Source organism: Psychroflexus lacisalsi, assembly GCF_020164495.1.
In the GTDB taxonomy this organism is placed as follows: domain Bacteria; phylum Bacteroidota; class Bacteroidia; order Flavobacteriales; family Flavobacteriaceae; genus Psychroflexus; species Psychroflexus lacisalsi.
Genome location: NZ_JAIQYZ010000002.1, coordinates 288,357 through 403,699 on the forward strand (window position 1 = coordinate 288,357; position 115,343 = coordinate 403,699).

Genomic DNA, 115,343 nt, shown 5'->3' on the forward strand with positions numbered 1-115,343 from the left:
AAATAGTTGAAACATGATCGTTTCTCTAAATTAACCCACAATAACCTCACTTAAATAAAATTAAATGTTGATTTTTGCACGTATTTTGAAAAATCAAGTTTCACAATAGTTATAGTCAATGGAAGAAAAAAAGACGTTTGATAAGAACTCTATTATAGGATTTACACTAGTTGCACTTATCCTGATCTGGATGATGTATATGAATCCAACCGAAGATATAGTTCCTGAGGAAACTAAAACAGAACAAGTTGAATCTACACCCCAAGAAAAACCTTCTCTCGATAAGGTTAAAAACACACCAGAAATCGCCCAAGGATCTAATTCCAGCCTTCAGGACTCCGTAAAAAACGAGCTTGCGAGGAGAGAATATGGAGCATTTGCTTACTCAGCCATCAAGGATTTCGCCATAGAGGATGCTACTACAAATATTGAAAATGAAGTAATTGAACTTGAGGTCAGCAATAAAGGAGGGCAAATTGTTGAAGCCAAAATGAAGCAACATGACACTTATAAAGGCGAACCTATTTTCTTAATTAAAGATGGTAATGCCAGTTTTAATATTTCCTTTGAAGCCAGTGATGGCAGAACTTACAATACCAGAGATCTTTATTTTGAACCAAGCCTAAGTTCAGAAAATGGAAACCAAACTTTAAGCATGAAAGCTAAAGTTTCTGAAGTTGAATTTCTTGAGTTCTTTTATGAGTTAAAGCCTGACGACTATATGATGAATTTCAGGATTCGTTCTCAGGGCTTAAGTAATATCATTTCTTCAGAAACAGCTGATCTAAAGTGGGAAGTAAAAGCGCTGCGGAAGGCCAAAAGTATTTCTTATGAAAATAGATACACTGAAATCGTTTATCTATACGAAAACGACAAAGATGATTATACAGGGCAAGGTGACGAAGCAGTTGAGGAAGATGAGCAAATAGAATGGGTAGCCTTTAAACAACACTTTTTTACTTCAGTCTTACTTACAGATACTCCTTTTTCTAGTGGAAAAATGACGTCAAGAAATTTGGTTCAGGATGAACAAGTAGATACGTTATACACCAAGAATTTTCTTGCAGAAGTCCCATTAAAATTAAATAATGGTGAATTTTCAGAAAGTATGAATTGGTATCATGGACCTTCTGATTTCAAAATTTTAAGCGATTACGAGAGGAGTTTAGATGAAATAGTGCCACTCGGCTGGGGACTTTTTGGGTGGATAAACAGGTATATTTTTATACCCTTCTTTACATTTTTAAGCAGTTCGCTGCCAAGTTATGGATTAGCAATTATTGTCATGACTATTGTTGTGAGAATTGTGCTCTCTCCTATTACGTATAAATCCTATTTATCTCAGGCCAAAATGAAGGTTTTGAAGCCAGAGATCAATGAGATCAATGAGAAGTACAAAGACAATGCGATGAAAAAGCAGCAGGAAACTATGAAGCTGTACAGTAAAACAGGTGTAAGTCCGCTGGCAGGCTGTATTCCAGCACTTCTACAGATCCCTGTGTTTTATGCGCTTTTCCAATTCTTCCCGAGTGCTTTCGATTTAAGACAGAAAGGATTTTTATGGGCAGACGATTTATCGAGTTATGATGTTATATTTGAATGGGACACGTATATTCCACTAGTGTCATGGGCATATGGAAACCACGTGAGTTTGTTCCCAATTCTTGCTTCGGTAGCGATATTCTTTTATACTCAAATGACTGCTGGACAAAACATGCAGCAAAGCTCACAACCAGGAATGCCAAACATGAAAGTAATCATGTATTTTGCTCCTTTCGTCATGCTTATTTTCTTCAATAATTACGCAAGTGGATTATCGCTATATTATTTCATATCTAATTTAATTACAATTGGTATCATGCTTGTCATTAAGCACGTGATCATAGATGATAAAAAGATTCTGGCGAAGATTGAGGAGAAAAAGAAAAAACCTAAGAAGAAGAAAGGTAAGCTGGGCAGAAAGTTTCAAGAAATTATGGAACAAGCAGCAGAGCAACAGAAAAAGAAACAAAATGAGAAAGAAGATAATAGTAAAGGCGGCAACAAAAAAATTGATAAGAAATAATTAGTCGATTTTACAGAATTAAAAAAGGAGTCCAAATTGGACTCCTTTTTTGTTGGTGCTAATTAATTATTTTTATTCTCAAATTGTAATGTCACCTCTCATACCGCTATGTATAGTGCAAATGTAATCTGCAATTTCTGCAGTTAATTCTGCAGTGAGTGTAAAATCAAACTGTGAACTATTGGTTATAAAATTGACATCAGCATCATTTTCAAAAGAACCGTCGATATTTTGGCTGAGCAAAGCATCGCCATTAGCATCTCTTAATTCAAAAGGGTGAGCGCTTGCTCCTATTACAGATAATGTATAACGAGTACCGACTGTTAAATTCCACGTGCTATTTTAGTGTCTAAAGGAGTTACATCCTCCCCACCAGTAATTTGACTTACAAAATAAGCAGAAGCTCCACTATTTTCAACCGTCATTGCAACTGTATTCCCTTCCATAGGAGGCTCAATACCTAAGTTTGGAGAGACCACCATGTTGACAGCGTGAATAACACCATTACCAGCTTGAACATCGGTCACTATAATTTCAATTTCTCGACCATCCTGATCGGTGATGGTGGTTCCGTTAAGCTCAAAAGTTTCGCCCAAAGTTGTAACTGCTCCTGTCGGAAGATTGGAAGATGTAATGTTAGCTTCACCTATCACATGGGTATTTAAAACTGAAGTTAGAGTTGTTCCATCAATTTCTGCTAAGCTGTCAAAACCAAGCTCAGCAAGTAAACCTGTGAATGCATCGTTGGTTGGAGCGAACACTGTAAAAGGTGCAGGATTTTCATACGAACTTAATATACCAACGAAATCGGGTTGATCATCTCTTGTCAATGCCTGGACTAAAGTTTCAAAAGTTGGATCGGCTGTTGCAAAAGTAGTCACATCTGGAATTGTAATAAACTCGTTTACAATGTGCACAACACCATTGGATGCAATGTTATCGGCTCCAGTGACTGTCGAAGTTCCGTTTAAAGTAATATCGGATCCAACATTGACATAAAGACTTAGGTTGTTTTCCTCACCTGAAACCTGTTCGGTTGCTAAAGTATTTAGGTAAGTTGTTGATAATTCAGAAGATTCTGCAGAACCTTCTAAAACATGGTTCAAAAGGATATTGGTGACTTGTTCACTCGTAAGACCTGAGGTGTCAACAGCCTCAAAGGCATTGTCAGTAGGTGCAAAAATCGTAAAAGTACCTTCATTGAGCACTTGCTCTAAACCATTAGAAACCAGTAAATCCTCCAAAATCGTGTGATCCAGACTATTTGCGATAATTTCAAAAGTAGTTGGATTATTGTTGATCGGCTCACCAGCACCGTAACCGTCTTCATCGCTACTACAAGAACTTACGCCAATAATTAATGACACCATTAGAACTAAATTTTTTACTCCATTTTTCATTTTCATAAAATTTATTTTAAAATATAACAACTCCCCTATTCACCTTTGTTTAAATATGTTAAAGATTATTAAACAAAATAGAAATGCTCATCATGACAACTCTACTTTAATCAAACTCTATCCAAGTTTTCGTATTTTTGTATTTCAATATTACAAAAATGAAAAGAGTTGTTGTAGGACTAAGTGGTGGTGTGGATTCTAGTGTGACTGCCTATTTATGCAAGGAACAGGGATATGAAGTGATAGGCCTTTTTATGAAGAACTGGCACGATGACTCTGTTACCATAAGCGATGAATGTCCTTGGCTGGAAGATAGTAATGATGCTATGTTAGTAGCAGAAAAATTGGGTATACCTTTCCAAACGGTTGATCTGAGCAAGCAATATAAAGAACGTATTGTAGATTACATGTTTGCTGAATATGAAAAAGGCAGAACCCCAAACCCGGATGTACTTTGCAATAGAGAAATCAAGTTTGATGTCTTTATGGATATTGCTACTTCACTAGGTGCTGACTACGTGGCAACAGGTCATTACTGCAGAAAAGACAGTATTGAAAAGGACGGTAAAACTATATACAGATTGTTAGCGGGTAAGGACCAAAACAAAGATCAATCTTATTTTTTATGTCAGGTTTCTCAACAACAATTGGAAAAAACTCTTTTCCCTGTTGGTGAGCTTCAAAAATCTGAAGTGAGACAAATTGCAAAAGAACAGGATTTGATTACTGCCGACAAAAAGGATTCGCAGGGACTTTGTTTTATAGGTAAAGTAAAGCTTCCAGATTTTCTTCAGCAAAAACTCCAGCCCAAAAAGGGTCGAGTTATTGAAATTGATTCCTCACATGAAATTTTCTCAAATATTGGTGAAGTAAAGGCAAATTCAGAATTGATAACTCAGCTGAAAAAAGATAGTAAAAAACTGGATTTAAAACCAGAATTCGGGAAAGTTCTTGGCTCTCATGATGGTGCACATTTTTTCACCAAAGGACAAAGAAAAGGACTGGCCATCGGCGGAACTAAAGAGCCTCTTTTTGTCATTGACACAGATGTTGAAAACAACATTTTATATACTGGTCAAGGGAAAAATCATCCCGGACTTCATAAAAAAGGCCTGTGGGTTGACAATTCTGAAGTGCATTGGATACGACCTGACCTGAGCTTAAGTGAAGGGGAAACTATGGATGTGAAAGCTAGAATACGATACAGACAGACCTTAGAAAAAGCTAAACTATACCAAATGGCAAATGAACTTTATGTCATTTTCGAAAATGAACAAACAGCCATTTCCGAAGGTCAATTTGTAGCCTGGTATCAGGAAGATGAACTCATCGGTTCAGGTGTAATCGCATAATAATATTTGATGAAAACAAACAGAATTACAGAGTTATTCGGTATAAAATATCCTATCATCCAGGCAGGAATGATTTGGGCTAGCGGATGGAAACTAGCAAGTGAAGTTAGCGAAGCCGGCGGGCTTGGTATTATTGGTGCTGGTTCTATGTATCCAGATGTTTTACGTGAGCACATTCAAAAATGCAAAAAAACAACTTCAAAACCATTTGCAGTAAATGTTCCTATGCTCTATCCAGATTTGGATAAAATCATGGAAATCATCATTGAGGAAAAAGTACCGATTGTGTTTACCTCTGCTGGAAATCCCAAAACCTGGACACCTCATCTCAAATCCCACGATATAAAAGTGGTTCATGTGGTAAGTAGTGTAAAATTTGCTTTGAAATCTCAGGAAGCTGGAGTAGATGCAATTGTTGCGGAAGGATTTGAAGCTGGTGGACACAACGGTCGCGAAGAAACTACCACATTCACACTTATCCCGATGGTCAAGAAGGAGCTGTCCATCCCTCTTATAGCTGCTGGCGGCATTGCCTCGGGTTCTGGAATTCTTGCCGCTATGATTCTTGGAGCAGATGCTGCACAGATAGGGACTCGTTTTGTGGCTTGTGAAGAGGCTTCCTCGCATATAAATTTTAAGAAAGAAGTCATCAAAGCTCAGGAAGGTGATACCAGACTTACTTTGAAGGAGTTGGCTCCAGTACGGATGCTGAAAAACAAATTCTACCAAGACATTGAAAAATTGTACTCCACTTCACCTACTAAAGGAGATCTTCAGGATTTGCTGGGTAGAGCAAGAGCCAAAAAAGGAATGTTTGAAGGCGACCTTGAAGAAGGCGAATTAGAAATAGGTCAGATCTCTGGATTGATAAATGAAATCCTACCCGCTAAAAAAATTGTAGAGAATCTTATTGCTGAATTTGAAGCTGCAAAAATTGAAGCCTGTGCCATTGAATTTTAAATCTATTCAAGGCTTAGTTTGCATCCAGAGTTAGAAAATCTACTAAATTTAATGACTTTATCTCAAGACCTTTCTGATATTGTAGAAGATAAATAGCATCGTTTTCATATCCTTTTGTAAATTCCTTTTTTCTGTAACTAAATTTATTCTCAGCGTACTCCGTAAAGCCTTTTATTTCTGTAGAAGCTTGAAGAGTTTTGGCATAAGACAACCTCAAAAGTAAATCCATCATAACGTCATAACCTCTTATCACGTACTTATTGGGATAGACTCCATGTTTTTCAAGAAAGCTGTTATTATGCTTTTGGTCACCTGTAATGAGTTGTGTTTTGGAAATAGAAGGAAATGTGAACTTGAGGTCGCTCAGATAATAATTTGAAATCTCATCATCGTAAAAGGCTCCTCTTTTAGAGGTGAATAATCTAATGTCAAAACCATCTCTTTGAAAAGATTTTAAAAACGAAACAGTAGATTCTGCAATTCCTATATTTTGTGCTTCTAAAATGAACCAATTGGTGCCAAGAGAATCTAAATGTGGACGCAAGTCAGATTTTTTTAAGTAACCATTACTTCCCTCTTGACTAGCAATATTAATATCTGGAAAGGTGTAAGTGTATTTTCTTTGCACTGGTTTTGAAATACTATCTGAAAGAATAACTAAATTTTCATCAGTATGAATCTTTTGCAAATAAGTAATAAGCACTTCTTGCATCTCCTCATCTTTGGGCAAAGTGTTGAAAAGATTTTCAAATTCAAAATTTGGGTTGACAAGTGGTGAAATAACGGGCACACTATCTCGCTCAAGATAATTTGCAACAACTTTGAGACTTGGATCTAAAAGTGGTCCAACTACAGCTTGGTAATTTTTAAAATTTTCATTCAGCAGTTGATTCACATGATACGGATCATTTCTAGTATCGTATACATCTAGGTTCACAGTGATACCTTTAGCTTGAGCAGAATCAATTGCCATCTGAATTCCTTCATAAAAGTCAAGAGAAATTCTAAGCAAGCCACTATTCTTGATTAAAGATTTCGTTGTAATTGTATCTATTTCTGTGCGTTCCAAATTTAGTGGGAGCATCACAGCAATTTTTTTTGTATCGAAATATTTAAGCTTGTCTTCCAAAGTAAAAGCTTCATATTTTGAATAATCTATTTCTTCTGCTTGTGGAATTTTCAAAACAAGTCCTTCACTTATTCCCTCAAATTTTAAGGAAGGATTCGATTGGATCAACTGTTGTTCTGTAACATCATAATTTTCAGAAATAGATTCAATTGAATTTTTAGAATCTATTTTGAGGAAAGCATAGTTTTGATTTTTCGGAATTCGGGAAGTTGATGTCGTATCAACTGGCCGCTTAATTTTTAAAAATTGACCGGGTTGTATCTCTTTTTCATTTATCCCTGAATTTAAATCCTCCAGTTCTTTAATTGTCAGCCCATATTTTTTTGAAATCCCGTATTTAGTTTCCTTTGGTAGCACCAGGTGCATCAAAGTACTAAACTCTGAGTTTTTTATACTTTGATTGATATCCAAGTCTTTATCCTTAAGCTCATAAGTTGGTATTCTTATAACATCATTGTAATCCAGTTCTCGTTCATTAAGAAAAGGATTGTACTTTCTAAGGTCTTTTACCTTGAGGTTATAAGATTTAGAAATACTGTAAAGAGTTTCTTTGGGACTTACTTCATAAGCTATAAGCTGAATTCTTGGATTCAGCTCAAAATTAGGTTGCGAGGGAACTACCAAAAGCTCACCAGATACATCTCTGATATTTTTTACGTTGGGGTTTAATCTCTTTAAAGTAGTAATATCTACTTGAAATCTGGAAGCAACATCCTCCAAACTCTCATTTGTCCCTGCTTGGTAGCTTTTAAGGTCTTGAGCACTGAGACTAAAAACAAAGAGTAGTAAAACTGTACTTAAAAAAAACTTTTTCATTATTCCCATTCTATTGTTGCTGGTGGCTTAGAGCTGATATCATATACTACTCTATTAACGCCTTTAACTCGATTTATTATTTGATTAGAGACTTTTTGTAAAAACTTATGTGGCAAGTCCACCCAATCTGCCGTCATACCATCCGTAGATTCTACAGCTCTTAAAGCTACAACTTTTTCATAAGTTCGCTCATCTCCCATGACACCGACGGAATCTACAGGAAGAAGTATAGCTCCAGCCTGCCATACTTTATCATATAGGTGCCATTCTCTCAAGGCATCTATGAATATCGCATCTACTTCTTGTAAAACCCTCACTTTTTCTAAAGTAATATCACCAAGGATTCTAATGGCTAAGCCTGGACCTGGAAATGGATGTCTACCAAGAAGTTTTTGATCAATCCCCATCTCAGCGCCTACTCGCCTCACCTCATCTTTGAAAAGCATCCTTAAAGGCTCTACAACTTTTAGTTTCATGAAATCTGGTAAGCCACCAACATTGTGGTGAGATTTTATGGTAGCAGAAGGACCGTTAACAGAGATGGATTCAATAACATCTGGATAAATGGTACCTTGAGCTAGGAAGGTGGCATCTTCTACCAAAGAAGACTCATCATCAAACACTTCAATAAAAGAGTTACCGATTACTTTACGTTTTTTCTCAGGGTCCGAAATACCTTTTAAAGCATCCATAAACCGATCTGTAGCATCAACACCTTTCACGTTGAGCCCCATATCTTTGTATTGATCCAGAACAGAATCAAATTCATTTTTCCTCAACAAACCGTTGTTGACGAAAATACAGTGAAGGTTTTTTCCAATAGCTTTATGAAGAAGAGTCGCTGCAACCGTGGAATCAACTCCGCCACTAAGACCTAAAATCACTTTATCTGTTCCAATTTTTTCCTTCAATTCTGAAACCGTCATATCTACAAAAGCTGACGGCGTCCAGGATTGAGGTACTTTTGCAATCTTAACAAGGAAATTTTCCAGCAATTGTGCACCGTCAGTTGAATGATAAACTTCAGGATGGAACTGAATTCCATAGGTGTCTTCACCTTCAATTTTATAAGCCGCATTTAAAACATCAGCAGTGCTGGCAATTCTTGTAAAATGTTCTGGAAGATCTTTGATGCTGTCACTATGAGACATCCAGACCTGTGATTGTTCCAAAATATTTTCAAAGAACAGTTCACCGTCTTTTATAAATGAAAGATTTGCTCTACCAAATTCACGTGTGTTTGAGCTATCCACTTTCCCACCGTAATTGTGAGCCATAAACTGAGCTCCGAAACAAACTCCTAAAAGAGGAATTTTACCTTTAATCTTACTAAGATCTGGTTTTGGAGCTTCTGGATTTCTGCAGGAGAATGGACTTCCTGAGAGAATTGCTGCTTTGAAAACAGATAAATCTTCTGGTATTTTATTGAAGGGATGGATTTCACAGTAAATATTTAGTTCACGAACTCGTCTGGCGATGAGTTGCGTGTACTGTGATCCAAAATCGAGAATAAGAACATTTTTTTGCATGAGCAAAAGTATAAATTTGCGATAAAACAGGCTTCTGTTTAGCCCCTCTTTTTTTATTTTTAAACAAAAATGCTCGATCAAATTTTAAAAGATTTAAAAAACGAAGTAAAGTTCGGTTACCTTAAAAAAAAACACGCTTTCCGCTACCCGAGTCTAGCAAGTATTGAAGATAACGTTCCTGTTCAAAGAACTGTTGTATTAAGAGACACAACAGCAGACTTTGATTTGATTATGTATACAGATGAGAGAAGCGATAAAATAAGTCATTTCGAAAACAATCCAAATTGCAGTCTTTTATTTTACAACCACAAAAAACTACTTCAAGTCAAAGTTGAGGGAAAAATAGAAATGATAAAATCTGGTGAAGAATACGATTACCACTGGAGCAGGGTTCAAGGCCACTCTCAAAAAGACTTTATCACCAAAAATCCACCTGGAACGCCAATTGATAATCCGGATCATGTAGACTACAACGAGGATGAGCACCACTTTTGCCTTCTGAAACTGGTGCCCGAACACATGGAATATCTTGAACTCAAAAGACCAAACCACATTAGAGCCCGATTTGACGGGTCTAACAATTGGAAAGGTCAATTTCTCAATCCATAAAAAAAGCGACCCGAGGGTCGCTTTTAAATTCCAACATTAAAATTAATAGTCTTATTCATTAGCACCTATGTCGCCTTGGGCTACAATGGTTGCTAATTCTGCTGCGCTTAGGTGAACATTAACGTAACCGTTAACTTCTAAAACATCAGCATATCCGAATTCTGTATCATCATCTAAAGCTGCAACGTTAGACATACTCATACCTGTTGTTCCATTTACAGGAGTAAAGGTATAAATAATGCCACCACCTTCAGATGCTGAATTAGCGTGAATGTGTGCTGGGTGCTCGCCACCATCTGGAGTTCCTACCAGACTAATTGTGGCTAAAGCTTCACCATTCAAACGTTCTTCAAAAAGAACAGTTCCATTAATTCCTGTAACATCCTTTTCTTCTAAAACATAACTTTTAAATTCACCAGTCAATTCGTTTTGACCAATATCACCCTGAGCTACAATAGTTCCTAAATCACCTGCACTTAAATGTACATTTACATAGCCGTCAACATCTAAAACATCAGCATAACTAAATTCTGTATCATCATCTAAAGCAGCTACATTGGATTGACTCATTCCTGTTGTTCCGTTTACTGGATTAAAAGTATAAAGTATACCTCCACCCTCTACTGCGGTGTTCATATGAATATGAGCTGGGTGCTCACCGCCATCAGGAGTTCCTTCCAGACTAATTGTAGCTAAAGCTTCACCGTTCAAACGTTCCTCGAAAAGGACAGAACCACTTATACCTGCTACTGCTCTTTCTTCAAGTTCATAGCTTTTAGATTCACCAGTCAATTCATTTTGACCGATATCTCCTTGAGCCACAATAGTTCCTAAATCATCAGCACTTAAATGTATATTTACATAACCATCTACTTCTAAAACATCAGCATACACAAAAGCAGTTCCATCATCCAAAGTTGCTACATTGGATTGACTCATTCCTGTAGTTCCATTTACTGGATTAAAACTATAAAGTATACTTCCACCTTCTACTGCAGTATTCATATGAATGTGAGCTGGATGCTGACCTCCGTCTGGAGTTCCATCTAGACTTATTGTAGCAAGTGCTTCACCGCTCAATCGTTCTTCAAAAAGCACAGAACCACTTATTCCAGGTACTGCTCTTTCTTCAAGATCATAACTTTTAAACTCACCTGTCAATTCATTTTGACCGATATCACTCTGAGCTACAATGGTTCCTAAATCATCTGCACTTAAATGTACATTGACATAACCGTCTACCTCTAATATGTCAGCATAAACAAACTCAGAACCACCATCCAAAGTTGCTACATTGGATTGACTCATTCCTGTTGTTCCATTAACTGGATTAAAAGTATAGAGTATAGCTCCACCTTCAACAGCTGAATTCATATGAATATGGGCTGGATGCATTCCTCCGTCTGGCGTTCCATCTAGACTTATTGTAGCAAGTGCTTCACCGCTCAATCGTTCTTCAAAAAGGACAGAACCACTTATTCCAGGTACTGCTCTTTCTTCAAGATCATAACTTTTGGATTCACCAGTCAATTCATTTTGACCAATATCACCCTGTGCTACAATTGTACCTAAATCATTAGCACTTAAATGTACGTTGATATAAGCATCAAGTTCAGAAATATCTTCATAACTTAAAGGCGTACCATCATCCAACGATGTAAATGTTGTTATACTCAAACCAGTTTCTCCGTCAACAGGCTCCAGGGATACAATTATGCTTCCACCCTCTACAGCAGAATTCATGTGAATATGAGCTGGGTGCATATTTCCAGCCGAAGTACCTTCAACTTCAAGAATAAGTTGGACAGAGCCATCAGCTTGCTCATTGAAAACTGCATCACCACGGACACCAGATTCTGATCTTTCATCCAGATCATATCTAATGTTATCTAAGACAGGATCTGTAACAGGGTTTAAACTATCATCATTGTCACATGACACTACTAGTAAACCTAGAATGAATAATAGTGTAAAATTTTTAATTCTTTTCATAAGTATGTATTTATTTGTTTAACATAGATACGGAAAGAAGAAAGCTACGGTTTGAAAATTTATGTTATAAAAGTTTATTATTAACATTTATTAACTAAAGTAGCTATGCTTTAAGGTATATTTAAGTATTTATGCGTTTGAAGAGAAATACGCCATTTAGGATATTTCATCACATATTCAACAATTTGAGGCGTCATTTTTTCTCTAACACTCCACTCAGGCTGTAAGAATAATTCACAATCTTCTGAAACCTGTGCTGCTTGTTCTTCAGCGAATTTAAAATCACTTTTATTGTAGATAATTACTTTGAGTTCGTCCACTCGTGGATAAATCCCAGGTTTTGGCAGTTTTATTTTTTTTGGTGATAAACAAATCCAATCCCAAACGCCAGTCATATCATAAGCTCCGGAGGTTTCTATATGAATGTTCAATCCATTAGCTTTTAAACCTTCCGTAAGTAGAGACATGTCCCAGGTCAAGGGCTCACCACCTGTAATAACAATCGTATTGCTATATTTTTTAGCATTTTCTATGATAGAACCAATTTGGGTAGGTGGATGTTTTTCTGGATCCCAGCTTTCTTTTACATCGCACCAGTGGCAACCTACATCACATCCTCCAATCCTAATAAAATAGGCTGCTGTTCCTGTATGATATCCCTCGCCCTGTATAGTGTAAAATTCTTCCATAAGGGGAAGCATTACACCTTTATGTACAAGTTTTTCTATATTTTCATTTTGCATATTGCAAAGATACTGAAAGCATAATTTGATTTAAAACATAATTCTAAACTTATATAGCAGAAAGCATGCTTTCATGTTAGCGACTTTATTTATTTTTGAAAAAAATTATCATGAAGCTTATACCTGTTACTTCCATTTTCTTGTTGATCCTCTCAACAAGCTGTAATACTTCAGATTCTGAAACGATCATTGCAAAAAATAAGCTGGGCCTTCTATCTCCTTCAACCAAAGTAAACGAGGTCAGTACGATTTTGGTTAACGATTCTATTGCTGAATTTGATTTGGAATCAAAATTCAATAAAGTCAGTGAAATAGAAGTATTTAATAAAGAGGGAAACATATCCTTAGTGATTGAACCAAATTATCAAAACGACTCTTTAGTTACGATTAATGAAGTTCAAATTCTAGATCCGAAATACAGAACCAAAAAAGGCTTAAGTATTGATAGTAATTTCAAAACGATCTACGAAAATTATAAAATTGATAATATCCAAAATAGTATCAATAGTGTCATATTAAGTATAAATGAAATAGGCGCTTACATTGTAATTGATAAAAAACATTTGCCGAGCAAGCTAAAGTTTGACTCAGAAATTAAAATTGAGGCTAATCAAATTCCAGACGAGGCTCCTTTTAAATATTTCTGGATAAGGTTTGAAGAGCCAAACTTGTAGTGCCTTTTATTCCTATTATCCTGTAATTTCTTTTTAATATGAAAGCTTCAAAAAAAATCGTTAATAAGTACTTACCGAAAATTATAGGCTTGAGGTTGAATTCACTTTTCAGGATAAATCCTGAAAAAGCTGTTTTAAAGGCTTATAAATTATTCTCTTCTCCAAGAAAAGGAAAAGTGAAGCCTGAGCAAGAGACTTTTCTGAACAAAGCTAAAACAACATCTATTGAATTAGAATCCAATAAAGTTCAGATTTATCACTGGAAAGGGGAAGGTAAAACAGTGGTTTTAATTCACGGCTGGGACAGTAATTCTTATAGGTGGAAGGACTTGATCCAGCGCTTGCAAAAAGAAAGTTACAACATCATTGCCTTCGATGGTCCTGCTCATGGATATTCTGATGGAAAAGTTTTAAGTGTTCCAATGTATTCCAGATGTCTTGACCGCCTATTGAAGTTATATCGACCAGAGTTTATTATAGGCCATAGCGTTGGAGCCATGACGATAGTTTACAACCAATATCTAAAGCAAAGTCCTTTTCTGGAAAAGATGGTTTTACTGGGAGCCCCCTCAGAAATGACAGAAATAATGAGTGATTACAAGCGAATACTTCGATTGAATGACAAATTCATGCTTGCACTAGATGATTTTTTTAAAAAGAAATTTGATTATCACTTTGATGAGTTTTCAATCGCTGACTTTTCGAAGAACATTGAAAAGGAAGCCTTGATCATTCATGATGAATATGACAAGGTTGCTCCAGTTTCAGCAGCTAAGGCGATACATGAAAACCTAAAACATTCTGTACTTAAAATAACAGAAGGCGCTGGTCATTCTCTAAATAAAGTGAGTATTCATGAAGAAATTTTAAAGTTCTTAAAGCAATAGAAATGAGTGAAAACGGGATTCGCATAAATAAGTACTTAAGTCAGGCTGGATTTTGCTCCAGAAGAGAAGCCGATAAACTTCTTGAACAAGGCAGAGTCACCATCAATGGAAACTATATTGAAATGGGTACTAAGGTAAGTCCTGGCGATCAGGTCTTTGTTGATGGGAATCTGGTGAAATTTGAAACTGAAGAAAAAGTTTATTTGGCAGTCAATAAGCCAAAGGGCGTTGTTTGTACTACAAACTCTAAGGTTGAAAAGAACAATATTGTCGATTTTGTCAATTATCCAACTCGACTTTTTCCAATAGGACGTTTAGATAAAATGAGTGAAGGCCTTATACTTATGACAAACGATGGTGAAATTGTCAACCAAATCCTCAGAGCCCGACATTACCACGACAAAGAATATCTAGTAACTGTAGATAAGCAGATTACAGATGAGTTTATTACCAAAATGAGAAATGGAGTTCCAATCCTGGACACGATTTCCAGAAAGTGTGAGGTTGAAAAATTAGGTGACCGAAGCTTCAAAATAATTTTGACACAAGGCCTAAACCGCCAAATACGCAGAATGTGTGAAGCTTTAGATTATAGAGTAAGAACATTGAAACGCACTAGAATAAAAAATATTAATTTAGACGTGGATAAAGGGAAGTACAGACATCTTACAATAGACGAAGTGAAAGATCTTTATAAAAATAACAACTCATAAAATACATAGATATGTCCTCACTAAACCCGTTTCACTTAGCAGTTCCAGTTAATAATCTAGAAAAAGCCAGGGCGTTTTATACAAATACGTTAAACTTCAAAGAAGGGCGTAGCGACACTCATTGGGTTGATTACGATTTTTTCGGACATCAATTTGTGATTCATGAAGACAAAAACCATCAGCCAAACCCAGACGCTTTTAGTCTTGTTGACGGCCATGAAGTACCTGTACCACACTTCGGAGTTGTGCTAGAATGGGAAGCTTTTCACGAATTCGCTGATCGGTTAAAACAAAATAAGATTGAATTTGTAATCAAACCTTACATCAGGTTTGAAGGAAAACCAGGAGAACAAGCAACTATGTTCTTTAAAGATCCCAGTGGCAATGCCCTTGAGTTCAAAAGCTTTAAAGATACGAGCCAAATTTTTGCTAAGTAAAAATGGAAAAACTTACGCCAAGACTAGTAAGGCAACTCTTTATCCTCTTGATTATTGTATCCTTGGGATGGCTTATTTTTAGTGAAATTCTGCCCTACATCTCCGGAGTTTTAGGAGCAATCACTTTTTATGTATTACTGAAAGGCTTAATGCAGAAAATGCTAAAAAAGGGCTGGAATGCTACATTAAGCGTAAGTGTTTTGATGCTAGGCTCATTTATTTTGATTTTAGTCCCTGTGCTCAGTATCATTCTTATGCTCTCTTCAAAAGTGAGCAAAGCCATAAAGAATTCTGAAAAAGTGGTAGAAGCGGCAAAAGCGCAGCTTGTCCAACTTGAAGAAATTAGCGGTTATAAAATCAGCGATAAAATAGATAGCTCAGCGGTAACAGATTGGCTTTCCAGTAATCTTCAAGGTCTTGCTGGAGGCACCTTTGAAATTTTTATTGCCGTAAGTATAATGTACTTCCTTTTGTATTACATGCTTCTGAATGAAAAAAAACTAACCATCTCTATGGAAACTTATATTCCCATAGATGTAGAAAACCTGAAGCTAATAGGCTCCGAATCTGCGAAAAAAGTGAAAGCCAATGCTATTGGTATTCCTATGGTAGCCCTGTTTCAAGGAATAATTTCATTGATCGGTTATTGGATATTTGGAGTTCCAGAAGCTATGTTTTGGTTTGTAATTACAACCATTGGCTCCATGATTCCATTTATAGGAACTGCGATAGGATTTATACCTGTCACCTTGTTGATGTATTATCAAGGTGATACCTTTGGAGCTATAGGTGTATTGGCTTATGGACTAATTGTAGTGGGGTCTTCAGATAATATTGTAAGACTTCTCGTTCTTAAGAAAATGGCAAATGAACACCCTCTTATTACCTTAATTGGAGTTATTATTGGAGTTCCATTATTTGGATTTATAGGTCTTATTTTTGGACCATTGTTATTATCCTTATTTTTATTGGTAGTTATGATTTATAAAAAAGAATATGGAGAGTTTGAATCTGAAGCTGAAAAAAAATTAAATGAAAGTATTAGGGAAGAAAACACAGAATAAAGTTGATGAAAACTTTGTAAAGGATGGCATCAAATCTGTTTCAGAAACTGATTTTGATGTTGTACTCGACAAAAAAGATCAACTATTTGCAAAAATAAATCATCCGGATTGGAAGAAATATAAGGATAAGATTATTCTGATGTTTCAATTTTTAAAAGATGTCAAGCAGAAGAATTACCCTGAAACACCCTGGAAAACTCTGGCAGCGATGATTTTTACTGCTCTTTATATTATCAATCCACTAGATCTTATTCCAGATTTTATCCCTTTTGTGGGTTACCTGGATGATTTGACTGTTTTTGGTTTTGTAATTAGACTCGTTGACAAAGATTTAACCAGTTACCAAGAGTGGAAAATAGAACAAGAATCTACTGAGGAACAATAGATTCTTGCAAACATTAAATTGTGAAAAATTTCTTTTACTGAAGATTTTTCATCATTTGCATCATCTTCTTTCCACCACCACCTTGCATCATTTTCATCATCTTGCTCATTTGGGTAAATTGCTTCAAAAGTTGATTGACTTCCTGGACTGTTGTACCAGAACCTTTACTTATTCTTTTTTTACGGCTAGCATTAATGCTGGTAGGATTTTTCCTTTCTAGCGGAGTCATAGAATGAATCATGGCTTCTATGTGCTTGAAGGCATCATCATCAATATCCATGTTTTTCATCATTTTTCCAGCACCAGGAATCATACCCATCAAATCTTTCATGCTACCCATTTTTTTGACTTGCTGAATTTGTTTCAGAAAATCATCAAAACCGAATTTATCTTTAGCAATCTTCTTCTGAATCTTTCTGGCTTCCTCTTCATCATATTGCTCCTGAGCTCTTTCAACAAGAGACACAACATCACCCATACCCAGAATACGATCTGCCATCCTTGAAGGATAGAACACATCAATAGCATCCATTTTTTCACCGGTACCTATGAACTTAATAGGTTTATTGACTACAGATTTAATAGAAATAGCAGCACCACCCCTGGTATCACCATCAAGTTTGGTCAAAATAACACCATCAAAGTCAAGGACATTGTTAAAGGCTTTTGCAGTATTCACTGCATCCTGACCTGTCATGGCATCTACAACAAACAAAGTTTCCTGTGGCTGAACAGCTTTGTAGATGTCGGATATTTCGTTCATCATCACTTCATCAACAGCCAAGCGACCAGCCGTATCCAAAATCACAACATTATGCCCGTTTTGCTTGGCGTGAGCTATAGCAGCTTCTGCAATTGCAACTGGGTTCTTCTCTTCTTTGTTAGAAAACACCTCGACCCCTATTTGCTCACCAACCACATGCAATTGATCTATTGCAGCTGGTCTGTATACATCACAGGCAACAAGTAAAGGCTTTTTGGTTTTTTTAGTTTTAAGAAAATTAGCAAGCTTACCAGAAAAAGTGGTTTTACCAGACCCCTGAAGACCTGACATTAAGATAACACTTGGATTTCCAGACAGGTCAATACCTTCTGCATCACCACCCATCATCTCGGTTAATTCGTCCTTGACGATCTTAACCATAAGCTGATTAGGCTTAAGACTTTTAAGTACGTTTTGACCTAAAGCCTTTTCTTTAACTATGTTGGTAAATTCTTTGGCAGTTTTAAAGTTGACGTCGGCATCCACAAGTGCTCTTCGCACTTCTTTAAGTGTCTCTGCTACATTTACCTCTGTTATCTGACCGTGCCCCTTTAAAACATGAAAGGCCTTATCTAACTTATCACTTAAACTATCGAACATAATTTCTTCTGAATTTCAGCAAAAATAAGAATTTGAAATCTATTTTTGAATGTTTTGTAATCTAAAAAAACCACTTCAATAAAGTGGCTTTTTGTTTAGGTTAAGCGTTGTTACTATAAACTAAAGTTGTGAGTAACCGTATCGCTTTCTTTATATCTAGCAATAGCTTTATCCACTAGTTCTTGGGCTTCTTTTTCATCTCCCCAGTTCCCAATGATAACTTCTTTGTTCTCCAAGTCTTTATAAGTTCTGAAGAAATGCTCAATTTCCTTAATAGTATGAGGATTCAAATCTGAAAATTTATGAACCTCGTCTCCCATTGGATCTGCAACAGGCACGCATATAATTTTTTCATCAGGTCCTTTTTCATCAGACATGTTCAAAACGCCCACAGGTCTTACTTTGGCAACACACCCAGGAACTACTGGGTTTGTGAACAATACTAAAACATCTATAGGATCATTATCCAGCGCCAAGGTTTCTGGTACAAAACCATAATCTGCTGGGTACATCATAGATGTATGTAACATTCTATCAAAACGAATCTGCTTTAAATCGAAATCGTACTCATATTTATTTCTACTTCCTCTTGGAATTTCTATCAACACATCAAATGTCATAATCACTTTTTTATATAAAATTTAAGGAGGGCAAAAATAGGAAAAACTTTGACTATTCTAACAACAAAAAACAAATAAAAACCTGATGCTGAAGTCTTTCTTCATCAGGCTTTACTCAGGAAAATGGATTGATGTTTAAATCTTCAATTTTACTGCTTTATTTTTATCATCAAATTGAAAGCTTACTTCTTCCCAGATTGGAGCAGCCATAGGGTTTGGAGTTCCAGACATTGCCCATGGCTCCGTTGGCATTCCGTTGCTCTGTGCATCCATTGTTCCGTTGCCATTCAGATCCTGAAAAACAGAAACAGCATAAACTCCGTGATCCAAATCTTTAAACTCAATCTTATGAGATGAGTTTTTTACATCAATACTTTTACTAAAAATTGGTTTCTTGAGAAAATTTTCTTTCTCGAAAACTCCGATATACAGAGTTCCAGATACATTTTCAATGTTTTCAAACTCTACGATGAGTGTTGTTTTTTCTTGAGCAGTTAGATTTTGATAACTAAACATTACAAGCATTAGAGCTAATCTTACTAAATTTTTCATGACTTTTAGGTTTTAAGTTCAATCCAAAAGTAAAGTGGAAGTCTAGTTTTATTCTGAAGTTTTTGATGAGTCGTAGAATGTTTAAGATGAACGGTAACAAATTCAGAAGAAAGTGAAAAACACAATCAAGTTTTAAAATTGAATTGAAATAAAGGCATTTGGCGTCAGCTCCAGGCTTTGGATTCTTACATTTTCCACAGAGGAATTGGAGTCGTTGAGCCTGAAGAATTGTTGCGTAAGGTTATTGCTGTTGAACAGGTTCAAAATGCTAAACCCAGTTCTGATCGAAGACTTCGAAAGCTGAAATTGATAAGTAGCCGTAAAATTGATTTGAAGGTAATCTTCAAGATTACTCTCGTTAGGGCTTAAAAAGTTTAGTCTTGGGTTGGTTTCTGGAGTTAAAATAGGATTTTGAAAATCTATCTCTGTAGTGGGTCTTCCAGCAAAATAACGACCTCCGAGTGATAACTTCAATTGATCTGTAGTAAAACTCACGCCAAAAGCTGAGCTCTGGGTAATTTCAAAATTATTGGCGAATTGCTGAGGCGAAAAGTTATTGAAATCATAGGTGTTTTCCATCACAGAAAAGTTTACCCAAAAGTTGAAATCATGGATGCGTTTTTGAACTAACACTTCAAAGCCTGTCACTTCATAATCTCCGCTGATTTGTAAAAATTCCAACTGATTTTGGAATCCCTGACTACCAGATGAAATGCTTTCGACTATTTTGTGATATAGGCTACCCTGAAACAACCAGCCTTTTTTATTAAAATTGAAACCAACCTCGATTTGCTTGTTGTTGATAATTGGGAAATTTTCTTCATCGGCAAGTATCCAGCGCCTTTTCTCTACTCCAAGAAAATCCTGTTGCTGATCGATGACTTGCGTAAGTGTCTGATTTTTGATCTCTCCAAGCAGATTCCATCGCCAATAGCGATTAGCCTGATAACTAAAATTGAATCTTGGCTCCCACCTTACATCATCAAAACCAGTGTAATAATTGGCTCTTACTCCTACGCGAGTCATTACCTTTTCGTCTTTGGAAATGTAGGTCAACTCACCAACCCCAGAATGTGTTCTGAGCACTTCTTTCGCTCTTAGGATGACCTCTGGAGAAGTAACTGCACTGTTGTTTGTAACTCCAACTTCGCTAAATTGATATCCACTATTTAAAGTAAAATGTTCTGAAAATCGGTAAGAATCCCTAAGACTAAATTTAAGATCAACCACTTGGTTGGTTTGCAACAATTCCTGATTAGACAGGACGGATTGATTGAAAGCTTCGAGTTCGTAAAACGAGGCATTAAAAGCAATGGAACTGGAGTGCTTATCACTCCAATCCGTTTTATAAGTCAGGTTGGCTAGAAAATTTCCTTGTTTAAAATCGTTTCGCTTTTGCTCTTGGGTAGTTTCTAAAACTTCATCGAAGGTGAGTTCATTTTGGATGGCCAGAACATCAAAATTTAATTTATCTCCAGAGTCAAATTCATAATCGTACTGGAGTGATACATCAAAAAACTGCAATTCTTGATGTGTTGTGGTCCTGTTGTTATCGCCCTGTAGAAGATCCTGAATTTCGGTATTCTGGAAAACTTTATCTGTAAATCCATTGTAGGTTGGAGATTCCCAGACATCTGTCAAGGATCGTCTTAAAGCCACCTGTAGATTGGATTTTCTATTTAGCTCCAGCAAAGCATAAGCGTTGGCGCTTAAAAAATCCAGCTGTAAGTTACGATCAAATTCTTGTGAGTGTTCTCGCGAAGAAATATCAATGACGGAAGAAACTCCCTCATTGTAAAAGGCTGAACTTCCATTTTTGATGACTTTTATTTTATGGTTGATCAACGGGTTTATCGCCGATATCATACCAAAGAAATGACCAGTTTGGTACATTCTTGAGCCATTCCATAATACCAGGTTTTGATCATGAGTTCCACCGCGGACATTTATTTGAGCGATAGTTTCATCCATATTTACAATTCCTGAAACATATTGCAGACTATGCAAAACATCGGCATTGATAAGCCCCGGAAGAACCCCAAATTCCTGAGGTATTATTTTCAAACTATTGTCAGGATTGAGAGAAATCCCTTTCGTGAGGTATTCCCTGATCAGTACCTCATCGAGTTCGATTTCTGGAAATAAATAGAACGTTTTGCAGGAGTCTATATTTTGAATTGAAGAATTTACCCCAGTATCGTAATAGTTGGGATGAGCAAACTGAAGTTTAATAGCATTTATAGATTCATCGATAAAGATTCTACCCATTGGGTTGGAATAGCCTAAAGTTTGATTATCATAGATAACTTCAACACCAGGTATCGATTTTCTCGTTCTGGCATTATAAAAACTAAGGCAGTGAACTGTTTTATTGTAATTGACAGAAATGCTACTTTCTGAAATATAGGTGAATTTTAATGGGAATTGATTACTTATAAAACCTAAAGCTTCTGCAAGAGAATTAGTTCTTGGAGGTCTTATCACTTCAGTATTTACTAAATCATCGTATAAATAGTTAAAGCTTACCGCATATTCATCTTCAAATTCACTGAGCAATACAACAAGCTCAATCTTTTCTTGAGATTGAGCTTCCATATTGTAGCTAATTAAAATCAGAATAACTACAAAAAAAGAGTTGAGTCTAAATTTATTCTTGATCATCATCAACAAAAATAAATTTATTTTCGTTGATGACTGAGAAATTCATTTGATAAGTTTTACTCAAAATGTCCAAAGCAAGAGACAAACTATCTGAGGGCAATGTACCTGAAAATCTTTTGTCTTCAGTAACTTGAGTTATATCTACTTCAATTTGATAATCTTGCGCAAGCTGCTGCATGACTTCCGAGAGACTTACACCTTTAAATTGATGAGTTTTGGAAACCCATTCTGGTTTTTCATTGTAAATATTACTCTGCTCTAATTTTTTTCCATTTTGATAGGTAATGAACTGACCTTTCTTAAGTATGTTTTCTTCATTTTTAAAAATCACTTTAACAGAACCTTCGTAGCAAACTACTTTAAAAATCGAATCTATTGATTTTACATCAAAGCGAGTTCCTAAAACTTTTACTTTTCCAGAATTGGTCTTCACAGTAAATGTTTCTCCTTTAGCAACTTCGAAGTAGGCTTGTCCGTTGAGTTTTGTTGTTCTGTCAAAATTCCAGAACCAATTATTAAACTGGAACTTACTGTTTTGAGCTAAAATAACTTTTGAATCATCTGGTAATAAGACCGTTTCTTGAGAATTGATCTGTGAAGTAAAATCTTTCACAGATAATATAAAGATAAGCGAAGAAATCCCTAAAATGATTAAAATAGAAGCGGCAATAGACCAATTGAATTTTTTCTTTTTAGTTGTTCTTGTACTTTTTAAATTTTCAAGAACTTTATCTTTATTGAAATCTGGCTTTTCTAACCAGCCTGAATAATATTTAATCTTTTTAAGGGTGTCAAACCCACTCACATCTTCTATGGACTGATCGTCTATTTTGTTATCAAGCCAGTCGGCTAAATTGTATTTTTTTTTCATCGGATTTGATTCTATAACTATAACACTTCAATTGCTTCCTACCCTACTTAAAAGCTTCTATTTTTTCTCTGAGCCTTTCTAGAGCCTTTTGCATTCTCTTCTCCACAGCTTTCACACTTATATTTAAGATTTCTGCAATTTCCTTGTAAGATTTTTCATCGATACGGTGAAGTAAAAAGGCCGTTCGTTGTTTTTCCGATAGGTCTTGAATGGCCTTCTCTAGTTTAACTTTAAACTCCTCCTCCTCCATTTTATAGTCTGGACTTTGTTTATCCTCTGTATGCTGAGGAACAGTCTTAGCATACTTCAAAACAACTTTTTTATGCTTATATCTGTTTAAAGACAAATTATTGGCAACAGTGTATAGATAAGATTTAGCTTTTGCAAAGGGTACTTTTTTACAATTTTCCCATAACTTAATAAAAGCCTCTTGCACAGATTCTTCAGCTATTTCTTGGTTGCCAAATTTGTAATAAAAATAATTATTTATGACCTCTGAATAAGTGTTGTAAACACGTTCATATACTTTTTCATCGCAGACATTATCGACTAGATTTTTTTCCATGGGCTAAATATGCAATACTCTGTACAGTAATAAAACAATTTAATATAATTTTACCCTACCACATACTTAGGGTAAAATGAATCATATTTGTTATATATGAAAGGGTTTTTATAAATTTACAAACAATGAAGCAACTTTATTTCATTTTGATTATAGTTCTACTTGCTAGTTGCCAGGATGAAGAATTTTTTGAACAAGTTGAAGACACTACAAGTTTATCCAGCCAAAGTGAGCTGAGTAATCTTATCTCAAGACTTACGCAAAACCCTACAGCTTTTGATGATTTTATAGACAATACAAATAGTCTTAGACTTGAGTTCCCTTTTGAAGTGATTTTGAATTCTGAAACCACATTTATTATTACTGAATTTGACGATTACCGAATTTTGATTGACGAGCTAACCGACATTCCAAATGACTATGAAATTGATATCACGTTCCCTGTTGATATTTCTTTACCAAATTACGAATTGATCTCAGTTGAAAACCAAGCTGAATTTGAAACTGTAAATGCAGGTGTAGAAGGAAGCACTGAAATTAATTGCCTGGAATATAATTACCCTCTTAATATTAATATTTTTGATGCCAATAATGGATTTACCAACAGTAGAGCCGTTCAAAACCGAGCTCAGCTTTATAACTTAACACAAAGTTTAAAACTAAATAATAGTTTTTATCAAATCATTTATCCCATTAATATTTTCATTGAGGGGCAAAACGAATCTATAACCTCCAATCTAGAGCTCAACGCTGCAATTCAAAATCTTGATTCAGAGTGTTTTAATCCAAGTATTTTTGATGATAATGACTCTTCAAGATTACAACAATTTATTACTTTCATAACCTCAGGGGAGTTCAGAATTATAACTTACATCAATGATGATGCAGAAGATCAAACACTAGTTTATGAAGACTATAGATTCACATTCAATACTGATAATACTATTTTCGTAGAAAATTTAGCTTCTGGTGATACGTTTACAGGGGATTGGCTGGCTGAAATTGATGACGATGAGCTGGTGTTTGAAATCGATATTGAAGAAAGTGATGTGTTGGAGGAACTAGACGAAGATTGGTTTGTTGAAGCTTTTGCTAATCCAAGCAAAATTGAATTAATAGATGAAGACGATGATTCTGGAGAACAGAGTTTATTAACTTTCGAGAAAATCTAAATGACATAATATGGATGAAAACCAAAAGCCTTCACAACAAGATTTAAAGAAAAAGCTTAATATTTTGAGTATAATTTTTTACATCATTTTTTTCATTTGGGTAGTCTTTTTAGGTCTTATCATTTTCAAACTTATTAACGGAGAGGAAACCTCTTCACTTTTCATTGGAACCATTCCTATTATTGCCGTTCTTATCATTTTAAGCCAGATTAAATCTAAAATTAGAAAGGAGATAAAATCCTAAAAAAGATTTGAAGAGAGAGGAAAAAAATGTCTTAGCGTATTTAAAATCGATAGAGTATACAGATTTCATCTATGAGCCAAGCGGAAACAGAACACCAGATTTTTCTATTGATAATGACATAGCTGTTGAAGTTCGCAGACTCAATCAATTTCACCACAAAAAAACCATTAGAAAAAGTGCATTTTAACTTGGTAGCTCATTTTAGTAGGTCATATTGGTTATGGTTTGGAAGAAAAGGAGTTGGAACAATTGAGGTTAAAAATAGATTTTGATGTAATCTTCGATAAAGTCTTTATCCTATCAAGTTTCAACAATACCCTAGGAGACGAATTATAAAACTGTTCCTATAAAGTTTCCTTTAGTTACAATAGGTAGCAACAATAAGCCTTGATAAGATTAGCTGGGTTCAAATCAAAACCTTCAGTTTTAACACAAGCCCAAACCCCTGTTTTAAGTTTGCAAGATCTTAAAGAAAGCTTCTACATTAAATAAATGGGAGCAAATTCAGAAAAAGCTAATATTAGCCAACAAAAAAATCCCTGCTACTTGCGTAACAGGGATTCTAAATTTAAAACCAAACATTAATTAATCATCTAAAAGATCTACATATTGCTTAATGGCATTTTTGATTCTATTCGCCAACTGTCTGTTTCCATCTTCATCTTCAGGACTTATTTCTATAGTACCGTTTTCATTGCCATCTGTTGCATTAGAAAGATCTACATGATTGAATACTGAAACGAGATCGAATTCAAATACTATTGAATTACTATTATCTTCTGTGATCACAAGATTTTGTCCTGCATCCTCATAATCTACTTCGAAATCTTCTTCCAGAGTATGGAAAAATTCAAATGGTGTTCCTGAAATTGTTCCTCTGATTAAGATAGACTTCTGGTAAAGGTCGCTTGTAGAATTATTACTCCTTTCCATCTCAAATTCGACTTCTTCATACTCTCCCACTGGAATATCTACTTGCACTACAGTCACTTCGCCAGAGTTCAAACTAAGCTCAAATGGACCGTTCAATTCAAATTCATCTTCAGAATCAAACCGATCATCATCGTCATCGTTATCATTTATTTCACATCCGTCATCATCGGGATCGATAGCATAAACGCTGAAGTCTTCTGTAAAATAAATTTCGGTTCCGCTTTGTAATTCGATCTCATATCTGTAGGGATCATCGTCCTCGTCATCATCTTCTAACTCTCCTTTACAGAAAGGATCGTTTGCATAATTTTCATCTAAATAAGCAACGATCTCATCTGGTAATTCTTCAAAGTTGATATTATCGTCATCATCATCTGAGCTTCCGGATCCATTTTCTGGAATTCCGAATCCGTCTGCAAATTCGAACTCAATGTTTTTGATGTTGATAAGAAATTCTGAAACTTCTACGTCAGATGCTGATTTTGCCCCACTTGCTGTATTAGCATTAGTAGTTGCCATAGCTCTGATTTCGAGATTTGATTTTGGAACATTGGCCAGGTTTGGGTCTGTACTTGAGTCGTCTGAAGAACAAGAAAATAGAAGTGCTAATCCTAAAATTCCTGGTATCGTTTTTAAGGTTTTCATTGTGTTTTTGTTTTATAGTTCACTTATAGAACAACACTAAAGAGAGCAACCCTAACTCCGAATTATTTTATTTGAAAATTTTTTAGAAACTGAATCCAAAACCTCCTGTGACCCCAAATTTTCGGGCTCCAGGAATATCGTTATAATTTCCTCTGAAGTGAAAATCTATCCTGAGAATTCTGAATATATTATCCACTCCGATACTATATGACCAATAAGGCTCCTGGTCTGGAGCTCTCAATACCGAATTTGTGAAAGAAGCGTTCAGCAATTGATTTTCTTCTGAAATACTTCCAGAAACTGCTCTTACAGAAATAATCTCTCTCAAATCCAATTCTCTTAAAAAGGGAATTCTTGAGAAAAATCTTCCATTAAAATTATGCTCAAAATTCACGCTGGCATAAGTATCTGTAACAAAATCATAAAAATCCAAAAGAGGGAATGTTCCTTGTATGGAAAATAAAGTCTGATTTCCAGGAACGATATCCAGCAGACTTAATGGTACTTGCCCAAAGGTTTTACCTACTTCAATATTTGAGACAAATTTACCGAATCCACCTATTTGTATAGGCTGTCTGTAATAGAATTGGATTTTTTCATAATCAAAGTCTGAAGTGGTTATATTTCCAAGACCTTTAGTATAATTGAGTAGAAATTCTGGATAATCATCATCGTTTACTATGACGCGCTCCACACCATACCCTGTAGTTTTACGGCCTGGCGAAAATTGAGCAACAGTAGAAATTTCAACTTGTTCTGTTACACCTTTAGTTTCTGTACGTTCTGGATTTGAGAAATAATCAAGACTAAATTGATCTGAAGCAGATTCTAGACGCTTAAAGTTACTTTCAAATCTCATGTTGAAATTCTTAAACGCCTCAAAGCTTAATGATAAACTAGTCAGATTAATATTGGTAAGACTCGTATTGGAACCAACTGTAAGTACAGATGAAGATGCCAGATTTCTTCCCAATACATCTGTAGTGTTTGTAAGACTAGCTCCTAATTGTTCAACATCTCTGCGATTTCCTCCACTAATAATAAGCCTCATCTTTGGGTCTATCAGCCATTTTCCGGAAAGGCCATATTTAAACTTATCATCTCCAAAACCATAAGCCAAAAAACCCTGTAGTCTCCATTTATCGTTTTGAGAAAAATAAGTCCTTCCTCCAACTCTTAAACGAATTCCCTCTACTTCATTATATCCAAACGTAGAAAATACCGGTCCAAAATCCCAACCTTTTTGTTCCCAATAGCCAGTTGCCAATATAGTACCTACATTATAAAGCCTCTTAAAAGCATCGACTGTTTGCAACGTATCAAGCATATTGTATACTTGACGTTCATCTTTATTCAGTTCCTCTTGTCTGTTTTGAGCCCAAAATTTATCATCTCTGTTATAAGCTTGTTCATTAAAAACTTCTGGTTGATACTTGTAAAATGCATTTCCCTTAGGATTATCAAAAGTATAATTATCATAAAGCGTAGTCCGTTTGCCATAGACACCTCGCGATTCTTCTTTTTTGTTTATGGAAAAATCAGTCATAAACAAATCTTTGGTAATTAAAAAAACTGAGTCGTTAAGGACATCGAATTCTTGCTCTATATACACATCTTTCACCCAATTAATATTTGCTCCTTTGGACATGGAAAGATTAATTTTCTTAATAGCCCAGGTCGTATCATTTACCCAGAAATCTCCCTTAAAATTCAATTCCCCCTTACGTCTTGGGTAGAATACAATATTGTAACACCACTTATCTTCAATAAAGGTGCTATCGGTTAAAACGTAATTATAATTATCAACTCCAGTTGTTGACAAAGGACTTACGAAGCTTTTACTGAAAAATTTCAGGTAATTATCATAAATATTATAATCTGCATAGAGATCTTTTATAAATGCAATAAGGTTTTGGTTGTTACTAAAGCCAGAGTTTTTGTTACCCAATAGGATTTCCTTTTCAGCATCAAGGACATTGCTACCATATACTTTGGAGGCAGCTTCGTTAAGAAAAATTGGCAGATATGTTTTACCAGTAACATTGTTGGTATCCAAATCGTCAAAAATGAATTCCATTCCATTAAAAATCCTTGAATTTATAAGTGAACTGTCTATTGTATTAAGATCGAATTCAAGTTTTTCGTATTTATCATACTGGTATTGATCAAACTTTTTAATTCCGTTTTCGCGTTTATTTTTCCAAATCTTCTCAAGAATATCTATTGCTGGATTATTTTTTTTTGAAGTTTTTCCTGAATAAACTATAACTTCGCTTAGTTCTGAAGAATTCTCTTCAAGTTTAACTTCTATATTATAAGTGATTTTTTTCTCCAGAGGTAATTTTAAATTATTAAAGCCCATGAAAGAAAACTCCAACACTGAATAGGATTTATTAGACTCAAGGTAAAATTTTCCATTTTCATCAGAAATAGTCCCTTCAGATGAGTTTGAAAAAAACACATTGACGTAAGGTATTGGATTTCCAAACGTGTCTTTGACGTAACCACTCACTTTAGTTTGAGCAAATGATGACAGTGTCAAAAAAAGAAATAATAAGGACAGGATGTTTTTCATTAAATAAAAAAAAGCTTCAAATGTAATTTTGTACAAATGAAGCTAGTTATTTGAGTTGATTAAAATTAAATATATAATACTTTCTTAACCGCTTTTACAACATCTTTGCTGTTCGGCAGCCATTCTTCCAAAAGCACCGGAGAATATGGAGCTGGAGTATCCGCTGTATTTAATTTAATAATAGGTGCGTCAAGGTAATCAAAAGCTTCATTTTGAATTTTGTAAGTGATATCTGTGGATATATTTCCAAAAGGCCATGATTCTTCAAGTATCACAAGTCTATTTGTTTTCTTTACAGATTTCAAAATAGCATCATAATCTAAAGGTCTGACCGTTCTTAAATCTATAATTTCGCAAGAGACATCTTCTTTTTCAAGTTCTTCAGCCGCTTTATAGGCTTCCTTTATAATTTTTCCAAAAGACACGATCGTAACATCCGTTCCTTCTCTTTTTACGTCTGCAACACCCAACGGAATAGTGTATTCTTCTTCAGGCACTTCTCCTTTATCGCCGTACATTTGCTCGCTTTCCATAAAAATGACAGGATCATTATCACGTATAGCTGACTTCAGTAAACCTTTGGCATCGTAAGGATTTGATGGAATGACAACTTTAAGGCCTGGAGTATTAGCAAACCAGCTTTCAAAAGCCTGAGAATGTGTTGCTCCCAACTGACCAGCAGAACCTGTTGGACCTCTAAAGACAATAGGAATATTAAATTGACCGCCAGACATTTGTCGCATCTTAGCAGCGTTATTTATAATTTGATCAATACCAACTAAAGAAAAATTAAAAGTCATGAATTCAATGATGGGACGGTTACCATTCATGGCAGATCCAATCCCTATTCCAGTAAAACCTAGCTCGGAAATTGGCGTATCAATAACTCTTTTCTCTCCAAACTCGTCCAACATTCCTTTGGATGCTTTGTATGCCCCATTGTATTCTGCAACCTCTTCTCCCATCAAGTAGATAGTTTCATCAGCACGCATTTCTTCACTCATTGCTTCTACAATAGCTTCTCTAAATTGAATTGTCCTCATTTAAATGTATTTACCTTTATTAAAAAGAAAAAACAAAAATAGTAATTCAAATTTCTATATACCATAAGAATCTTATAAAAATTTTATTATGCATGCATAGTATTTTTGAAAGGAAACTACTATATTTGTATCATTCAAGAAAAAATTCAAAATCATGAAAATATTAGTATGTATTAGTCACGTTCCTGATACGACTTCGAAGATCAATTTTACAGAAAACGATACAAAATTTGATACTACCGGAGTTCAATATGTTATTAATCCTAATGACGAATTTGGGTTAACCAGAGCAATGTGGTTTAAAGAAAAACAAGGAGCCTCCGTAGATGTGGTGACAGTTGGAGGAAAAGACACTGAACCTACAATAAGAAAAGCTCTTGCTATTGGAGCAGATACTGCTCATAGAATTGATACTGAACCACTTGATGGTTTTCAAGTAGCAAAAGAACTGGCGAAAGTTGCAAAAGATGGTGAATACGATCTTATAATTGCTGGTAGAGAATCAATTGATTATAATGGAGGAATGGTACCAGGAATGCTTGCTAAGCTTATTGGAGCTAATTTCATCAATACTTGTGTTAGTCTCGAAATCGATGGAGAAACAGCAACAGCTGTAAGAGAAATTGATGGTGGTAAAGAAACTTTAAAATCTTCATTACCTTTAGTCATCGGTGGTCAGAAAGGCCTTGTTGAAGAAAGCGATCTCAAAATACCTAATATGAGAGGAATAATGATGGCTAGAAAAAAACCGTTGAATGTTGTCGAACCCCTTTCTGCAGAGACACAAACTGAAGCTAAAAGCTTCAGAAAACCCGAACCTAAAGGTGAAGTAACACTTGTAGATGCAGATAATTTAGATAAATTGATAGACTTGCTTCACAATGAAGCAAAAGCTATATAACTTTTTAAAATAAAGATTATGTCAGTTTTAGTATATACAGAATCAGAGAATGGCAAGCTTAAGAAAGCAGCTTATGAAGTTGCTTCGTTTGCCAAAGGAATTGCAGATTTAATGGGAACAAGCGTAACCGCAGTTACTATTAATGCTGAAAATGTCGACGAACTCAAAACTTATGGAGTTGAAAAGGTTTTGAAAGTGTCTCATGACAAGTTATCAAAATTTAATGCTGATGCTTACGCAGAAGTAATTACTCAAGCTTCTAAAAAAGAGGAAGCGAAAGTTGTAGTGGTTAGTCAAAGTACTAATGCTAAATATTTAGCTCCACTACTTTCAGTAAATCTTGATGCTGGTTATGCCTCCAATGTAGTTGCTTTACCAAAACTTGAAGACGGATTTGTGGTAGAAAGAACAGCTTTTACCAACAAAGCATTTAATATGACTTCAATTTCTACAGATGTAAAAGTTTTAGGATTGTCCAATAATGCTTTTGGTCTTAAAGAAAATGAGGTATCCCTTTCAGAAGAAGAATTTTCACCAGAATTAACTGATGATAATTTTAAAATAAACGTGGAATCTGTCGATAAAAACAAAGATAAAGTAAGCATTGCCGATGCTGAGGTAGTAGTTTCTGCCGGTCGTGGTATGAAAGGTCCTGAAAACTGGGGAATGATTGAAGAGCTTGCAGACGTTCTTGGTGCTGCAACGGCTTGTTCAAAACCTGTAAGTGACATGGGATGGAGATCTCATGGAGAACACGTGGGACAAACTGGAAAACCAGTAGCTTCCAATTTATATATTGCTATTGGTATATCTGGTGCTATCCAACACCTGGCTGGTATTAGTGCTTCCAAAAATAAAGTGGTCATTAATACAGATCCAGAAGCGCCTTTCTTTAAAGCAGCAGATTATGGAATTGTAGGTGATGCTTTTGAAGTCGTTCCTCAACTGATTGAAAAACTGAAGGAATTTAAGGCGAATAACTCATAATTTTTATAAATTGTGCCCCTCTAAGGGCGGTCTAATTTTTAAGCAGCTCTTAAATTTTAGACCGCTTTTTTATTCAATAAAATGTAGTATGAGCTTAGCTAGACTTAGCATAAAAGGAATTTCTTACAGCCAGACCCAAAATGGGGCTTATGCCCTGCTACTTAGTGATATGGACAGTGACAGACAGTTGCCAATTGTTATTGGGGCTTTCGAAGCACAGTCTATCGCTATAGCCTTAGAGAAAGAGATTAAACCTCCCCGACCACTTACTCATGATTTATTCAAGACTTTTTCAGACAGATTCCAAATTTCAATAAAACAAGTCATCATACACAAACTTGTTGATGGTATTTTTTATTCAAGTCTTATTTGCGAAAGAGATGGCATTGAAGAAACTATAGATGCTAGAACAAGTGATGCCATTGCTTTAGCTTTGAGATTTGATGCTCCTATTTTTACTTACAAGAATATTTTGGACAAGGCAGGAATTTTTCTGAGCGATAAGAATCAGGATGCTGATATTTACAGCTCAGAAAATCTTGAAAAAACTGAAGACATAAAAGATGAAAGAAAATCTTCTTTCAAAAATGAGTTCAGTCAAATGACTACAAAAAAACTGAATGAGCTTTTAGATAAAGCTGTAAATGACGAAGATTATGAAAGAGCCGCAAAGATTCGTGATGAAATTTCTAAACGAAGCTAAAGTATGAAAATCTTTACCTGGGCACTTTTGTTGTGTCTTCCCACTCTACTTTTTTCTCAATCGTTTCAAGGTGACTGGAAAATAAAATTAGAACAAAATCAAGATTCAGCTACATATTTTGAGGATCAGCAGATTATAAGTTTTAAGGATTCACTTTTTAGTATTAAGCATGACCAAAAAGAGCTTATCTATGAAGGTGATTACAAGCTAAGCGATGATACACTTGAGCTAGTTCCAAACTTAAGAGCTTTAGAAAAAACAAAGTTTGCAGTTCAATTCAATTCTGACTCCTTAATCACCTTATCTTCAAGTACATTTCACCTGCAACTTAAAAAACAAAAGTCCAAAAATTTTGTTGGCTCTAATAAAGAATTAGAGTCTAAAGTCATTGTAGCTAATCAAAATTTTAGCTTCAATAGTTTATGGAGAGGTGTCTTAGGAATGCTCAGTCTTCTTTTGATAGCCTTTGTACTTAGTAAAAATAAAAAAGCCATAAACTGGAGAACAGTAGGTTTTGGCTTGCTAGCTCAACTAATTTTAGCCATCGGGGTTTTAAAAGTTCCCTTTGTTCAATCCGCTTTTGAATTTGTTGGAAATATTTTCGTGAAGATTTTAGATTTCACCTCGGCAGGCTCTGAATTTCTTCTCGGTGACCTGATGGATACGAGTACTTACGGGTATATTTTTGTTTTTCAGATTCTCCCGACTATCATTTTCTTTTCAGCCTTGACTTCTATTTTGTTCTACCTGGGGATCATTCAAAAAGTAGTACGTGCTTTGGCTTGGATACTTTCCAAATTATTAGGAATATCCGGTGCTGAGAGTTTGAGTGTGGCTGGAAATATATTTCTGGGTCAAACTGAAGCCCCGCTTATGATAAAAGCTTATCTGGAACGTATGACACGTTCAGAAATACTTTTGGTTATGATTGGTGGCATGGCTACAGTCGCTGGTGGGGTTTTGGCAGCCTACATTGGTTTTCTTGGAGGAGACGACCCTATTATGAGACTAGCATTTGCAAAACATCTTTTAGCAGCTTCGGTAATGGCAGCTCCAGGTGCAATTGTAATTTCTAAAATTTTATATCCACAACAACAAAAAGTCAATACGAACGTAGAGGTATCTTCAGAAAAAATTGGATCGAACATCCTTGATGCCATTGCCAATGGAACTACTGAAGGCCTGAAACTAGCTGCCAATGTTGCTGCAATGCTTCTTGTTTTTGTTGCTTTAATTGCTTTTATCAATTACGGATTTGAAAAAATAGGAGAATTTACAAATCTTAATGCTTTAGTAGCTGAAAATACTCCTTACAATAAGTTTTCTCTTGAGGCCATTTTGGGAATTATTTTCGCTCCCCTAATGTGGCTCATCGGTGTAGCCAAAGAAGATGTCATGTTAATGGGACAACTCCTTGGTATTAAATTAGTTGCGATCGAATTTGTAGGATACATTCAGCTTGCTGAACTCAAAAACACGGCAAACGTACTTAGTTTGAATTTTGAAAAGTCAGTTATCATGGCAACTTACATGCTATGTGGATTTGCAAACTTTGCTTCTATTGGTATTCAAATTGGTGGTATTGGTTCTCTGGCACCAGGTCAAAGAAAAACACTTTCAGAATTTGGAATAAGAGCTTTGATAGGAGGAACACTTGCTTCGCTCATGTCTGCGACCATTGCTGGGATGATTCTTGGTTAGACACTACTTTAGAATTTTAATTACAAATGAATCAAATTGATAAATTCTATTTGAAATTCCTCAAGTCTAGTCAATAAAATTTCTATTTTTAAACCAAACTCTAGTTTCATGAAACAGTACCACGATTTAATTTCACATATACTCGAAAATGGTGTCCAGAAAGGTGACAGAACTGGAACTGGAACCAAGAGTGTGTTTGGTTATCAAATGAGATTTGACCTTAATGAAGGTTTTCCGCTTGTCACGACTAAAAAAGTTCATCTCAAATCCATCATTTATGAATTACTCTGGTTTCTGAAAGGAGATACTAATATTTCATATTTAAAGGAAAATGGAGTTAAGATTTGGAATGAATGGGCTAACGAAAATGGAGACTTGGGTCCTGTTTACGGTCACCAATGGAGAAATTGGAATTCCGAAGACATCGACCAAATTTCAGAATTGATACACACCTTAAAAACAAATCCAAATAGCCGAAGAATGATGGTTTCTGCATGGAATCCAAGTGTAATGCCAGATACCTCCGAGTCTTTTGAAACCAATGTAGCTAATGGGAAAGCAGCGCTACCACCATGTCATGCTTTTTTTCAATTTTATGTTGCCGGCGGGAAATTGTCCTGCCAGCTCTACCAAAGAAGTGCCGATGTATTTTTAGGTGTTCCTTTTAATATTGCTTCTTATGCTTTATTCACAATGATGGTTGCTCAGGTTTGCGATTTGGAATTAGGAGATTTTATACACACTTTCGGAGATGCTCACATCTACAACAATCACTTCGAACAAGTTGAGCTCCAACTTTCAAGAGAATTTAGACCGTTACCAACTATGAAACTCAATCCTAAAGTCAAATCTATTTTCGATTTTAAATTTAGTGATTTTACGCTGGAAAACTATGATCCTCACCCCCACATCAAGGGTAAAGTCGCTATTTAGTGCAAGGTAAATTATTCAAAAGTAATTTACCTAACCAAGGCTTTTTTAGTAAATTCAAAAAAAACTGATTTATGATTCAGAAATTTATAGAAACAAGAGCTTTTTCTAAACTGCTTTGCGAACCCCTTCAAACAGAAGACTTTGTTATACAACCTGTTGAGTTTGTATCACCCACAAAATGGCATTTAGCCCATACGAGTTGGTTCTTTGAAGTATTCATTTTAACCAAACACAAAAAAGACTACCAGCTTTACAATAAAGACTTTCCCTTTTTATTTAATAGCTACTATGAGACGAAAGGCGAAAGAGTGATGAGGGCCAATAGAGGCAACATGTCCAGACCAACGGTCGGTGATATTTTCCAATACCGAACTCATGTTACTAAAGCTATGAAGGAACTACTTGAAACGTCAAAAGACAAAGAGCTTTTAGATTTAGTTCACATTGGTATTCACCATGAAAAACAACATCAAGAATTGCTGTTAATGGATATCAAATACTGCTTTGGTCATAATCCACTATTTCCGGTATATAATCCAGATTTTGATGAGAAAACTAATGAAGATTTTGAACAAAAGTGGTTTAGGGTTAAGGAAGGACTTTACAAAATTGGACACGATACCAACGAATTTAGTTATGATAATGAATCTGGAGCACACAAAGTGTTTTTAGAAAATTTTGAAATCAGCAATCGGCTGGTCACTAATGGAGAGTTTTTAGAGTTTATAGAAAACGATGGTTATAAAGATCCTTTGCTTTGGCATGCTGATGCCTGGGATTGGATACAAAACGAAAAGATTGAACATCCTTTATATTGGCAAAAAACCAAAGAAGGCTGGGAAGAATATCATTTAACCGGTCTCGAATACTTAGACCCAAGTCATGTTTTAAGCCATATTTCTTATTATGAAGCCTTTGCATTTGCCCAGTGGAAAGGTTGCAGACTTCCAACTGAGTCTGAATGGGAAATAGCACAAGAACAATTTTCCTGGGGAAAACGCTGGGAATGGACAGAAAGTGCTTATTTACCATACCCTAACTATCAAAAAGCTTCAGGAGCACTTGGTGAATACAATGGTAAATTTATGGTCAATCAGAAAGTACTTCGAGGAGGTTCAGCCTTGACCTCAAACAAGCATACAAGAAAAACATACAGAAATTTTTTCCATCCTCACATGAGGTGGCAACAGAGTGGCTTAAGGTTAGCAAAATAAATCGACAAAAAACTTCATGGAACCAACAGCAAAACCAACAACTTATACTGCATTTGAAAAGGATGTCATATCTGGACTTACTAAATATCCAAAGCGACTCTCCTCAAAATTTATATATGATGAAAAAGGAGATAAATTATTCCAGGACATCATGGCTATGCCAGAATATTATTTGACTGAATGTGAATATAGCATCCTTCAAAATCAATCGCCTACAATAGCAGAAAAATTCAATCTCAATGAAGGTTTTGATCTCATAGAACTTGGGGCAGGCGATGGAAAAAAGACAAAATTGCTTCTGAAGCATTTATCAGAGATCGAGGCAAATTTCAGGTATTTGCCAGTAGATATAAGTCAAAACGTTTTGAATGAACTTGGAAACGATTTGGAACAAGAGCTTCCCAAAGTGGATTTTGAACTTTTACAAGGAAGCTACTTTGAAGTTTTGAATCAGCTTTCCAGTTACAATCAAAGACAAAAGATAATTCTTGTTTTAGGCTCTAATATTGGTAATTTAATGCACAGCGATGCGATAGACTTTCTAAAAAAGATACAGGAAAATATGTCTCCTGAAGATCTCCTTTTTATGGGGTTTGATCAAAAAAAGCATCCTCAGGTTGTTATTGACGCCTATGATGATCCAAATGGTATAACTGAGGCGTTTAATAAAAACTTACTCGCAAGAATCAACACAGAATTGGATGGTAATTTTGATCTTGATGAGTTCTTGCACTGGGAAACCTACGATCCTGAAACAGGAACTGCCAAAAGTTTTTTGGTAAGTAAAAAGGCTCAAAACGTAAGAATCGCAAAACTCAATTTAGATATTGACTTCAAAACCTGGGAAACCATTCATACTGAAATTTCTCAGAAATATGACGATGATACAGTAGAATGGCTGGCCTCGAAAGCAAACCTAAGTATCGATAGGGTTTTTGAGAGTGAAACTAAATATTATAAAAACTACACATTCAAAAAAATAATATCTTGATATCGACCTAAGTCAAGTTTTAAAATTCTTGAATTGCGTCTAGTAAGTTTTGTAAATCATCTTCAGTATTGAAATATTGAAAACCTACTCGTATTCTACCTCCCCGGAAGGCAGAAAGTATTCCTCGCTCTTTTAGAAGATCGATATGATGTTCCTCTCCTCTGAGGCTAAAGATGTTCTGTATAGAATCCTCTTCTATTACATTTTTATCTAATAGGTTTAGCTTCAAAAATTCTGACTTTGCCCTTTTGGAAAGTTCTTTAATTTTCGGTTCAATATACTTGAGACCAATAGTTTTATAATGAAATTCCAAAGCAAACTTAAGCCTTGCTACAGCTAAAATATCATAATGACCAGGTTCTAAGAATCCAGTTGGCCGAGGATGTCCACTTGGTTTTTCTTGAAGTGAATTACTTCCAATCGAAGTGAAATGATATTTCTCTACAAAACTAGACTTCATAAGGAAAAAAGCATTTCCTAAACCTGCATTGAGCCATTTGTAACCACTGGTTCCAAATACATCAAATGGAGAATCTTCAAAATCAAAAGCTTCGGTCCCACAGTATTGAGTGGCATCTACTATAAAACTAGTATCCGGGAAATCTTGCTTTAGATGTTTTAAGAATTCCAAGTCAAGCTGAAATCCACTTATAAATTGTGTAATACTGAATATGAAAAAATCTGGTTTTAGCTTCAGAAAATTTTGTCGAAGCTCTTCGCATATATTTAGATCAATATCTACTTCATGAACTTCAAATTTTCTTGATTTCACCGGCATATTTACGGAAGAATAATCTTGGGCCAACAATAGAACTTTAGATTTCTCAGGAAGATCATTCAAAATAAGGTTTAATCCGGTGGAGAAATTATTTAAAATTCCTATTTCATCAATCTTTGCATTATAAATTTCAGAAATAATTGTTTTTGTTTGTTCTACTAGACTGTTTTCATTTTCATCTGTAAAAAGACTTCCTCGCAACCTGTAGTCATCTTCGAGTACTCTTATTTTGGATTGAACAGAAGAGGACAAAACGCCTGTGAAGGGTGTATTTAAATAGGTGTAACTTGTAATTAAAGGGAATTCTTTTTTTAGGCTTGTCATAGATAAGTCAATAAAAGTATTAGTAAATTTGTGCTCTAATATACTTAAAATGGATTCAAAAAAGAAAATAGACCCCGAAATCAGAGCGCTTTATGAAAATGCTCATCAACGCGTCAAACAAAAGAAAAGGTTAATGACGCACCTGGTATTTTTTATAGCAGGTTCTGTCATTTTCATTGTTTTGAATGTTGTTATAGGTTACCAATCTGAATTCAAACCTCTTGGCATGAATTGGTTTGTAACTGCTATTCTGATTTGGCTTTTTTTCTTTCTTGTTCACGTCATCAATGTGTTTGTAGTGAATAATCTGATGGGAAAAGAATGGGAGGAAAAACAAATGAATAAGTTGGTCGAGAAACAACTGGAGAGACTGCGCGAGCTTCAGAAAAAAGTTGATAAGAAACACCCTATAGATACAGGTTCGACTGAAATCCAAAAAAATAATGATTTATGAAGGTAACCATTATTGCAGCTGCAGCAGAAAACAATGCCTTAGGCAGAAACAATGATCTTATTTGGCACCTGCCAGATGATTTTAAACGCTTCAAAGCAATTACTTCTCATCATCATATCATTATGGGGCGTAAAACGTTTGAGTCATTCCCTAAGTTACTTCCAAACAGAAAGCACATTATCATCACCAGACAAAAAGATTACGAAAAGGAAGGAGCAATAGTGGTTCACAACTTGGAAGACGCACTAAAGAATTGCTCTGGTGAAGATGAAGTATTTATCATTGGTGGTGGTGAAATTTATAAGCAAGCCTTGCCTTATGCGGATAAAATCGAACTTACCAGGGTACACGATACCTTTGAAGCAGATGCTTTTTTCCCAGAAATAGAGGAATCAGTTTGGGAACTTAAAAGTTCTGAATACCACGAAAAAGATGAAAGGCATAAAATTGACTTCACTTACTTAACCTACTCCAAAACCTCCTAAACCACATCTAAAAAATAAACTTTTCGAAATTAAATATTAAAAGTCGCCTTGTAATTGTTAAGCAGTTACTATGTGACCGTTTAGAGTTAAATAATAAATTAGTTTTGAAAGACATTTTTTATTATGAAAAAAACTTATATCCTAATTCTTATCAGTCTTATTTTTTTGGGCAATACTATGAAAGCTCAAGAAGAAAATTCAGAAAAGGAAACATTCGGATTTCTCAAGGATTATGTCAATAGGATAGTCAACGACACAGTATCTCAAGAAAAATCACAATTCTTTTTTTACCCTGTTATAGGGTATAGACCAGAAACTGGGATTGAATTTGGTGTTGCTCCTTTATATGTCTATTACGCTAAAGAAGATACCAGCAATCGCTTGAGCGAGATCAATGCTTATGGATTTATGACCTTAAAGTCTCAATACGGTTTGCGCGTAGATCACGCAATTTACTCAGACAAAGATAAGTGGTTTTTTCTTGGAGATTTAAATTTTGAACAGTTTCCCTTGAAGTATTACGGAATTGGAAATGATGTTCCGGAGGATAATATCGCACTTGTAGATGCTACTCAGATAAGAATAAGAGAAAGAGTACTTAGAAGACTAGCAGAAAACTTTTATTTAGGTCTGGAGACTGATTTTGTAAGCTTGAGAAATGTCTCTTTTGAAGATCCTGACAGCAATCAAAATGTGGATTTCCCACTCCCATTTGGTGCAGAAGGAACCACAAACTTAGGGCTTGGTTTAGGGTTAGTATTTGATCAGCGCCGAAATGTTTTGAATGAAAGAGATGCCTTTTTCAGTGAAGTTGCCTTTTTAGATTATAACACGTTTTGGAAAAGTGACGTCGAATTTAGTAGCGTTATTTCAGATACTCGCTTTTTCAAATCTTTCAATAAAAGAAATGTATTAGCCATGCAACTTATGGGTGAATTTAATTTTGGTGGCGATATCCCTTTCAATCAACTTTCCCAAATGGGTGGAGAAAACATTATGAGAGGTTACTTCCGAGGTAGATTTCGTGATGAGAATCAGATTGCTGCACAGGTAGAATACAGGATGTTACCTTTGGATTTAGGCTTTTCAAAACGTCTTGGAGCAACAGTATTTGCTGGGGTTGGCGATGTATTTTCAGAATGGAACGAACTCGAAATGAAAGAAGTTAAATGGGCTGCTGGTGTAGGCGCTAGATTTTTACTTTTTCAACAAAAAGACGTGTATCTTAGGTTCGATTATGCTATAACTCCAGATGAAAATGGATTTTATATAGGTGTAGGAGAGGCCTTTTAAAAACTTCTCCTACTTATAATTATTCCTATGCCTCAATCCAGTCAATAATTTCTTTATCTAAAGGTGAAGTTTGAGGGGAGATAACTTTTTCAAGTTCTCCTTTTTCGTTCAAAAGATATTTTTGAAAATTCCATTCTACCTGACTATCCACTTTTTGATTCCAAGATTTATCCGTCAAAAACTGAAACACATCGTGTTTATCTTCTCCTTTGACTTTGATTTTACCCATCATCTGGAAAGAAACCCCATAATTTTCTACACAAAACCTTGATATGTCATCATTACTTCCAGGTTCTTGTGCCATAAAATCATTGCTTGGAAACCCTATAATCTTGAAGTTAGAATCTTTATAAGTATCATAAAGCTTCTGCAGATCCTCATATTGAGGGGTCAGACCGCATTTGGAAGCAGTATTTACAATTATAACTTTGTTTCCTTTTAAGGTTGAGAAATCAAAAGTTTTTCCTTTTATATCTGTAGCGACGAGCTGATGTATACTATTACTCATATTATTTTTGATCAAATTTAAAATAATCTACTCACCTCCTCTAAGTCTTTACTTTAATTTATCAATTGTCTTTCTTACGGTTTTACTATTCCAGTTGGCAGCACCAGTCTTTTTCATCACGATTTCACCTCGGCCATTGATGAGAAAAGTAGTTGGCAAACTCGAACTTGTTAGCAAATCTGGTGGACTTGAAAGAAAATAGTACACAGGAAGGTTATAGCCTTCTTTGTCCAGAAAAGCCTCAACTGTTTTAGGTTTTTCTGAAGTGATAAAGTAAAAATCAACCTCATCCTTATAATCTGAATACAGCTCTTGAAGGTCTGGTATTTCTGCTATGCATGGCGCGCACCACGTTGCCCAGTAATTAACTAAAACTGGCTTTCCTTCAGATTGCGTAAAATTTACAGTTTGATTGTTTTCATTTTTGAAATACCACTCATAATCTTTTAAGGTTTCACGGTCTGATTGACTAATTTCAGAAGGGCTGAAGGCTATAATCCTATTTAGAAAAACCTGAATTGGCTGACGTGTCTGAGGAATGATGATCAACACAATGAATACTCCAAATAGAAGGTTACTCCAGTGTTTCTGTATAAGGCTCTTTTCTTTTTTTTCTTTATTTGACATGATTTGATGTAGTATTGGAATAAAAAAAGCCATCCACATGAGGCGGATGGCTTCTTGATAATTATTATTAAAAAATGATTTTAAGCCTTATTCTGTTTCTTAATCATATTAAGAGCTGAACCCTCTTTAAACCATCCAATCTGAGTAGCATTATACGTATGATTTGCTTTGAAAGTGTCTTTCGACCCATCGGCATGAACAACTTCAATAGTTAAAGGTTTGCCTTCTGCAAAGTCCTTAAGATCTACAAAGTTAAACGTATCATCTTCTTGAATCAAGTCGTAGTCACTTTCGTTCTCAAAAGTAATTCCTAGCATTCCTTGCTTTTTCAAATTCGTCTCATGAATTCTTGCAAAAGATTTCACCAAAACGACTCTTACACCAAGATGTCTTGGCTCCATAGCAGCGTGTTCACGTGAAGACCCTTCACCATAGTTATGGTCTCCCACAACTACCGTTGGTATGCCTTCAGCTTTATAAGCTCTTTGTGTTTTGGGAACAGCATCATGTTTTCCATCCAACTGACTTTTTACAAAGTTAGTCTTCATATTAAAAGCATTCACTGCACCAATCAAACAATTTTCTGAGATATTATCTAGGTGCCCTCTATACTTCAACCAAGGACCAGCCATAGAAATATGGTCTGTTGTACACTTACCATGAGCTTTTATTAGCAATTTGGCTCCTGTAAGATTTTTACCATCCCAAGGATCGAATGGCTCTAAAAGTTGAATTCTATTAGAATCAGGATTTACTTTTATATTAATAGAGCTTCCATCTTCTTTTGGAGCTAGAAAACCATTGTCTTCTACATCAAATCCTAGTTCAGGTAATTCAATACCTTTTGGAGCGTCTAGCCTTACTTCTTCTCCATCCTCATTAATAAGAGTATCGTTCATTGGATCAAAGTCTAGACGACCTGCAATTGCTATTGCGGCGACCATCTCTGGCGAACCAACAAAGGCATGCGTATTTGGGTTTCCATCGGCACGCTTGGAAAAGTTTCTATTAAAAGAGTGAACAATTGTATTTTTTTCTTCACCTTTTCTATCGCTTCTATCCCATTGTCCAATACAAGGTCCACAAGCATTTGTGAATATAGTTGCACCTAAGTTTTCAAAAACTTTCAATAAACCATCACGCTCTGCTGTAAAACGAATTTGCTCAGAACCTGGATTGATACCGAAATCTGATTTTGGAATTAACTTCTTGTCAACTGCTTGTTGAGCAATGGATGCGGCTCTTGTTAAATCTTCGTAAGAAGAGTTGGTACAAGATCCTATAAGCCCCCAATCAACTTTAATTGGCCAACCATTTTTCTTAGCTTTTTCTCCTAATTCACCGACTGGTGTAGCTAAATCTGGAGTAAAAGGACCGTTAAGGTGAGGTCTTAATGTATTCAAATCGATTTCAATCACCTGATCAAAATACTGATCTGGATTGTCATAGACTTCTTGATCACCAGTAAGGTGTTCTCTTATTTTATTGGCTTCATCTGCAATTTCATTTCTATCTGTCGCTCTGAGGAAACGCTCCATGGAATCATCATAACCAAAAGTAGAAGTTGTTGCTCCAATTTCGGCACCCATATTGCAGATTGTTCCTTTACCTGTACAAGATAAATTTTTGGCACCTTCTCCGAAATATTCAACAATACATCCTGTTCCACCTTTTACAGTAAGAATTTCGGCAACTTTCAAGATCACATCTTTAGCAGCCGTCCACCCCTGTGGAGCACCGGTTAACTTTACACCAATAAGTTTAGGGAATTTAAGCTCCCATGGCATACCAGCCATTACATCTACTGCATCTGCACCACCTACTCCAATAGCAACCATCCCCAATCCACCAGCGTTAACGGTGTGAGAATCGGTACCAATCATCATACCTCCTGGGAATGCATAATTTTCTAATACAACCTGGTGAATAATTCCAGCTCCGGGTTTCCAAAATCCTATACCGTATTTACTAGATACAGATTCTAAAAAGTCAAAAACTTCATTACTGGTTTCATTTGCTCTTTGAAGATCTTTAGCAGCTCCTTGTTTAGCTTGAATCAAGTGATCGCAATGAACAGTAGTAGGTACCGCAACGTTTTCTTTTCCTGCCTGCATAAATTGCAACAAAGCCATTTGAGCTGTCGCATCTTGACAAGCGATACGGTCTGGGGCAAAATCTACGTAATCTTTACCTCTGGTAAGTTTCTGGTTAGGTTTGTTTTCCCATAGGTGGGAATAAAGAATTTTTTCTGAAAGTGTAAGTGGTTTGCCAACGACTTCACGAGCTTTTTCAACTCTTTCCGACATCTGGCTATACACTTCTTTTATCATATTGATATCAAAAGCCATAGTATATAAATTTTAGATTGCAAAAATAACGTTTTTGGATGAATTTAGAAAATCTGTAAGATTAAAGCAAAATCCCTGACAATATTTCACACTAACCGCAATTTTAATACATATAATTATCATATTTGCATTTTTTATAAAACAAAAATGATAAATTGATAAAAATGTAAATGAAAATTACGAATTATAGTCTCTTCGAAGTATAATTTAGACTGAGTATCAATAATATTTATAACAGTTTGTTGACCACTTCCTCTATGGAAATATTTTCAGCTTCAGCCTTATAGTTACGCACTACCCTGTGCCTCAAAATTGCTAAGGCTACCGCCTTTACATCTTCAATATCTGGAGAATATTTACCTCGAGTAGCAGCATGAGTTTTGGCTGCCAAAACAAGATTTTGCGAAGCTCTGGGTCCTGCTCCCCAATCGACATAAGTGTTTATGAAATCTGAACTTTTTTCAGTATTCGGCCTGGTTTTACTTACTAGGTTAACTGCGTATTCTATAACATTGTCTGCTATCGGCATTTTTCTAATCAACTTCTGAAGTTGAATAATTTCTGAAGCATTAAAGAGAGCTTTAACTTTGACTTCTTTATTCTGTGTGGTAGCTTTCACTACATCAACTTCTTCCTGAAAACTAGGATACTTTAAGTTGACTTCAAACATGAATCGGTCTAGCTGAGCTTCGGGAAGCGGATAAGTTCCCTCCTGCTCGATAGGATTCTGCGTAGCAAGAACAAAATATGGATTTGACAACAAATAGTTTTTACCTCCCACTGTGACTGCTTTCTCCTGCATCGCTTCCAAAAGTGCAGCTTGAGTTTTTGGAGGAGTTCTATTTATTTCATCTGCTAATAAAATATTTGTAAACACAGGTCCCTTCAAAAATTTAAAAGATCTTTTCTCATCAAGAATTTCAGAACCTATGATATCACTTGGCATTAGGTCTGGTGTAAATTGAACTCTGCTAAAATCCAACCCAAGAGCCTGAGATATGGTATTTACCATTAAAGTTTTAGCCAATCCGGGAACTCCTACTAGAAGAGAATGACCTCCAGAAAATATAGATAAAAGAATAGTATCTACAACCTTATCCTGACCCACTATAACTTTAGCGATCTCAGATTTTAAGATTTCATACTTCTTTACAAAATCATCTAAATCGGCAACGTCTGGCATACTATTTTTTTATCCAAGATTTGGAAAACTCACAAGCCTTATAATCTCCATTTACTTTAATGTAAGTGTCTTTTACTTTCTCCCCTTTCCAGGCGTTTATTTCTTTAAGTTTTTTCTGCTGTAGGGCCAATTCACGAATACGTGTATAGTCTTCACTAAATTCAGCAATATGTTCCGGTATTTTCTTGGTCACGGTGATAAGTTTGAAAAACACCTTTGCTGTTCTTGGTTCTGAATCCTTTATTACAAGAGAAACCTCATTTTCCTTAAGATCTACTACCTGATCGTAAATTGCAGGGTCTACTTTAGTCAACTCAAATCTTCTATCGCCGGTGGCATTATTGATAAGCTGACCTCCACTTTCTCTGGTTTCTTTTTCATCTGAAACTTCTCTAGCAGCGTCTCTAAAACTTACAGAACCATCAACGATTAATTCTCTTACTTTTTCAATTTCCTCTTTTGCTTTCTCTATGGCTTCAGAGCTGATTTCAGGATAAAGCAATATGTGTCTTACATCCACCTGCTGACCTCTAATTCTGTCAACTGTCAAAATGTGCCATCCAAATTCAGTTTCAAAAGGCTTGCTGATCTCTCCTTCTTGCAAACTAAAAGCAGCATCTTTAAATTCTTTTACATAGTTATCATCTCTAGTAAGTGTAATCTTTCCACCCGAACTTTTAGAACCTCTATCCTCGGAATATAAAACGGCTTTTGTAGCAAAGCTTCCTCCAGATAAGACATCGTCTCTAAAAGAATTCAGTTTATCGATAACTGCTTGTCGCTCTTTTTCTCCAACTTCTGGTCGTACAATAATTTGAGCTAGCTCTACCTCATCATTGATCAAAGGGATTTCATCTTCTGGAATAGCTTCGAAAAAATCTCTGGTTTCTTCCGGAGTGATCTCGACTTCATCCACAATAGCCCCTTGCATTTCCTCTGCCAGCATTCTTTGTGTATTGATCTCATTGAGTTGACCTCTCAGCTCAGTTTCATCCTCGAGTTTATAAAACTCAAGAAGTCTTTCCATACTTCCCACCTGACTAACAAATTGGCTGATTTGTTGATCTGTAAAACTCTCTACTCTCGCTGGGTTAAAAGGTAAACTATCCTGTTTCGCATGGTGAGCAAATAACTTATTCTCCATTATGGTTTCTGCAACATCGCAATAGGAGATTTCACCGATCTGTTGATTTTTCATATCCAGATAAGCTTTGGAAATATCGCTTTCTAGTACGAGGTAATCTCCAACAACTGCGGCAACACCATCAATTTTTATTCTTCCGTCCTTAGTAACCTTGGTTGCTTCTAGTACTTCAGGAGCAACATCAGAATTTTTGAGTAGGTTGTCTTTTTCATCAACAGTTACCTGAGCAGAAGAAGTCAAGGTAATAAGCATAATTACAACTATTGTAATTACATTAATAGACTTCAAATTCATTATTTTTTGTAGCATCTTTTGTAATCTCTTTTTCAATTTTCTTAGCAATATTTATTTTTTTCCTATTGAGTAATATTTGCTCAATCGTAGGTCTTATATATCCAATTGGCGCTTCCTCATTTCGTTTTAAAATTGATTTAATAAAAATATAATATAGATCATTTTCATTTTCAATCTCAATAAAATATCCCGATTTAAAGAGCTCAGTCTTATCTAGTTGTAAACCTTTACTTTCCTTGAACTCTTTTACAACTTCAGAATACCTAACCCATATAGAGTCATTAAGCGATAAGGATTTGAATTCCAAAGATTTCTCTTGCAATGATAGCATATCTTCAGGATTAAAACGTTGAAACTGACGTTTTATGTCTTTCAAAGCCTTCATTTTTTTATCTAATTGCAAATAACGCAATTGGACCAACTCTTCATTGAGCTTGAAATTAGATTTGTTGTTTTTGTAGTATTCATCCACATCAGATGAATCAATAACATCTTTTAATTCCCTTTCTATAAGAGCATCTTTATAAGCTTTTTTAAACAGCTGCTCCTCATATTTTTTAGCCAACTCTCTAAAATCAATTTGTTTTTCTTCTGGCAAATTCAGCTTGGCCCTATCCAACAAAAGTTTATCTGTTGCCCAATTCTGAATATAAGTTTTTGCTGCGATTGTACTATCCTGTTCAGACAAGTCCTTTGAAATATGTTGGTTGAGCTCATCAAATTCTAGGTAATGGGTGTTCACCCGTGCGACGTAATCTGAATTTTCTTTTTCTGAAAAAAGAGAACAAGCCCCTAAGGTAAAGGAAAATAAAATCAATAGTATTAACTGTTTATTTCTCAAGTTCTTCTTTTAATTGTTTTAAAACGTCATTATTAATTTCGACATCATAATCAGCTCTCAATTCTGAAACTACATCTTCTTCTTTTTGATTCTGAAGATGACTTATGATTTTACCATTTACTTCTTTAAATTCTGGGATTTTTGAAATTTCAACTTCCTTTACATCCATTATCATAAACTGGTCCAAGTGCTTATATATTTTACTTAATCCCTCTTTAAATTTAAATTTTTTCGGAAGTTTGTCTGAATCTTCAGCAAGAGTCACTTCTTCAATAATTATATTTTCCGGTAAATTAATAGCCAAAGTGTCTGTCTTGCTTCTCTTTTTCAATTCTGATCTAAGAGTTTTCAGTGATTTTTTGTCTTTAGAAGTGTAAAGCTGTCCTTGCACTTTAGAAGGAATGACAAACTCTTTTTTGTGATTTTCATAATACTTCTTTTGTGCTAAAGAATCTTTTGAGACTGGCTCCCAGATTTTAGCTGACATATAATCAAAAATCAAAATACCGTTTTTGTATTCATCAATTTTCTCCCCGAACTCTTTATCGATTTCTGGTAATTTGGTCTTGTGATAGTTGAGAAGTTCACTGTACACAAGATCATCAACAGCGGTTTCGAGGACAACCTCATTAGCTGGTAATTTGGATAAGCTGCGTTGCTGTCTTTCCAGATATTCCCCGAAGGTTTTATAATCTACTTGATGGTCTTCTACACGAAAAATGAATTGAGACGTAGACGTTTCATCAGGCTCATAATTCCATTTTCCTTTAGAAAAACTTTCATCCATTAAACCCAAAAAGTGATTTTTAGCTTTTTCGCTAATTTCCACCTCGTACAATTTCTCTAAATCTTCTTTGATTTTGGAAACTAATACTTTTGAACGCGAAGAACTTTTAAGTCTTCTCTTATAATCATCCTTCACCTCATCGTAAGGCTCTAAAGGAATAGTTTCAATTAATTTGACAATATGCCAGCCAAATCTTGTCTTGAAAGGCTCGGTATAATCGCCTTCATTTTCAAGTTCGTAGGATTCGTTTTCATAAACTTTTGAATTTAATCCTCCCAGACTAAAAGGCGAAACATAACCTCCATTACTTGCTGTATTGGGATCCTGACTGTATTTGATCGCCAGCTCGTGAAAGTCTTCACTTTCTTGTAAACGCTTGTATATCTTTTGAATTCTTACCTCTGGATCCTGAAGGGAATCGCTTGGAAGCAACATGATATGAGCCGTTTTTAACTGACCTTTGGATGGACGCTCACCAGTCTTTTTGATAATATGGTAGCCAAAATCTGTTTTCACAGGGTCGGAGACTTCTCCAACTTCTAGGTTGTAAGCTGTATTTTCAAACTCGTAAACCATCTTGAAAGTATTGAACCAGTTAAGATCACCTCCATTGGCTTTCACCGAAGGATCATCAGAAAACTGTTTGGCTAAACTTTCGAAATCTTCACCATTTTCAATACGCTTTTTTAGCATCAAAGCTTTTTGATAAACAGCAGTTGTATCGGCTTCAGTATTTGGAAGGTTTAATAAAATATGGCTGGCTCTCACTTCAGTTTTGGTTCTGTCATAAGTTTCTTTCACCATGGCTTCGGTCACTTCACCATTGGATATGTAATTATCAGCTATTTGTTTATAATACCTACCGAACTCTTTTTGGAAAGAAGGAAGGGTGTCTAGTCCAAGGTGATAAGCAGACTTAAGCTTTAAGTGGAAATTTATGAATCGATCGAGGTGTTGTTCAATAGATTCGTTCGATGAGGAAATGAGATCAGCATTTTTTTGAAAAGAATTCACAAATTCTTCAACTCTGTGTTCGTCATCATTAATTTTAAAGAGAACTTCATTTTTAATTTGAGCATTGGAAACAAAACATATGAGACATATGCAAATACTAAAAAGTGATTTCATTTTTAAAATTTTGGAAGCAAAAGTAAGAAAAATGCCAATGCACACAATGTTTAAGTTTTTTTAAAAAATGCCGTTTACAGCCTCAACTTTAGAAAGATAAAAGTAAACTTGCCTTATGAAATATATTACTGAAGTTATTATTGATAAACCCAGACAAGAGATTATCGATGCTTTTGAAAATCCCGATTTGCTTCCACATTGGCAGCGTGGCTTGAAACGAAGTCGTGTAATTAGCGGAGAAAATGGAGAAGTTGGCACTAAGAGGAAACTTTACATCACCATGGAAGGACAATCTATAAAAATGACGGAGACCATATTAAAAAAAGACTTACCAAACGAATGGCATGGGCGATACACTTCTAAAGGAATGGAGAGCACTCAAAAAAATTACTTTGAAGCGATAAATGAAAATCAAACCAAATGGACGTCTTACAGTGAATTCAAATTCTCAGGGTTTATGGTATTAGTTAGTAAATTGCTTCCGGACATATTCAAAAAAAGATCAAAAGTCGTTCAGCAAGATTTCAAAGCGTTCATAGAAGAAGGTAAGAGTGTGAAAACAAATTAGGTAAGGTTTGTTTTCATATTTATATTGACTTTATTTGTAAAAAAAAAAAAAATGAAACACATAATTTGCATCGCCTTATTAGCGCTTAGTTTTACCTCTTTTTCCCAAACCAAAGTGGGTACAGTCAATAACGAATACATCCTTTCCCAGATGCCAGAGATCAAAGATGTAGAAGAAAAATTAAAAGTCTACAGCGCCAAACTAGACAGTACCATTCAAGAAAAGTATGTTGCTTACCGTGAAGTTTTGGACGATTACAATGAGAAGGAAAAAGAAGGCATGAACGATGTGATGAAAAAAATAAAGCAAAAAGAAATTGTTGATCTAGAAGAAGATCTCAAAAAGCTTCAGCAAAATTCATCGCAAATGCTACAACTGCAACAAGATGAATATTTGAGACCGCTTTACAACAAAATTGGTACTGCTATCGAAGAAATCGTCAAAGAAGAAGGTTTCACTCAAATTTTTGATGAAAACAACAGTATCATTTATATAGATCCTGAATTTGATATTACTCTTAAGGTTATTGACAAACTTGGTATCGAAATTAAAGAAGAATCAGCAGATGTGATTCCAGAGGGAAATTCTGGTAATTAGATTCTAACTCATCTTAAAAACAAAAAGCTCGAAATTTACATTTCGAGCTTTTTTAATAGATATATATTCTGAAAATCTATCTGCTGTAGTTTGGTGCTTCTTTGGTAATAGAGACACTATGAGGATGACTTTCCATAACTCCGGAGGCTGTGATTTGCACAAATTCTCCGTTTTCCTTCAAGGTTTGAATATCTTTTGCACCACAATAGCCCATACCAGCTCTTAAGCCACCGATAAATTGAACCATGCTTTCTACCAATTCACCTTTGTAAGGCACCCGTCCCACAATGCCTTCAGGAACTAGCTTTTTGATATCATCTTCTACATCCTGGAAGTATCTGTCCTTAGAACCTTTATCCATAGCTTCTATAGAACCCATCCCTCTGTAAGATTTAAACTTTCGTCCTTCATAAATGATAGTTTCTCCTGGAGATTCTTTAGTTCCCGCAAGTAACGACCCTAGCATCACACAATCTGCTCCTCCTGCAATCGCTTTAGGAATATCTCCCGTATAGCGAATACCTCCATCGGCAATCACTGGAACTCCAGAGCCTTTAATAGCTTCTGATACTTCCATAACTGCAGATAATTGAGGAAATCCAACTCCTGCAACAATTCGAGTGGTACAGATAGAACCTGGTCCAACCCCAACTTTTACGGCATCAGCTCCAGCCTCAACCAAATATTTTGCTGCTTCGCCAGTAGCTATATTTCCTACGACTACATCCAATTTCGGGAATTCTTTTTTGATAACCTTTAGTACATCAACAACACCTTTAGTATGTCCATGAGCAGTATCGATAACTACAGCATCTACGCCTGCTTTTACTAAAGCAGCGGCACGCTCTACGATATCGTTGGTCACTCCCAATGCAGCAGCCACTCTCAATCTACCATATTCATCCTTATTGGCTGAAGGCTTCTGGGTCAGTTTTGTGATGTCTCTAAATGTGATGAGACCGACAAGCTTATTATGCTCGTCAACAACTGGAAGCTTTTCAATTTTGTGCCTTTGTAAAACGACCTCAGCTTCTTTAAGCGAAGTCCCCTTACTTACAGTCACCAAATTTTTGGTAGTCATGACCTCTTTAATTGGTCGGTCGTTTTTAACTTCAAATCGCAAGTCCCGGTTGGTGACAATACCAATCAAGCGGTTAGCATCGTCTACAATAGGAATCCCTCCAATACTGTGCTCTCTCATGCTATCATTCGCATCCTTAACTGTAGCGGTGATGGGTAAAGTGACAGGATCTATGATCATCCCACTTTCTGCTCGCTTGACACGTCGCACTTTTAAGGCCTGCTCTTCAATAGTCATGTTTTTATGAAGAACCCCTATACCTCCTTCCTGAGCAATCGCAATGGCCATTCTAGATTCTGTTACCGTATCCATGGCTGCAGAAACAATAGGAACATTAAGAGTAATATTTTTGGTGAATTTGCTTTGAATGCTGACTGTTCTGGGAAGAACATCTGAATAAGCTGGAACTAAAAGAACATCGTCGTAAGTAAGACCTAGTCCTTTGACTTTTGAATTTGTCATTGCAATTAGATTTAATTGCGTGCAAATATACATCAATTGTGGTTAAGCGGCTGAAACTTTAAGGTTTAGTTTAGAAGATGAGAAATTGAATAGCAATTTTAATAAATGGTCGTAATCCTCATCGAAGACTTTAAAATTTTTAGCATTAAAAATTGTTGAATGTAAGATCGTTTGGTCTAGGAAAACTCAACATAAAAGAAAACAACTGCTGACTTAAATCATTACACCTTAAGAATCAGCTCATTATTTTTATTTATTAAAAACATTAAAACTTACATCAGCTTTCAATTTCATTATTTATGGAAGATAGACAAACAGTTTCGTTCAACATTAGTTTTCTGAAAGAGAGTGCCATCAATTTGGCCAAAACCCATAAGGTTTCATCTACTTACCGTAATCCGAAACCTATTAAGCCAATTCTTCAAGATTCAAAACAGATTCTTAACGAAACTTATCGAACACTTTCAAAAAGATTAAAATCTGAAAAAGAAATTTCATCAGCGTCAAAATGGCTATTGGATAATTTTTATATTATTCAGGAACAGATTGTTGAAATTTCTGTTGATTTTCCAAGAGCATATCAAAGATCTATTCCCATATTATTAGAAGGTGAGTATAAAGGCTATCCCAGGATTTATGAAGTAGTACGCAACATACTTATTCATACTGATAATGTTTTAGATAGTGAAGTCTTGTTGGAATATATCCGGTCATATCAGGAAGAAGAGACGCTCAAGTTGGGAGAACTTTGGGCCATTCCCATTATGATTCGTTTGTTTTTGATACAAATCCTGTCAGAAAAAGCCTCACAGATTTTGCAACAAAAAAGGATATCAAATGAAGTTGATGATTTTATAAAAGAAATTGAAAATAAAAACTTGCAGGAACCAGGAGTATTTTCTCATGCTATATCAAATTGGGTGAGAGCTCGATCAGGAAAACTAGGTCTATTATACCTTATAGAGTTATTCAATAATCTTTTTTCTGCTGACCTACTTCAAGAAGAGCAAAAACGTTGGTTCAATTACCGTATAAGTAAATATGATGTAAACCTAGAAGATGCGATTAATTTAGAAGCAAAAAAACAATCAAGGCTTCAATTAAATATTCAACATGCAGTGGTCTCTTTAAGAGAAATAACTGAAACTGATTGGTCTGGTTTTGTAGAGGATTGTTCTGTCATAGACCGTATCTTAATGATGGATCCTGCCAGGCAATATTCAGCAATGGATTTTTCAACAAGAGATAGATACCGACAGGGCATTGAGAAATTAAGCAGACGGTCAAATCTTTCCGAAACCGAGGTTTCATATTCTGCTCTGCATTTAGCAAAAGAATACGCTAATAACAATACTGACGTTAATGATGATTTGCTACAGGATGATGTAAAGCAGCATATAGGCTACTATATAGTTGGAAATGGATATGAGGAAATGACTAAGAAAGTCAATTATTCATTTCCGCTTAAAGAAAGATTTATAAGGCTATTTGAAAAAAACTTCTCTTTATACTTGATAGTACTTTTATGTTTCACCGTAGTATTTGTGTGGGTTTTGTTAGAAATGACAGGAGCAATGAACTCCTCAATAAAGGTTATAGCAATTGTAATTCTGGTGGCTTTTTTTCCAGCTCTTGATTTTTCAATAACACTTATAAACAGGTTTTTTAATATTTTACTGTCTCCCCGCGTGCTTCCCAAAATGAATTACAAAAAGAGAATACCTGCAACATCAAGGACACTTGTAGTTATTCCAACTATGATAACCTCTAAGGATGATGTTCTCCGTCAAATTGAAAAATTAGAAATACATTCTTTAGCAAATCCAGATTTTTCACTTCAGTTCGCTTTGCTTTCAGATTTTGAAGATGCAAATAAAAAAATCTTAGAAGGTGAAAATGAAATATTAAAAACAGCTGAAAATGCCATTAATGATTTAAATAAAAGGTATGCGTCAGAGTATGGAAATCGATTTTTCATACTACACCGAGCACGCTTATGGAATAAATTGGAAAATGTTTGGATGGGATGGGAAAGAAAACGAGGAAAACTGGAAGAATTGAATTCATTGATTTGCAATCCAAACTCAAAAACATCCTACACAATAATATCAAGTGATTTTTTAAATTCATTGAAATCAAATCCCGTTCAATTTGTGATCACACTTGATGCAGATACAAAATTGCCCCCTGATTCAGCAAAAAAACTGATAAGTACAATTGCTCATCCACTTAACAGGGCATGGTATGATCCTAAAAAGAATAGAATTACCAGAGGCTATTCAATTATACAACCTCGCATTTCTTTCTCCCCGGAATCTGCTAGACGTACATGGTTTTCAAAAATATTCTCAGGAAATGTAGGTATAGACCCTTATTCTGCTGCTATATCAGATATTTATCAAGACCTGCTAGGTGAAGCAATTTTCACTGGCAAAGGAATTTATGATGTCAAAGTTTTTAATCAAGTATTATGTAAAAAATTTCCTGAAAATAGGATTCTGTCTCATGACCTGCTTGAAAGTAATTACTTAAGGGCAGGTCTAGCCACCGATATTGAATTATTTGACGATTACCCAAGCACTTATAGCAGTTATACTAAGAGGGCTCATCGTTGGGCTAGAGGAGATTGGCAGATTGCTGCATGGCTTTTTTCAAAAGTTCCTGGTCAAGATGGGAAAAATCGAAACCCATTAAATCTTCTATCAAAATGGAAAATATTTGATAACCTTCGTAGGTCGTTGAATTTTTTGTTTTTAACAATTTTCTTTGTAGCTGGATTATTCTTATTGCCAGGATCATGGTGGATTTGGATTGGGGCGACTTTGGGAATCTTGGCGTTTCAGATATACGTGAACCTATCGAGCGACCTGCTAAACCGTCCGGCGAGAGTAGGATGGCAACTTTATATGGAGAAAGTAATCGATAATCTCAAAATAAATTCAGTTCAGACCATTTCAACAGTCATAATTTTTCCTCATCAGGCATTCAACCAACTAGATGCTGTTCTAAAATCCTTATTCCGACTATTTATATCAAAAAAAGGGTTGCTTGAATGGGAAACCGCCTCATATTCTGAAGGAGAAAGCCCTAATTCATTAAACTCCTATTTTCGATTAATGTTGATTTCTGTACTATTGGGTGTTTTCATATTTGTAACTGCTATTGTTATTGCTCCATCCTACCTCTGGTTTGTTACCCCGATTTTTGTGTTATGGGCTGGATCACCATTTTATGTTTGGTATATCAGCCAACCTATAAAAAAACGTGTTACGGTAGTTAGTGACAAAGACCGGCAAAGACTTCGTATGTATGCCCGACGTACTTGGTTTTATTTTGAACGTTTTGTTAATGAGGAACATAACTGGCTTCCTCCAGATAATTATCAGGAAGATCCACCTCTACCAGTCGTAGAAAAAACCTCTCCTACCAATATGGGATTAGGACTTGTATCCAATCAGGCAGCATATAACATGGGGTATATAACTATAGGCAAATTATTAGAACGACAACAAAAATCTCTACATGCCATAAATGAACTCGAAAAGTATAAAGGTCACTTTTTTAACTGGTATGAAACCAGGCTTGGTGAAGTTTTAGACCCCAGATATATCTCAACTGTAGATTCTGGAAACCTGGCTGCAAGTTTAATTGTTATAAAAGAAGCAATTAAGGAAGTGATGAGCACCAGAGGGATCAACAAAAACTTCATGACGGGGTTAAAGGATTCTCTTCTCACAATAAGAGAAATTTTTGAAGAATTGAATTCTAAGAACCTTCTTCCTGAAAATTCTTTAAATCAGGTTTTTCATTTCACCACTTTGATGCTTGAGAAACTAGATACTGAAGAAAAATTAAATCACCACATTAGCCTTGATCTACTTAGGGTTTTAAAGGAAAACGCTGTTGGTTTAAGTGCAGTAAATCTTCTTTCCACCAAAGATTCGATGGATGACAGAAAGATCGAGAACTTATTGTTTTGGATTGAAAGCCCATTAAAGTTAATTGAAGAGGCAATAGATGAATACAAATGTCTACTACTACCAGATGAAATTGATGTTCATGCCTATTCACCTCATGAGTTAGGTATTTTACTTAAGAATAATAATAACGACTGTTTTCAACTTCTGGAAAATTGGCAAAATCAAGCGAATCATATTATATCACTTTCAGAAAAAATAATTAATGATATGGATTTTTCTTTTCTGTATCTCAAAAAAAGAGGACTGTTTAGTATTGGTTATAATCTAGACACAGCTCAACTAGACAAAGGCGCCTATGATCTCTTGGCTAGCGAAGCAAGAATTGCCTCTTATATTGCTATTTCAAAAGGAGATGTTCCTGTGGAGCACTGGTTTCGATTAAGCAGAAGACTAACTAAAATTAATCGTGAAGAAATTTTGCTTTCCTGGGGTGGAAGCATGTTTGAATACTTAATGCCATTACTTTTTATGCGTTCGTTTCAAGATACTATATTAAGTCACACTTATAAAAATGTAATTAATTGGCAAAAAGTATATGGCAACAAGCGGGATCTTCCGTGGGGTTTTTCTGAGAGTGCTTATTATTTTCTCAATATCGATATGCAATACCAATATCGCTCATTTGGAGTGCCTGGGCTTGGATTAAAACGTGGCTTGGCTGATGAGTATGTTGTTGCACCCTATGCTTCATTGCTTGCCCTAATGGTAGATTCTGAAGTTTCAATTCAAAACTTGAAAAGAATTGAAAAATCAGGCGGTTTAGGACTCTTGGGGTTCTACGATGCCATTGATTACACCCCCTCACACATGTTAAATGAAGAGCAATTTAAAATAGTAAAAATATTCATGGTCCATCATCATGGCATGAGTTTGATAGCACTTGATAATTTTCTCAATAACTGGACGATCAATAACAATTTCCATTCTGACTCGTCAGTAAAAAGTTTAGAACTCATTTTACAAGAAAGAATACCGAGAGGAGTCCCTATCAAAGAACCACACCCTATTGATGCTGAACTCGAACCGCGTATAAAATCATCTACGAGTAATATAGTAGAGCATTATGGAATAAATGAACTCGATATGAGTCCACCAAGATTACATACACTCTCAGATGGAAATTTCTCAGCGATGATAACTCATGCTGGTACTGGTTTTTCAGTTTCAAACGGTATCAGGACAAACTCGTGGAAACCAGACCCTACTATAGACCCTCTAGGATTTTTCTTTTACATCAAAGATACAGAGGATGGAAAGTTTTGGTCTGCAATGCACCAACCAGTCAAACGAAAACCAGATAGATATGATACTTGGTTTCATAATGGTAAAGTTGAATGTTCCAGGGTCGACGACTGGATTGAAACCACTACTGAAATTTGTGTTTCTGTCGATCACCAAATTGAACTCAGAAGACTAACTCTAACCAACTATTCTGATCGCGAACGTATTCTTGAGATATCTAGTTATGCTGAAGTTGTGCTAAATAGGATGGTTGATCATAATGCGCACCCCGCATTCTCTAAACTATTTGTAGAAACGGACTATTTACCAATGCACCATTCTATTTTAGCTAAAAGAAGGCCACGTAGTAAGGAGGAAAAACCAATTTGGCTCGTTCATACTATTGCTTGTAATGAACATGACAAACCTAATTCGCTGGAATTTGAGACAGAAAGATCAAATTTTATCGGTAAAGGTAGAACTTTAAGTAATCCAATGGCAATGGATGACGGAAACCGTTTTAAAGGTTCCCAAGGAAATGTATCAGATCCGATCGTTAGCTTTCGAAAAAAAATTAAGCTTAATGCTGGACAAAAAATCAAAATTTCATTTGGCCTTGGCTTTGCTAGATCAAGGGATGAAGCAATACAAATGGCTGATATTTATGACAGTCAACAAGCTATCAATAGGGCTTTTGATCTTGCTGCCGTGCATGGCCCAGCGCAGTTAAACCATATTGCAATAAATAGCAGACAAGCGCATTACTTCCACAAATTATCTTCTTATATTTATTATGCAAACCCTTTGTACAGGACAAATAAATACCTGCTTCAACTCAATCAGAAAAAACAACATGATCTTTGGCCATATGGAATATCTGGGGATTTCCCATTGGTTATATTCCGCATCAATGATACCAAACAACTTAAACATGTAAAAACTTTATTCAAGGCACATGCTTTCTGGAGAATGCGGGGTATTGAATCTGAACTACTTATTATAAATGAACATGCCCCTGGATATATAGATGAAGTACAAGATGCAATTCAGTTAGCGATTGAGTCTTCACATGAGCGGGATATTTTCAATAAAAGAGGAGGTGTGTTTACCTGTAAGGGTGATAAAATCAAGGAGGAAGATTTCGCACTCTTATTCAGTGTAGCTCACGCTGTTTTTGAAAAAAACTTACCTGATTTCTCAAAAACAAAAGAATCTGCAGAAACCAATTCATGGTATATCGAAGGAGAAAAAACAGTGTATTCTCCCCTAAAAGAATTTGGGATTATAACAGATAATTTATTTAAAGAAAAACAGCATAAACTAAAATTCTTTAATGGATATGGTGGATTTTCTGAAGATGGAAAAGAATATCATATCCTGATTAAAAAAGATCCAGACACTGGCTTTCATATTTTTCCTCCCGCACCATGGATTAATGTAATTGCAAACACCCAATTTGGTTTTACAATTTCTGAGCGTGGCGCTGGTTATACCTGGAGTGAAAACAGCCGGGAAAATAAACTAACATCATGGTCTAATGACCCTATTACAGATTTGCACTCTGAAGCTTTTTACATTAGGGATGAAAAAACAAAGGAATACTGGTCACCTACACCTGGACCTGTTGTTGGTTCAGGATTTTACTATGTTACACACGGATTTGGTTACACAAGCTTTCATCTTACTTCTAATAATCTAGATCAAAAACTCATACAATTCGTTCCTGAAAATGAAACCGTAAAAATTTCTAAACTCATTTTGAAAAACACAGGAAGTGAAATACAAAAACTTTCTGTATTCAGGTATTTAGAGAGGGTTTTAGGTGTTGAAAGAACAAGCGCTTCCAGGTTTGTTATTCAAGAAGCTTCAGATGATGGAAAGACTATTTATGCGAGAAACAATTACAATAATGAATTTGCAGGGAGAACCGTATTTACTTCGGTCATTAATTCTTTACAAGATTCTAGTTTTCGTTTCACCACAGACCGTCAGCAGTTTATTGGAAGAAATTGCTCTTTGGACAAACCAGTTGCAATCACTTCAAAAGAATTTCTTGAAAACACAATTCAGACAGGAGGCGATTCTTGTTCAGCAATTCAAACTATTTTTGAGTTAGCACCTGGTGAAGAAGTTACTCTCATCTTTCTGGAAGGAGAAACCCAAACAAGAAATGAAGCAGATTTAATCATACAGTATTATTCGGACATTACACAGGCAGACACAGAGCTTCAAAATATCAAGAGTTTTTGGAGGAAATTGCTTTCAAAAATTCAAGTCACAACTCCTGATAAATCCTTGGATGTGATGATGAATGGGTGGTTGATGTATCAAACCATATCCAGCCGTATTTGGGCACGTACCGCTTTTTATCAGGCTGGAGGAGCATTTGGCTTTAGAGATCAATTGCAGGATGCTGCTGCCGCAATATATGTAGACCCCAAATTATGCCGTAAACAAATTTTGCTGCATGCCAGACATCAATTTAAAGAAGGGGATGTACTGCATTGGTGGCACCCTCCAACAGGGAGAGGAATTCGTTCCAAAATTACAGATGACCGTCTCTGGCTGCCTTATGCGGTAGAGTTTTATTTAAAATCTACAAATGATGAATCTATCCTGAAAGAGGAATTAACCTATATTTTTGCACGAGATCTTAAGCCTTCTGAACATGAAGCCTACCTGCATCCAAAAACGCTCCATGATAAAGGTACACTTTATGAACACTGCTGTAAGGCCATTGATATTTCACTTCAATTTGGTATTCATGATCTACCTCTGATAGGAGGAGGAGATTGGAATGACGGTATGAACCGAGTGGGTGAAGAAGGAAGAGGAGAAAGTGTATGGCTTGGATTTTTTATCTATTATATTTTAATACGGTTTGAAAAAGTTTGCCGGATAATGAATGATATTTATAAGGCAAATGAATACAAAACTGTAGCAGCAAATCTTAAGGAAAAACTCAATACAAAAGGCTGGGACGGAGAATGGTATCTAAGGGCATTTTATGACGATGGGACACCACTTGGTTCTTCAGAAAATAATGAATGTAGAATAGATGCTATATCACAAGCTTGGTCTATTTTTTCAGAAGTTGCTTCTGAAGAACGAAGCAAACAAGCATTGACGGCTGTAGAAGAAAATCTAGTCTCTGAAGATGACAAGTTAATTCGTTTACTCACACCTCCATTTAATAAAACTGATAAAGATCCAGGTTACATTAAAGGCTATATTCCTGGAGTTAGGGAGAATGGTGGTCAATATACACATGCTGCCCTATGGACAGTCAAAGCATTTGCAGAAATGGGTTTTGGAGAAAAGGCTGTTCACTATTTGAATATGATAAATCCCATAAATCATGCACTAAACCAGGAATCAGCAGATAAGTATAAAGTAGAACCTTTTGTTGTAGCAGCAGATATTTACGGTGAAGCCCCACTTACAGGAAAAGGTGGCTGGACTTGGTATACTGGTTCTGCTGGATGGATGTACAGAGTTGCACTAGAATCTGTCTTAGGTTTGCAATTAAATGGCGACTCCATTTTATTGAAACCTTCCATTTCTAAAAGTTGGAAAGAGTATAGTATTGATATGGTTTTAGATAACGACAAAACCATTTATTCTATTACTATAGAAAATCCTGAAGGACTTCAGTCGGGTATACTTGTGGGAAGGATTGATGGAGAAAATGTAACTTTTAAAAGTTTACCTGCAATAATCCCAATAAAAAAAGACAAGCAAAGACATGAAATTATGTTAACAATTAAAAAAGCATAATTCAAAATAATCATATATTTTTTTAATCATTTTAAACATAATCGATTAATTATTGTTTGTAAAATAAGTTGTATTCAACACTAGATTCTATAACTAATAAGAGTAATAATACCAAAGATAAATTACATTTTTCGTATCTCTTACGGTGTGATTTATTAAACTCAACTAACTCCTAATCAGATGTCAAAAAATAGAAGCGGAAGTCCTCTCAAAGATGCTTATCGCAAAGAATGGAAAGAAATTGCAGAGTATCTTTCTATCAACCTTGAAGAAGGTCTTTCTAGTGAAGAGGCAAAGAAAAAACTCAAAGAGCACGGACCTAATAAACTCAAAGAACAAGAAAAACGTTCTATTTGGGAAATCATTATTTCTCAAATCAATAATCCAGTTATTTATTTGCTTACAGTTGCTTCTGTAGTTGCTTTTATTTTTGGAGATACACCTGAAGCAATTACTATCCTCATAGTACTCCTCTTAAACACAATTATAGGGTTTTGGATGGAGTTTCAGGCTCAAAAGTCGATGGAAGCCATTAAAGAAATGGATAAAATTCGAGCTCATGTAATTAGAGAAGGTAAAAAAAAACAAATTGATGCAGAAGAAGTTGTTCCTGGTGATATACTTATCGTAGAATCTGGTGATTTTGTCTCAGCAGATGCTCGCATAATTGAAGCTACTGAATTACAAGTGGATGAATCTACCCTCACAGGTGAGTCGGTTCCTGTAAGCAAAAATGATAAGATTTTAAAAGAAGATCTGCAGGTAGCAGACCGAATAAATATTCTTCATAAAGGAACAGCAGTAACTGGAGGAAAAGCCAAAGCTATAGTGACTAAAACTGGGATGAATACAGAAGTCGGCAATATTTCTGCTTTGGTTCAAGATCAAAACGAAAAAGAAACCCCGCTCAATCAGAAACTCAACAAATTAACCCGCAGCCTCATTTGGGTTATTTTAGGTATGGCCGCTGCTTTTTTTATGTTGGGGTGGATTGCAGGAAAAGAGATCTATCAGCTCGTCCAAACTGCTATCGCTTGGTCTATTGCTGCAATTCCTGAAGGCCTACCTATTGTGGCGAGTATTGCTCTAGCAAGGGGTATGTTCCGATTATCCAAAAAAAATGTGCTCATAAAGCAACTTGGAGCTGTAGAAACACTTGGCGAAACCACAGTTATTTTTACTGATAAGACAGGAACCTTAACCGAAAATAAACTTACGGTTAATACCTGTCAATTCCCCAAGCAAGATATTACCAAAGTGGAATGGGAAAAAGGGAATCAACCTAAACTTAACGGGGCCAAAGACATAACTAAGAATAAAAACTTGAGGCAGATCCTTAAAATTTCTGTATTAGCTAATGATGCCTCTTTAGGTGATGATGAATATAATTCCTCTAAAAAAGAGAAAGGCAATCCAAAAGGAAAAATTGAAAAATCTAAGGCTAGCGGAGATCCTTTAGAAATTGCTTTACTACAGTTTGTGGAAGGGTTTGATTCAGATTTTTATCAGAAAATGAAAAAGCTTAATCGAGAGCTTCATAATCCATTCGATTCAGAATCGATGATGATGGGAGCCGTTCATAAAACTGAAGAAGGTTTTTACATTTCTGGGAAGGGTTCAACAGAAGCAATTCTTAAACGATCCAAACGTATTCTGATAAATGGAGAAATAAAAAACATTACAGAAGATGATAAAAAGGAATGGGAAGATAAAAATAATGCTCTTGCAGAAGATGGTTTACGAGTGCTTTCCTTTGCTTTCAAGAATACCGATTCCCTACCAGAAGGAAAAGAGGAAGAAGATTTCTTACGAGATCTAGTTTTTGTTGGTCTAATTGGATTTTTAGATCCTCCACGAAAAGAAGTAGCAGATTCTATAGAAACAGCAAAAAAAGCAGGGATAAAAGTAGTTATGGTCACTGGTGACCACCCTGGTACTGCCTATAATGTGGCTAAACAGACTCATCTATGTGCAGAAGAAGCGGTAAAGGATAAGGTTGTTCTCCATGGGAAGAATCTGCAAGTAGAATTAAATAAAAAAGGTAATAAAAAAATTAAAGACACGCTTGTCTTCTCAAGGGTAGACCCAGGACAGAAACTCAGTTTGATAAAATACTATCAAAAAGAAGGAGAAATTGTAGGCATGACAGGGGATGGGGTAAATGACGCTCCAGCTCTTAAAAAAGCTGACATAGGAATTGCCATGGGGAGAAGAGGTACTCAGGTAGCTCAGGAAGTTTCTGATGTGGTTCTGCAGGACGATGCTTTCAGTTCTATTGTGGAAGCCATCAGAGAAGGTCGTATCATCTTCGGTAACATTCGCAAATTTGTAGTATACCAATTATCCTATCATCTTGCTGAGATCTTTATTATTGGTTTGATGAGTTTTACACTTTTTATACTGCCTATTTTACCATTGCAACTTCTGTTATTGAATTTGCTTTCAGATGTATTTCCTGCACTTGCTCTAGGAATTGGAAAAGGAACTTCTAAAGTCATGCAAATGCCTCCCAAGGATCCTAAAGAACCTATTCTTGCCAAAAAAAATTGGAGGCAGATTATAGTTTATGGAGTCATCATTGCTATTCCAATAAGTGGTGCTTACCTCTATTCCTATTTTGTCTGGGGAGAATCTGAAGCTATAAATAACAATGTTGCTTTTTTTAGCCTTGCTTTTTGTCAGTTTATCCATGTTTTTAATATGCGTGGAGCCAATGAAAATTTCTTAAACAACCAAGTGACTCGTAACAAATGGGTGTGGATGGCTATTGCATTCTGTTTTGCGGCTGTGATGACAACTTATTTTGTTCCAGCGCTGGCTTCTATTTTTTCTTTTCAGCAACTCGAATCGAAAATCTGGATACTCATCGCCATTGCAAGTATCACACCTGCTGTGATTATACAAAGTATGAAAGCGATTTGGAAGAAATTTTAAAATTCAGGTAAATAATCTTGACATTTGTGTAATATTAGCTCAAATCAATTCAGCTAATTTCTCTTTGGACGGAGTGATTTATAAAAAAGAGTTGTTAACGTATCACCTATCAATTCATGTTTTAATTAACTTCATGATCATCACTTTATGGATTCCTTGTCTATGCGATAAAAAGATCTTTAACTTGGCCTAAACTATAACATTTCATTTTTATATTGTATGAGTTCAACCCTTAACTAAAGATATAAAAAGTATCCAAAGAGTAACATAAAAGTTAGGATTTATCATAAAACTTAGCCTGTGAATCACAGCAGTTAAGTTACCCAATAAAAAGCCTGCCCCTGATGATGTCAAAAGGGGGCAGGCTTTTTATTATAATATACTGAATCACTACTTTATAGGGATAAGCGATTCGCAAAAATTATGCTTCGCTTAGCGCTTGCAGAATTTGGCTCTCTGCTTACATATTTCGTCTGTACTGTCCTCCGACTTCAAACAAGGCTTCGGTGATTTGACCTAAAGAGCAGTATTTGGTCGCTTCCATCAGTTCTTCGAAGATGTTTTCGTTGTTGATGGCTGCTTCCTGTATGCGTTTTAGGTTGTTGTCGGCTCTGTTTTCATAGACTTTATGGAGTTTTTCCAGAGTATTGATTTGGTATTCCTTCTCCTCCTCGGTCGCGCGGATGACTTCTCTAGGCTTGACCGTTGGCGATCCTTTGGAACTTAAAAAGGTGTTGACGCCAATGATTGGGAATTCCCCTGTGTGTTTTAAGGTTTCGTAATGCAGACTTTCCTCCTGGATCTTGCTGCGCTGGTACATAGTTTCCATAGCGCCCAGCACGCCACCGCGCTCAGTAAGACGGTCGAACTCGAGTAAAACCGCTTCCTCCACCAAGTCAGTTAATTCTTCAATAATGAAGGACCCTTGAATTGGATTTTCGTTTTTGGCCAGTCCTAATTCCTTGTTGATGATCAACTGAATGGCCATCGCACGACGCACAGATTCTTCGGTTGGTGTTGTAATCGCCTCATCGTAAGCATTGGTATGTAGCGAGTTACAGTTATCGTAAATCGCATACAGCGCCTGCAGCGTGGTACGGATATCGTTAAAGTCAATTTCCTGGGCGTGCAGCGAACGTCCTGAAGTCTGGATGTGGTATTTCAACATCTGCGCTCTGGAGTTGGCGCCGTACTTATTCCGCATAGCTTTGGACCAGATTCGTCTCGCGACTCTTCCAATCACCGCATATTCAGGATCTACACCATTGGAGAAAAAGAAACTCAAGTTAGGACCAAATTTATTAATGTCCATGCCTCGGCTTAGGTAATATTCCACATAAGTAAAGCCGTTGGAAAGCGTTAATGCCAATTGAGTAATAGGATTGGCACCTGCTTCTGCAATGTGGTAACCTGAAATCGACACCGAATAAAAGTTTCTGATTTCCTTCTCAATAAAGTATTCCTGCACGTCACCCATCAATCGGATAGCGAATTCGGTAGAGAAAATACAGGTGTTTTGTGCCTGATCTTCTTTAAGAATATCCGCCTGAACAGTTCCTCTGACGACAGCGATCGTGTCTTGTTTTATTTTATTGTAAACGTCTTCCGGCAAAACCATATCGCCGGTGACACCTAGCAACATCAAGCCAAGGCCATTGTTTCCTTCCGGAAGTTCACCTTGATAGACAGGGCGTTCTGTTCCGTTTTTCTGATAAATGTCTTTGATTTTTGCTTCCACTTCTTTTTCAAGTCCGTGCTCTGCAATGTATTTTTCACACTGCTGATCGATAGCTGCATTCATAAAGAAACCAAGCAACATTGGTGCAGGACCGTTGATAGTCATACTCACCGAAGTCATAGCATCGGCCAAATCGAATCCTGAATACAACTTTTTGGCATCATCCAAACAACAAATGGAAACACCAGCATTACCAATTTTACCATAAATATCTGGTCGATGGTCCGGATCGTTTCCGTAAAGCGTCACCGAGTCAAAAGCGGTTGACAAACGTTTGGCGGGTAAACCTGCACTTACGTAATGAAATCTGCGGTTGGTTCGCTCTGGTCCACCTTCTCCAGCAAACATTCGGGTAGGGTCTTCACCCGTTCTTTTGAACGGATACAATCCCGCTGTATAAGGAAATTCTCCCGGTACATTTTCCTGTAACAACCACTTAAGCAAATCTCCCCAGGCTTTATATTTAGGCAAAGCTACTTTTGGGATTTTGGTATGTGATAGCGAATCGGTATGCGTGTCAATTTTGATTTCTTTGTCTCTTACTTTGAAGGTATAGACCTCATCGGTGTACTTCTGAACCACATTATCCCAGTCCAGAATTTTCTCCCAGTTATAAGGATCAAAGTCCATCTTAACACGGTCAAATTCCTTTTTGAGCAAGTCGACTAAAGTTTCATTTTCTGAAGTGGTCACTTCTTCCAACTGAGATTCTTCTATACCGTTTTTGTCTAATTCAAGTTTAGAATCAGTAGCACTTTCAAGGGTTTTGAAAATACCATAAAGCTTTTGAGCCACTTCTACCTGAGAGTTAGCTTTCTGATCGTAAGACCTGTTGCTCTCTGAAATTTCTGAAAGGTAGCGAGTCCTTGCTGGTGGAATGACAAATATTTTTTCTGACATTTCATCAGAAATCTGATAATCGCTTTTTAAAGTCGTAGCTGTTTTTTCTGACAATTGATCCATAATTCTCTTATAGAGAATATTCATACCTGGATCATTAAATTGTGAAGCTATCGTACCATAAACTGGTAAAGTGTCTGGCTTTGCGTCCCACAAATTGTGATTGCGCTGGTATTGTTTTTTGACGTCACGAAGTGCATCTTTAGCACCGCGCTTATCAAATTTATTGATAGCAACCAAGTCAGCGAAATCAAGCATATCGATTTTCTCCAACTGCGTAGCTGCACCAAATTCTGGTGTCATGACATAAAGCGACACATCCGAATGATCAAGGATTTCTGTATCACTTTGTCCAATTCCTGAGGTTTCTAAAATGATTAAATCATAGTTGGCCGCTTTCAAGACTTCTACCGCCTCTTGCACATATTTAGACAAAGCTAAATTGGATTGTCTAGTTGCCAATGATCGCATATAGACTCTTGGAGAATTGATGGCGTTCATACGAATCCTGTCTCCAAGCAGTGCGCCTCCGGTTTTACGCTTGGAAGGATCCACAGAAATAATTCCGATTTGTTTGTCTTCAAAATCGACTAAAAAGCGACGAACCAATTCGTCCACCAAAGAAGATTTTCCGGACCCCCCAGTTCCTGTAATTCCAAGGACGGGAACTTTATTTTTATTGTTTTTCTGAATAGATTCAAAAACCTCTAAAAATTCATCGTGTCTGTTTTCAGCTAAAGAAATTAATCTAGCAATAGTATTGACGTCCTTATGGTCTAAATTTTCTTTAGTCTGTTTTGGAGCTTTAAGCTCGGGTGTTTTAAAATCAGCTTGCTTTACCAGGTCGTTGATCATGCCCTGCAATCCCATTTCACGTCCATCATCTGGTGAATATATTCTGGTAATTCCATGCTTCATCAACTCCTCGATTTCTTCAGTAAGGATGACTCCACCTCCACCGCCGAAGATTTTGATGTGTCCGGCTCCTTTCTCCTGAAGCAAATCGTACATGTATTTAAAATACTCATTGTGCCCGCCTTGGTAAGATGTCAAAGCAATAGCGTTCACATCCTCTTGTATAGCGGTATTAACGACTTCTTCTACACTTCTGTCATGACCTAAGTGAATCACTTCTACACCGGTAGATTGGATGATACGACGCATCACGTTGATGGACGCATCGTGGCCATCAAATAAAGAGGCTGCGGTGACTATTCGAATTTGATTTTTGGGAGTATATGGCTTTTGTTGCTGCATTATAAAATTGAATTATAAATAGTTTTTGTGGGGTGAAATTACGAAATATTCAATTTAAACTCATTGATTTAAGCTTCTAATAACGAAAAAATAGAGTGTTATCTTCAAAAGGCTCTATCTTTACGATGGATCCAAAATTCATTCCTATGAAACGGTTTTTATTACTTGTGCTAGTTTCTATTTCATTGAGTTCCTGCGCAGAACTTGAACAGATTTCCCGAGAGATTGCAAATTCTGCCGCGGTGACTGATCAACAAATAGCCAATGGCTTACAACAAGCTTTATCAAAGGGAGTAAATGAGCAGGTATCCAAATTGGCTGAGGAAAATGGATTTTATACTAATGATTTGGTAAGGATCAAACTTCCGGAGGAATTGTCTGGTGTAGAAAGCACCATGAGAAGCTTAGGCCTGGGCAATTTGGCTGACGAAGGCATTAAAGCACTTAATACGACTGCTCAACAGGCCGTAAAAGAAGCTACTCCCATTTTTCTATCAGCAATACGTGAGATGACATTTGAAGAAGCCAGAACTATTTTGCTTGGAGAAAAAACAGCAGCAACAGCTTATTTAAGAGATAAGACTCAAACAGAATTGTATCAAAGATTTGAGCCCATCGTACGAGATAATTTTCAGAAAGTAGGTGCTGATCAAATATGGGAAAATGTGATTCAGAAATACAATCAAGTCCCTTTTACCTCTAGCGTAAATCCAAATCTCACAGATTACGTCACCAACGAGGCCTTAAAAGGAGTTTACAAAATGATTGAATTGGAAGAACAACAAATCAGAAATGACGTTAAGGAGAGATCTACAAATCTTTTAAGACAAGTGTTTGCGCTTCAGGATTAAGTCGCTTGCAAACGCATAGGAGTATTATTCTCAAGACTTTGAATAAAACCTATCACTTTGGAGTTAAAAACTTTTGGCTGTTCAACATTAACTACGTGTCCACAATTTTTAATGACAAATAATTTAGCTTCTTTATGAGTTTCAGAAATTTTTCTAACTGCAGGCAGGAACAAATAATCTTGTTCACCCATCATATAGAGCGAAGGAATATTGATCGCTTTTTGCCTGAAAAACTTGAGCAAAGGATTGATTTCTGAGGTTAGCTTAAACCATCTGATGAACTCTTTCTGATATAATTTTTTAGCCTCGTTCACAAAGAGATTTCTTGATTTCTTATGATTTCTTCTCGGCATTATTATGAAAGCAAATAATTTGTAAAGAATCATATAAGGCACAACCGATTTGAAAATTACTCCCACATTCATCAAAAACCTGGACCTCACGTTCATTTTCATAATAGCTCCACCCATAATCATACTTGACACACGATTTGGAAAGTTTTCTGCTAAATTCCTTATTAAAATGGTACCCAGAGAGATGCCTATAAAATGTGATTTCTCAATATTATTTATGTCTAAGACTTCAACTATGTCACCAGTAATGGCATCAAACGTGTAATTTTCGTCCAAAGAGTCCTGCAGTTTTGGATTAGAATTACCGTGACCTCTAAGGTCTAATAGTAAAACATTAAATTGAGATTTAAAGGCTCTAAGTTGTTTGAACCAAATAGAAGAACTTCCACCAGCACCATGCACAAAAGTAACCCACTCTGGGGAGTTTTCGTGACGATAAACTGAATGGTGTATCAAAGCTTTCTTTTTGTAAATATACACAGGATTATCATTAAAACTAAAATGTCCTTGAATACTAGTAAAATTTTATAAGTTGTCTCTTAGTTTTAAGAAATAGTCAAAGGCTTGTAACAGCCTGGATCCGTACCAACTAAAGTATTCACCATCTACAATTTTAATTTTTTCCGATGGAATTTTGAATTCTGACTTATGTTGATCTTTAAATGGAAATGGCTCAGAAGACAAGAAAACATAATCTACCACTTCTAGATCATTAATATCTACCTCAGGATATCTTGGAAGATCTTTATGTACATTTTCAAAATTATTGAGTTCCAACATATAATTGATAAACGTTGAGAAACCAACGACCATCCAGGGATCTCTCCAAATGAAGTAAGCTACTTTGAGCTTTGGTTGGTCTTCAATTTTTCTACGGAATTTGATAAAGTTAGTTTTAATGTTGTCAACAAGTTGCTTAGAGCTTTCCGGTATCTTAAAGATTTCGTCAATATCTCTTATCAACTGAAGCAGGTCTTCAATCTTATTAATATCACTCACATAAACTGAATAATTTTCTGAAAGTTTCTCAATGTCTTCTAACTCATTTTCTTCTTTGTTGGCTAAAATAAAATCTGGCTGTAAACTTTTGATTTTGTCAATCTTTACAGTTTTAGTCCCCCCAATGACTTCAGCCGTAGATCTTATATCTTCAGGATGAACACAAAATTTGGTCACTCCTACCAGTTTATCCTTCAGTCCTAAATCTACAAGCATTTCAGTAAGACTAGGAACCAAACATACAATTCGGTTTGGAATAGAAGTTATGTGAAATGTCCGCTCTAGTTGATCTTTCATAAGTCCTTATAGATGATATCCATTTGCTCTAAAATAAAAAACCCTGAATTAAATTCAAGGTTTTGTTGTGGATTTCGAAAAAATTTACGCTGAAGGCGCCCATGATGCGCAAAGCATTCCTGGAGCGGCTTTACTTGGGTGAGCACAAGAGTCTGTTTCATGTTTTTTACAATTGGAACAGCTTCTTTCGTTTTTCAACTCTGTCTTCATATTAAATAAGTCACAGGTATATTTTTGAGATACCAAGACTTCGTGTTTACTGCAAAAAGTCTTTTCAATTAAGCTGGTGCAGTTGCTACAGTTATTTGCGAATCTTATGGCCATAATGTTTATTTTCTAAGTTATTATCACTTTTCTTTCTAATGTATGTATAAAATACATTAGAACTGTTAAATATCATTCAAACCCTTACAATGCGTTATTAGACTGATTAAAAATAAAAAAACACCTGTTAATTAAAACAGGTGTTTTTTTTAATTGCGATAAAAATTAGAATTTATTTTACTTGGTCGACTACGGCTTTAAAAGCTTCAGGATTGTTCATAGCTAAGTCCGCAAGAACTTTTCTATTCAATTCTATATTGTTAGCTTTTACCTTTCCCATGAATTGAGAATAAGATAAACCGTGAAGTCTTGCAGCAGCATTAATTCTTATGATCCAAAGTGATCTAAAATTTCTCTTCTTGGTTTTACGGTCTCTATAAGCATATAACATTGCTTTTTCGACTGCGTTTTTAGCTACTGTCCAAACGTTTTTACGACGTCCGTAGTAACCTTTTGCTTGCTTCATTATTTTTTTACGTCTGGCTCTGGAAGCGACAGAATTTGTTGATCTTGGCATATTTTAAAGTTTTTTGTAGTAGGCAGTTTAATAAACGTTTTGTGAGCCTAACTCCATGGATTAATAATTAACCTTGTTTGCTTATTTTAAGCGTAATTGAGTTTTGATGCTATGCACGTCGGCTTTATCTACTAAACCGCTGTGAGTTAACTTCAATTTTCTCTTTTTTGACTTTTTAGTCAAAATGTGACTTTTGAATGCATGTTTACGTTTTATTTTACCTGTACCGGTAAGTTTAAAACGCTTTTTAGCACTCGACTTTGTTTTCATCTTAGGCATCTGGAATATATATTAGGGATTATCGCAATTATTTTTTGGCAACTGGAGCAAGAATCATAATCATTCTTTTACCCTCCAATTTTGGCATTTGCTCAACCTTAGCAAGATCTTCTAGATCCTGAGCAAGTCTTAAAAGCAAGATTTGACCTTTGTCTTTAAAGACTATCGAACGACCTTTAAAAAACACAAAGGCTTTTAATTTAGCTCCGTCTTTAAGGAACTTCTCTGCGTTTTTCTTTTTGAATTCATAATCGTGATCGTCTGTATTAGGACCGAAGCGAATTTCTTTTACAACGACTTGAGTAGTTTTCTGCTTGAGCTGTTTTTCTCTCTTTTTTTGTTCATACAAGAACTTCTTGTAATCCATAACTTTACAAACAGGAGGGTCTGCTTTTGGAGATATCTCAACTAGATCCAACTCCTGTTCTTCGGCCATGGCCAAAGCTTCTTTGAGCGAATAGATATCTACTTTTACATTTTCACCAACAACTCGAACTTTTGGAGCTCTTATCTTGTCATTGATTTTATGAGGATTTTCTTTTATCTGCCTCGGTGCCTGTCTTGATTTTTTTCTACGTATTGCTATGGCTAAATATTTTTTTAATTAAACTTCGAATTTATAAATTTCTTTATCTGTTTCAGTTTCTAAAATTTTGGCGAAACTTTCAACTGGCATTTCACCTAAATCATCTCCCCCATGTCTTCTAACAGAAACCGTTTCGTTTTCTACTTCAGCTTCCCCTATTATTAACATGTAAGGAATCTTGTTCATCTCGGCTTCACGAATTTTTTTACCCATGGTTTCGCCTCGATTATCTATTGTAGCGCGAATTTCGTGTTTTTTAAGTAAACTTAAAACTTTTTTAGAATAATTTTCATATTTCTCGCTGATTGATAGGATAGTAGCCTGTTCTGGCATTAACCATAATGGGAAATTTCCACCAGTGTGTTCCAGCAGGATAGCTATAAAACGTTCTAAACTTCCGAAAGGAGCTCTGTGTATCATTACTGGGCGGTGCATTTCATTGTCACTCCCTTTATATTCTAACTCAAACCGTTCTGGCAAATTATAATCTACCTGAATAGTTCCAAGTTGCCACTGTCTGCCTAAAGCATCTTTTACCATAAAGTCCAATTTTGGGCCATAAAAAGCGGCTTCTCCAGTTTCGACTTTATAATTAAGACCTTTTTCTTCTGCCGCATTTAAGATGGCAGCTTCGGCTTTTGTCCAGTTTTCATCAGATCCTATATATTTAGAGGGATTTTCTGGATCTCTTAAAGAGACCTGAGCTGTAAAGTTTTCAAATCCTAAAGAATTGAAGACATAAAGTACAAGATCGATTACCTTCTTAAATTCTTCATCCAATTGCTCTGGAGTACAAAAGATATGCGCATCATCCTGTGTAAATCCTCTTACCCTGGTAAGACCATGAAGCTCTCCGCTTTGCTCATAGCGGTAAACCGTCCCAAACTCTGCATAACGCTGTGGTAAATCTCTATAACTCCAAGCCTGTGAGTTGAAAATCTCACAATGGTGAGGACAGTTCATCGGCTTTAAAAGGTATTCTTCACCATCCTGAGGAGTTTTGATAGGTTGAAAACTATCTTCTCCGTATTTCTGATAATGACCAGAAGTCATGTATAATTCTTTCTGACCAATATGTGGAGATATGACCTGCTGGTAACCAGCATTTTCTTGTGCATCTTTCAAAAACTTTTCAAGCCTGTCTCTTAAAGCTGCGCCTTTAGGTAACCATAACGGCAAACCTTGTCCAACTTTTTGAGAAAAGGTGAATAGTTTTAACTCTCTGCCTAATTTTCTATGATCGCGTTTTTTGGCTTCTTCAAGTAGCTCTAAATATTCTTTAAGTTCTTTTTGCTTAGGAAAAGAGATTCCATAAATCCTGGTTAACTGCGGATTATTTTCATCACCTCTCCAGTAGGCTCCAGCGATATTCATCAACTTTATAGCCTTTACAAAACCGGTGTTAGGGATGTGTCCACCTCGACATAAATCTGTAAAATCGTCATGATCACAAAACGTGATTTCTCCGTCTTCAAGATTTTCTATTAACTCTACTTTGTAGGGATTATTTCTAGTTTTGTAATAGTCTAAAGCATCAGCTTTTGAAACTTCACGCATTTCAAAATCATGCTTCCCTCTTGCAAGCTCAAGCATCTTGGCTTCAATTTTAGGAAAATCATTTTCAGAAATGGATTGACCTTTAAGATCCACATCGTAATAAAAACCGTTATCAATTGAAGGACCTATCGTCAGGTTGATTCCTGGATACAACTTCAGTAAAGCTTGTGCTAAAATGTGTGATGATGAATGCCAGAAAGCTTGCTTACCATCATCGTCATTGAAGGTTAAAAGCACCAAATTACCATCTTGATTGAGTGGCGTGGTGGTTTCTACAATTACATCATTGAATTTTGCAGAAATCACATTTCTAGCTAAGCCCGAGCTTATGCTTAAAGCTACTTGAAGAGGAGTTGTTCCTTCCTCATATTGCTTTACACTCCCATCTGGTAAGGTAATATTGATCATTAGTTTTAATTTTGAACAAAGATACTATGTTAATATTTCTTTGCAACATGAAATCTTGTTTGTTTGACCTCACATTGATGCTGAAACAATTTGTTTTAAAAGAAAAAAGCCACTTTAGATAAGTGGCTTTTTTCCAAAATATTTAAATGATTTTATTTAATCATCTTAAAACTTCTTTCTACAAAATTAGTGAGTTCCTCACCTTTAAGAAGGTTCTGAGAAAGCAAGGCCAAATCCAAAGATTGCTTGATTAAGCCTTCTTTTTTAGAATCCTCTTTAGCTTTCAAGATTTTTGAAATTAGTGGATTATTGGTATTCACCACCAAGTTATACATTTCTGGCATATTTCCCATACCAAACATTCCACCACCACCTGTTTGCTGCATCTCCTTCATACGACGCATAAATTCTGGCTGTGTAATCATCACAGGTGCCGTATCAGAATCTAAAGCTTCAAGCTGGACTGTGTATTTTTCTTTAGGTACTACAGTTTCAAAACTTGTTTTTACAGTTTCTTTTTCATCATCTGAAAGCTTAGAAACTTGTTCTGTTTCCTTCTTTATCAAATTATCAACGTGGTCACTGTCCACTCTTACAAAAGAAACTTTTTGCTCGTTCTCTTGTTCGAGCTTTTGGATCAAGTGTGAAACTATAGGAGAATTTAAAAGCAATACTTTATAACCCTTAGCTTCTGCCCTTTTGATGTAACTGTGCTGTTCGTCTTTATTTGAAGCATAAAGCACAATTAGCTTTCCTTCTTTATCAGTTTGTAATTCGGTGATATTATTTTTTAACTCTTCAAATGTGAAATATTCATCAGAAGTCGTTGGATATAGGGCGAATTTTTGAGCTTTTTCAAAGAATTTGTCTTCAGACAACATTCCATATTCTATCACAACTTTGATATCATTCCATTTCTTTTCGAAATCCTCTCTGTTGTTTGCGAATAATGAATTCAATTTGTCTGCTACTTTCCTAGTTATGTAACTGGATATTTTCTTTACCGCACCATCTGCTTGCAGGTAAGATCTTGAAACATTCAAAGGGATGTCTGGAGAATCAATAACACCTTTCAGCATAGTTAAGAATTCCGGAACAATACCTTCCACATTATCTGTTACAAAAACTTGATTTTGATAAAGCTGAATTTTATCTTTCTGTATAGACAAGTCATTTGTCAATTTTGGAAAATAAAGTATTCCTGTAAGATTAAATGGATAATCTACGTTAAGGTGAATATGGAATAAAGGCTCTTCGAATTGAGTTGGATATAATTCTCTGTAAAATGAGTTGTAATCATCTTCTTCAAGTTCGGCAGGCTGCTTAGTCCATGCAGGATCTGGATTATTTATAATATTGTCAACTGTTACCTTTTTTGGCTCCTCATCTTCTTTAGCATCTTCAGGCTTTGGAAGTTCTTTTTCTTTAGTTCCAAACTTGATAGGAATAGGCATAAACTTGTTATACTTCACTAAAAGTTCATTTATCCTATGCTCTTCAAGAAATTCCTTTTCATCATCATTGATGTGAAGAATAATTTCAGTTCCACGGTCTGTTTTATCAGATTCTTCTAAAGTAAACTGAGTAGTCCCTTCACAGGTCCATTTTGCTGCTGGTTCATCTTTCCAGGATTTAGTTTTGATCTCAACTTTATTGGCAACCATAAAAGCTGAATAAAAACCAAGGCCAAAGTGGCCAATGATACCCGTCTCTTTTGAATCTGAGTCTTTATATTTTTCCAAAAATTCTTCAGCACCAGAAAAAGCGACTTCATTGATGTATTTTTCAACTTCCTCTTTTGTCATACCAACACCTTCATCTACAATATGAAGAGTCTGATTGTCTTTATCAATTTTTATTTCAATTTTAGGTTTACCTATATCGATTTTAGCTTCACCTATTCTTACCAAATGATTCATTTTGAGCGTTGCATCCGTTGCATTGGATATCAATTCTCTTAAAAATATTTCGTGATCGCTGTAAAGAAATTTTTTGATGAGTGGAAAGATGTTTTCCACTGAAACATTAATATTACCTGTAGCCATAATTAAAATTTGTTTACAACATTAATATCAAAGGAAATACCGCGAATCAGATTCTGACAAACTGACAGAGCAAAGCACATTTAACAAAAGATTTCGTTTAAAGTTGAAGTTTGAAGATTAAACAATAATTATATTTGTGTATAAACTTTATATTATGGCAACTAAACCTAAAACCCAAAAAAAATTATCCAAAATAGATATCATCACATTCTATATGGATGATGTCTTGCTACATGAACATGTACCTAAATCGGTTTATAAATTTGCTAAGGATCATAAATTTGAGGAGAAGGATTTTTATAAATATTTCGGAAATTTTGACGCTTTAAGAGAAGGCATTTGGGAAACTTTTTTCCAGAATGCGCACTCATTGATGTCCAATAATGAAGAAGTTGTTAATTATGGCAGTAGAGAAAAAATGCTCACCTTCTTCTATACTTTTTTTGAAATTCTAACCGCTAATAGAAGTTATGTTCTTTATGTATTAAATGAACATGACGACCAGATGAAAAATATGAAGCAGCTTAAAGGGCTTCGTAAACATATTAAGTCTTTTGCCAAAGAATTGATTGAAGATGATAATGACGAAAAGGCTTATTCGTTTTTGAAGAGAAATGAAAATATTTATTCTGAAGGTGCCTGGATACAATTTTTGTTTTTACTTAAATTCTGGAAAGATGACTCGTCACCAGATTTTGAAAAAACAGATATAGCCATCGAAAAATCGGTCAACACCATCTTTGATGTTTTTGACAACACACCCCTAGAGAAGGTTTTCGATTTTGGAAAATTTCTCTACAAAGAAACAATGAAATAATACATGAAGACAATTGATAAAATTCCAACTGGAAAATTTAGTAGAACCTCAAAATTGATTGGGACAGGTACTAAAGTTGGTGCTAATTACTTAAAATACTATTCGAAAAAAGCCTTTAATCCTGAGTTAACCAGAGATAGCTTAGATGAAGAAAATGCTTCGGATATTTATGATGGGCTCAAAAACCTTAAGGGCAGTGCGTTAAAGGTTGCGCAAATGCTTTCCATGGAGAAAAGCTTACTACCAAATGCTTACGTAGAAAAGTTTAGTTTGGCTCAATTTAGTGTTCCACCATTATCGGCTCCATTAGTTAGAAAAACTTTTAAAAAATATAATGGAAAATATCCTGAAGAAATTTTTGACAAGTTCACATCAGAATCTGTTAATGCTGCAAGCATAGGACAAGTTCACAGAGCAGAGAAAAACGGTAATAAATACGCAATCAAGATACAGTATCCTGGTGTTGCGGATAGTATAAGTTCAGATTTGGCTATGGTAAAGCCGGTAGCTACCCGAATGTTTAATTTGAAGGGAAAAGATTCTGAAAAATACTTCAAGGAGATTGAAGATAAACTAGTAGAAGAAACAGATTACATACTCGAGGTTGAGCAAAGCAAGCGCATTTCAGAAGCTTGTAGCATGATTCCAAATCTGAAATTTCCCAAATATTACGAAAACCTATCCAGTGAGAGAATCATCACGATGGACTGGATGGAAGGTAAGCATTTAAGCGAGTTTGTGAAGCAAGATTTTTCTGAAGAAGTTGGAAATGAAATTGGACAAACTCTTTGGAATTTTTATATGTTCCAATTCCACAAGCTAAAAGAAGTACATGCCGATCCACATCCTGGTAATTTCTTAATTGATGAGGATTATAATCTTATTGCTATTGATTTTGGTTGCATTAAAAATATACCGGATCAATTTTATACACCTTATTTTGAATTAGCAGTTCCTAAAAATATAAATGACCCTGACTTTTTTCTGCAGAAATTGAAAGAATTAGAAATCATAAGGCCAGATGATACTGAAAAGGAAATAAAATATTTCTCAGCGCTGTTTCATGAAATGTTGAGTTTATTTACAAGTCCTTTTCACCAAGAAACATTTGATTTTGGAAGCGAAGAATTTTGGAATCAAATTTCTGGATTGAGTGAAAAGTACAGCAGTGATAAAGAATTAAGAAAAATGAATGGTAACCGAGGAAGTCAACATTTCCTTTATATTAATAGAACATTCTTTGGGCTTTTTAATCTGCTTCATGATTTAAAAGCTAAAGTTGACATCAACGATTACAAAAAATATATGTAAGATATTTAAGGTTATTGGTTAGGTTGGTTGGAAAACGCTCTTTGAAATTAAGTAAAAGGGCGTTTTCTTTGCATTAAAGATTACGAAATAAGCGATTATATGTATCTTACATTGCTAAATAATTAAAAATATGTACCAATCCAAAATAATAGGTTTAGGAAAGTATGTTCCTGAAAATATAGTAACGAATGATGATTTGAGTAAACTCATGGACACTTCAGATGAGTGGATTCAAGAAAGAACAGGAATACAGGAAAGAAGACACATTAAAAAAGGAGATGGGAATTCTACAGCTGTGATGGGCTTAAAAGCAGCTAAACAGGCTATTGAAAGAGCAGAAATCAATAAAGATGATATCGAGCTTATTGTATTTGCTACATTAAGTCCAGACTACTATTTCCCAGGATGTGGAGTTCAAATTCAAGAGAAACTAGGCATCAAAACTTGTCCGGCATTGGATGTAAGAAATCAGTGTAGCGGTTTTGTTTATGGAATTTCTGTTGCAGATCAATTTATCAAAACAGGAATGTATAAAAATGTTTTAGTCATAGGAAGTGAAAATCACAGTGGAGGTTTGGACATGACCAATCGAAGCAGACATGTCTCTGTCATATTTGGTGATGGTGCCGGAGCTGCAGTTTTAACAAGGAGCGATGATGAATCTGGGATTCTTTCCACACATTTACATTCTCAAGGAGAATACATAGATGAACTTTCTCTGAGAGGACCTTCAACAGAAAAATGGGTGCCAGAAATCATAGCTGAAAATCCACAAGAAGACATTCCTTACTATCCGAAGATGAATGGACAGCTTGTATTCAAGAATGCAGTTGTAAGATTTTCAGAAGTCATTAATGAAGGTTTAGACTTCAACAATTTGAAAAAAGAGGATATTGACATGTTTATCCCTCATCAAGCTAACCTAAGAATTTCTCAGTTTATTCAAAAGAAATTAGGCTTGGAGGATAGCCAAGTTCATAATAACATTCAAAAATACGGCAACACTACCGCAGCTTCTATTCCAATAGCGCTGACAGAAGCTTGGGAAGAAGGAAAAATCAAGAAAGGCGACTTGGTGGTTCTTGCTGCTTTTGGTAGCGGTTTCACTTGGGGAAGCGTCATCATACGTTGGTAGAATATCAATAAAAGCATTTGTTTAGACCAAAAAAAGTCCTGTGAATTTCATTCACAGGACTTTTTTTAAATCTATCGGTTGATGATTACATCTTAAGCTTATCTTTTTGTTCTACGTCTTCCGGCTTTTTATCCGTCAAATCGATTCCTTTCTTCTTTACAGAATCAAACATAACGGGTGTAGCAATAAATACAGAAGAATAAGTACCCACGACAACACCAATGATAAGAGCAAACATAAATCCTCTTATGCTATCACCTCCAAAGATGAATATAGCTATCAATACAACAAGAGTTGTCAAAGACGTATTGATGGTTCTACTTATGGTTGAACTTACTGCGAGGTTGATCAGTTTACCCATTTTCCAGGTTGGGTGTTCGTTGAAGAATTCACGAATTCTATCAAAGACAACAACCGTATCGTTTAAGGAGTAACCAATCACAGTAAGTATTGCTGCGATAAAAGCTTGATCAATCTCCAAACTAAATGGTAATACATCATATAGAAGAGAAAATAAACCCAAAACTATGATAACATCATGAATAACTGCAGCGACTGCACCTAAGGAAAATTGCCATCTTCTAAATCTTATGAGGATATATAAAAACACAACAATAAGTGATCCTATAATAGCGTAATAAGAAGCAGTTTTAATATCATCTGCAATAGTTGGACCTACTTTCATTGAAGACATTATGCCGAATTTTTCATTCAGACTGTTGTTATCGCCAATTTTGAATTCATCTAATGTAATTCCACTAGGTAAGTATTCCTTTAAGCCGTTGAATAAAATATTTTGAATCTCATCATCAATGCCAGTTCCTTCTTCTTCAATTTTGAAGTTTGTAGTAATTTTTAATTGGCTAGAGGCCCCATATGTTTTTGCCTCAACGCTTTGAAGTTCTCCAATTAAATTAGATTCAATTTCTGAAGGGTTAACCGGCTGATCAAATCTTACTGTATAGGTTCTACCACCAATAAAATCAACACCTTCATTAAGACCTTTCGTAACTAATGATCCAACACTTATCAAAATAGCAATCGCTGAAATAATGTAAGCTACTTTTCTCTTTTTCAAGAAATTCAAGTCAACATTCTGGAACCAGTTTTTAGTTATGTTAGTAGAGAAAGGTAAAGATTTTCCTTTTTTCCCTCCTCCTGCGATAAATAAACGAGTTAAGAATATAGCACAGAATAGAGAAGTAACAATACCTATAAGAAGCGTAGTTGCGAAACCTTTAATCGGTCCTGTACCAAACGTAAGCAATATTATACCCGTAAGGCCTGTTGTAATGTTAGCATCAAGTATAGAAGATAAAGCACTTTTAAAACCATCATTAATGGACTCTGCCTGTGTTTTACCCTTCGCTATCTCTTCTCTAATTCTTTCAAAAATAAGAACATTCGCATCTACAGACATACCTATGGTAAGTACAATACCAGCGATACCAGGCAATGTAAGAACAGCTCCAAGACCTGATAACACACCAAATATAAATAGTATGTTTACTACTAAAGCGATGTCTGCATACAAACCAGCTTTGCCATAGTAGAATATCATATATAATAACACAAATATCAAAGCGATAATAAACGAAAGTATACCACTGTCAATGGCTTCTTGCCCTAAAGAAGGTCCTACAATTTCGCTTTGGACAATATCTGCAGAAGCAGGTAATTTACCAGCTCTTAAAACATTCGCTAAATCTTGTGCTTCTTCAATAGTAAATTGTCCAGTGATTTCACTTCTTCCTCCGGAAATTGCACCACTAGAAACGCCAGGAGCAGAATAAACAGTGTTATCCAATACAATAGCGATTTGTGTGCCTTGAGCTGAAGCCTTGCCTGTCATATCTTCCCAAATTTTGGCTCCACGACCATCCATTTGCATACTAACAGCAACTCTACCTACCTGATCATAAGTTTGTTGAGCATCAGTAACAACTTCACCGCTCAAAGGAGGATCATCGTTGCTATTACCTTTCAATGCGTATAATTCAATGACTTCAGAGTCCTTAGGTGGCTTTCCCCATGCAAATTCCGCATACTTTTTATCTGAAGGTAATTGTGATTTTACCTGAGGCATAGATAAGTATGAATTTACTTTAGCTGTATCTTTAATAGCGAAATATGCAATGATTGGACCTTGTGGCTGACCTGCAGACTGAACTAAACTAAGAAGCGGATTTGATTTTGTAAAATCTTCATCAGTATCGTCTTCTGTAGAAAGTAAACTTTCTAAATCATCTTCCTCTGTAGCTTCTTGATCTTCTTGTGGAGTTTGCGCTTTATCTTCTTCAGACTTAGCGTCTTCTTCTTTCATGTTCTCAGCAACAATTGCATCTGCAGTTACCAAAAAGTCAGAAAGTTCATTGGCTTTATACACTTCCCAAAATTCAAGCTGAGCTGTACTTTGTAGAAGATTTTGAATTCGGCTTATATCCTTTGCCCCAGGCAATTCAATAAGTATTCTTCCAGATTCTCCTAAACGTTGAATGTTTGGTTGTGTTACTCCAAATTTGTCGATACGCTCTCTTAAAACCTCAAATGCTGAAGTTACGCTTTCGTCAATTTTTCTATTGATGATTGGCCTAACCTGACTGTTAGTCATATCGAAGCTAATCTCATCTGCAAGGGCTTTGGTTCCAAAAATATCTGGTGAAGCCAGCTTTGCGCCCTCTAAATTATCAAAAGCTTCGAAAAACAATTCTAAATAGCTGTCTTGACTATTTTTCCGAGCTTCCTGAGCATCTTTCAAAGCTTGATTGAAAGCAGGGTCTTTTGAATCATTAGCAAGACCTTTTAATAGATCCTGAACAGATATTTGAAGTATCACATTAATACCACCTTTTAAATCCAAGCCCTTGTTAAGCTCTTTATCTTTGGAGGTATTGTAAGTAATACCAGCAAAAATTGACTCATTCCCAATAGAGTCAAGATATTTTTCTGCGACAACTGCTCTCTTTTCTGTGAAGTTTTCTTCACCTTCAGAAATTTGCCTTTCTGCAAAAGCTTCTGCTTTTTCTTCAACATTGTTAGCTATAAACGTAAATGACAACTGGTAAATACTTACCAAACCAAATAAGATAGCAAATAGCTTAATGAGTCCTTTATTCTGCATTTTTAAATTATTAGTGCTGTTATAAAATCAGGCAAATATAGGTTTTCGATATAGAAATGGCAATTTTTTTATTAAAGATAATTTTAACTTTTGAAAGCCTATTTTACCCCTTAAAAAGGTACTTGTGATTCAAAAAAACAGACCCGACAAATGTCGGGTCTGGAGTATTTATAAAAGTTTGAAACTATTCCAAAAGACCATTTGTCTTTCTTACTGCTTCAGCGCTTTCTTTCAGTTTTGCTTTTTCCTCATCGTTAAGATCGATTTCTACAATCTTTTCGATGCCATTTTTACCGATTATGACTGGAACTCCAATACATAAATCGTTAAGTCCGTATTCACCCTCTAGAAGTGTTGAACATGGGAACATTTTTTTCTGATCACAAGCTATGGATTGAACTAAAGAAGAAACCGCAGCTCCTGGTGCATACCAAGCGCTTGTTCCAAGTAATTTGGTTAAAGTTGCACCACCTACCTTAGTGTCTTCTGACACTTGAGAAAGTCTTTCTTTAGAAAGGAATTCTGTAACTCTCACACTGTTACGTGTTGCTAAACGAGTTAAAGGTAACATTCCTGTATCACTATGACCACCGATAACCATACCATCAACATCGGATGCTGGACATTCTAAAGCTTCACTTAATCTATATTTGAATCTAGCACTATCTAAAGCACCACCCATTCCAATAATTCTGTTTTTAGGCAAGTTCAATTCTTTGTGAGCTAGATACGTCATTGTATCCATTGGATTACTCACAACGATTATGGTTACATCTGGAGAGTGCTTTACCAATTGTGATGCTACATCTTTTACAATACCAGCGTTAATTCCAATAAGTTCTTCTCTTGTCATTCCTGGCTTCCTTGGAATGCCAGAAGTAATTACTGCAACTTGAGAATCTTTTGTCTTAGAATAGTCTCCTGTTGTTCCTGTAATTGTTGTATCAAAACCGTTGAGTGTTGCTGTTTGCATCAAGTCCATCGCTTTTCCTTCAGCATACCCTTCTTTAATATCCACAAGAACTACTTCTGAAGCAAAATCTTTAATCGCGATATACTCTGCACAACTAGCGCCTACTGCACCAGCACCTACTACTGTAATTTTCATCTTTAATTTATTTTTATAATTAGTAATTAAATTCCAAAATTGATTCCAACATTCAACGTATTGAATTCCTGAAAACTATAATCTATATTCAACCTAAAAAAAGCTAAGCTCAGCTTAGTTCCTATCGTTGCTCTAAATCCATTTACTGAAGAGTCTAAGCGCAACGGATCTACTACAGTTTGACCTTGCACTTCATCAACTCCGGCTTCTATATTATATTCTCCTCTTAATCGTGTATCTGAAGAACCAGACACAGCACCCAAACTCCCATAAAAATTGATAATAGGAAGCTTTGTAGACACCAGCATGGCATAATGCCAGGAGTTTATATCTGTAGTTATCCTTTGATTGGTGGCTGATATCAAACTAGATTGTTCTGTAAATCTATACTCGCCCTCAAACTTATTGTAACCTATAAAGCCAGAAATCGCAATTGGCAAAACTTTAAAACCTGGAATCCAATCTGTAAATTCATGCTGAAGTCCTGCCCCATAGAATTGTGAAGACACATCCTTAGTTTCTATTTCTGGAAGGAATCTCAATTTGAGTTCTGTGCTAAAAGGCAAACCGAGACTTCCTTGCAAAATAATATTGGGCAAATATTCTACATTTTCTGAAGCCAAACCTTGCGGTAAAGTTATTGAGCCTAATTCCTGACCTCTTTCAACAATATTCATGATAACTTCTGGTGAATTCTGTCCAAAAACAGTTCCTACTTGTTGTGTAACAGGACCAGATTCAAAACTCAGGAAGTTATAATCGTTTTCATTTAATGCAAAAGAAGTGTTCTTGTTGCCAATCTGTGAAACACCACCAATAATAGAAATTTCAAATCCGCCAAGATTTTTAACTTTGGCTGTGTTATACCAACCATTGGCCAAACCAAAGATGATAGCATCTGATCCTGGACTTGTGTAAGCGTTTGCAAATCTATTCGCATCTTCAAAACCTGATGAAAGTAAGTTTCTGATTCCATTTTGTGAATAAGAATTCACAGACAAAACCGATAAAAGAATTAAACAAATAAGCTTTAAGCTTTTCATCCCTTTATATTAAGCATCAATATTTGCGTAAACAGCATTTTGTTCAATGAATTCTCTTCGTGGTGGTACTTCATCTCCCATCAACATAGAAAAAATTCTATCTGCTTCTGCCATATCATCAATAGTGACACGTCTCAAGATTCTATTCTCAGGATTCATAGTCGTATCCCAAAGTTGCTCAGCATTCATTTCGCCAAGACCTTTGTAACGCTGAATGCTTACTCCTCCTTTATATTCGTTAGCAATTTCATTTCTTTCTTTCTCAGACCATGCATAGCGCTTTTTACTTCCTTTCTTAATCAAATAAAGAGGAGGTGTAGCGATGTAGATATGACTCGCTTCAATCAGCTCTTTCATGTACCTAAAGAAAAACGTAAGTATTAACGTTGCAATGTGACTACCATCGACGTCGGCATCACACATAATGATAACTTTATGGTATCGTAATTTTGAAAGGTTTAGAGCTTTTGTATCTTCTTCGGTTCCAATCGTTACCCCAAGTGCAGTATATATGTTTTTGATCTCTTCATTTTCAAATACTCTGTGCTGCATTGCTTTCTCAACATTCAGAATTTTACCTCTTAAAGGCAAAATGGCCTGAAAATTACGATCTCTACCTTGCTTAGCAGTTCCACCCGCAGAATCTCCCTCAACAAGGAAAACTTCACATGCATTTGGATCCGTTTCAGAGCAATCAGAAAGTTTACCTGGCAAACCTCCACCGCTCATCACGGTTTTACGCTGAACCATCTCACGCGCCTTTTTAGCGGCATGTCTGGCTTGAGCAGCTAGAATCACCTTTTGAACTATGGTTTTAGCATCATTTGGATTTTCTTCCAGGTAAATTTCAAGCATCTCTGTAACTGCCTGAGATACTGCTGAAGTGACCTCGCGGTTACCTAATTTGGTTTTGGTTTGTCCTTCAAATTGTGGCTCCGATACTTTTACAGAAACAATAGCTGTAAGTCCTTCTCTAAAATCATCTCCGGTAATTTCGAATTTCAATTTGTCGAGCATCCCTGAATTATCGGCATATTTTTTTAAAGTAGCCGTTAAACCTCTTCGGAATCCAGACAAATGAGTACCACCTTCGTGAGTATTTATATTATTAACGTAAGAATGCAAATTCTCACCATAAGAGTCATTGTATATCATCGCTACTTCTACCGGGATATCATTCTTTTCGCCTTCCATAGAAATAACATCCGTTATAATTGGATCACGATTGGCGTCTATAAAACGTATAAACTCCTTCAATCCTTCTTCAGAATAGAATTCATCCGAACGGTACTCGCCTTTCTCGTTCTTTTGACGTTTGTCAATAAGAGAAATTCTAATACCCTTATTTAAAAAGGCCAACTCTCTCAAACGCTTGGCTAATGTTTCATATTTAAACTCTACTGATTCTTTGAAAATCTCATAATCGGGTTTGAAAGTAATTTCAGTTCCTTTCATCTCTGTATCACCTGTAGATTTTACAGGATAATCTACTTTACCACGCGTGTATTCTTGTTCCCAGATTCTACCATCTTTAAAAACACGTGCATGAAGTTTTACGGAAAGTGCATTTACCACAGAAACTCCAACTCCGTGGAGACCTCCCGATACTTTATAAGAATCTTTATCAAATTTACCACCAGCACCAATTTTGGTCATGACTACTTCCAGTGCCGAAACACCTTCTTTCTTGTGCATGTCTATAGGAATCCCACGACCATTATCCATAGTCGTTACAGAACCATCTTCATTTATGATCAAGTCAATCTTATCACAATAGCCTCCCATAGCCTCATCGATAGAGTTGTCTACCACCTCATAAACCAAGTGATGAAGACCTCGCTCTCCTACATCTCCTATATACATGGATGGACGCAATCTTACGTGCTCCATTCCCTCTAAAGCCTGAATACTATCAGCCGAATAATTGTGTTTTTTGACTTCTTCGCTCATAATTTATTATTAGATTAACAACAAACAAATATAGTAAATCGGAAGTGTTTTTTGAAGTTTTTAACGCTATTAAATCGATTATGTCGGAGTTAAAATGGTTAACGGTGCTTATTCTTAGAAATTGCAAAATCAGCCTGAAAAGCTACTTCTGTAACACAATAAATATTACTTTAACAAGAATTAAACTCATAAAGAGAAAACTTAAATTTAATCTTGTTTAAAATTTTAAACTTATGAAATTATTTAACGCATTTCTTATTTTAAGCCTAGTTACATTAACTACTACAGCGCAAGAATTTAAGGATCTGGACAAAAGTCCCATGGATGCAGTAATCACCAGAAATCAAGACAATTCTCCACTGGCAAGAATTATTTATAGCAGGCCTAAAAAGAACAACCGCGAGATTTTTGGTCAATTAGTTCCCTACAATAAGGTCTGGAGAACTGGAGCTAACGAGGCTACCGAAATTACATTTTATGAAGATGTCCTTTTTAACGGTGTTGAGATTGAACCAGGCACTTATTCATTATATACCATCCCAGATAAAGACAAATGGACTATAATTGTGAACGAACAAATTAATGTTTGGGGTGCTTATAGTTATGATGAATCTTTAGACCTTTTAAGAACAAGTGTGCCTACAAGAAATACTGCTGCACCGGTAGAAGATTTTTCAATCACCTTCAAACCTGCTGCAGATGGCTCTGACCTATTAATGGGCTGGGATGACACCTTCATAGAAGTCCCTATCCGAAAAGCTGAATAATAATTCAGATCAATTCCAAAAAAATCCCATTCTTTTGATCAAAAGAATGGGATTTTTTTTCTCACTAGTATTACAAACCTTTAAATTTAATTCAGGTGATTTTCTGCTGAATCTGTTCTTAAAAACTTTTAATCTTTCTAAACAAAAAACTGGATCATCAAGTTAACTTAGAACCTCAAGCAATGTATCTAAAAGCATTAAAAGCAACGGAATCAAATTCAGAATAAATCCAGCTCTTAAGCAAAACTATTTCATAGATTCTAAAATCTCTTTCACGTCTTTTTCGGTAGTATCTGGATTGATAAAACAAAACCTCGCGCAGGTAAGTTCTCCTTCCTGTGAATTCCATTTGGTAGGAGTGACCAAAGCAAATCCACTATCGTGATTGGTGTACGTCCACTCCTTGTAATCTTCTGCAGTCCAGCCGATTCTTGAAAATAATACGCAAGAAAGCCCTGGCTCTCTAATTAATTCTACATGTGGCAATTGTTCGATTTGCTTAGCCGCATTATTAGCCAATTCCAAACCTCTTTCGATAGCCGTGGTGTAGCGATCTGTCCCGTGCATAGCAAGAGAATACCATAAAGGCAAGCCTCGAAGTCTTCTGGTTAGTTGAATTTGATAGTCTGATGGATTGAAACCTTGAGCTCCTTTGTCCTTAAAAATATCTAAGTAAGCGCCTTTTTGAGAATGAGCATTTTTGGCCAAATCCATGTTCTTATAAATGATAGCTCCACAATCGTAAGGAGAAAACATCCATTTATGCGGATCAATAGTAACACTATCAGCCCTTTCAATACCATTGAAAAGGTGTCTTACAGAGGGCGCAGCTAAAGCTGCCCCTCCATAGGCAGCATCGACATGAAACCAAAGTTGTTCTTTTTCTGTTACCTCTGCTACTCCGTCCAAATCATCAATGATTCCTGCATTAGTAGTGCCACCGGTGGCAACAACTGCAAACAGGCGCTTTCTATCAAAATCTGATAAACTTTTGATCTCTTTTTCCAGACATTTTTTTGTGAGTTTATGCTCTTCGTTATCGTCTACAGTTATAATATCTGCATCGATCACCTGAGCCATAGCTTTTACGGAGGAATGCGCTCCACTGGAAGTAATGATTAAACCTTTCAGCTTTTTATTATCATCATTTATGGATCTCCAATACTCTCTCGCAGCGACAATTGCAGAAAGGTTGGCTGCTGTTCCACCACTAGTAAAGACTCCAAAGGTTCCTTCTGGCATTCCTGTGAGAGAAACCAGCCATTCCATAGCTCTGTTTTCGCAAAAAATTCCCCCGCCACCAGTCATCCAGTAAGCCCCGTGAATACTCGCCGCCGAAGTGACAAGATCAAATAAAACTGCTGCTCGTGTTGGCGCAGCAGGTACAAAAGCGAGATGTCTGGGATGATCTACAGGAACCGATGCTTTTACCAGGATATCTCTAAATAACTGAAAAGCTTTCTCTCCTCCTATTCCTTCTTTCGTCACCGTATCCCCAACAAGTTCCAGTAATTCATGTTCTTGTTTTGGTTTTCCTAATTCTGGTGATGTATTTGATATTCTATTGATCGCATATTTCATGATATCGAGTGTCATCTCGACAGTCTCCATATCAACAGCGTGCATGCTTTTCATAGCTTATGATTTTGTATTGTAAATAGTTAATTCCAGACAGAGAAATTCAAATTGGAAAGGATCTAGTTCTTCTATTAATTTTGGAATGAGTTTTTCTCCATAATCCACATAAATTTCGCTGAAATTAAAAGTTCGTTCTTGTAAAGATTGGTTGGGAAACAAGTAGCGTTGTAGCTCCAAAACACGCTCATTTTCATCTTTCAGTTTTCGTTTTTGAGCTTTTAGCAGTCTTTTTTCTAGATGATCGAGCCCATTTTTTTGCTTTTTCTCTTGCGCAGCTACCGCTCCATAAAAGGATTGTTCTGTTTTTTCAGCAAGCTCGTATAAATCCGCAAACTGTTTTTCTAAAACCTTTTTCTGACTTTCAAAATCGATGTCAATTGAAGAATTTCTCTTGGTTTGCTTGGCTTCTAAAGCATCAGTAGACAAGAATAAATCTTTGATTTCAGTATCTAATTTTCTCAGCTTTTTTGCTGTTTTGTCAGAATATAATAAGACTGAATTTCTCAACATCAGTATTGGGAAAGTGACGGATTCTGCTTCGTATAAGGATTTTAATTCCAGCCAATATGCCAATTCTCCACCTCCACCGATGTAGGCCAAGTTTGGAAGAATCACTTCTTGATAGAGTGGTCTCATGACAACATTTGGCGAAAATCGCTCAGGATATTCATCTACCAAATCTAAAATTTCTTGTTCTGAAAAGCTTACTTCCGAATCGATGACGAGATACCTGTCATCCTGTTTTACGATTCTTTCCCTTATGCCTTCATACATATAGAATAAGTTGATTTCTCTGGGATTGACCTGAACATTATAACCAAGATCAGATAATTTATCAGCTTGCTTTTTAGTTTGCCGAAAGGCAGTATGATATTGCAAATCATTTTTGATATGCTTTGAAAACATGGTTTTTAATCTCGCATCATCTGCGTCTAAAACGACAAGACCATACTCTCCAAAAAGCTCATTGGCCAAAAACTGAGTAGCACTGGCTAAAGTCTCATGTTCGAGATAAGCCACTTTGAAAAGTCCCTTAAGATATTCTGCGTTATCACTTTTCCCGAATTCTTTTTCAATGGTTTTAGACAACTTCTCCAATCCTGAAGTGGACAAATGACCTACTGCTCCTTCTGTATCCTTTTCCCATTCCAACTTATTTTGCTTGAAATTGAAAAAATTGATTTCATCAAAATCATGATCTTCTGAGGCCATCCAGTAAATAGGAACAAAATTGGCGTCAGGATAGTTCTCTTTAAGCTGTTTAGCCAGATTGATTGTTGAAACAATCTTATACAAGAAATAAAGCGGTCCGGTAAACAAGTTGAGCTGATGACCAGTTGTAACTGTATAAGTAGTATGCTCTAGAAGTAAATCAATATGTTGTTGTGTTTCTTGTGAAGTTGATAACAACTTATACTGATTTGTGAGCACTTCAATTAAGCCCTTTCGATTATCTTGATTGTAAGATTTGCTCTTCTCTTCTATTTGCGCTTCAAAATTATCAATAGAAGGAAATCTATTATAAAATGGCTTTAAATCTTTCTTTTCCTCGATGTAGTCTGAAATCAAATCAGTAAAAAAACCTGTGGATCGAAAAGGTAAACAGTCAGCCATGTTTTAAGAATTTAGAGTAATCGCAAATATAGAGGAGGCATTTTAAAAAGCTTTAAAAGATAAGTTAATTCAAAATTGCATCTACAGAGACTGGTTCTCCATACAAATCAAAATCTCCTGCATCGGTGATTTTGATCTCAGCAAATTCTCCAGTTTTCAAATAATGAGTTTGAGCATCGATCAAAACTTCATTATCCACATCAGGGGAGTCAAATTCAGTTCTTCCAACAAAGTATCCACCTTCTTTTCTGTCAATGACACATCTAAATGTTTCTCCGATTTTCTGCTGATTCAGTTCCCAGGAAATCTGAGATTGAATTTCCATAATTTCGTTGGCACGCTGAATTTTGACATCTTCAGGAACGTTATCTTCAAGGTTATAAGCATGTGTATTTTCTTCGTGAGAATAGGTAAAACAACCCAGCCTTTCAAATCTCATTTCACTCACCCAATCCTTCAATTCCTGAAAATCTTCTTCAGTTTCACCAGGATAACCAACAATCAATGTGGTTCTGATAGCCATATTTGGCACTTCCTTTCTGAATTTGTAAAGTAAATCTGTAGTTTTTTTGTGTGTGGTTCCTCTTCGCATGGATTTCAACAAATGATCTGAAATATGCTGAAGCGGGATATCTATATAATTACAAACTTTTGGTTCTTCTCTTATTACATCAAGGACATCGGTTGGAAAACCTGTAGGAAACGCATAATGCAAACGGATCCATTCGATACCTTCTACCTTAACAAGTTCTTTCAGTAGTTCTGCCAGGTTTCTTTTCTTGTATAAATCTAAACCGTAATACGTCAAGTCTTGGGCGATCAAGATCAATTCTTTCACACCTTGCTTTGCGAGATTTTTAGCTTCAGTCACCAAATCTTCAATCGGCGTAGATTTATGACCGCCTCTCATTAGCGGAATAGCACAAAACGAACAAGGCCTGTCACAACCTTCAGCTATTTTCAGGAAGGCATAATTCTTTGGGGTCGTTGTCAAACGTTCACCGATCAATTCGTGCTTATAATCTGCGCCAAGAGCTTTTAGCAAAGCTGGAAGTTCTGTAGTCCCAAAGTATTGATCAACGTTGGGAATTTCTTTCTGCAAATCTGGCTTGTAGCGTTCAGATAAACATCCTGTCACAAAAACCTTTTCAACTTCGCCACTTTCTTTCTTTTGAACGTAGTCTAAAATCGTGTTGACAGATTCTTCTTTGGCATTATCAATAAAACCACAGGTATTGATCACCACAACATCCCCTTCAGTTTCGTGTGCAACATCTTTACCGCTAGCTTTAAGCTGACCCATTAAAACTTCAGAATCGTAAATATTTTTACTGCAACCTAAAGTAACAACGTTGATTTTATTTTTTTTGATTGACTTTGTTCTCATGTATTTTTAAAATTGAATTGCAAAGATACGATCTCTGAAATTGACTGAAGATGAAGTTGCCTTAAAGCTTATCTAAAAGACTAGATATAAATAATTTAGATTAGGCCATAGTGTTGTGAACCCAAAGTATTAAATCCTGCTCGTAGTATCGCATTGAAGATATGACAACAATACTTCCAATAGCGTAGACCCAGTTTGTAGAGTTAGTTTTGAGAAAATAAAATCCCAGAAGTCCCAAAAGTACAATTGGTGATGCTACCAGCAAGTTTGAAGCAATCCAACCTCCCTGAAAGATTGCTGAAAGTTTTAGGACTAAAAAGAATGCTGAATAAATCACAATGATTTTGGTTATGATGAGTTTATTCTTTGCTGCTGAAATCGGCTTTGGTCTTTGCTCAGTCATTTATTATTTATTTGAAAAAAATGAATCGACAAATTCATACTTATTAAAAATTTGAAGATCATCTACACCTTCACCTACTCCAATATATTTGACAGGAATTTTGAACTGATCACTGATTCCTATGACAACTCCACCTTTTGCAGTCCCATCTAGTTTTGTAATGGCAAGCGCTGTCACTTCGGTAGCCGCTGTAAATTGCTTGGCTTGTTCAAAAGCATTTTGACCAGTAGACCCGTCTAAAACTAAAAGCACCTCATCTGGAACATTAGGAGTAACTTTTTGCATCACGCGTTTTATTTTGGTCAATTCATTCATCAAGTTTACTTTATTATGCAAACGCCCTGCAGTATCTAAAATAACCACATCCGCATCTTGTTTTACAGCACTTTGTACTGTATCAAAAGCAACTGAGGCAGGATCACTTCCCATTTTCTGCTTTACAATCGGAACACCAACGCGGTCCGCCCAAATCTGTAATTGATCAACAGCAGCAGCTCTAAAGGTATCACCTGCTCCAAGAATTACCTTTTTCCCTTTCAGTTTGTATTGCTTTGCAAGCTTGCCAATGGTCGTCGTTTTTCCAACACCATTTACACCTACAACCATAATCACATAAGGCTTTTTACCTTCCGGCAATTCTAAGCTTTCGAGTTCTCCGTTTTCGGATTCGCTCAATAAGCCTGCAATTTCTTCTCTTAATATAAGATTGAGTTCGTCTGTACCCAGATATTTATCCTTTGCTACCCTCGCTTCTATTCTGTCTATTATTTTGATGGTTGTGGTCACACCAACATCACTGGAAACAAGAATTTCTTCAAGATCGTCTAAAACACTTTCGTCTACTTTTGATTTACCGGCAACCGCTTTACTAAGTTTGCCAAAAAAGTCAGATTTAGATTTTTCCAAACCTTCATCTAACTTTTCCTTTTTCTCTTTTGAGAATATTTTTTTGAAAAAACTCATTATTTATGGATATCAAGATTAAGACTTAATTAATAACAAATATAGACAAAACAAAAAAGCCCTCGCATGGTTAGCGACGGCTTCATATATAATAAAGTCCTAAATTTAGTTGCTCTTCAGAAAATCATTGACTTCCTCTGGATTCATTATTTTTTCTACAAATACATAAGCTCCAGACTTTGGTGATTTCACCATTTTGATAGCTTTTGTAAGTCTTTTAGTTCCCGTTTGTACTGTACCAACTGATTTCTTTGCCATAACTTATTTAATTTCTTTGTGAACGGTCATTTTCTTCATGATAGGATTGAACTTTTTAAGCTCAAGTCTATCTGGAGTATTTCTTTTGTTCTTTGTTGTAATATATCTTGAAGTCCCAGGAAGTCCAGAATCTTTATGCTCTGTACATTCCATTATAACTTGAACTCTATTGCCTTTCTTTGCCATAATCTTAATGCTTTATAATCTCTTATTTAGTCAAGAATCCTTTAGCACGAGCTTCTTTCAAAACAGCGTGAATTCCTTTTTTATTGATGGTTTTTAAGATTGAAGTGGATACTTTAAGGGATATCCATTTATCTTCTTCAGGGATGTAAAATCTCTTCTTAACCAAGTTAACGCTAAATTTGCGTCTAGTTCTATTTAATGCGTGGGAAACGTTATTTCCTGACAATGCTCTTTTTCCAGTAAGCTCACAAACTCTTGACATTATATATACTTTTAGATGTTATTAAAAACAGGATGCAAATTAACGACTTTTTTCTGAATTAGAAAAAATAAATTTTACTGATTTTCAATTTTTCGAAATGACCTCATAAATCAACTCTAGGGCTTTGTTTACGGCCTTCTGTGTCACACGCTCGCGATGTTTACCAAATTGAAATTCATGAACTTGTGTCTCTTCCGGCGTGGAAATAGCTATAAAAACGGTTCCAATTTCTGCATCGCTATCACCTTTAGTAGGGCCGGCATTTCCAGTTGTCGCTATAGCAAAATCCGAGTTAAACATCGCTTTAGCTTTAATAGCCATTGCTTCTGTAATTTCAGAACTTACGACAGAATATTTCTCAATTAGCTCTTTAGGAATCTTTAAAACGTCATTTTTTGCCGACGTGGCGTAGCTCACAACAGAACCTTTAAAATATGAAGAGGCACCTGGGATTTCAGTAAATTTTGCTGCCAATCTTCCCCCTGTACAACTTTCAGCTGTAACCAAAGTTTGACCTTTAACTATAAAAGCTTCAGCTATTCTCTCCTCAAGAGTTTGCTCATCTTCGTAGCCTTTTATAATATCTCCTATGATCCTATTTAAGCTTTCTATCGCATTTTTGAGACCGGACTTCAGTTCTGCTTCATCTTCTCCTCGAGCACTCAACCTCAGCCGAACTCTCCCTAAGCTTGGCAGATAGGCGAGCTTGATATAAGGTGGTAATTGATTTTCCCAATCTTCAATTCGCTCTGCAATGGCACTTTCACCCAAACCATAAGTCAAAACTGTTTTATGAATGATATAAGGCGTTTTAAATCGATCTTGCAATCTCGGCATCGCCTGCTCTGTCAAAATGGATTTCATTTCATAAGGAACACCGGGCATAGATATATAAACCACTCCGTTTTTTTCAAACCACATTCCTGGCGCAGTGCCATACTCATTATGAAGCGTAATCGCTTGGGAAGGTATCCATGCCTGAGAGCGGTTCGCTTCAAGGATTGGGGTGTTGACGTATTTTTTGAAAATATTTTCTACATGATCCAACACCTTTTGGTCCAACACCAACTCATCATTGAAGTACTCACAAAAAGCATGTTTGGTAATATCATCTTTAGTCGGGCCAAGACCTCCTGTTATGATGATAATATTAGATCGCTTTGAGGCTTCTTCAAACGCGTTCAAGATATGAGTCTTTTCGTCTTCAATTGAAGAAATTTGATACACGTCTATCCCTATTTTGTTGAGTTGTTTGGCAATGAAAGCTGAATTGGTATCGATAATTTGACCAATGAGAATCTCATCCCCTATTGTTATAATTTCTGCTTGCATAAGTTATTTGACTTGTATTAAAAAACACGGCGAATTTTCTATAAAGCCTTCCAGAACATCGCCCTCAGAAACCTTGCCTACTCCAGCCGGTGTCCCTGTGAAAATAATATCACCAATCTTCAACGTAAAGTATTGAGACACATAAGCGATGAGTTCATCGATTTTCCAAAGCATTTCTGAAGTAGATCCTGACTGAACAACTTCTTTATTCTTCTCTAATCTGAAAGATATTGTGTTGACATCTTGAAAATTGGATTTGGGAAACCAAGATTCTCCAATAACAGCAGCTCCGTCAAAACCTTTAGCTTTCTCCCACGGCAGCCCTTTGTCTTTTAATTGATTTTGAACATCTCTTGCCGTAAAATCAATCCCTAAGCCAATGTCGTCATAATATTTATGAGCAAATTTGGACTGAATGTGTTTTCCAACTTTTTTGATTTTGACCAAAATCTCCACTTCATGGTGCACATCATTTGAAAATGACGGTAAAATAAAAGGATTGTTCTTCAACAAAATCGAAGAATCTGGTTTCATAAACACGACGGGGTGATCTGGCTTTTCGCTATTCAATTCAGAAATATGTTTAGCATAATTCCTACCAATACAAATCAATTTCATGACGGTATAATTTATTTAGTCGCTAATTTTCTCAACTTGATCGCTGTCAGCACTTTTTTTGTATAAAGCGGGAAATCTGAATTTTGGATCCAGCCAAAATAGCCTGGTTCCTTTTCGAGCACATCCTCTACTTTTTTACCTCTATGCTTTCCAAAGCCGAAAACTTCCTCATCTTTTTTATTCAAAACAATAAAGCCTGCCAAATCAGCAAACTTCTTGTGAGCGCTGTAGGTCGACAGCCATTTGGTATCATTTTCTAAATCTGGATAGCGATCGAGCTGAGATTTCAAAACTTCGTAAGTGGCATTAGTATCGGCTTCGGCGCTGTGTGCATCGGTAAGATCTTTATCACAATAAAACTTATAAGCTGCCTCCAAAGTTCTTTTTTCTTTCTTATGAAAAATAGTTTGTACGTCGACTGCATTAACCTTTTTTAAATCAAAATCGATTCCAACGCGCAGCATTTCTTCTGCTAACAATGGAATATCAAAACGGTTACTATTGTAACCAGCCAAATCACATCCTTTAATCATCTGGTTGATTTTAGGCGCTAGCTCGTCAAACTTAGGCTCGTTTGCTACATCCTCATCGCTAATCCCGTGAATGGCTGTTGTTTCCTTAGGAATTGGTATTCCTGGATTCACTTTCCAGGTGTAACTCTCTTTATTATTATTTTCAAAAACTTTTAGAATTGAGATTTCGACAATTCTGTCTTTTGAAATATTTGTACCTGTCGTTTCAAGATCAAAAAAACAGATAGGACGCGTCAACTTTAATTCCATTGTAGATATTTTATGCAAAGTTAGTATTTGAAACCAAAGAAATCCTGAATTAACTAAAATTTGAAATAATTGACTTAAGCTAGACAATGTGTATGTGTCTTGAAATTTCGAAAAAAAAAGATTAAATTACGTTCAAATCAATCCAATAATAGATGCCTTTAAAATTTGTATCCTATATAAGTTCCCAATCTCGTGTAATGACAAAGCAAAGTATTGAGGATTTCTTATTTCAGGTCAGAGATAAAAATAAACACTTAGCAATAACTGGTATTCTTTTACTAATCCAGGGAAAATTTGTTCAATACATAGAAGGTCCAGCTGAAGAAATTGATAAAGTATATGAATCTATAAGTAAGGACAAAAGGCACACTGAAATGATTATGCTGGATTCCGGGAGCTTAACAGAGCGTCAATTTAAAGACTGGTCTATGGCCTACAAGGAAGTGGATGATAAACAGATCAAAGAAATTGTAGGAAAAGAAGATCTTCACCTGGAAGATGTTTTCCTGAATGATAAAGACATTAAAAATCATCCTGTATTGACTGTATTGTACGATTTTGTAAAAACACTTTCAAGCTAAAAAACCTCCGGAAAATTCATTCCCGAAGGTTTTATAATATTATTCAGAATTTTAAATAAGGCCTCAACTAATCAACTCGAGACGTTTTTATTTTGAATTACTCTTTTCGTAAGATAACCGCTTCAGCTTTTTCTGAAATGGCTTTAGCATTCAAACCATACTTATCAAGAAGCATAAGTGGCTCTCCGCTTTCACCAAATGTGTCTTCTGTAGCTACAAATTCCTGTGGCGCTGGATGATTAAGCGCCAAAGTTCTGGCTACACTTTCACCAAGCCCTCCAAGCATATTATGCTCTTCTGCAGTCACAACACATTTTGTCTTTCTTACTGATTTTAGAATAGCAGTTTCATCAAGTGGTTTTATAGTGTGTATATTGATAACTTCTGCAGAAATGCCTTTTTCATCCAATTCCTTAGCAGCTTCTAAGGCTTCCCATACCAAATGTCCGGTTGCAATAATCGTTACATCGTTGCCTTCAGTAAGCGTTACTGCTTTTCCGATTTTAAAAGTTTGATCTACTGGTGTAAAATTGGCCACTTTAGGCCTTCCGAATCTTAAGTAAACTGGTCCATCATATTCAGCAATGGCTATTGTAGCTGCTTTCGTTTGATTGTAATCGCAGGTATTAATAACTGTCATCCCCGGAAGCATTTTCATCAAGCCCAAATCTTCTAAAATTTGGTGAGTTGCTCCATCTTCACCTAATGTTAAGCCGGCGTGAGAAGCGCAAATTTTTACATTTTTTCCTGAGTAAGCAACAGATTGTCTAATTTGATCATAAACTCTACCCGTAGAAAAATTGGCAAAAGTACCTGTAAAAGGTATTTTTCCACCAATGGTCATTCCTGCGGCAATTCCAATCATATTGGCTTCAGCAATCCCTATTTGAAAAAATCGGTCGGGGTGATTGTTTTTGAATTCGTCCATTTTGAGAGATCCTGTCAAATCTGCACAAAGTGCAACTACATCTGGATTAGATTTACCAAGCTCTGCCAAGCCAGCCCCAAATCCAGAACGTGTATCTATATTTCCTGTGTTCTTATATGTTTTCATACGCCTCCCCTAGCCCCTCCTAAGGAGGGAAATTCCGGGGTTATTTTTTAATTAATATTTTGCTTTTTATAATCTTCATGTGAAGAATGTTTTATCGAATATAGAAACCCTACCCTTTGAAAAGGTTAGGTGGGGATACTAGTAATCTCCAAGTGTCTCCGGGTTTTGTGATAAGGCAACTTCAAGTTGCTCATCATTCGGAGCTTTTCCATGCCAAGCATGAGTTCCCATCATGAAATCAACACCGTTTCCCATTTCAGTTTCCATCAAAATCACAACAGGTTGTTTTTTGCCAGTCAGGGCTTTAGCTTCCGCAAGTGTTTTCTTAATAGCTTCGATATCGTTTCCTTCTTTTAGCTCTAAAACTTTCCAGTCGAAAGCCTCAAACTTTTTCTTAAGATCTCCAAGTGGCAAAACATCATCTGTCGCCCCATCGATTTGTTTTTTATTGTAGTCTATCGTAGCGATAAGATTATCAACTCCTTTAGAACCCGCGTATAGAATCGCCTCCCAGTTTTGACCTTCTTGTAATTCACCATCGCCATGAAGGCTATAAATAAGATGTGAATCTTTATTCATTTTTTTGGTAAGGGCAGCTCCAATTGCAACAGACATTCCTTGACCTAGTGAACCCGAGGCAATTCTTACTCCTGGAAGACCTTCATGAGTTGTGGGATGACCTTGAAGTCTTGAGTCAATTTTTCTAAAGGTTTTGAGTTCTTCTACCGGAAAAAATCCTGATCTTGATAAAACACTGTAAAATACTGGTGAGATATGACCATTGGATAGAAAGAACAAGTCTTCATTTTTTCCATCCATATCAAAGTCACTGGAATACTCCATAACTTCCTGATAAAGAATTGAAAAAAATTCTGCGCATCCTAACGAGCCTCCAGGGTGGCCAGAATTGACTTGATGAACCTGACGAAGAATGTCTCTTCTGACTTGTGTAACAAAATCTTGCAAATGTTGTGTTGTTGACATGAGATATTTAAGAATTTTAAGTTGCTCAAAAGTAAGGATTTATTATAAAATACCGGTCTGTAGATTTATCAATCCGAATATACCTCAGCTGAATTAAAAGTTTGATAGAGTTGAGTATATTTGCTGGCTATTAGAATACATATGAAATTCGAATTACTAAGTAAAGATCCAAATTCTAAAGCAAGAGCAGGAAAAATTACAACAGAGCATGGCGTTATAGAAACGCCTATTTTTATGCCTGTTGGCACCATTGCTACTGTAAAAGGTGTTCACCAAAGAGAACTTAAAGAGGAGATAAATCCCGACATTATTCTGGGAAACACCTATCACCTTTATTTACGTCCAGGAACTGGCATCTTGAGAAAGGCTGGTGGACTTCATAAATTTATGAATTGGGATAGAAATATTTTAACCGATAGCGGTGGTTATCAGGTTTATTCACTTTCTGCCAATAGAAAAATTAATGAACAAGGCGTAAAATTTAAATCCCACATAGACGGCTCTACTCATCTTTTTACTCCTGAAAGCGCAGTTGATATTCAGCGAGAAATTGGAGCCGATATCATTATGGCTTTTGACGAATGCACGCCTTATCCTTGTGAGTATAATTACGCGAAGCGTTCCATGCACATGACTCATCGCTGGCTCGACCGTTGCATGACTTACATGAAAAAAACCTCACCACTATATGGTCATGACCAGACTTTATTTCCAATTGTACAGGGGAGTACTTATAAAGACTTGAGGAAACAATCTGCAGAATATATCGCTAATGTTGGTGCGGAAGGAAATGCGATTGGAGGTCTATCTGTTGGAGAGCCTGATGACGAAATGTATGCCATGACAGAAGTCGTTACCGATATTTTACCAGAGGACAAACCGAGATACCTTATGGGGGTGGGAACACCTTCCAATTTATTAGAAAATATCGCTTTAGGGGTTGACATGTTTGATTGTGTAATGCCCACAAGAAATGCAAGAAATGGTATGTTGTTTACATCTGAAGGTACCATCAACATCAAAAATAAAAAATGGGAGGATGACTTTTCAGCCATTGACCCCGCAGGCTACACCTGGGTAGATACTGAATATACTAAAGCTTACTTAAAACACTTATTTTCCGTAAAAGAATTATTGGGAAAACAAATTGCTACCATTCACAACTTAGGGTTTTACCTTTGGTTAGTGAGAGAAGCTAGAAGACAAATACAAGCTGGTACATTCAGAGCTTGGAAAGATGTTACGGTGAAAAAACTATCGGTAAGACTATAATTTTAGATTTTGAAAATAATTGACTGGTACATATTAAAGAGATACTTAGCCACTTTTGTTGCGCTCTTACTCATGTTTATTCCCATAGGGATAATCGTCAATTTATCAGAAAAGATTGATGAAATTACTGAAAATGAAGTCCCCTTAGAAGAGGTCTTGGTGTTTTATGGAAATTTCACCATCTACTTTGCCAACTTGCTGTTTCCTATTTTTCTGTTTCTTTCTATCATCTGGTTTACTTCCAAATTGGCCAACAATACCGAAATTATAGCCATATTGAGTTCAGGGATTTCCTTTTGGCGATTTTTGAGACCTTATATCATAGGAGCAACATTGGTCTGTGGAATTGCTCTGATATTTACAATGTACCTGGTTCCAAATGCCAGTCAGGGTTTTAATGAATTCAAATACCAATATTTCAAAAGAGGGAAGCAATCGCAGGAAACACAAAATGTTTACAGGCAAGTGAACGATGAAGAGTTCATTTTTGCGACAAATTTTCAGCCTAGCACCAGAACAGCTAGAAATTTCACTTTGGAACATTTTGAAAATAACGAAATGAAATTCAAAATTTCAGCCTCCAGATTAAAGTTTAATCCTGAAGATTCGATATATACGCTTAGCAATTTTGAAAAGCGGATCATTAAAGATAGAGAAGATGTCATTTTGAGAAAATCTTCTATCGATACCGTTCTCCCTTTTGAATTTGACGAGCTTACTCCGGTAGAGTATATCGCAGAAACTTTAGATTATAGAGAACTGAAAGAATTTATAGAAATAGAGAAAAGAAGAGGTTCTGCAAATATAAGCAGCTATCAGATTGTGGCCTATAAACGCTGGAGTGTTCCTGTCTCTGCGTTTATCCTAACTATTATTGCTGTATCTGTATCAGCAATGAAAAGGCGTGGTGGCATGGGCGCTAACCTTGCGATTGGAATCGTAATTGCTTTTGGATACATATTCTTGGATAAAGTATTTGGTACTATTGCTGAAAAGTCGACATTTTCTCCACTCCTGGCGGTCTGGCTTTCAAATATTTTATTTGGAATTCTTGCCATTTACCTTCTTATCAAATCAAAACGCTAATCAGTAAATTTGAGATAAACAGATATATCTTTATATATTTGTCAATTAGATTTTAAAGAAATACACTGTATTCATGGAATATTTAGATTTTGAATTACCTATAAAAGCCCTTCAGGAGCAATACGAAAAAGCTTGTGAAATCGGAGAAGATAGTGAAGTAGACGTCACCGAGACCTGCAAGCAGATAAAGTTCAAACTAGACAACAAGAAAAAGGAAATTTACTCCAATCTTAATGCATGGCAGAGAGTTCAACTTTCCAGACATCCAAGTAGACCATACACTTTAGATTACATCAATGCAATTTGCGGTAACACATTTATGGAATTGCATGGAGATAGAACTTTTGGAGATGATAAAGCGATGATTGGTGGTCTAGGAAAGATCAACGAGCAAAGCTTCATGTTCATAGGACAACAAAAAGGCTACAATACAAAAACACGACAGTACAGAAACTTTGGTATGGCCAATCCAGAAGGCTACAGAAAAGCTCTGCGCCTGATGAAAAAAGCTGAAAAATTTAACCTACCTATCGTAACTCTGGTAGATACTCCAGGAGCTTTCCCTGGACTTGAAGCTGAAGAAAGAGGTCAAGGTGAAGCTATTGCAAGAAACATCATGGAGATGAGCCAGCTTAAAGTTCCTATTATTGTGATTATTATTGGCGAGGGAGCCAGCGGTGGTGCTTTGGGTATTGCAGTTGGTGACACCATCATGATGCTTGAAAACACATGGTATTCTGTTATATCTCCTGAATCTTGTTCTTCTATCCTGTGGAGAAGCTGGGAACACAAACAAACAGCTGCGGAGGCTTTAAAATTAACAGCCACCGACATGAAAAAGCTTAAAATTATTGATAAAATCGTCAGAGAACCTCTTGGTGGTGCTCATAGCAATAGGGAGAAAACTTTTGAAATTGTAACGAACTCTATATTGAGTGAATTTGATGAATTGAAAAAGTTATCCCCAGAAGATTTGATTGAAAAAAGGATGCAAAAATTCATCGACATTGGAGTTTATTCTGAATAGACCCTACAGAGCATAATCTTACACAAAAATCCAGATAAATATTATCTGGATTTTTTTAGTTTTCCACAATTATTTGCAGTTATACACAATGCATTGTGGAAAAGGTAGAGTGTTAAGCTGAATTATTTTCCCCAAACTTCATAACCTTTTATTTACATTCGTAACATGGAAAACGCAACTCAATCATCGTATCAAACCAAGCCGAAAGGTGATGTTATAAGTCTTCAAAAAGGAAAAATACCACCTCAAGCTATTGATCTTGAAGAAGTTATATTGGGAGCGATGATGATTGACAAAAAAGGAGTTGATGAAGTCATTGACATTCTCCATCCTGATGTTTTCTACAAAGAAGCGCATAAAAATATATATGAGGCTATTATTGTACTTTTTGAAAAAGGAGATCCTATTGACTTATTAACCGTTTCCACAGAATTAAAGAAGTTAAAAAAGCTACAAGCCTCTGGAGGGGAATATTATCTGATACAATTGACTCAAAAAGTTTCTTCTTCTGCCCATATTGAATATCATTCTCGTATTGTTCTCCAAAAATATATTCAGAGGTGTTTGATAAAGATTTCCAATGAAATTATAGAAGAATCCTACGACGAAGGAACTGATGTTTTCGATCTTCTAGACCATGCTGAATCCAAACTTTATGAAGTTACCCAAGGGAATATAAAGCGATCTTCAGAAACTGCACAAAACTTGGTGATGCAAGCCAAAAAACGAATTGAAGAAATTTCTAACAAAGAAGGATTAAGTGGAGTTCCTTCCGGATTTACAGACTTAGATAAGTTGACTTCTGGATGGCAACCCAGTGACCTGGTTATTATTGCCGCGCGTCCTGGTATGGGTAAAACAGCCCTTACCCTTACGATGGCTAGGAATATCGCAGTAGGTCAAAATATACCTGTGGCGTTTTTCTCGCTTGAAATGTCTTCTGTACAATTAATCACCAGACTTATTTCTTCTGAAACTGGATTAAGTTCAGAGAAACTGAGAACCGGAAACCTCGAGCCTCACGAATGGGAACAGTTGAACGTGAAAGTAAAATCACTCGAACAAGCGCCCTTGTTTATAGATGATACACCTTCGCTATCTATTTTCGATTTACGTGCAAAAGCAAGAAGGCTTTCCTCTCAACACGGCATCAAACTTATCGTTGTGGATTATTTGCAATTGATGACCGGTGGTGGATCTCAAAAAGGAGGAAACAGAGAACAAGAAATCTCTACGATATCCAGAAACCTGAAGGCTTTGGCGAAGGAATTGAGTATACCAGTTCTTGCACTTTCTCAGCTTTCCAGAGCTGTAGAAACCAGAGGAGGTACCAAGAGACCTTTATTAAGTGACCTTAGAGAATCAGGAGCCATCGAGCAAGATGCAGATATTGTTTCTTTTATTTACAGACCAGAATATTACGATATTGATGAGTGGGACGATGATACACAATCGCCTACACAAGGTCAAGCTGAATTTATTATTGCAAAGCACAGGAATGGTGGCTTGGACAACATACGGTTGAAATTTATTGGTCATCTTGGTAAGTTTGAAAATATGGATAATTTTGATTCACCTTTTGAAATCAATTCGAGCATGAATTCTGGCAAAGCTGAATCTCCTTCATTCCCGAGTGCTGAAGATGTTTTTGGGTCCACACCTCCAAACCAAAACTTCGGAAATGAAAATGACGATGAAGTACCCTTTTAGAAAGAAAAAATGAGAGTTTTAATTTTTATAGTGATGTTATTGATAGGTTGGAACGGTCATTCCAACTTCATTTTGATTCCTATGGATTTTGAAACGCAAGACAATCATCTTAAAGCCTATGGAATCTCCTACTGGCTTTTAGAAAAAAATCAAAAAGTGCAGTGGCTTCTTAATTATAGAGGCGGTTCTTTTCTCTCACCTTTTTCTGAAGAACTCAAAAGAGAATGTACCATAAGAGGTGTCTCTTTTGAAGTAATTTCAGATACAAAATCAGAAGAAATTTTAAGAACGATAAGCAGTCCGTCTCAAAATATGGAAGCAGTGCTACTTGAAAAGGCTCCGAAGATTGCCGTTTATTCTCCACAGGGAAATGCGCCCTGGGATGATGCAGTGACCATGGTTTTGGAATTTGCTGAAATTCCTTACAAAACAATTTATGATAAGGAAGTTCTAAATGATGAATTACTTCTATACGACTGGCTTCATTTGCATCACGAAGATTTTACAGGTCAGTATGGAAAGTTTTATAGAGCCTACCGATCTGCTCCCTGGTATATCGAAGAGAAGAAAGAAGCAGAAGCATTAGCTAAATCCCTTGGATACGATAAAGTTTCTGAAGAGAAACTTGCTGTAACTAAAAAAATAAATGAATATGTGATTGGCGGTGGGTTCATGTTTGCAATGTGTAGCGCCACAGATTCATTTGATATTGCCCTATCGGCAGACGAAGTCGATATTTGCGAACCTATGTTTGATGGAGATGCTTCTGAAGCAGGATATCAAAACAAAATAGATTACTCTAAAACTTTTGCGTTTACCGATTATATTCTGGAAAGGAATCCAATGGTTTATGAATATTCTTCTATTGACATGACAGAGAAAAGGAATATTCCTAAATCTAAAGATTACTTCACCCTGATGGATTACTCTGCGAAGTGGGACCCTATTCCTACAATGCTGTGTCAGAATCACACCGCAGTTGTAAAAGGTTTTATGGGACAAACTACAGCTTTTAATCCTACTCAGATCAAATCTAATGTCCTGATTATGGGGAAAAATAAGCTTAACGATGAAGCTCGATATATCCACGGTATAAAAGGAAAAGGTTTTTTTACGTTCTATGGAGGACACGATCCTGAAGACTATCAACATCGGGTTGGTGATCCTAAAACAGAATTGGAATTGCATCCAAAATCACCAGGCTACAGGCTTATTCTCAATAATATCTTGTTTCCTGCCGCTGAGAAGAAAAAACAAAAAACTTAAATTTTTACTTAAAGATTTTTTTCTTTCTGAGTTCAAAGTTTTGACCTAGGTACACTTTTCTTACCATTTCATCATTTGCCAGATCCTCAGGAATTCCATGTTTTAGAATACCACCTTCAAACATGAGATAAGTTCTGTCTGTAATCGCTAGTGTTTCTTGTACGTTGTGGTCTGTGATCAAAATACCAATGTTTTTGTCCTTCAGCTGAGCTACAATTTTTTGTATATCCTCAACTGCGACAGGATCCACTCCAGCAAATGGTTCATCCAGCAAAATAAATTTTGGATCTGTAGCAAGTGCTCGGGCAATCTCAGTACGACGTCTTTCACCACCAGAAAGTAAATCGCCACGGTTGGTCCTGATATGGTTTAAACCGAATTCACTAATAAGGGATTCCATTTTTTCCTCGCGTTGCTTTTTGTTCAGGTCAGTCAATTCCAGGACGCTCATGATATTATCCTCAATACTCAGTTTTCTGAAAATAGAAGCTTCCTGAGCTAAATAACCGATGCCATTTTGAGCCCTTTTATACATGGGATATTTGGTAATATTGGTATCATCCAAATAAATATTCCCCCCGTTTGGCTTTATCAACCCAACAATCATATAAAAAGAAGTAGTCTTCCCTGCTCCATTAGGACCGAGAAGACCAACAATTTCACCCTGAGTAACCTCAACGCTTATGCCTTTGACAACTTTTACACCTTTATATGATTTAATAAGATTATCTGCTCTTAAGGTTGCTCGATTTGAACTCATAACTTGATTTTTCTGGAAGATTTTATACCAAAGATAATCATCTCAACAACACCTATAAGCATAATAGAATAAGCTAAAAGTTCTATACTTTCTTCAGAAGCATCCTTTACAGGCCTCATGAAGTCTCTCAATTCTACGATCTTCTCGCCGTTTTCTGAAATCACGTATTTGTCATGTGTATCTCTTAACAAATCGATCCATATTAACTTTCGCCCATAGAGTCGTGAAAAGACATGAAGTATAACAAGACCTGAAAAGAAAAAGGCAAATCCATAAGTTTTAGAAATAGAGGCAATTTCCAAAATCAGTTTTTTCCAATTCCTGATAACCATAATCAGAACAACTATAACTATAACAAGCGAAATTACTTGCCAGGCTTTATCAAAAAGCTGAGTGTTCAGCCAAAAATCAAACTCTCTTACAAAATGAACTCCCAGAAATCCAGAAAGTGTTAAGTTAAAAATTTTAAAGTTTTTAGCTTTTGAAGAAAATCTAATAAGTAATAATGCGCTGATCAGTAATAATACTTCCTGAGTAATTTCAATTAAAGAATCTTCTTTCACTTCACCTACAGCAAAATCAAATTGTATGGACAAAGACATCAAAAACATAAGACCTGCGTAAGCAAAAAGTCTAGCAATAAGTGGATATAGGGCTTTCATAGATTAAATTTATTCTGTTTTACCAAATTTATTTTCCAAAGCTTCCCAATATTCAAAAGCTCTTCTCAAATGAGGTATGACTATAGTGCCACCTACAAGTGTTCCAATACTCAAAGCTTCCACAACTTGCGCTCTTTCAAGACCTTCTTTATAGGAAGATTCTAAATGATATTTTACACAATCATCACATCTTAAGACCAATGAAGAGACTAAACCTAAAAGTTCTTTGGTTTTCACATCCAAAGCACCCTCAGTAAAGGAATTGGTGTCCAGATTAAAAATCCGCTTCAAGACTTTATTGTTTTCTTCTAAAATCTTACCGTTCATCCTAGCTCTATACGCCTCGAATTCGTCAACTAAATCAATCATAATTATTTATTTGTTTTTTGCTTTTCTTGTTTACGTTGTTTTCTTAATACTAGTTTTGAGATTAAAATACTGATTTCATACAAAATCAAGACTGGGATAGCAACAATTACCTGACTTGCGATATCTGGCGGAGTAATCAATGCTGAAATAATCAATATAAAAACCAATGAATACTTTCTGTTTTTCTTCAAAAATTCTGGCGTGACTAAACCTACCTTAGTAAGGAAGTAGATAATCACTGGTAACTCAAATATAAGTCCGCTTGCCAATACAGAGGCTCTTACAAGTCCTATATAACTACTCAGGTCAAAGTCATTGAACACAACCTCACTCACGGTATAGCTACCCAGAAAATTTATGGATAACGGAGTGATGACATAATATCCAAATAATACGCCCAGTAGAAATAAAAATGAAGTCACAAAAATAAAACCTCTACCAGATTTTTTTTCTGAAGACTCTAGTCCAGGAGCAATAAAAGCCCAAAACTGATAGATGACGTAAGGAAATGATATGATAAAACCAGCTGTTATAGATGTCCAGATGTGAGCGCTAAACTGTCCCGCCATGGTTCTACTTTGAATTCTAAACGGAAGATCGTCAAAACAGAAACTTTCCTGAAGATTAAGATATTCTGAAATAGTACAAAGTAAACTATAGGTATAAAAATCTGCGTTTTTTGGACCAAAGATGATCACATCAAAAATGAAAGATTTCATTGCAAAAGCTATTGCACCAGCAACTAATATTGCCAATACAGCCTTCAATAAATGCCATCTCAATTCTTCAAGATGATCCAAAAAAGACATATTGTTTGGATCTTTTCTTGTCTTCGATTTTTTTGCCATATTAGATAATGCCTTCTTTTACGAGATTATGAAGATGAACAATTCCGGCATATTCTCCAGAATTTACAGCTATAAGTTGAGTGATGTCATTATTTTCTAAAAGCTCCAAAGCATCTATTGCCATTGCAGAATTTTTAATGGTTTTAGGGTTTTTAGACATGATATCCTTAGCCTTGAGTTTGGTAAAATCTTCTGTGGAACTTAACATTCTTCTCAAATCACCATCGGTTATAATTCCTACAACTTTTCCGTTTTCCAAAACTGCAGTCACTCCCAGCATGTTTTTAGAAATTTCAACTATCACATCTTTTGTGGTCGTTTCTGGAGACACCTGAGGTTTCATATTTTGTGAAGTAATATCACTCACTCTTAAGTAAAGAGTTTTACCTAATGATCCTCCAGGATGAAATCTTGCAAAGTCATCACTGGAAAATCCTCTCAACTTAAGTAAACACACAGCTAAAGCATCTCCGAGTACAAGCTGAGCAGTAGTACTGGTGGTTGGTGCAAGATTATTTGGACAAGCCTCTTTATCTACATAAGAATTTAAAACGAAGTCTGCTTGCTTTCCTAAAAAAGAATCTTTATTTCCAGTAATCGCTATGAGTGTGTTTTTGAAATTTTTAATGAGAGGTGCCAATACTTTGATTTCAGGAGTGTTTCCACTTTTTGAAATACAAATAACTATATCATCTCTTAGAATAGTCCCAAGATCTCCATGTATCGCATCCGCAGCGTGCATGAAAACAGCCGGTGTACCCGTAGAATTGAGCGTAGCTACAATTTTGGTAGCTATAATTGCACTTTTGCCGATACCCGTTAAAATGACACGGCCTTTAGAATTGTAAATAGCATTTACAGCATCAGAAAAAGATTTATCAATTAAATTTTCAAGATTTTCAATAGCTTTGGACTCTATGTGAATAATTTCCTTGGCATAAGACTGTATTGCTACATCTTTCATAAATTACTATGTTTAACAATTGTGCGCTCTTAAAGAATGCGTATATTTAATTTCACAAAGGTAAATAAAACATAATAGTAACTATTCAATTGGAACAAATCAATTTACATCAAGAATTAAAGAAATACTTTGGTTTTAACGAGTTCAAAGGACTTCAAGAAAGCGTTATAAAGAGCATCATTGCCAATGAAGATACATTTGTAATAATGCCTACTGGAGGTGGTAAGTCTCTGTGTTATCAACTACCAGCCTTGATAAAGGACGGAACTGCAATTGTGGTTTCTCCTCTTATTGCTCTCATGAAAAATCAAGTGGATGCCATAAGAAACATTTCAGAACACGAAGGTGTTGCTCATGTTTTAAACTCATCGCTCAACAAAACGCAAGTCAAACAAGTAAAAGAGGACATTTCCAACGGTATTACAAAATTACTTTATGTTGCGCCAGAGTCTCTTACAAAAGCAGAATACATAGATTTTCTAAAGGAAGAAAAGATTTCATTTTTAGCCATTGATGAAGCGCACTGCATTTCAGAATGGGGTCATGATTTTAGACCAGAATACAGAAATCTTAAAAATATAATTGAACGGATAGGGAGCGACATCCCCATTATTGGGCTTACTGCAACAGCTACTCCAAAAGTTCAGGAGGACATTCTTAAAAACTTGAGAATTCCAAATGCCAACGCCTTCAAAGCTTCTTTTAACAGGCCAAACCTTTATTACGAGATTCGACCTAAGACAGATGAAGTAGATTCTGACATCATCAAATTTGTAAAAAAGAATTCCGGCAAAAGTGGTATCATATATTGTTTAAGCAGAAAACGTGTAGAACAACTCTCTCAAACGCTTCAGGTTAATGGTATACAAGCCGTTCCTTATCATGCTGGATTGGATGCAAAAACAAGAAGTAAACATCAGGATATGTTTCTTATGGAAGATATCGATGTTGTAGTGGCGACCATTGCTTTTGGTATGGGCATTGACAAACCAGATGTACGTTTTGTTATACACAACGATATTCCTAAAAGTATTGAAAGCTACTACCAAGAAACAGGAAGAGCCGGCAGAGATGGTGGAGAAGGCCATTGTATCGCTTACTATAATCATAAAGACATTGAGAAGCTGGAAAAATTCATGAGTGGTAAACCCATTGCTGAACAAGAAATTGGCCACGCCCTACTACAAGATGTGGTTGCTTTTGCTGAAAGTTCCATATCTCGGAGGAAATACATTCTGCACTATTTTGGAGAAGAATTTGACAATGAAACTGGTGAAGGCGGTGACATGGACGATAATGTGCGGTACCCAAAAACCAAGAAAGAGGCCAAAGAGGATGTCAAGCTTATTTTGAAAACAGTAAAAGAAACAGGGCAACTTTTTAAATCTAAGGAAATTGTTCATACCCTTTCTGGTAAAACTAATGTTCTTATAAAGTCCAATAAGGCAGATACTCTAGAAATTTTTGGAGTAGGAAAAGATAAACCAGCTAGTTATTGGACAGCCTTACTCAGACAAGTAATTATATCTGGATTTCTTAAGAAAGAATTGGTATCCTATGGTGTTGTAAAATTACGGCCTGAAGGAGAAGAATTTCTGAAAAATCCTACTTCTTTCATGATGACAGAAGACAATGATTTCAGCCAGGTTACTAGTAGTACATCTTCACAACCTACAGGAGGAACTGATGAGAAGTTGCTCAAAATGCTGAAGGATTTACGTAAGAAGATTGCTAAACGTAAAGAAGTTCCACCTTTCGTCGTCTTTCAAGATCCTTCTCTTGAAGATATGGCTTTAAAATACCCTATAAGTAAGGAGGAACTTGTCAATATTCATGGTGTTGGTGAAGGAAAAGCTAAAAAATTTGGAGGTGAATTTATAAATCTTATTCAAAACTACGTAGAAGAGAATGATATTTTAAGACCAGATGATCTGGTAGTTAAAAGCACAGGTGCCAATAGTGCAAATAAGCTTTATATTATCCAGAATATAGATAGAAAACTTCCACTCACAGATATTGCTCAGGGTAAAGGATTTGAGATGAAAGATTTTATCAAGGAGATGGAAGCCATTGTCTTTAGTGGCACCAAACTCAATATCGATTACTGGCTGGACGATCTTTTGGACGAAGATCAACAAGAAGAGATTCATGAGTATTTCCTGGAAGCAGATTCAGATAGTATCAATGAAGCTATAGATGAATTTGACGGTGATTATGATGAAGAAGAATTGAGGCTATATAGAATCAAATTCATAAGCGAAGAAGCAAATTAAAGTTAATCCCATTTCAAATATTACAAAAAACCCCAACTTGAATAAGTTGGGGTTTTTTGTAATATTATTTAGTCTATGCTAGTCAACTTTAGGTATAAAAACCTCTGCAAGCATACATCTTGCACTGCCTCCTCCATGAGTTTCTATGGTTGATAAATCACTACTTAAGATTTTAGAATATTTCTCTATAGCTTGAATTTGCTTATCAGTAAGTGAATTATAAGCTGCTTGACTCATTACTGTATATTTAGCCTCTTTACCCTGGACCTGCAGCATATTTCCAGCAAAATTATTCATTTGCTCTTCAGAAATTGTAATGATCTCTTTACCATCCTGAGTAAGGCTGTCAGCCACAAGTTTTCTCTCTTTTTTATCATCGATAGTATCCAGGCAAATCACGGCAAACTCTTGGGCTACGCACATCATCACATTGGTATGATAAATTAACAAACGCTCTCCCTCATGTGTTTGGTGGGCTTTAAAAATTATAGGTGTATATTCAAAATCTTCACAGAATTCAATAACTAAATCTTCATCAGCTCTTGGTGACAGAGCGCAGTAAGCTTTTCTATTTTCTCTATCCAAAATTAAGCTTCCTGTACCCTCTAGAAATACATTTTCCATTTCAGCAGAGGTGTAGTCTACAAAATTTCTGATGAGATGGCCTTCTGCTTCAATTCTTTCAAAAACATCTTCACGTCTTTCCTTACGTCTATTCTTGGCAAACATTGGATATAAAGCCACATCTCCATTTTCATGGAAAGACACCCAATTGTTTGGAAATATTGAATCTGGCGTATCCTGGCTTGCAATATCATCGATCACAATAATATTCACGCCAACTGCTTTTAGTTTATCCACAAAGGCATCAAATTCATCTTGTGCTTTTTTATTGACAGTCGCTTTGAGATCGCTTGTAGATTTCTGAAAGTAATTATTGACAGCTGTTTCTTCATTCATTCTGAAGATTACTGGCCGAATCATTACTAAAGTATCTGTAATTTGTTTCATTATTCTCTTATTAATGGTAAAGTCGAGCATCTTAAAAGGCCCTCTTGTTTGGCAATTTCTCTATAATTCACAGTTTCAACTAGAATCTCTTTAGATCTTAGCCATTCATTTAAACGCGTAAAATATTCATCGGAAATCACTACAGTTTCTGATATAGAAAAAATATTGCTATTCATATCATACATCTCTTGAGCATTGATTTCAAAAACATTTTCTTTTCCGTAAAGGTCGATCAACCACTGGTACTCTTCCTCTTCCAGAAACCCGTTTTTATGAATAATTGCATAGTTATTTCCTACTGGCTGAAAACAGCAGTCTAAATGTAATGCATTGGCTTTGGGATCTGTGTTAGACTTTCTTAGGTTAAAGGATTTTACTTTTTTATCCGGAAACAATTTCTGCAATTCTTCAACCGCCTCAACGTTTGTTCTCGCTGTTATGTAGTCTGAATAATCCTCTCCTCTGTAAGTCCCTACTAATATGCTATCGCCGTGTGGCATTACATCACCACCTTCAATATGGCAGTGTTCAGGAAGTCTTATCTTTTTATCAGAATCGATTTTATCCAAGATATGTTCTATAGCCTTGATTTCTTTTTCTCTATCTGGGAGAATATTGGCGAATATAAATTTATCTTCTATGACAAAACCAATATCTCTGGAAAAGATTTGATTGTAATCATTTAAGATATCTGGCCTTAGAACTTCAACATCATGTTTTTTGAGAATATCGGCTACAGACTCTATTTCTTTTATCATATCTTCTTCTTCCGGGTAGGTCCCTTCTTTGATATGTTTTATGGATTTAGGGTCGTAAGCATCCTCCAACTTTGGTTGATCGCCAATGGAATTGGCAACACCCAGAATCACAGTTTTTAACCTTGAGGTCTCATTAGAAATATGTAGTTTCAATGTAGTTTATTTTTTGTGCAAATATACTCACTTAGAAATAAATCCTTGAACTATTGTTAAAAATCAAACTCTAAAATTGAGTAAAATATTAGGATCTGGACAGTTCTTTTTATAGAATTCTAGATCTTCCTGGGAAGAAACCCCTGGATAATCGCCGTAATAATCACCGATATCCATTATAATTTGAAAATGCAAGTGCGGAGCATAATTCCCATTGACTTCATTACTTCCAAGAAAAGCGATTGGTTCGTCTATGGTGACTTCCTCTCCTACATGATGTATTTCCAAAGATTCTCTTGATAAATGACCGTAAAGCGAATAAAACTTTTGGTCTTTTAAATGATGTTCCAGAATTATCGTAGGCCCATAATCTCCAAAATTCAAATTATCCTTTTGACTATGAATTTTTCCAGGTAATGGAGTGAAAACTGGTGTTCCTGCTTCTACCCACACATCTATACCAAGATGAACATTTCGTTTATGGGAATGAGAGTTGTCACCAAAATATGAGCTTCTGTCATATAAACTTCTCTTTTCCAAATACCCACCATAGGCGGCTTTCGCATTTTGATTTTTTAAATAATCTTTCAAATAAGCCTGGAGAGCAAATTCAGCTGATAAATCAATTTTAAGCTCTGAAGTTTTTGTATCTGAAAGGTCGAGTGAAACGTAATTAGATTCAGAAAAAGAGGGACCTAAAATAGAAAAGAATGTGTTGTTAATATGGTCTTTTATCAAATTCAGCATAATGTGAAACCTTATGTATTAAACTAACAAAACCCCAATAAAATTGGGGTTTTAATATTATTCAAAAATAGATAATTTTTACTCGTCTCTTAAGACATTAAGTGTAACATCCATATTATCTCGTGTTGCTCGGGAAAATGGACATACTTCATGAGCCTCATTAACCAAGGTCTCTGCCGTCTTAATATCATCCACACCTGGCAAGTAAGAATCTAATACCGCTGAGAGGAGAAGACCTCCTTCGTCTTCTTTATTGATACTGATATGAGCCGTAACGCTAAAATCTCCTAAATCGACTTTGTGTTTTTCGGCAACCAGGCTCAAAGCACTTCCAAAACATGCGGAGTAGGCTGATCCAAAAAGTTGCTCAGGATTGACTCCCTCACCACCATCACCACCAAGACCTTTTGGCATGCTCAACGGCATATCTATAGGACCATCTTCAGTTTTTACATGGCCTTTACGACCTCCAGTTGCTGTAGCTTTCGCAGTATAAAGTGTTTTCATGAGTTTAAATTTTAATTTAATCGAATATACTAACTACACGACCTTAGTGAAAAAATGAATTCATAAATTTGTACTAAATGTAAATTATGTCTCTGTCCAAAAATAAAAAATCTGCGCTTCAGGAAACCAAAAGTGATCCGAGTTTAAATTTGAGTCAAACCTCAGCTGAGCGCATTAAAAATTTAAGACGACAATCTAGAGATATCAAAAAATTGACTGAAGGCATTTTAAGTGGAAATAAGACAGATTTAAGTCAGGCAAT

Annotated in this window: 100 protein-coding genes (2 of these 100 cut by a window edge); 41 read left to right on the forward strand and 59 right to left on the reverse strand. The window is 35.9% G+C overall.

Going from position 1 to position 115,343, the window contains the following annotated elements; genetic code table 11:
* Both LB449_RS08655 and yidC read left to right on the forward strand, forming a co-directional pair.
* A protein-coding gene (locus LB449_RS08655; RefSeq protein ID WP_224454706.1) for a CTP synthase crosses the window boundary here: on the forward strand, positions 1–6 show its end. The gene continues 1,599 nt to the left of window position 1, outside the view; the window shows 6 of its 1,605 coding nt (coding positions 1,600–1,605); its start codon lies off the left edge, out of view; the stop codon is at positions 4–6.
* Positions 7–118: 112 nt separating this feature from the next.
* Entirely contained in the window at positions 119–2,065 is a 1,947-nt protein-coding gene (gene yidC, locus LB449_RS08660) for a membrane protein insertase YidC (RefSeq protein WP_224454707.1), read from the forward strand.
* Between the two features lie 78 nt (positions 2,066–2,143).
* Here the strand turns inward: yidC and LB449_RS08665 are convergent, their stop codons facing one another.
* Both LB449_RS08665 and LB449_RS08670 read right to left on the reverse strand, forming a co-directional pair.
* Complete coding sequence (locus LB449_RS08665; RefSeq protein WP_224454708.1) at positions 2,144–2,308, reverse strand: hypothetical protein; 165 nt, start codon at positions 2,306–2,308, stop codon at positions 2,144–2,146.
* Positions 2,309–2,388: 80 nt separating this feature from the next.
* A complete protein-coding gene (locus LB449_RS08670) occupies positions 2,389–3,471 on the reverse strand; it encodes a fasciclin domain-containing protein (RefSeq protein ID WP_224454709.1) in 1,083 nt (360 codons plus the stop codon).
* Positions 3,472–3,623: 152 nt separating this feature from the next.
* Between LB449_RS08670 and mnmA the strand changes: the two genes are divergently transcribed.
* A complete protein-coding gene (mnmA, locus tag LB449_RS08675) occupies positions 3,624–4,817 on the forward strand; it encodes a tRNA 2-thiouridine(34) synthase MnmA (RefSeq protein WP_394372310.1) in 1,194 nt (397 codons plus the stop codon).
* 9 nt (positions 4,818–4,826) lie between these two features.
* Complete coding sequence (locus LB449_RS08680; protein ID WP_224454711.1) at positions 4,827–5,777, forward strand: NAD(P)H-dependent flavin oxidoreductase; 951 nt, start codon at positions 4,827–4,829, stop codon at positions 5,775–5,777.
* A 13-nt stretch (positions 5,778–5,790) separates the two neighbouring features.
* Here the strand turns inward: LB449_RS08680 and LB449_RS08685 are convergent, their stop codons facing one another.
* Both LB449_RS08685 and guaA read right to left on the reverse strand, forming a co-directional pair.
* Entirely contained in the window at positions 5,791–7,722 is a 1,932-nt protein-coding gene (locus LB449_RS08685) for a LysM peptidoglycan-binding domain-containing protein (RefSeq protein WP_224454712.1), read from the reverse strand.
* The gene (guaA, locus tag LB449_RS08690; protein WP_224454713.1) at positions 7,722–9,251 is read right to left on the reverse strand and encodes a glutamine-hydrolyzing GMP synthase; all 1,530 of its coding nucleotides are present in this window, start codon (positions 9,249–9,251) and stop codon (positions 7,722–7,724) included. The genes LB449_RS08685 and guaA overlap by 1 nt, the downstream gene beginning before the upstream one ends.
* A gap of 69 nt (positions 9,252–9,320) precedes the next feature.
* Here guaA and LB449_RS08695 point away from each other — a divergent pair, with 69 nt between their 5' ends.
* Positions 9,321–9,860, forward strand: a complete 540-nt coding sequence (locus tag LB449_RS08695; protein WP_224454714.1) for a pyridoxamine 5'-phosphate oxidase family protein — start codon at positions 9,321–9,323, stop codon at positions 9,858–9,860.
* Positions 9,861–9,911: 51 nt separating this feature from the next.
* Here the strand turns inward: LB449_RS08695 and LB449_RS08700 are convergent, their stop codons facing one another.
* The gene (locus LB449_RS08700; protein ID WP_224454715.1) at positions 9,912–11,852 is read right to left on the reverse strand and encodes a CHRD domain-containing protein; all 1,941 of its coding nucleotides are present in this window, start codon (positions 11,850–11,852) and stop codon (positions 9,912–9,914) included.
* A 110-nt stretch (positions 11,853–11,962) separates the two neighbouring features.
* The gene (locus tag LB449_RS08705) at positions 11,963–12,595 is read right to left on the reverse strand and encodes a 7-carboxy-7-deazaguanine synthase QueE (protein WP_224454716.1); all 633 of its coding nucleotides are present in this window, start codon (positions 12,593–12,595) and stop codon (positions 11,963–11,965) included.
* 110 nt (positions 12,596–12,705) lie between these two features.
* Here LB449_RS08705 and LB449_RS08710 point away from each other — a divergent pair, with 110 nt between their 5' ends.
* From LB449_RS08710 to LB449_RS08735, 6 genes are read left to right on the forward strand one after another with little or no spacing between them, the layout of a single operon-like run.
* A complete protein-coding gene (locus tag LB449_RS08710) occupies positions 12,706–13,269 on the forward strand; it encodes a hypothetical protein (RefSeq protein WP_224454717.1) in 564 nt (187 codons plus the stop codon).
* Between the two features lie 38 nt (positions 13,270–13,307).
* Positions 13,308–14,156, forward strand: a complete 849-nt coding sequence (locus tag LB449_RS08715; RefSeq protein ID WP_224454718.1) for an alpha/beta fold hydrolase — start codon at positions 13,308–13,310, stop codon at positions 14,154–14,156.
* 2 nt (positions 14,157–14,158) lie between these two features.
* Positions 14,159–14,869, forward strand: coding sequence for a pseudouridine synthase (locus tag LB449_RS08720; RefSeq protein WP_224454719.1), 711 nt, complete (start codon positions 14,159–14,161; stop codon positions 14,867–14,869).
* Positions 14,870–14,880: 11 nt separating this feature from the next.
* On the forward strand, positions 14,881–15,306 hold the full coding sequence (locus LB449_RS08725; RefSeq protein ID WP_224454720.1) for a VOC family protein: 426 nt from the start codon (positions 14,881–14,883) through the stop codon (positions 15,304–15,306).
* A 2-nt stretch (positions 15,307–15,308) separates the two neighbouring features.
* Complete coding sequence (locus LB449_RS08730) at positions 15,309–16,370, forward strand: AI-2E family transporter (protein WP_224454721.1); 1,062 nt, start codon at positions 15,309–15,311, stop codon at positions 16,368–16,370.
* Positions 16,339–16,755, forward strand: coding sequence for a YkvA family protein (locus tag LB449_RS08735; protein ID WP_224454722.1), 417 nt, complete (start codon positions 16,339–16,341; stop codon positions 16,753–16,755). The genes LB449_RS08730 and LB449_RS08735 overlap by 32 nt, the downstream gene beginning before the upstream one ends.
* Before the next feature lie 34 nt (positions 16,756–16,789).
* Here the strand turns inward: LB449_RS08735 and ffh are convergent, their stop codons facing one another.
* From ffh to LB449_RS08765, 6 genes are all read right to left on the reverse strand, one after another.
* Positions 16,790–18,118, reverse strand: coding sequence for a signal recognition particle protein (gene ffh / locus LB449_RS08740; RefSeq protein ID WP_224454723.1), 1,329 nt, complete (start codon positions 18,116–18,118; stop codon positions 16,790–16,792).
* Between the two features lie 113 nt (positions 18,119–18,231).
* Positions 18,232–18,738 (reverse strand): inorganic diphosphatase, encoded by a 507-nt coding sequence (locus LB449_RS08745; protein WP_224454724.1) that lies wholly within the window; start codon positions 18,736–18,738, stop codon positions 18,232–18,234.
* 135 nt (positions 18,739–18,873) lie between these two features.
* Positions 18,874–19,290 carry a DUF2141 domain-containing protein gene (locus tag LB449_RS08750; RefSeq protein ID WP_224454725.1) on the reverse strand — a complete coding sequence of 139 codons (417 nt, stop codon included), beginning with the start codon at positions 19,288–19,290 and terminating at the stop codon, positions 18,874–18,876.
* A gap of 132 nt (positions 19,291–19,422) precedes the next feature.
* The gene (locus tag LB449_RS08755) at positions 19,423–21,885 is read right to left on the reverse strand and encodes a TonB-dependent receptor plug domain-containing protein (protein ID WP_224454726.1); all 2,463 of its coding nucleotides are present in this window, start codon (positions 21,883–21,885) and stop codon (positions 19,423–19,425) included.
* Positions 21,886–21,937: 52 nt separating this feature from the next.
* Positions 21,938–22,822, reverse strand: coding sequence for a FecR family protein (locus tag LB449_RS08760; protein ID WP_224454727.1), 885 nt, complete (start codon positions 22,820–22,822; stop codon positions 21,938–21,940).
* Between the two features lie 43 nt (positions 22,823–22,865).
* The gene (locus tag LB449_RS08765; RefSeq protein ID WP_224454728.1) at positions 22,866–23,387 is read right to left on the reverse strand and encodes an RNA polymerase sigma factor; all 522 of its coding nucleotides are present in this window, start codon (positions 23,385–23,387) and stop codon (positions 22,866–22,868) included.
* 125 nt (positions 23,388–23,512) lie between these two features.
* On the opposite strand from LB449_RS08765, the gene LB449_RS08770 reads away from it, so the two are divergent.
* Genes LB449_RS08770 through LB449_RS08780 form a run of 3 tightly spaced genes read left to right on the forward strand, consistent with a single transcriptional unit; the run spans position 23,513 to position 24,990 of the window.
* Positions 23,513–24,559 (forward strand): hypothetical protein, encoded by a 1,047-nt coding sequence (locus LB449_RS08770; protein WP_224454729.1) that lies wholly within the window; start codon positions 23,513–23,515, stop codon positions 24,557–24,559.
* A 10-nt stretch (positions 24,560–24,569) separates the two neighbouring features.
* Positions 24,570–24,803 (forward strand): hypothetical protein, encoded by a 234-nt coding sequence (locus LB449_RS08775; protein WP_224454730.1) that lies wholly within the window; start codon positions 24,570–24,572, stop codon positions 24,801–24,803.
* Between the two features lie 7 nt (positions 24,804–24,810).
* Positions 24,811–24,990 (forward strand): hypothetical protein, encoded by a 180-nt coding sequence (locus LB449_RS08780; RefSeq protein WP_224454731.1) that lies wholly within the window; start codon positions 24,811–24,813, stop codon positions 24,988–24,990.
* A gap of 398 nt (positions 24,991–25,388) precedes the next feature.
* On the opposite strand, the gene LB449_RS08785 is transcribed toward LB449_RS08780, so the two are convergent.
* The 3 genes from LB449_RS08785 to LB449_RS08795 form a co-directional block, all read right to left on the reverse strand.
* Positions 25,389–26,381, reverse strand: a complete 993-nt coding sequence (locus LB449_RS08785) for a hypothetical protein (protein ID WP_224454732.1) — start codon at positions 26,379–26,381, stop codon at positions 25,389–25,391.
* An 82-nt stretch (positions 26,382–26,463) separates the two neighbouring features.
* Positions 26,464–28,956: a DUF5686 and carboxypeptidase-like regulatory domain-containing protein gene (locus LB449_RS08790; RefSeq protein ID WP_224454733.1), complete on the reverse strand. Its 2,493-nt coding sequence runs from the start codon at positions 28,954–28,956 to the stop codon at positions 26,464–26,466.
* A gap of 65 nt (positions 28,957–29,021) precedes the next feature.
* Positions 29,022–29,999, reverse strand: coding sequence for a pyruvate dehydrogenase complex E1 component subunit beta (locus tag LB449_RS08795; RefSeq protein ID WP_224454734.1), 978 nt, complete (start codon positions 29,997–29,999; stop codon positions 29,022–29,024).
* Positions 30,000–30,153: 154 nt separating this feature from the next.
* Here LB449_RS08795 and LB449_RS08800 point away from each other — a divergent pair, with 154 nt between their 5' ends.
* The 7 genes from LB449_RS08800 to LB449_RS08830 all read left to right on the forward strand — a co-directional run bounded on the left by LB449_RS08800 (position 30,154) and on the right by LB449_RS08830 (position 37,429).
* The gene (locus tag LB449_RS08800; RefSeq protein WP_224454735.1) at positions 30,154–30,900 is read left to right on the forward strand and encodes an electron transfer flavoprotein subunit beta/FixA family protein; all 747 of its coding nucleotides are present in this window, start codon (positions 30,154–30,156) and stop codon (positions 30,898–30,900) included.
* An 18-nt stretch (positions 30,901–30,918) separates the two neighbouring features.
* A complete protein-coding gene (locus LB449_RS08805) occupies positions 30,919–31,887 on the forward strand; it encodes an electron transfer flavoprotein subunit alpha/FixB family protein (protein ID WP_224454736.1) in 969 nt (322 codons plus the stop codon).
* 88 nt (positions 31,888–31,975) lie between these two features.
* Positions 31,976–32,590, forward strand: coding sequence for a bifunctional nuclease family protein (locus LB449_RS08810; protein ID WP_224454737.1), 615 nt, complete (start codon positions 31,976–31,978; stop codon positions 32,588–32,590).
* A 3-nt stretch (positions 32,591–32,593) separates the two neighbouring features.
* On the forward strand, positions 32,594–34,291 hold the full coding sequence (locus tag LB449_RS08815) for a NupC/NupG family nucleoside CNT transporter (RefSeq protein ID WP_224454738.1): 1,698 nt from the start codon (positions 32,594–32,596) through the stop codon (positions 34,289–34,291).
* 108 nt (positions 34,292–34,399) lie between these two features.
* Entirely contained in the window at positions 34,400–35,224 is an 825-nt protein-coding gene (locus tag LB449_RS08820; RefSeq protein ID WP_224454739.1) for a thymidylate synthase, read from the forward strand.
* 71 nt (positions 35,225–35,295) lie between these two features.
* Positions 35,296–36,438, forward strand: a complete 1,143-nt coding sequence (gene egtB / locus LB449_RS08825) for an ergothioneine biosynthesis protein EgtB (RefSeq protein ID WP_224454740.1) — start codon at positions 35,296–35,298, stop codon at positions 36,436–36,438.
* A 16-nt stretch (positions 36,439–36,454) separates the two neighbouring features.
* Positions 36,455–37,429: an L-histidine N(alpha)-methyltransferase gene (locus LB449_RS08830; RefSeq protein ID WP_224454741.1), complete on the forward strand. Its 975-nt coding sequence runs from the start codon at positions 36,455–36,457 to the stop codon at positions 37,427–37,429.
* Positions 37,430–37,448: 19 nt separating this feature from the next.
* Here LB449_RS08830 and LB449_RS08835 read toward each other — a convergent pair whose 3' ends face one another.
* Positions 37,449–38,531: an aminotransferase class V-fold PLP-dependent enzyme gene (locus LB449_RS08835; RefSeq protein WP_224454742.1), complete on the reverse strand. Its 1,083-nt coding sequence runs from the start codon at positions 38,529–38,531 to the stop codon at positions 37,449–37,451.
* 49 nt (positions 38,532–38,580) lie between these two features.
* On the opposite strand from LB449_RS08835, the gene LB449_RS08840 reads away from it, so the two are divergent.
* The 3 genes from LB449_RS08840 to LB449_RS08850 all read left to right on the forward strand — a co-directional run bounded on the left by LB449_RS08840 (position 38,581) and on the right by LB449_RS08850 (position 40,763).
* The gene (locus tag LB449_RS08840) at positions 38,581–38,985 is read left to right on the forward strand and encodes a 2TM domain-containing protein (protein ID WP_224454743.1); all 405 of its coding nucleotides are present in this window, start codon (positions 38,581–38,583) and stop codon (positions 38,983–38,985) included.
* Positions 38,982–39,470 (forward strand): dihydrofolate reductase, encoded by a 489-nt coding sequence (locus LB449_RS08845; protein ID WP_224454744.1) that lies wholly within the window; start codon positions 38,982–38,984, stop codon positions 39,468–39,470. Before LB449_RS08840 ends, LB449_RS08845 begins: the two co-directional genes overlap by 4 nt.
* 123 nt (positions 39,471–39,593) lie before the next feature.
* On the forward strand, positions 39,594–40,763 hold the full coding sequence (locus LB449_RS08850) for a BamA/TamA family outer membrane protein (protein WP_224454745.1): 1,170 nt from the start codon (positions 39,594–39,596) through the stop codon (positions 40,761–40,763).
* 25 nt (positions 40,764–40,788) lie between these two features.
* Here LB449_RS08850 and LB449_RS08855 read toward each other — a convergent pair whose 3' ends face one another.
* From LB449_RS08855 to LB449_RS08885, 7 genes are all read right to left on the reverse strand, one after another.
* Complete coding sequence (locus tag LB449_RS08855) at positions 40,789–41,271, reverse strand: glutathione peroxidase (protein ID WP_224454746.1); 483 nt, start codon at positions 41,269–41,271, stop codon at positions 40,789–40,791.
* A gap of 48 nt (positions 41,272–41,319) precedes the next feature.
* Entirely contained in the window at positions 41,320–41,898 is a 579-nt protein-coding gene (locus LB449_RS08860; RefSeq protein ID WP_224454747.1) for a TlpA family protein disulfide reductase, read from the reverse strand.
* A gap of 80 nt (positions 41,899–41,978) precedes the next feature.
* Positions 41,979–44,246, reverse strand: coding sequence for an aconitate hydratase (locus tag LB449_RS08865; RefSeq protein WP_224454748.1), 2,268 nt, complete (start codon positions 44,244–44,246; stop codon positions 41,979–41,981).
* Between the two features lie 229 nt (positions 44,247–44,475).
* Positions 44,476–45,429 carry an AAA family ATPase gene (locus LB449_RS08870; RefSeq protein ID WP_224454749.1) on the reverse strand — a complete coding sequence of 318 codons (954 nt, stop codon included), beginning with the start codon at positions 45,427–45,429 and terminating at the stop codon, positions 44,476–44,478.
* Between the two features lies 1 nt (position 45,430).
* Positions 45,431–46,867 carry a peptidylprolyl isomerase gene (locus tag LB449_RS08875; RefSeq protein WP_224454889.1) on the reverse strand — a complete coding sequence of 479 codons (1,437 nt, stop codon included), beginning with the start codon at positions 46,865–46,867 and terminating at the stop codon, positions 45,431–45,433.
* Positions 46,848–47,708 (reverse strand): hypothetical protein, encoded by an 861-nt coding sequence (locus tag LB449_RS08880; RefSeq protein ID WP_224454750.1) that lies wholly within the window; start codon positions 47,706–47,708, stop codon positions 46,848–46,850. Before LB449_RS08880 ends, LB449_RS08875 begins: the two co-directional genes overlap by 20 nt.
* The gene (locus LB449_RS08885; RefSeq protein WP_224454751.1) at positions 47,698–49,623 is read right to left on the reverse strand and encodes a peptidylprolyl isomerase; all 1,926 of its coding nucleotides are present in this window, start codon (positions 49,621–49,623) and stop codon (positions 47,698–47,700) included. The genes LB449_RS08880 and LB449_RS08885 overlap by 11 nt, the downstream gene beginning before the upstream one ends.
* Before the next feature lie 115 nt (positions 49,624–49,738).
* On the opposite strand from LB449_RS08885, the gene LB449_RS08890 reads away from it, so the two are divergent.
* Together LB449_RS08890 and LB449_RS08895 are read left to right on the forward strand one after the other, a co-directional pair.
* Positions 49,739–50,191 (forward strand): SRPBCC family protein, encoded by a 453-nt coding sequence (locus LB449_RS08890; protein WP_224454752.1) that lies wholly within the window; start codon positions 49,739–49,741, stop codon positions 50,189–50,191.
* Positions 50,192–50,242: 51 nt separating this feature from the next.
* On the forward strand, positions 50,243–50,788 hold the full coding sequence (locus tag LB449_RS08895; RefSeq protein WP_224454753.1) for an OmpH family outer membrane protein: 546 nt from the start codon (positions 50,243–50,245) through the stop codon (positions 50,786–50,788).
* Positions 50,789–50,864: 76 nt separating this feature from the next.
* Here the strand turns inward: LB449_RS08895 and guaB are convergent, their stop codons facing one another.
* Entirely contained in the window at positions 50,865–52,331 is a 1,467-nt protein-coding gene (guaB, locus tag LB449_RS08900; RefSeq protein ID WP_224454754.1) for an IMP dehydrogenase, read from the reverse strand.
* Positions 52,332–52,630: 299 nt separating this feature from the next.
* On the opposite strand from guaB, the gene LB449_RS08905 reads away from it, so the two are divergent.
* Positions 52,631–61,309 carry a GH36-type glycosyl hydrolase domain-containing protein gene (locus LB449_RS08905; RefSeq protein WP_224454755.1) on the forward strand — a complete coding sequence of 2,893 codons (8,679 nt, stop codon included), beginning with the start codon at positions 52,631–52,633 and terminating at the stop codon, positions 61,307–61,309.
* A gap of 180 nt (positions 61,310–61,489) precedes the next feature.
* Positions 61,490–64,243, forward strand: a complete 2,754-nt coding sequence (locus LB449_RS08910; RefSeq protein WP_224454756.1) for a cation-translocating P-type ATPase — start codon at positions 61,490–61,492, stop codon at positions 64,241–64,243.
* A 460-nt stretch (positions 64,244–64,703) separates the two neighbouring features.
* Here LB449_RS08910 and LB449_RS08915 read toward each other — a convergent pair whose 3' ends face one another.
* The gene (locus LB449_RS08915) at positions 64,704–68,138 is read right to left on the reverse strand and encodes a methylmalonyl-CoA mutase family protein (RefSeq protein ID WP_224454757.1); all 3,435 of its coding nucleotides are present in this window, start codon (positions 68,136–68,138) and stop codon (positions 64,704–64,706) included.
* A 146-nt stretch (positions 68,139–68,284) separates the two neighbouring features.
* On the opposite strand from LB449_RS08915, the gene LB449_RS08920 reads away from it, so the two are divergent.
* Positions 68,285–68,989: a DUF4197 domain-containing protein gene (locus tag LB449_RS08920; RefSeq protein ID WP_224454758.1), complete on the forward strand. Its 705-nt coding sequence runs from the start codon at positions 68,285–68,287 to the stop codon at positions 68,987–68,989.
* Here the strand turns inward: LB449_RS08920 and LB449_RS08925 are convergent.
* From LB449_RS08925 to htpG, 8 genes are all read right to left on the reverse strand, one after another.
* Positions 68,986–69,798 carry an alpha/beta fold hydrolase gene (locus LB449_RS08925; protein WP_224454759.1) on the reverse strand — a complete coding sequence of 271 codons (813 nt, stop codon included), beginning with the start codon at positions 69,796–69,798 and terminating at the stop codon, positions 68,986–68,988. The two genes, LB449_RS08920 and LB449_RS08925, sit on opposite strands and share 4 nt — an antisense overlap.
* A 69-nt stretch (positions 69,799–69,867) precedes the next feature.
* Entirely contained in the window at positions 69,868–70,638 is a 771-nt protein-coding gene (locus LB449_RS08930) for an ABC transporter substrate-binding protein (RefSeq protein ID WP_224454760.1), read from the reverse strand.
* Complete coding sequence (locus tag LB449_RS08935) at positions 70,635–70,799, reverse strand: hypothetical protein (RefSeq protein WP_224454893.1); 165 nt, start codon at positions 70,797–70,799, stop codon at positions 70,635–70,637. Before LB449_RS08935 ends, LB449_RS08930 begins: the two co-directional genes overlap by 4 nt.
* Before the next feature lie 335 nt (positions 70,800–71,134).
* The gene (rplT, locus tag LB449_RS08945) at positions 71,135–71,479 is read right to left on the reverse strand and encodes a 50S ribosomal protein L20 (RefSeq protein ID WP_224454762.1); all 345 of its coding nucleotides are present in this window, start codon (positions 71,477–71,479) and stop codon (positions 71,135–71,137) included.
* An 81-nt stretch (positions 71,480–71,560) separates the two neighbouring features.
* The gene (gene rpmI, locus LB449_RS08950; RefSeq protein ID WP_224454763.1) at positions 71,561–71,758 is read right to left on the reverse strand and encodes a 50S ribosomal protein L35; all 198 of its coding nucleotides are present in this window, start codon (positions 71,756–71,758) and stop codon (positions 71,561–71,563) included.
* Between the two features lie 28 nt (positions 71,759–71,786).
* Positions 71,787–72,302 (reverse strand): translation initiation factor IF-3, encoded by a 516-nt coding sequence (infC, locus tag LB449_RS08955; protein ID WP_317196215.1) that lies wholly within the window; start codon positions 72,300–72,302, stop codon positions 71,787–71,789.
* A gap of 60 nt (positions 72,303–72,362) precedes the next feature.
* Positions 72,363–74,309 (reverse strand): threonine--tRNA ligase, encoded by a 1,947-nt coding sequence (gene thrS, locus LB449_RS08960; RefSeq protein WP_224454764.1) that lies wholly within the window; start codon positions 74,307–74,309, stop codon positions 72,363–72,365.
* A 152-nt stretch (positions 74,310–74,461) separates the two neighbouring features.
* Positions 74,462–76,354 (reverse strand): molecular chaperone HtpG, encoded by a 1,893-nt coding sequence (gene htpG, locus LB449_RS08965; RefSeq protein ID WP_224454765.1) that lies wholly within the window; start codon positions 76,352–76,354, stop codon positions 74,462–74,464.
* A gap of 154 nt (positions 76,355–76,508) precedes the next feature.
* Between htpG and LB449_RS08970 the strand changes: the two genes are divergently transcribed.
* The 3 genes from LB449_RS08970 (at position 76,509) to LB449_RS08980 (ending at position 79,617) form a co-directional block, all read left to right on the forward strand.
* Entirely contained in the window at positions 76,509–77,171 is a 663-nt protein-coding gene (locus LB449_RS08970) for a TetR family transcriptional regulator C-terminal domain-containing protein (RefSeq protein WP_224454766.1), read from the forward strand.
* A gap of 3 nt (positions 77,172–77,174) precedes the next feature.
* Positions 77,175–78,482 (forward strand): ABC1 kinase family protein, encoded by a 1,308-nt coding sequence (locus LB449_RS08975; RefSeq protein ID WP_224454767.1) that lies wholly within the window; start codon positions 77,175–77,177, stop codon positions 78,480–78,482.
* 130 nt (positions 78,483–78,612) lie between these two features.
* On the forward strand, positions 78,613–79,617 hold the full coding sequence (locus LB449_RS08980; RefSeq protein ID WP_224454768.1) for a 3-oxoacyl-ACP synthase III family protein: 1,005 nt from the start codon (positions 78,613–78,615) through the stop codon (positions 79,615–79,617).
* An 85-nt stretch (positions 79,618–79,702) separates the two neighbouring features.
* Here LB449_RS08980 and secDF read toward each other — a convergent pair whose 3' ends face one another.
* The 4 genes from secDF to gyrB all read right to left on the reverse strand — a co-directional run bounded on the left by secDF (position 79,703) and on the right by gyrB (position 86,839).
* Positions 79,703–82,738 carry a protein translocase subunit SecDF gene (gene secDF / locus LB449_RS08985; protein WP_224454769.1) on the reverse strand — a complete coding sequence of 1,012 codons (3,036 nt, stop codon included), beginning with the start codon at positions 82,736–82,738 and terminating at the stop codon, positions 79,703–79,705.
* 184 nt (positions 82,739–82,922) lie between these two features.
* Positions 82,923–83,846: a malate dehydrogenase gene (locus LB449_RS08990; RefSeq protein WP_224454770.1), complete on the reverse strand. Its 924-nt coding sequence runs from the start codon at positions 83,844–83,846 to the stop codon at positions 82,923–82,925.
* 26 nt (positions 83,847–83,872) lie between these two features.
* On the reverse strand, positions 83,873–84,889 hold the full coding sequence (locus LB449_RS08995) for a DUF6588 family protein (protein WP_224454771.1): 1,017 nt from the start codon (positions 84,887–84,889) through the stop codon (positions 83,873–83,875).
* A gap of 9 nt (positions 84,890–84,898) precedes the next feature.
* On the reverse strand, positions 84,899–86,839 hold the full coding sequence (gene gyrB, locus LB449_RS09000; protein WP_224454772.1) for a DNA topoisomerase (ATP-hydrolyzing) subunit B: 1,941 nt from the start codon (positions 86,837–86,839) through the stop codon (positions 84,899–84,901).
* A gap of 233 nt (positions 86,840–87,072) precedes the next feature.
* Between gyrB and LB449_RS09005 the strand changes: the two genes are divergently transcribed.
* Positions 87,073–87,606 carry a DUF2911 domain-containing protein gene (locus LB449_RS09005; protein ID WP_224454773.1) on the forward strand — a complete coding sequence of 178 codons (534 nt, stop codon included), beginning with the start codon at positions 87,073–87,075 and terminating at the stop codon, positions 87,604–87,606.
* A 246-nt stretch (positions 87,607–87,852) separates the two neighbouring features.
* Here the strand turns inward: LB449_RS09005 and LB449_RS09010 are convergent, their stop codons facing one another.
* The 11 genes from LB449_RS09010 to LB449_RS09060 all read right to left on the reverse strand — a co-directional run bounded on the left by LB449_RS09010 (position 87,853) and on the right by LB449_RS09060 (position 97,049).
* On the reverse strand, positions 87,853–89,241 hold the full coding sequence (locus LB449_RS09010; RefSeq protein WP_224454774.1) for a pyridoxal phosphate-dependent decarboxylase family protein: 1,389 nt from the start codon (positions 89,239–89,241) through the stop codon (positions 87,853–87,855).
* A gap of 3 nt (positions 89,242–89,244) precedes the next feature.
* Entirely contained in the window at positions 89,245–90,858 is a 1,614-nt protein-coding gene (gene bshC / locus LB449_RS09015) for a bacillithiol biosynthesis cysteine-adding enzyme BshC (RefSeq protein WP_224454775.1), read from the reverse strand.
* 64 nt (positions 90,859–90,922) lie between these two features.
* The gene (gene rimO / locus LB449_RS09020) at positions 90,923–92,245 is read right to left on the reverse strand and encodes a 30S ribosomal protein S12 methylthiotransferase RimO (protein ID WP_224454776.1); all 1,323 of its coding nucleotides are present in this window, start codon (positions 92,243–92,245) and stop codon (positions 90,923–90,925) included.
* A 100-nt stretch (positions 92,246–92,345) separates the two neighbouring features.
* Positions 92,346–92,648 carry a hypothetical protein gene (locus tag LB449_RS09025; protein ID WP_224454777.1) on the reverse strand — a complete coding sequence of 101 codons (303 nt, stop codon included), beginning with the start codon at positions 92,646–92,648 and terminating at the stop codon, positions 92,346–92,348.
* A 3-nt stretch (positions 92,649–92,651) separates the two neighbouring features.
* Positions 92,652–93,611 (reverse strand): signal recognition particle-docking protein FtsY, encoded by a 960-nt coding sequence (gene ftsY / locus LB449_RS09030; RefSeq protein WP_224454778.1) that lies wholly within the window; start codon positions 93,609–93,611, stop codon positions 92,652–92,654.
* 105 nt (positions 93,612–93,716) lie between these two features.
* A complete protein-coding gene (locus LB449_RS09035; protein WP_224454779.1) occupies positions 93,717–93,869 on the reverse strand; it encodes a DUF4295 domain-containing protein in 153 nt (50 codons plus the stop codon).
* Between the two features lie 3 nt (positions 93,870–93,872).
* On the reverse strand, positions 93,873–94,055 hold the full coding sequence (gene rpmG, locus LB449_RS09040; RefSeq protein ID WP_164004590.1) for a 50S ribosomal protein L33: 183 nt from the start codon (positions 94,053–94,055) through the stop codon (positions 93,873–93,875).
* A 22-nt stretch (positions 94,056–94,077) separates the two neighbouring features.
* Positions 94,078–94,317, reverse strand: a complete 240-nt coding sequence (gene rpmB / locus LB449_RS09045; RefSeq protein ID WP_224454780.1) for a 50S ribosomal protein L28 — start codon at positions 94,315–94,317, stop codon at positions 94,078–94,080.
* 84 nt (positions 94,318–94,401) lie between these two features.
* On the reverse strand, positions 94,402–95,649 hold the full coding sequence (locus tag LB449_RS09050; protein ID WP_224454781.1) for a competence/damage-inducible protein A: 1,248 nt from the start codon (positions 95,647–95,649) through the stop codon (positions 94,402–94,404).
* 3 nt (positions 95,650–95,652) lie between these two features.
* The gene (locus LB449_RS09055; RefSeq protein WP_224454782.1) at positions 95,653–96,267 is read right to left on the reverse strand and encodes a fumarylacetoacetate hydrolase family protein; all 615 of its coding nucleotides are present in this window, start codon (positions 96,265–96,267) and stop codon (positions 95,653–95,655) included.
* Between the two features lie 11 nt (positions 96,268–96,278).
* A complete protein-coding gene (locus LB449_RS09060; protein ID WP_224454783.1) occupies positions 96,279–97,049 on the reverse strand; it encodes a 3'-5' exonuclease in 771 nt (256 codons plus the stop codon).
* 152 nt (positions 97,050–97,201) lie between these two features.
* Between LB449_RS09060 and LB449_RS09065 the strand changes: the two genes are divergently transcribed.
* Positions 97,202–97,630, forward strand: coding sequence for a BLUF domain-containing protein (locus LB449_RS09065; protein WP_224454784.1), 429 nt, complete (start codon positions 97,202–97,204; stop codon positions 97,628–97,630).
* A 97-nt stretch (positions 97,631–97,727) separates the two neighbouring features.
* Here the strand turns inward: LB449_RS09065 and LB449_RS09070 are convergent, their stop codons facing one another.
* Both LB449_RS09070 and LB449_RS09075 read right to left on the reverse strand, forming a co-directional pair.
* Positions 97,728–98,684 (reverse strand): transketolase family protein, encoded by a 957-nt coding sequence (locus tag LB449_RS09070; protein ID WP_224454785.1) that lies wholly within the window; start codon positions 98,682–98,684, stop codon positions 97,728–97,730.
* A 138-nt stretch (positions 98,685–98,822) separates the two neighbouring features.
* Positions 98,823–99,668 carry a transketolase gene (locus LB449_RS09075; RefSeq protein WP_224454786.1) on the reverse strand — a complete coding sequence of 282 codons (846 nt, stop codon included), beginning with the start codon at positions 99,666–99,668 and terminating at the stop codon, positions 98,823–98,825.
* A 141-nt stretch (positions 99,669–99,809) separates the two neighbouring features.
* Between LB449_RS09075 and tgt the strand changes: the two genes are divergently transcribed.
* The 5 genes from tgt (at position 99,810) to LB449_RS09100 (ending at position 106,029) form a co-directional block, all read left to right on the forward strand.
* The gene (gene tgt / locus LB449_RS09080; protein ID WP_224454787.1) at positions 99,810–100,940 is read left to right on the forward strand and encodes a tRNA guanosine(34) transglycosylase Tgt; all 1,131 of its coding nucleotides are present in this window, start codon (positions 99,810–99,812) and stop codon (positions 100,938–100,940) included.
* A gap of 9 nt (positions 100,941–100,949) precedes the next feature.
* The gene (locus tag LB449_RS09085) at positions 100,950–102,026 is read left to right on the forward strand and encodes an LptF/LptG family permease (RefSeq protein ID WP_224454788.1); all 1,077 of its coding nucleotides are present in this window, start codon (positions 100,950–100,952) and stop codon (positions 102,024–102,026) included.
* Positions 102,027–102,099: 73 nt separating this feature from the next.
* Positions 102,100–103,053: an acetyl-CoA carboxylase carboxyltransferase subunit alpha gene (locus LB449_RS09090; RefSeq protein ID WP_224454789.1), complete on the forward strand. Its 954-nt coding sequence runs from the start codon at positions 102,100–102,102 to the stop codon at positions 103,051–103,053.
* 165 nt (positions 103,054–103,218) lie between these two features.
* Complete coding sequence (gene dnaB, locus LB449_RS09095) at positions 103,219–104,763, forward strand: replicative DNA helicase (protein ID WP_224454790.1); 1,545 nt, start codon at positions 103,219–103,221, stop codon at positions 104,761–104,763.
* A gap of 81 nt (positions 104,764–104,844) precedes the next feature.
* Entirely contained in the window at positions 104,845–106,029 is a 1,185-nt protein-coding gene (locus tag LB449_RS09100) for an asparagine synthetase B (protein WP_394372312.1), read from the forward strand.
* Positions 106,030–106,033: 4 nt separating this feature from the next.
* Here the strand turns inward: LB449_RS09100 and lptB are convergent, their stop codons facing one another.
* The 5 genes from lptB to LB449_RS09125 are packed head-to-tail and all read right to left on the reverse strand — an operon-like array spanning position 106,034 to position 109,632.
* Positions 106,034–106,789: an LPS export ABC transporter ATP-binding protein gene (lptB, locus tag LB449_RS09105; protein WP_224454792.1), complete on the reverse strand. Its 756-nt coding sequence runs from the start codon at positions 106,787–106,789 to the stop codon at positions 106,034–106,036.
* Positions 106,786–107,451: a hypothetical protein gene (locus tag LB449_RS09110; protein ID WP_224454793.1), complete on the reverse strand. Its 666-nt coding sequence runs from the start codon at positions 107,449–107,451 to the stop codon at positions 106,786–106,788. Before LB449_RS09110 ends, lptB begins: the two co-directional genes overlap by 4 nt.
* Before the next feature lie 9 nt (positions 107,452–107,460).
* Positions 107,461–107,820, reverse strand: coding sequence for a carboxymuconolactone decarboxylase family protein (locus LB449_RS09115; RefSeq protein WP_224454794.1), 360 nt, complete (start codon positions 107,818–107,820; stop codon positions 107,461–107,463).
* Between the two features lie 2 nt (positions 107,821–107,822).
* On the reverse strand, positions 107,823–108,668 hold the full coding sequence (gene tatC / locus LB449_RS09120; protein ID WP_224454795.1) for a twin-arginine translocase subunit TatC: 846 nt from the start codon (positions 108,666–108,668) through the stop codon (positions 107,823–107,825).
* Between the two features lies 1 nt (position 108,669).
* Positions 108,670–109,632 (reverse strand): KpsF/GutQ family sugar-phosphate isomerase, encoded by a 963-nt coding sequence (locus tag LB449_RS09125; protein WP_224454796.1) that lies wholly within the window; start codon positions 109,630–109,632, stop codon positions 108,670–108,672.
* 89 nt (positions 109,633–109,721) lie between these two features.
* Between LB449_RS09125 and recQ the strand changes: the two genes are divergently transcribed.
* The gene (recQ, locus tag LB449_RS09130) at positions 109,722–111,905 is read left to right on the forward strand and encodes a DNA helicase RecQ (RefSeq protein WP_262901854.1); all 2,184 of its coding nucleotides are present in this window, start codon (positions 109,722–109,724) and stop codon (positions 111,903–111,905) included.
* Between the two features lie 78 nt (positions 111,906–111,983).
* Here recQ and ctlX read toward each other — a convergent pair whose 3' ends face one another.
* The 4 genes from ctlX to LB449_RS09150 form a co-directional block, all read right to left on the reverse strand.
* Positions 111,984–112,916, reverse strand: a complete 933-nt coding sequence (gene ctlX, locus LB449_RS09135; RefSeq protein WP_224454797.1) for a citrulline utilization hydrolase CtlX — start codon at positions 112,914–112,916, stop codon at positions 111,984–111,986.
* Positions 112,916–113,827 (reverse strand): dimethylarginine dimethylaminohydrolase family protein, encoded by a 912-nt coding sequence (locus LB449_RS09140; RefSeq protein ID WP_224454798.1) that lies wholly within the window; start codon positions 113,825–113,827, stop codon positions 112,916–112,918. The genes ctlX and LB449_RS09140 overlap by 1 nt, the downstream gene beginning before the upstream one ends.
* A 63-nt stretch (positions 113,828–113,890) precedes the next feature.
* Positions 113,891–114,574, reverse strand: coding sequence for a peptidoglycan DD-metalloendopeptidase family protein (locus LB449_RS09145; RefSeq protein WP_224454799.1), 684 nt, complete (start codon positions 114,572–114,574; stop codon positions 113,891–113,893).
* A gap of 78 nt (positions 114,575–114,652) precedes the next feature.
* Positions 114,653–115,081 (reverse strand): organic hydroperoxide resistance protein, encoded by a 429-nt coding sequence (locus tag LB449_RS09150; protein WP_224454800.1) that lies wholly within the window; start codon positions 115,079–115,081, stop codon positions 114,653–114,655.
* Positions 115,082–115,167: 86 nt separating this feature from the next.
* On the opposite strand from LB449_RS09150, the gene meaB reads away from it, so the two are divergent.
* Positions 115,168–115,343 carry the 5' end (the start) of a methylmalonyl Co-A mutase-associated GTPase MeaB gene (meaB, locus tag LB449_RS09155; RefSeq protein WP_224454801.1) on the forward strand. It continues 913 nt past the right edge of the window, so the window shows 176 of its 1,089 coding nt (coding positions 1–176); it begins with the start codon at positions 115,168–115,170; its stop codon lies off the right edge, out of view.

What these genes read in the sequence shown, in the direction of transcription:
- dnaB (WP_224454790.1), top strand. Translation starts at nt 103,219, where the DNA reads ATGGAAAACGCAACTCAATCATCGTATCAAACCAAGCCGAAAGGTGAT.
- LB449_RS08715 (WP_224454718.1), top strand. Translation starts at nt 13,308, where the DNA reads ATGAAAGCTTCAAAAAAAATCGTTAATAAGTACTTACCGAAAATTATA.
- LB449_RS08695 (WP_224454714.1), top strand. Translation starts at nt 9,321, where the DNA reads ATGCTCGATCAAATTTTAAAAGATTTAAAAAACGAAGTAAAGTTCGGT.
- LB449_RS09060 (WP_224454783.1), bottom strand. Translation starts at nt 97,049, where the DNA reads ATGGAATTAAAGTTGACGCGTCCTATCTGTTTTTTTGATCTTGAAACG.
- rpmI (WP_224454763.1), bottom strand. Translation starts at nt 71,758, where the DNA reads ATGCCTAAGATGAAAACAAAGTCGAGTGCTAAAAAGCGTTTTAAACTT.
- LB449_RS09090 (WP_224454789.1), top strand. Translation starts at nt 102,100, where the DNA reads ATGGAATATTTAGATTTTGAATTACCTATAAAAGCCCTTCAGGAGCAA.
- lptB (WP_224454792.1), bottom strand. Translation starts at nt 106,789, where the DNA reads ATGAGTTCAAATCGAGCAACCTTAAGAGCAGATAATCTTATTAAATCA.
- mnmA (WP_394372310.1), top strand. Translation starts at nt 3,624, where the DNA reads ATGAAAAGAGTTGTTGTAGGACTAAGTGGTGGTGTGGATTCTAGTGTG.
- LB449_RS08745 (WP_224454724.1), bottom strand. Translation starts at nt 18,738, where the DNA reads ATGACATTTGATGTGTTGATAGAAATTCCAAGAGGAAGTAGAAATAAA.
- LB449_RS08920 (WP_224454758.1), top strand. Translation starts at nt 68,285, where the DNA reads ATGAAACGGTTTTTATTACTTGTGCTAGTTTCTATTTCATTGAGTTCC.
- ctlX (WP_224454797.1), bottom strand. Translation starts at nt 112,916, where the DNA reads ATGAAACAAATTACAGATACTTTAGTAATGATTCGGCCAGTAATCTTC.
- guaB (WP_224454754.1), bottom strand. Translation starts at nt 52,331, where the DNA reads ATGACAAATTCAAAAGTCAAAGGACTAGGTCTTACTTACGACGATGTT.
- LB449_RS08905 (WP_224454755.1), top strand. Translation starts at nt 52,631, where the DNA reads ATGGAAGATAGACAAACAGTTTCGTTCAACATTAGTTTTCTGAAAGAG.
- LB449_RS08970 (WP_224454766.1), top strand. Translation starts at nt 76,509, where the DNA reads ATGGCAACTAAACCTAAAACCCAAAAAAAATTATCCAAAATAGATATC.
- LB449_RS08680 (WP_224454711.1), top strand. Translation starts at nt 4,827, where the DNA reads ATGAAAACAAACAGAATTACAGAGTTATTCGGTATAAAATATCCTATC.
- LB449_RS08870 (WP_224454749.1), bottom strand. Translation starts at nt 45,429, where the DNA reads ATGCCAGACGTTGCCGATTTAGATGATTTTGTAAAGAAGTATGAAATC.
- LB449_RS08990 (WP_224454770.1), bottom strand. Translation starts at nt 83,846, where the DNA reads ATGAAAATTACAGTAGTAGGTGCTGGTGCAGTAGGCGCTAGTTGTGCA.
- tatC (WP_224454795.1), bottom strand. Translation starts at nt 108,668, where the DNA reads ATGGCAAAAAAATCGAAGACAAGAAAAGATCCAAACAATATGTCTTTT.
- LB449_RS08820 (WP_224454739.1), top strand. Translation starts at nt 34,400, where the DNA reads ATGAAACAGTACCACGATTTAATTTCACATATACTCGAAAATGGTGTC.
- secDF (WP_224454769.1), bottom strand. Translation starts at nt 82,738, where the DNA reads ATGCAGAATAAAGGACTCATTAAGCTATTTGCTATCTTATTTGGTTTG.
- LB449_RS08845 (WP_224454744.1), top strand. Translation starts at nt 38,982, where the DNA reads ATGAAGGTAACCATTATTGCAGCTGCAGCAGAAAACAATGCCTTAGGC.
- LB449_RS08930 (WP_224454760.1), bottom strand. Translation starts at nt 70,638, where the DNA reads ATGAAAGATCAACTAGAGCGGACATTTCACATAACTTCTATTCCAAAC.
- LB449_RS08840 (WP_224454743.1), top strand. Translation starts at nt 38,581, where the DNA reads ATGGATTCAAAAAAGAAAATAGACCCCGAAATCAGAGCGCTTTATGAA.
- LB449_RS08895 (WP_224454753.1), top strand. Translation starts at nt 50,243, where the DNA reads ATGAAACACATAATTTGCATCGCCTTATTAGCGCTTAGTTTTACCTCT.
- LB449_RS08975 (WP_224454767.1), top strand. Translation starts at nt 77,175, where the DNA reads ATGAAGACAATTGATAAAATTCCAACTGGAAAATTTAGTAGAACCTCA.
- LB449_RS09005 (WP_224454773.1), top strand. Translation starts at nt 87,073, where the DNA reads ATGAAATTATTTAACGCATTTCTTATTTTAAGCCTAGTTACATTAACT.
- htpG (WP_224454765.1), bottom strand. Translation starts at nt 76,354, where the DNA reads ATGGCTACAGGTAATATTAATGTTTCAGTGGAAAACATCTTTCCACTC.
- LB449_RS08730 (WP_224454721.1), top strand. Translation starts at nt 15,309, where the DNA reads ATGGAAAAACTTACGCCAAGACTAGTAAGGCAACTCTTTATCCTCTTG.
- LB449_RS08810 (WP_224454737.1), top strand. Translation starts at nt 31,976, where the DNA reads ATGAGCTTAGCTAGACTTAGCATAAAAGGAATTTCTTACAGCCAGACC.
- LB449_RS08750 (WP_224454725.1), bottom strand. Translation starts at nt 19,290, where the DNA reads ATGAAAAATTTAGTAAGATTAGCTCTAATGCTTGTAATGTTTAGTTAT.
- LB449_RS09110 (WP_224454793.1), bottom strand. Translation starts at nt 107,451, where the DNA reads ATGAAAGCCCTATATCCACTTATTGCTAGACTTTTTGCTTACGCAGGT.
- ftsY (WP_224454778.1), bottom strand. Translation starts at nt 93,611, where the DNA reads ATGAGTTTTTTCAAAAAAATATTCTCAAAAGAGAAAAAGGAAAAGTTA.
- LB449_RS08760 (WP_224454727.1), bottom strand. Translation starts at nt 22,822, where the DNA reads ATGAAAAAAAAATACAATTTAGCCGACTGGCTTGATAACAAAATAGAC.
- LB449_RS09065 (WP_224454784.1), top strand. Translation starts at nt 97,202, where the DNA reads ATGCCTTTAAAATTTGTATCCTATATAAGTTCCCAATCTCGTGTAATG.
- rimO (WP_224454776.1), bottom strand. Translation starts at nt 92,245, where the DNA reads ATGAGAACAAAGTCAATCAAAAAAAATAAAATCAACGTTGTTACTTTA.
- gyrB (WP_224454772.1), bottom strand. Translation starts at nt 86,839, where the DNA reads ATGAGCGAAGAAGTCAAAAAACACAATTATTCGGCTGATAGTATTCAG.
- bshC (WP_224454775.1), bottom strand. Translation starts at nt 90,858, where the DNA reads ATGGCTGACTGTTTACCTTTTCGATCCACAGGTTTTTTTACTGATTTG.
- LB449_RS09025 (WP_224454777.1), bottom strand. Translation starts at nt 92,648, where the DNA reads ATGACTGAGCAAAGACCAAAGCCGATTTCAGCAGCAAAGAATAAACTC.
- LB449_RS09125 (WP_224454796.1), bottom strand. Translation starts at nt 109,632, where the DNA reads ATGAAAGATGTAGCAATACAGTCTTATGCCAAGGAAATTATTCACATA.
- LB449_RS08885 (WP_224454751.1), bottom strand. Translation starts at nt 49,623, where the DNA reads ATGAAATCACTTTTTAGTATTTGCATATGTCTCATATGTTTTGTTTCC.
- LB449_RS09100 (WP_394372312.1), top strand. Translation starts at nt 104,845, where the DNA reads ATGGATTTTGAAACGCAAGACAATCATCTTAAAGCCTATGGAATCTCC.
- LB449_RS08980 (WP_224454768.1), top strand. Translation starts at nt 78,613, where the DNA reads ATGTACCAATCCAAAATAATAGGTTTAGGAAAGTATGTTCCTGAAAAT.
- LB449_RS09115 (WP_224454794.1), bottom strand. Translation starts at nt 107,820, where the DNA reads ATGATTGATTTAGTTGACGAATTCGAGGCGTATAGAGCTAGGATGAAC.
- LB449_RS08875 (WP_224454889.1), bottom strand. Translation starts at nt 46,867, where the DNA reads ATGAATTTGAAGTCTATTAATGTAATTACAATAGTTGTAATTATGCTT.
- LB449_RS09010 (WP_224454774.1), bottom strand. Translation starts at nt 89,241, where the DNA reads ATGAAAAGCATGCACGCTGTTGATATGGAGACTGTCGAGATGACACTC.
- LB449_RS08775 (WP_224454730.1), top strand. Translation starts at nt 24,570, where the DNA reads ATGGATGAAAACCAAAAGCCTTCACAACAAGATTTAAAGAAAAAGCTT.
- rpmG (WP_164004590.1), bottom strand. Translation starts at nt 94,055, where the DNA reads ATGGCAAAGAAAGGCAATAGAGTTCAAGTTATAATGGAATGTACAGAG.
- LB449_RS09055 (WP_224454782.1), bottom strand. Translation starts at nt 96,267, where the DNA reads ATGAAATTGATTTGTATTGGTAGGAATTATGCTAAACATATTTCTGAA.
- LB449_RS08670 (WP_224454709.1), bottom strand. Translation starts at nt 3,471, where the DNA reads ATGAAAATGAAAAATGGAGTAAAAAATTTAGTTCTAATGGTGTCATTA.
- LB449_RS08735 (WP_224454722.1), top strand. Translation starts at nt 16,339, where the DNA reads ATGAAAGTATTAGGGAAGAAAACACAGAATAAAGTTGATGAAAACTTT.
- LB449_RS08835 (WP_224454742.1), bottom strand. Translation starts at nt 38,531, where the DNA reads ATGACAAGCCTAAAAAAAGAATTCCCTTTAATTACAAGTTACACCTAT.
- LB449_RS09150 (WP_224454800.1), bottom strand. Translation starts at nt 115,081, where the DNA reads ATGAAAACACTTTATACTGCGAAAGCTACAGCAACTGGAGGTCGTAAA.
- LB449_RS08890 (WP_224454752.1), top strand. Translation starts at nt 49,739, where the DNA reads ATGAAATATATTACTGAAGTTATTATTGATAAACCCAGACAAGAGATT.
- LB449_RS08710 (WP_224454717.1), top strand. Translation starts at nt 12,706, where the DNA reads ATGAAGCTTATACCTGTTACTTCCATTTTCTTGTTGATCCTCTCAACA.
- LB449_RS08910 (WP_224454756.1), top strand. Translation starts at nt 61,490, where the DNA reads ATGTCAAAAAATAGAAGCGGAAGTCCTCTCAAAGATGCTTATCGCAAA.
- LB449_RS08795 (WP_224454734.1), bottom strand. Translation starts at nt 29,999, where the DNA reads ATGAGGACAATTCAATTTAGAGAAGCTATTGTAGAAGCAATGAGTGAA.
- yidC (WP_224454707.1), top strand. Translation starts at nt 119, where the DNA reads ATGGAAGAAAAAAAGACGTTTGATAAGAACTCTATTATAGGATTTACA.
- LB449_RS08790 (WP_224454733.1), bottom strand. Translation starts at nt 28,956, where the DNA reads ATGAAAAACATCCTGTCCTTATTATTTCTTTTTTTGACACTGTCATCA.
- LB449_RS08770 (WP_224454729.1), top strand. Translation starts at nt 23,513, where the DNA reads ATGAAGCAACTTTATTTCATTTTGATTATAGTTCTACTTGCTAGTTGC.
- LB449_RS08815 (WP_224454738.1), top strand. Translation starts at nt 32,594, where the DNA reads ATGAAAATCTTTACCTGGGCACTTTTGTTGTGTCTTCCCACTCTACTT.
- rplT (WP_224454762.1), bottom strand. Translation starts at nt 71,479, where the DNA reads ATGCCAAGATCAACAAATTCTGTCGCTTCCAGAGCCAGACGTAAAAAA.
- egtB (WP_224454740.1), top strand. Translation starts at nt 35,296, where the DNA reads ATGATTCAGAAATTTATAGAAACAAGAGCTTTTTCTAAACTGCTTTGC.
- LB449_RS08915 (WP_224454757.1), bottom strand. Translation starts at nt 68,138, where the DNA reads ATGCAGCAACAAAAGCCATATACTCCCAAAAATCAAATTCGAATAGTC.
- LB449_RS08800 (WP_224454735.1), top strand. Translation starts at nt 30,154, where the DNA reads ATGAAAATATTAGTATGTATTAGTCACGTTCCTGATACGACTTCGAAG.
- LB449_RS09070 (WP_224454785.1), bottom strand. Translation starts at nt 98,684, where the DNA reads ATGAAAACATATAAGAACACAGGAAATATAGATACACGTTCTGGATTT.
- guaA (WP_224454713.1), bottom strand. Translation starts at nt 9,251, where the DNA reads ATGCAAAAAAATGTTCTTATTCTCGATTTTGGATCACAGTACACGCAA.
- LB449_RS08720 (WP_224454719.1), top strand. Translation starts at nt 14,159, where the DNA reads ATGAGTGAAAACGGGATTCGCATAAATAAGTACTTAAGTCAGGCTGGA.
- LB449_RS08705 (WP_224454716.1), bottom strand. Translation starts at nt 12,595, where the DNA reads ATGCAAAATGAAAATATAGAAAAACTTGTACATAAAGGTGTAATGCTT.
- LB449_RS08865 (WP_224454748.1), bottom strand. Translation starts at nt 44,246, where the DNA reads ATGGCTTTTGATATCAATATGATAAAAGAAGTGTATAGCCAGATGTCG.
- LB449_RS09075 (WP_224454786.1), bottom strand. Translation starts at nt 99,668, where the DNA reads ATGTCAACAACACAACATTTGCAAGATTTTGTTACACAAGTCAGAAGA.
- ffh (WP_224454723.1), bottom strand. Translation starts at nt 18,118, where the DNA reads ATGTTCGATAGTTTAAGTGATAAGTTAGATAAGGCCTTTCATGTTTTA.
- rpmB (WP_224454780.1), bottom strand. Translation starts at nt 94,317, where the DNA reads ATGTCAAGAGTTTGTGAGCTTACTGGAAAAAGAGCATTGTCAGGAAAT.
- LB449_RS08755 (WP_224454726.1), bottom strand. Translation starts at nt 21,885, where the DNA reads ATGGAAGCTCAATCTCAAGAAAAGATTGAGCTTGTTGTATTGCTCAGT.
- LB449_RS08995 (WP_224454771.1), bottom strand. Translation starts at nt 84,889, where the DNA reads ATGAAAAGCTTAAAGCTTATTTGTTTAATTCTTTTATCGGTTTTGTCT.
- LB449_RS09145 (WP_224454799.1), bottom strand. Translation starts at nt 114,574, where the DNA reads ATGCTGAATTTGATAAAAGACCATATTAACAACACATTCTTTTCTATT.
- LB449_RS08850 (WP_224454745.1), top strand. Translation starts at nt 39,594, where the DNA reads ATGAAAAAAACTTATATCCTAATTCTTATCAGTCTTATTTTTTTGGGC.
- LB449_RS08725 (WP_224454720.1), top strand. Translation starts at nt 14,881, where the DNA reads ATGTCCTCACTAAACCCGTTTCACTTAGCAGTTCCAGTTAATAATCTA.
- LB449_RS08855 (WP_224454746.1), bottom strand. Translation starts at nt 41,271, where the DNA reads ATGAGTAATAGTATACATCAGCTCGTCGCTACAGATATAAAAGGAAAA.
- thrS (WP_224454764.1), bottom strand. Translation starts at nt 74,309, where the DNA reads ATGATCAATATTACCTTACCAGATGGGAGTGTAAAGCAATATGAGGAA.
- LB449_RS08700 (WP_224454715.1), bottom strand. Translation starts at nt 11,852, where the DNA reads ATGAAAAGAATTAAAAATTTTACACTATTATTCATTCTAGGTTTACTA.
- LB449_RS08935 (WP_224454893.1), bottom strand. Translation starts at nt 70,799, where the DNA reads ATGAAACAGACTCTTGTGCTCACCCAAGTAAAGCCGCTCCAGGAATGC.
- LB449_RS09035 (WP_224454779.1), bottom strand. Translation starts at nt 93,869, where the DNA reads ATGGCAAAGAAATCAGTTGGTACAGTACAAACGGGAACTAAAAGACTT.
- LB449_RS08785 (WP_224454732.1), bottom strand. Translation starts at nt 26,381, where the DNA reads ATGAAAACCTTAAAAACGATACCAGGAATTTTAGGATTAGCACTTCTA.
- LB449_RS08805 (WP_224454736.1), top strand. Translation starts at nt 30,919, where the DNA reads ATGTCAGTTTTAGTATATACAGAATCAGAGAATGGCAAGCTTAAGAAA.
- LB449_RS08860 (WP_224454747.1), bottom strand. Translation starts at nt 41,898, where the DNA reads ATGTCAAATAAAGAAAAAAAAGAAAAGAGCCTTATACAGAAACACTGG.
- tgt (WP_224454787.1), top strand. Translation starts at nt 99,810, where the DNA reads ATGAAATTCGAATTACTAAGTAAAGATCCAAATTCTAAAGCAAGAGCA.
- LB449_RS08685 (WP_224454712.1), bottom strand. Translation starts at nt 7,722, where the DNA reads ATGAAAAAGTTTTTTTTAAGTACAGTTTTACTACTCTTTGTTTTTAGT.
- LB449_RS09050 (WP_224454781.1), bottom strand. Translation starts at nt 95,649, where the DNA reads ATGCAAGCAGAAATTATAACAATAGGGGATGAGATTCTCATTGGTCAA.
- LB449_RS08830 (WP_224454741.1), top strand. Translation starts at nt 36,455, where the DNA reads ATGGAACCAACAGCAAAACCAACAACTTATACTGCATTTGAAAAGGAT.
- LB449_RS08765 (WP_224454728.1), bottom strand. Translation starts at nt 23,387, where the DNA reads ATGGAAAAAAATCTAGTCGATAATGTCTGCGATGAAAAAGTATATGAA.